Consider the following 115,343-nt stretch of genomic DNA (forward strand, 5'->3'; position numbering starts at 1 on the left):
CCGCCGACAGGGTCGGACCTCATCCTCGGGACCGGCCGAAGGCCGGTCGCGCGGCGTCGCAGATAGTGCTCTTGCAACGACCCGGGGTGGGTAGAGTGGTCACGGCGGACGGAATCTGATCGCCGACACCAACAAGGTCTGCGCCGCCGCACGAGCGCGACCTCGAGCCCGACGACCGAGACGCGTCGCCATCCCCTCGACCGGAACGCGTCAGCCGGCCTCACCGCGCCCGCGTGCTATCGCGATGGGGTGCGGCGTCCGGGCCGAGCTTCGCGGCCAGCAGATTGGCCTCGAACGGGGTCCGGCGCCACGCCGGTTTTCTTCGTCGCGGTGTAACCGTGGCCGCCGCACCGCTGAGCCTGTGGGCCCGTGCACTGCACCATCCCCGCTGCGTCGCGACACTCTTGCGCTTTCGCTCGCGGCGCGAGAGCTGCTGTGAGCAGCCGCGGTTCGGAATCGTTCGCGGACCAGGAGGACGCGCCCGCCGCGACGCGGTAGGTGGGAGCGTGCGGCCGGCGCCCGTGCACTTGGCGCGAAGCGAGTGGCGGGTTTTTGCCGCTCGCCTAGGCCCGGCGTCTCAGGTCGTTCGCGACCCGTGGCGCCGGGAGCGAGTGGGGGCGTGACTCGGGAGCACCAGTGACCGTGGGGGCCGGGCAACCGGCGGGCGTTCGGCCCGCCCTGGGCGCGGATCCAGAACGTCGCGATTCCCGCGCGCGCCGGGCGAAGCAGCGTCGCCGCACCTGCCGGGGCAGAGCATGACCCGAGCCTTCCGAGGAACCCACCCTCGCGAGCGTACGAAAAACGACGCATGCTCCTGGCGAGGGGAGAACCCCGCGGCGTGCGAGCCGAGCCAGGCCTCACGTCGAGCTGCTCCAGCGCCTCGCCTGTCCCGAGGTCCAGGTTCCCCCGGGGCACCCTCACCCCTCGCCGCTCTCTGAGGAAAGCGGCCCCATAGCCCGAAGGCGATCCGCCGCCCTCGAGCATCTGTACTCGCGGGCGGCGTCGTCCCCACGGTATCACCCATCAACGCTATGGTCCGCAGCGCCCATGATCCTGTTAAACAGACACGTCCACAACGCGCGACAGCACAACCTTCAGGACGGGAAACGCCGACCCCCGCTCCGCCCTTCAAAGCTCAGCAGAGAACACCCACTGTTGCCCGACTGAAGCCCAGCCTGCAAGCACCTCGGCCGCCCGCGTGGCCAGTCCGCTGAGCGCACCTCGACCTCGCGTTCCGAGTCGTCGTGATGGCATCCGACCGGTGCATCACTACGCGCCGCCGTTGGCACCGCAGAGGGTGCGGCCCACCCGCGAGCGCTCAACTAACCTCGCGCACCTCAAACCGTAGGAATCCTCTTCCGCCGGCGCACCGGGTCCCCCGGGTGCCCGAGGCACCTGCGGAATGCGAAGCTTTCGGTCAGAAAGTGGGCGGACACAGCGTAGCGCATGTCCCGCGCGGTGCGCTCAGCGCGCGCGGTCCGCCGGCACGGGAAGAGCGCGTGCTGCGAGCGCGAGGCCGCACTATCCATGGCCGCCGCCTACGTTTCCCGGCGCGCGGCCACATCAATAGCGGCGGAGCCGAGCGCTATGCCACCGAGGCCTGAGGGGCGCCTCGTAGTGGTCCGTGCCTCTCTCCGCGCCGCTATGGCACCCGAGAAATTCGCAGAGCGGTACAGGGTTGTGGCCAATGTGCCCCGAAATATCTATAGGCGTTGTTTGGGTCGCACCGTAAGGGCAATCACTCTGCCGCCGCCACGCGCGCGCCTCGTGACCCGGCCCGCGCCGCTGGACACCCCGTGGGGATCGTCTGGCGAGTGTCGTGAAACGACGGCGGCAGCCCCCTGGGGGGGCAATGGTGACTGCGGTTCCCGCGGCCCGCCCGAGGAGCCGGGGGACCACCGAACCGACCCTGCCGCCGAAGCGGCCCCGCTCTGAACGTATTCCTTCTACGCGCACACCCGTCTCTGGTGCGCGCACCCGCCGGGAACACGGAAGGATCGGTGCCTGTCCTTCCGGTTGCTCGGATGGGCCGCCGATTCACTACGGCGGGGCCCGCGCACGCCTTAGGACACCGCGGCACCGCGCCAACGCCGAATTGCTGTCGAGCCCGCCCGGCCTCTTCGTCGGCCCTGCGAACCGCCCCGCCCGTCGGCACCCTCGCGCCTCACGGCGCCGCGCGATTCGGTACTTGGCGGCACGTCTACGTCCACCGCCGAACCGCAGCGATAACTCGGCCCCGAGAACAGCGTCTTGGACTCTCCCACGCGTGGCGCCTAACCGCCGGCCCGGCGCGCCCCTACGTCCTGCGCCGCGCTCGCACTCAGGGGCGCAGTGCCACATCGCGAGTGTCAGACAGGCATACGTCCGGCGAACAAGCCCATTCCTCGCTGAGTTCTCGCAAGGCCCCTGTGTCCGCGCTTGCGGAGCACCGCGAGAGAAGCGGCGCGCGGACGGTCTTGGCTCGGGTCGCCGCACGATCCGCTGCAGCGCCGTGCCCGATCCTGCTGGATAGACCAAGCGCGGGTCGTGGCTACTGAGCGACAGTCTGCCTCCGGAGGGCCCGCGGAGCCTGGCCGGCGTCAGCATCCCGCAAGGCCGCCGTGCTCTCGACCAGGGCCCGAGGGTGCTCTCTCCGAGCGCTCTGCCATGCCCCTCGACGTCCGAGGACGTCCGCGGCATCGCCCAGGCCGCAGCGTCACAGCTTACGCTCGCCCGGCCGGCGCGCCCGGCCCCGCCGACCGAGACCCTATCTCCTCCTGCCTCCTGCGGTGACGTCGGCGCGGCTGGCGCAGCAGCTGCGGGACGGCGGGCACGAGTCCATCGTGTGGACCCTCACGGCCAACTCCTGCGCTTTCGGCGTCGCTATCCCCCGACCAAGGCGCCCCGAGCCGGTTCCGGCGGGCCGTTGCACCACCGAGTGGAGACGCTGAAAGCTGCGCCTGGGGCCGGGACTTGTGACAGCGAGAATCCGCACTCGAAGCGCAGCCCCCACCCTCGATCCCGCCGCCGGGCGCGGGGCGGCGTGCGGTGGGCGACGTTAGGCTCCCCCCTGTGTCGTGCCCTTTCCCGCGAGGCGCGCCACTCGTCCGAGCTGCCTTGCGTCCTTCGGCGGCCCGTCTTCCCACGCCGAAGCTGTGCGCGCAGGCGGAATAAACGTCGACGCGCGTCCGGCAGCGCGCGAAGCGCAGGTCGCACCAGAGGAAGGAGAAGTCACATGTGCGAGCGCTGGCGGCGGCCTCAGACCGTACCCTCCTGGGCGCCAGGGCCCGAGCGCCGACCCGATCCGACACCTTTGCCTTTCCTTTCCCCAATGTGGTATGCTAAAGGTTGCTCGTAATCGACAGCTGCGAACCCTGCCGAGACGCAGCGGGTGCGCAAACGTGGCAGCGGCGAAACCAGATCCTGTACTCGGCAAGTACTGGGTTCCTGCATAGCGAGCAGCGGACGTACCGCTAGTCCCAGCGCTAACACCAAGCCGGCCCCGTGTTCACCAGCCCGGCCGAATCTGCCTCCCCCTCCTGTACCGTCACCAGGCGCCCGGCCCCGCGCCCCGCCGCTGCCCGGCCCGCTCCAGCCTGCCGCTGCCCATGACGCCGCGGTGGCCCGTGGGCGCCACAGACGCCCTGCTGCCTGCTCGCCTGTGCCGACTAAGGGGCTGCCGCTCCTTCAGCCCAGATCGCGCGCGGTGCGGCGTCGCCTACTCGCGTGCGGAACCCGCGTCGACGCCGAGCCGCGACGCCTCGCCGAGCGTGTGCCGAGTTCAGACCGCGCGACGGACCCAGGTCGGGCGCGTCGCCGAGCCGTGACGGGTGTCCGGAGACGGCCGTCTCGAGTTTCACGCGGCCTGTCCCTAGGCTCCGCGCGGTCCACAACCATCAGGAGCCACTCGTAACCCCCGTCCAACGCCGCCAAGGCGACGCCGCAGCGGCAGTCGGTCAAGACGCCGTGCTACTCCCTGCACGTCGAAGTAGCACGTCCAGGCTGGCCTCTACCGCGCCCCCTCAACACCGCTCGGAGTTCCGCCTAGGCGGCCGCGGGCCCGTTCTCCAGGGAAGGAGCCCGCCGCAAACAGGCGACAGTGCCGCCTGTCAGTCACCGCGCAACGCCGAAGGCCCAGGCCGAAGGAAAGCCGCCTCCGCCAACGGCCACCCCCGCCCGCCCAGGCGCCCACGATACGGCCCAGGGCGAGCCCCCCGGTGCAGAAGGCGTCCGCGTCTTGCTGGTCGTGGCCGGAGCGAGACGCGCCAAGGCCGCGCCGGCCGAGGCGAAGCAGCCTCGGGCTACCGCGGACCGCTGCACCCGGCGGCGAGGCCGACCGCCATAGGGCCCAAGCGCGCCGTGGAGCGCGCCGGCGGTCAGCGTGGCTCCGATCCGTCGTCCCCAGCCGCCCGCGCACGCTGGGGAGAACAGGCCCCTCGCCGCCGAGCAGCGCGCCCAGTCCGAACGTAACGCCGCGGCCACAGGCCCGCACCTCCGCAGAGGCGTCGGGCGCCACCGCCGCCGAAGAGCGGGAACAGGCCGAGGCCGCCGAGGCTCCGCGCCGCACTCGCGCCGTTCTAACCGCCGAGACAGCCGAGCGGAACAAGCAGGCGAAGGCCTCGCGCGCCGCCGCGCTCGAAGCCGCCGCCGCTGCCAGCGAAGGGCACCACCCGACGCAGGCGAGGCCCGGCAAGCCGCGACCGCGGCCCGCGCCGCCGCCAACGATGCGACGGACGCGGCCGGTCGGGCCCGTGCGGCTGCGAACGACGCGTCGACGGCAGCGGTGAACGCTCGTGCCGCCGCCACTCGCTCCGCCGCGGCAGCCTCACGTTTCCCGCGCGGCGGCCGACGGAGCGTGGTCTGCCTACCAGACCACCAACGCGGCCGCTGCCACCGCCCACGCCGCCGCCGCCGAGGCCATCGACGCCGCGGCGAACGCCAAGGCCAACGCCCGCGCGGCGGAGGCCGAGGCCAAGAAGGCGCAGGCAGCGGCCATCAAGGCCCGCCAAGAGGCGACCGCAGCGAAAGCCGAGGCCGTGCAGACGGCGGAGTGGGCGGCCAAGACAGCCGGGTTCGCCTTCGCGGCCGGTCAGGCCGCCGCCGGCGCCCGCGACGCGGCCCGCGCCGTGAACGTCACCGCCAATGAGGCCATCGCGGTGGGCAGCCCGTACCGCGAGACTGAACGCCTCGGCCGCGTTCGCGGTCTTGGTGGCGCAGACCGCGAAGCCGCTGGCCGAGCAGCAGGCCGCCGCCGCGGAGGCCAAGGCGAAGGAGGCGGCGAAGGCCGCAGTCGAAGCCAAGGCGCTCGCCGACAAGGCCGCCGGTGACGCCAAGCTCGCGGCCCAAGCTGCCGCGGCTGCCGCGGGCGGACGCGGCCAAGGCAACTGGAATACGTGGCTGCGGCCCGTGCTTCGGCCGCCGAGGCGCAGAAGGCTGCGGACGCCGCCAAGCGGGCAGATGCCAAGGCGCAGGAAGTACGACGCCCAGGCCGGTGTCGACGCCATGCACGCCTCGTACGCCGCGTCCGACGCCGAGTCGCAGGCGTCCGCAGCCGACGGCGAAGGCCACCGCCGCCGAGCGCGACGCCGCCTCCGCCCGCTCCCGCGGCCTCCGCCGCCGAGCAAGAACGCCCGGCAGCGCTCGAAACACCGCCACCCAGGCGGAGAAGGACGCCACCGCGTCGGAGGGCGCGGCACCCGCGCCCACGAGAGCGCCACCGAAGCGGACAAGGCCGCCGACCGGACCGAAGCCGCCGAGCGCGAGGAGGAGCAGCGGGCCGCCCAGGCGCGCGTGGAGGCCAACGGCTCCGACGCCGGTGCCGACCTCACGGTCAACGAGGAAGAGCTGCTGCGTCGCGAGTGCGGCGAGGAGTGCGTCCAGGAATTCCGCACGGCGAAGGCTCTGACCGGTCAGGGTGTACTCGACTGGCTGGTCAAGAACGGCGGCGAAATCCTCCTGGAGGAGATCGGCTACCGAGACCTGGAGCGCTGTTTCACCCAGGGCGACATCGAGAGCTGGCCTGTGGACGCTGGCGAAGCTCGGTGCCCGTCTCGAAGGCCTTGTCCGGTGGGGAAAGGCGATCGTCCGGGTCGCCAGCGGCATCGGCGGCTTCCTGGAGAAGTCGGTCATTGCCAAGCGGACCCTGGACAAGTTCCGCAAGGATCGTCGACGACGCCAAGAAGGGCAAGGGCAACGCCTGCCCGGTCCAAGCCCAAGCTCGGCGCGGGAGCACGGGCGGCAGCGTTCGCCGCACCCGCAGGAGCCGGTAACCGCATCGGCAGCGACGGCGTACGCCACCACCGGGGGGACCACGACGGCCCAGTTGGCGTCGACGAGCCCGCAGTACCCGGGTGTCGGCACGATCGTGAACGAAGGTGGAGTGACCATCCAGATCTACTCCAACGACCACGCCCCGCCGCACGCGCATGTCAAGGGCAAGGGCGCGGAGGTCCGGATCGGCATGAAACGGCAAGCCGATCCTGGAGGACAAGCCGCCGACGAAGCTCCAGCAGGCTGTCATCGACAGCAACATCCGTACCATCAGGGAGAACATCCGAGCCGCCATGGAAAGGTTCAAGGCCAATGGCAAGTGCTGACGTGTCCCCGGAACTCCGGCCACGCCCTGCGGCAGCTTGAGGAACGGGTGGGCACGACCGTGTCCGACGTGACCGACGGACACGCGCGCTGGGAGCTGTACAGGGCCGCCCTCGCGTCCGATACGGCGCGGCCGGGCCTGCTGGCCGCGGTCACCGCAGAGGGCGGACGGCGCGCTCGGCGTCGGCCGTCGTCGGCGAAGCCCTGGAGCGAGTGCCCCGCGCCGACCGGGAGACCTGGGTCCAGGCCCTGGCCCCCTCGGTGCGCGCGTTCAGCGAACGCCGGGCACGCGAGCTGGGAATCCTCGAAGACCTCCGGGCCGGAGCGGAACCGCCGACACTCGGCGCCGAACTCGTCGACGGCTGGAGCGACTGGCTCCAGTTGCGGATCGGCGCCGAGGTCTCCGAGCCGTCAGTGCTAAGAGTGCTGGCCGAGTCGGGCCGGACGAAGCGCATTCGGCGGACCGCCACCGAGGCGCTCGCCGGCTGACGTCGAAGAAGTGAAGAAGTGAAGAGACGATGCCCTCCCCTCCCTCACGGGAGGGGAGGGCATCGTGATGTGCGGCTCCCTGGAATGTACGGGGTCGGTCGGGCTCGACCGGAGCCTCTCACCGCCGACTCCATGCACCCGGCACCTCGGGAAACAGTGGTACGGGGGTGGGTGCCGGGGGGAGAGAGGTGATTGCAGCCGTCGAAGCACGGGCCTTCGGCCACGGGGATGTGTCCGTCGACGAAGGACCGTCACGACTCGTGCACCGCCAGGTTGTGCCCACAGCGCACTTCGGGCAGGCCAGGGCCCCACCAATGTCAGGGAAGCGGCGCCGCCATTGCGCATCCGGCGCGAACACGTCCCCGGTGAGGCGGGATGTTGTTGCGGCACAGGCAGCAGCTGATGCGAAAGCACGATGGTCGTGGCGGGGGCTCCCCACAGGCTGGCGGGTGGGGCGGGCGACAGTCCGCCACCCGGCCGCCCCACCGGCACCGTTGAGGGATGAGCCGCAACGGCGAACACCGACACAGGCACTGCCTCAGGAGGTTCCGCTTGGTCACCGCCGTAACCACCGCGGCCCCCTGTGCCGGGTCAACGGGCACCGATGATCGCCAGGCAGGCGAGGGACCAGCATCACGGCCGTTCCGGCCGCCGTCACCGGCGCGGCCAGTACCGGGTGTCGGTGGACGACGTAGCCGAAGCCACCCGCCAGGAGCAGCGTCACGAGGACCAGGAAGCAGCAGCACGACCAGGATGAGGGAGGACATGTGGATCTTCCATTCGTCAGGCATATCCGGGGTCGGCATGCGGTTGATCGGATGGTGGTTCAGGCGGGGGTTAGCTCCACAACCCCGGCCAACCTGACGCGGAAAGAAGCCCCATTCAATGCTTCTGACCTGCGGAATTTGATGGCAGATCAGGCTTGAATGGGGCTTCGATCACAGGTATGGGGCGGGCCCGTGGCCCTCTCCCGCAGATGAGTTATGGGGTGGACACCCCGATTTGTTACGCGGGACTTCCCGCCAGTGGGGGCGCCAAGCTCCCCAGCGCCCGCTGAACGCTTCGGAGGACGCCTGAGGAAACCGGATACCCGCGCGGGCCCGGAGGGCCGTCACAGGCGAGCCGAGGCCTCCCGCGCCCCGGTTCTGTTCGCCAACAGGGTTATGGGGGGCAAGTCGCAAGATGTGACACCGAACCGCCCGGAACTTTCAGAGAGACCACCGAACAGCACCCCGACTCACAGACAGACCGACCGACAACCCCACGAACCTGAACCGCACACCCACACCGTCCAACGACCAGACCCGCAACCGCCCAGACCAGAAACCCGACGAACCGAACCATCCGGCAAACCGCCCAGACACAGACCGAAGAACCGAAGATCGAACGAACGAACCAAACCCAACAACCAAACCCAAACCCACATACAAGAAAGTCCGGCCAGTCACCGGCCGCGAATACCGGTTCTGACCAGGGACCGACACCGAGGGGGCGTTCTACCCGCTTCCCCCCGTGTCTCCCCCCATGGATCCCCCCTTGTCTCCCCCGATGTCTCCCCCTTGTTTCCCCCCCACGTGTACCGGGTCGTCAGCCGGCGCCGACGACCTGGAGTTCAACCGATCGCCAGGCTGGTGGAACTCGTCCGGGTGGCCGTCAGCGTCCCGGTCTGGCCCCGCGCCCTCCCACTGGATGTCCCAGGTGCTGGTGGCGTGACCGGGTAGCGGCCGCCCGGCGCCGTCGCGCTGGTGCGCATGTACGTGTGCCCGCACGTCGGGGACGGATCCTTGCCGAACCGCGGCTCGTACGGCGTCCCCGGGCCGGCGCACGGGACGGTGCTGCCGTCCCCCATCGACCACGCGATGGTGCGCACCCGGGCCGTCGCGGTGACCGTGACCGACCCTGCCGACGCCGACGCCGACGTCGGACCCGTGCGGGACGGACCCGGGTTGGACCACATCCACAACCGGCATCCCGACCAGCCCCGTGCCGTCCGGGCGCGGCACGATCCCGATGTCCGGCCCCTCCAGGAGCAGCTTCTCGACCGCTTGGTGCGCGAGGGCCTGGACGCCGCCGCCGCCACCGGCCGGTCCGGTCGCGGACCAGCGGATCCCGCCGCGGATTTCGTCACCGGCGCTGTTGGGGCAGGTCACCAGGTACAGCGATCCACCCGGATCCCCGGGCCTCCAACTGGCCGGGACGCCGGTGTCGAAGCCGGGCGGGAGTCCGCCGGCCGGGCCGGGCGTCTCCTTCCAGTAGCAGGAGTCCGCCGGGCTGAAGACGCCCATCTCGGGGGTGGAGCAGGGCACGGGTGTGCCGTCGATCGCGCAGGAGGGCTTGCCCGACCCGTCGCCGCCGGGCTTGCCCGGCCCCTGCCCAGGCTTGCCCAGTCCGGGCTTGCCCGGGTCCTGGGCTGTGATGTCGCAGTCCAACTCCCGAGGGGGACAGATGACTCCTCCGTCGTCCGCGAGAGCCGGCGCGGCGTGCGCGAGGAGCAGCCCGGCCGCCAGCGCGAGCGCGAGGCCGGTCGGGCGGGGGCGGGCCAGCACGTGCGGTCTCGCTCGATCGTGGACGTGTAGACCTGCCAAGGGCCCGTCTTGGTGCGCTGGGCGGTGGAGGTCACCACGTGGCGCCGCGGCGCCGACGGGGCCGTCACGGGCTTCCCCGAAGCCTTGTCGACCTTGTCGTAGGCGGAGGAGTCCACGCAGTCCGTGATCGACGCCCGCCAGGTGTCTCCACCCGTGTCGAGGGAGTCGACCCTCGGGGAGTGGACCGGGGCGCCCTTCATCACGGTGCCGCGTTGCTGGCACCAGTACAAGGTGGCCTTGATGTCGGTCAGCGCCTTGTCCGTCGCGTGCTTCTCCAGCTCCGGGTCCAACACCGCGTTCGCGTACGAGCGTGTCTCCGCCGCCGCCATCGCCGCGTACGCCGTCAGGACCGCCGTCTTCTCGGCCGCCTGCGGATCCACCGGCACCGCCGACGACGACGCCACCCGAAGACACCGCCGCGGCCGGCTTCCCGTCCGACGACGCCCCGCCACACCCGGCCGCCATCAGACAGAGCCCCACCCCAAGACCCGCAACCCCTAACCCCCGTACCCGCACCGCGCCTCCCACGTCCGTGATCATCACGACACGCCAGCGCCACCCACCCCCACAAACCCCCGACTTCCAGCCGCACCCCCACCACCCGACCCGTCAACCCCGAACCCTCCCCCACCCCACAACTAAGTCCGGCCAGTCACCGACCCGAAACCCAGGTCTGACCAGGGAGAACGAGCACAAGCCCAGCAGTCGTCTTCCCCCATCTATCCCCCCAACTGTCCCCCCATCTATCCCCGAACTCTCCCCCCAACTTTCCCCCCAACTGTTCCGAGCCCAGGGCCAACCGCCCCAGCACACGCCCTGAAGAACCGAACACCCCACGCCAGACCCCCCCCACACACAAGAAAGTCTGGCTAGTCACCGGCCGCGATACCCGGCCTGAACAGGGACGACGCCGAGGGAGCGCCGGACCCGACTCCCCCCATGTTCGACCCGATGTTTCGACCCCATGTCTGACCCCATGTGTACCGCCGGCGGGGGCCCGCCACCGTCCCGGAACGGGACGGCGAGACTGGACAGATGAACGAACGCCGCCAACTCGGCTCGGGCCCCCGCCCCGCCACACCCCCGGCACCACCGACCGCAGGGCCCGCCTCGCCGCCGAGCCCACCCCGACACCCCCGCCCACCGAGGCCGAGGCCGAGGCCGAGGCCGGGGCCGGGGCCGGGGCCGGGGCCGGGGCCGGGGCCGGCGAGCGCCCCGAGCAGCAGCTCGGCCGGCGCGCGCCCTCGGACCAGGCGCCACGACCGGCCGGTGAGTCACCGTTTCAGTCACCGGTGACTGAAACGGTGAGTTCAGCAACCGGTGACTGAGCCGGTGAGATCGCTCCCCAGAGCCGGTGACCAGGCCCTGTGACTGGGCATGCCAGGCTTCCCCACCACCTGTTACCCAACCAGCCCCATCGGGCGAGAGGGACCCCTGTTGTCAAGCGAGGGGCACCGTAGGGTGACGAGCATGATTCGGACTGTCGTGCTGGACATCGGCGAAACCTTGACCCGAGACGATCGCTTACTGGGCGGCCTGGGCCGACTGGCTCGGAAGCCCACGGCACACCCTGTCCGCTCTTGTCGGGGCCGTCGTCGTCGACGGCCGGGACAACCGCGGACGCTCTCCGGTTGCTCCGCCCGGGCCTTGATGTCACGGCCGAGTATGCCGCTCGGGAGGGCCGCTGGCCGCGGGGAGCAGCTCGACGAGAGCGACCTGTACGAGGATGTTCGCCCGGCACTGGCCGCGGTGCGGGCTGCCGGCGTGCGGGTCGTCGTCGCGGGCAATCAGTCGCCGAAGGCCGGCCGGCTGTTGCGGTCGCTCGATCTACCTGCGGATGTGGTCGCGGTGTCGGGCGATTGGGGTGTGTCGAAGCCGGCGGCTGCGTTCTTCGAGCGGGTGTTGGAGGTGTCTGGCGCGCCGGCGACGGAGACGCTGTATGTCGGCGACCACCCGGCCAACGACATCCATCCGGCCCGCGCCGCGGGGCTGCGCACGGCGCACCTTCGCCGCGGCCCGTGGGGGCACTGGTGGGCGGACGACTCGGAGGTACGTGCGGCCGCCGATTGGTCGATCGACTCTTTGCACGACCTCGTCGGTATCGTCAACGCGTAGCGTCAGAGGGTCACTTGCCCGGGCGGTACGGTTGTCGTATGGCCGACCACCCGGGGTATCGCATCGCGGCACGGCGCCAGTCCCGCCGCATGACGCAGCGCGATCTCGCTGCCGCCGCACACCTGTCTCTCGGCATGATCCGGCATATCGAGCAGGGCTCTCGCGCGCCGAGCCCGTCCGCGTTGGAGTCGATCGCCGCCGCCCTCGGCGTCGACCCAGCCCGCCTCTACCCAGGCTTCGCGGGCACCGCACGCCGAATGCACGCCACCCTGCCGTCGATCTCCGCCGCCATCGCGGGCTATGGCATCCGCCTCGACCCGCCGGACTCGGCACCGGGAAGAGCTGCGGCGCGAGGTCGAGGCCGCGGTGGCGCAGCGGCTGGCCGCCCAGTACGGGCTCATTGCGGGGACCGCGCCCGCCCTGCTCCGCGACACGCTCGCGCTGCTGCACTACTCGACCGGTGTGCAGCGACAGGACGCGGCCCGGCTCGTGGCGGCGGCGGCCCGCTGCGCGGACGCGGTCGCCTACAAGTACGGGGCGCATGATCTGTCGGCGCGCCTAATCGACGTCATGCGGTGGGCCGCGGTGGAGGCCGATGACGCGGCGCTCCGGGCGTGACCTGCACCCGCTCACTCAGGCCGAACGTATCCTCGGCACCACTGACGAGCGATTCTTCGCCGTAGTCACAGACCTCGTCGGCACTCCGCGCGAACTGGTGGACGAGTCGGGAGCCATCACCTGGCGCGCACGCTCCACCCTTTGGGGCTCCGTCACCTGGACACGCGACGCCGACGCCTACACCCCGCTCCGTTTCCCCGGCCAGTACTTTGACACCGAGTCAGGCCTCCATCACAACTACTTCCGCACCTACGACCCCGAAACCGCCCGCTACCTTTCCCCGGACCCGATCGGATTGGAGGGTGGCCCCAACCCGTATTGGTACGGGCCTAATCCCTGGGCATGGATCGACCCACTCGGTCTGGCGCTGTGCAGGGCCAAACCGAGAATGGAAGACGGGACATCGAGGTGGGGGTGGAAACACATCGACGAACGCCACGTCTCGGGGAGTCACTCGTCGGGGCATGGCGATCTGTTGCCTCCCACGACCACAAGAGCTCAGGTGGAGGCGGCTGCTGAGTACATTGCAGAGAAGGGAACTCGCGTCTCCGATCCCGACAACCGGATACAGACGTTGGAGAAACGTATGACCGTCAACGGAATGAGGGCGCGCTTCCGTCTGGTTGTGGACTCGGAGGACGGGAACAAAATCATCACCTTCTTCCCCGTAGGAAAGAGCTATACCCCATGATCGTAGAATTCACCGTCCGACCGAACCAAGGAGATCCGAGCGGATTCGACATGGGAGACATGCGCTGGTCAGGAGATTTGGGGGAAGCCGTCTCCACCGGAAAGAACCCCGACCAGGGAATGATGATCCACCTGTCCATCGCGCACGTCCTCGACTGCCTTCGCCCGGTACTCGAAGGTCACACGAAGAACGCTTCCTTCGTCGGAGTGGACACATCATTTCGACTTGCCTTCCACAGCGGAAAGAAGGGAATCATGATCTCCTCCCCCTCTGGACCTGTAGGGAGATTCGATCCCTCCGAGCTGGCAGGAGTCCTCCTGCTGGCTGCGGAAGATTTCTTGACCGAAAGTGTCAACACACTGCCTGCCTCCGACGCCGGGAAGCAGGATTACCTTCTCTCGTTGAGCAAGTTCCGGAAGATTGCCCTATCGCTTGTGACATGAGGGCGGCGCAGGAACGGCAGGGTGTTGCGCGCCAAAGGGGCGGTTTCGCGGGATGCGCGGCGGAAGGTGCCCTTCTACCGGCCCTCCAAGTGGATGATCCCAGGACACGCACCACCTCCGGCCCCTGCGGCGTCGTGCGCCGGCCGCCGCTTGCCGGCCAGGGGTTCCACGGCCGGGACGCGACCGGCTCTCGGTCCCACCTGGTCCACGGCTACGCTCCTTGGGTCGGGTGGGGCGCCCTTGAGCCCCCTCCGCGCTTCGGCCACGCCCTCGCCGCCCACCACTGCTCGGGGCACCGCCCGAACCGGCTCCGGCTACCTGTTCGCTCGCGTACTTCCTCGTCGGCCACATCGGCTACCGGCTCCCCGTCGGGCAGGCCCTCTCGCTCGCGGCTCTGGCCGGCCTGCTCTGCAGCGGCGTCCTGTACTTCCACCTCGGCCCCGGACACGAACTGCTGCCCTGGACCGTGGGCCTCACCGTCGCCGTCCCGGTCGTGGCCGGAATCCTGAGCCGCAGCAGGCAGCGCGCCGTGGAGGCGATGATCTCGTCCGCCGAATCCGCCGAACGGGCCGCCCGCGCCGAGGCCCGTACCTCCGTACTCATCGAGCGCGCCCGCCATCGCCCGGGACGTCCACGATGTGCTGGCGCACTCGTTGGCCGGCATCAAACATGCAGTGATGGTGGGCCCGTTCAGTTCCGAGCTCCCCGTAACGGTTACGGGGCGGTGGTGCCGACCCCGGCCTGAGGCGGGTTCGTGATGGCCGCGAAGAAGGTGCTGACCAGCTCTTCCGGCATCTGGTAGCCCTTGACCTTGCCGAAGCCGGGGCCCCGCGGGGCGAGGGGTGGCTGCATGCCCTCCGGCCACCATCCTTCGCGGACACCGCATTCGAGGGCTCTCTTGAGGGGGCCCGCATGGCCGCGCAGGTTCTTGCCGTCCAGGTCCTCGCGCAGCGTCTCGTCCGACACGAAGCCGTCCCTGACGGCGGCCTCTCGGAGTAGGCGCTGGGCTCTGTGCGGCACTGCCTGGTAGAAGCGGTGGGCTCGCTCCATCGTCCACTCGGTGTCGAGCTCGACGACAGCAGCGTGCTTCGCGAGGAGGTCGGCGCGGAACGCCTCGTTCGGCTCTTCGATGGTCACGGTGATGCGCATGGCTCAGGACTCCCGTTACAACAAACTTGGATAGACGTCTCACTGACGTGATGTCACCGTAGCGAGATCCTCGCTCCTCTGTGGCCCGCGCATGCATGGGGCTTCTCGGGCTCGTCCTGGACCAGCCGGGGGACGGGGCGATGAGCGCTCTGGCCGCGAAGTCCGCCCTCAAGGTTCTCGGTCACGGCCACAGCCGTCGCCTCCACCAGGCGGGTCCGCTCCGGATCGCTCCAGCGCGGGGCCTGCTCCACGGCGATCGGGGCGAGGAGATGCACATGTCCGGCGAGCCGGCGATGCCAGGCCGCGCACACCGTCCGTTCGGGAGTCCCATCCCGGGACGCCAGGACCTGGGAGATGGTCTCGCTGATCAGGGTCACATCGACCGGCAGGGTGGCGATGGTTGCCGTCGGCACGGGCCACGGTCACCTCGGGCACGTCCGGCCCTCGACGGGTACGGCTTCGGGGGGACACGGGCAGCACGGCAGCCTCCTCGCCAATCCGGGTGTCACCAGCGCGACCGGGCTGCCAGTGACCGGCGCCCGATCACACGGATTGACCGTACGAGCGGTCGGGGTGGAGTAGGACTGACTGCGGGTACGAGTAGAGCGCGCCACATCCAAGGGGAGCGCCATGAACAGCAAATCGCTACGCGCGGGTCTCATCAGCGGCTTCGTGCTGCGCGCCGCCCGGACGTCGATCCCGGCCACCCAGCAGGGTCTCGCCGAGCTCTTGGCGGTGGATCTGACGACCGTGCAGGGCTGGGAGTCGGGGCGCCGGCCGCTGGCGCACATGAGGGCCGGCGGCTCCTCGGCATGCGGCGTCGACTAGCCGTGCTGGGGGCCGGCCCGAGCGTCCTCGCTCTCCTGGACCCCGCGATGGACGCCGACCGCATCATCACGGCCGTCCTGGCCTCCGGCGACGATGCCGCACATCCCCTCGGCGAGTGGGTCCACAACCGCCAGACCGCCCACATGCTCGCCTGGGCGCTCACCGGCACCGCACCATCCTCCGTGGCCGACCTCCTTGCCGCGCCCCGCAGGGGCCCGGCTGCCGCCGCCCCGCTCCTCGACGTCGACGCCCGGCGCGTCTTCTTCGACCGGTTGCGGAACACCGCCGAGACCGCGTCCCGGACCGGGGCCGGCGGAATCCTGCTGCACCGTCAAGCCCTCTATCTCCCCTCCTATGACCGGTCCCCGCAGGCGATCGCATGGACGGCGCACGCCCTGCACGCCGGGCGCGGAGCGCTGGCCGGACGCGGGTGGACGCCGCGCTGGGCCGAAGCCCGCTCGACCGCTGCCGCTCTCGCCCGTCTGGGCGACCCGGTGCCTCTGTGGGACTTCATCGAGCGGGCGATGGCCGACGACGACGACGGCGAGGCCGCGAACCTGAACTACTGGGCGTACTGGCTTGGCGTCGCCCATCAGCCGCAGGCCGACGACGCGTTCATGCGCGATCGAGACCTCACCGGCCTGGATCCCGTCGCCCTCTTACGGGCCCTCGCCGACGGCATGCACTTCGCCCCCGGTTACGTCGACCTCTATACGTATTCGATGTGGTCCCTGCTGCACGCGCACCCCTGGCTGCCCGAGGCCCTCCCGTCCCTGTCCGTGTCGCTCGCCGAGCGGCTGGACAGACTCTTGGACGAGGGCGGGATCTCGCCGAGATCCAGACGTGAACTCGCCTCCATCCACTACGTTTTGCACCAGAACCGATGATCGGCAACGGAGGTCACCATGGCAGACGAGACGGCGAACGCGCAGGGCACGGCCGGATCCGTCTTCGAGATGGGTGTCTTGAAGAACGCGAAGCGCACTGGTTGGTGGTTCACCGGGAACAACAACCCGGAGTCGATCGCCGAGCACAGTTTCCGCGTCGGGATCATCGGCTCCGTTCTCGCGATGATGGAAGGCGCGGATGCCGGCAAGGTCGCACTGATGTGTCTGTTCCACGACACGCAGGAGACCCGCCTCGGCGACATCCCGCACATCGGCCGCCGCTACATCGACGCCGCCACGAACCAGACCGTGACCGCCGACCAGGTCTCCGCCGCCCACCCGTCGGTCTAGGCCGGTGTGCAACGGATCGTGGACGAGTACGAGAGCGGAAGCTCCCTCGAAGTCCTCGTTGCCCACGATGCCGACAAGCTGGAGTGCCTGGTACAGGCGGTGGAGTACCGGGCGCAGGGGTACGCCGAGGTCCAGGACTGGATCGACACCTCGCTCGCCAGCCTGAAGACTGCCTCAGCGCAGGCTCTGGCGGAGGCCGCGCTGACGATGTCGCCGCTCCAGTGGCGCCGCACCTTCCTGGAGCGCTGACCCGCGGCAGGCCGAGTGCGGCCACGAGTCCGTCAGGCTCTGCCGCCTGGAACGACTCCTCGATCGCCCACCGCGCGGTGGCCACCTTGACCAGGTCCTTCAGCCGGGTGCCGACGGGGCCGTAGCAGACGTAGTGGGCGATCTTGCCCGGGTCGCTGACGGAGCGGCGTGCGAGGACCCAGTGTCCGACGCCGTTCTCCCACACGGGCTGAATCGCTACTCGGGCCCAGTCGTAGCTCCGCTCGCCGTCGGAGCCCTGGCCTCCGGAGATGCGCTTCCAGGCATGCCGCGGCAGTGTCGCGATCGGCTCGTCCACGCGGACCTCGGCCCAGCCCGCGGTGATCACGGTGTCGTTGACCTTGGTGACGAGCACGTGCGCGATGCGGCGTTCCTCCCGCCAGGACCTGAGGTACTTGACCTGGACCTACGCCTCGTTCGCGGTCACCCAGACGAACGGGGCGCGGGCGTCGATCGCGCGCTGCAACATCCATTTGAAGTGCTCGTTCTTCGTCGCGAACGGCACCTCGTCCCCAGGGAACGCTGCCGAACCGCCGGCAGGCCTGGAACGTGCCGATCTGGCTCGAACCACGACTCGACCTGCTCAACCGTCAGCTCATCGGCACACAGATACACCAACGAACCCCACACCACATCCCTCACGCAGATGCGGCCGGATTAGGCTGACCGGATGACAGCTGATCGCACAGCAGCCAAGTACCGCCGCATCCTCGCCCTGGCCGGCGCGGCCGGGATCGCCCTTGCCGGGAGCGCCTGTTCCTCGTCCGGGAGTTCCGGCGGGGCCGCCTCAGGCGGTGAGAGGTTGTCCTACGACCGGGTCGCCTCGACGGCGAAGCAGCTGACGGGTACGTCGGCCTGCCCGTTCGGCCTCGACCCGGCGGCGGCGCTGAAGGCGGCCGGTGCCGAACGGACCGTCACCCCGGCGGCGTCCGGCGGCGACCCCGCGGTTCAGGGAACCGTCGACCCGGGCCGGCCGGCCCAGGCCTGGCCCAGCGGGCAGCCCACGCCGTCCGGGATCCCCTCCATCCCCGCCGTCCCGCCGAACGCGTCCGTCGTCTGCAACTTCACGGCTTCGGAAGCACCGGTGGAGATCGACCTCGTGGCCGTGTCCGACGGCGGGGTGGCGGTGAACCTGGCGCTGCCGATGATCGCCGCCCTCGGCAACCTCAGCACCACCGAGGTGATGGCGTTCTCCAAGGACGAGCCCGGGATCGGCCAGACCAGGGTCACCCCGGGCCGGGGCACGGCCGCCGTCGCACGGGTGGCGGTGGCGGGCAAGGGCGACTTGGCGCTCGTGGTCTCCCAGGGATCGACCGTCACCAAGGCCGACCCGGCCCTGGCCGGCGAGTCGCTCAGGAAGATCGCCGAGGCACTCGCGGTCCAGCTGCGACCGTAGGCGGCGCCGGCAGGCGACCCGCCGCGCACTGCTCGCCGCCCGACCGGAGCAAGCCGGTGCGGTACCCGGGAGGGCCGAACCGGAGGTCCCAGGGCCCGGATGCGGGCATGGAACCCGGCCATCCCCTCGAACCACGACTCGACCTGCTCAACCGTCAGCTCATCGGCACACAGATACACCAACGAGCCCCACACCACATCCCTCACGCAGATGCGGTTGCAGTATTAGTGGTGGTGAAAGGGCAGCCACCCCATCATCCGATTCTCCTCATGTTTGTCTCTCGCTCGTCACGGACGGCAGTGACGCAGTGTAAGAGCCGGCCTCAGCCCCGCCGGCCCAGAGGTACTGTCCCGTCGGCGTGACGGTCATTCCGAAATCCCAGAGTGATGGGGCTCCACGCTCGTCCCAGTGTTGTCGTCCGGCCTCGGCTTCGACCAGGAGCCGCCGGGGCCCACCTTCCCTCGCCGTGGTGGTGCCAGTGTGGTCGACGGTGGCCGACGCCCACGAGCTCACGCCGTCGTGCAGCCGCACGGTGAAGCACTGCTCGGTGTCCGTGGTGGTGATGCGAATGTCGGGGTGGGAGACGCGCAGGGCGAACAGCAGATCCGTGTCGGCGAGCGGGCGGAGATCCTGCTGCACGGGGACCTCTCGGACGAGCGCCGGGTCGTCGCCGCGGATGGCGTGATGCTCGCGGCCCTGGTCGGTTCCCCGGCTGGGCATGAACACTCCGAGGCCCTGTACCCAGCCAGTGGCGGACTTCCCGTCGTCCGCGACGGTGAGCGCGATGTGCCCGAGCCGGCCCCAGGGGACGACCAGGCGACCACCGGGTCTGGTCTGCTCGATCCACGCCCATGGAACCTCGTCCACGGCATAGGTGGCGATCACCCGGTCGAACGCGGCTCCCGTCGGCCATCCGGTGTTGCCGTCGCCGGTGTGCACGGCCACGTCGAGGCCGGAGGCATCGAGGCGTTCACGGGCGGCGGTGGTCAACGTCCCGTCGACCTCCACGGTGGTGACCAGCCCCCCGCCGGCGCGGGCGGCGAGGAGGTCGGCGTTCCAGCCCGCACCCGCGCCCACTTCCAGGACGCGGTGGCTGGGCTCCAGGATCAGGGAGTCGAGCATGTCGGCGACGACGGAGACACAGGACAGGCTTGAACTGGGCAGGCCGTCCAGGATCTGCGTGATGGCCGAGTCGTAGGGGCCGGCGTAGACGAGGTCGGCCCAGCGGTCAGGGTCAACGGCGCGGTCAACGGATACGTACGCCTCGCCGTCCCACGTCCACAACCGTTCGGGCGCGAACATGTGGCGCGGGACGGTTTCCAGGATGGCGCGGCGGACCCAGGGAGAGTCCGCCGGCCACAAGCCCTGGGTATCCATGGCTTCCGTCAGCGCGAGCCGACGGTCATCGAGGTACATGTCGTCGCGCTACTTCCTGCGAGTACCGGACGGCGGAGGAGACTTCGGGACCTCTCCGTCGCTGTTTCCCGGCGGCGGCTTGCCCGTGCTGGGGTCGGGGCTCGGCTTGTCCGCGTGGAGCTTGCCGGGCTTGCGCCGGCGGCGTCCACGGCGGGATCGGATGGGCAGTATCCCGCGAACGAGGGGCTCGAGAGCCTGGCTGTCGTGAAGGTTCGCACCCGAGATTCCGACGGACAGGGGCAGACCGGTCCGCTCCGTGATCAAGTGGATCTTCGACCCGAACTTGCCCCGGTCGACAGGATTCGGACCTGTCAGGTCCCCTTTTTCAGGGCCCTCATGTTCACCGAGTCGATCGCGCAGCGGGACCAGTCCAGCTCACCGCGGGCGCCGAGCTCATCGAGGACCAAGCGGTTGAGTTTGGCCCACACCCGGGCCTTGCTCCACTCCGAGAAACGCCGGTGGGCTGTCGCCCCGGACGGGCCGAACGAGGCCGTGGGCAGCTGCTGCCAGGTACAACCCGACGTGGCCACGAAACACGATCGCGGCGAGGACCTCCCGGTCACCGTGCCGGCGCCGCCCACCACCCTGAGGCCTCGACGGCGCCTCCGGAACCACCAGCTGGAACAGCACCCGCAACTCATCCGGAACCAGCCGCTCAACAATCCCCACCATGACCGGCAGCCTACCTGCCAACGCCAAATGAGATGACGTCTTACGGAGACCGCCGTCAGCCAATCGGCTGCCAAGTAGCGCGCGTTCGCGGCTATGCCCTCGGGGTAGGAGGACGTAGAGGGGAACTGATTGCCCGCCTTGGGCGTCCCTAGCCGTCGAGTCGAGTTACGGGGGGACCGGCGTGATCGTGACACTGGCCGAAGAGATCATGCTGCTGTCGCTGGACGATGAGGCCGGGGCGGTCCGTGAGCGGCAGGCCTGCCAGTGGGCTGTTGCGGGTGGGATCGTGCTCGAGCTGGTGCTGGCAGGCCGTCTTTCTGTGGACGGGGGTCGGATCACCGTGGTCGACACGGTTCCGACTAGGGTAGGACTGCTCGACGGCCGGCTCAGGACGATCGATACCTGGGCAGCGGGGACACGCCGGCCGCCGAAAGTGACGGCGTGGCTGACCAAGGACAACCGCAAGGCGCTGGATGCCACCGTTGCATCTCTCAGGGAGCGCGGCCTGGTCAGCCAAGAGCAGCGCAAGGTATTGGGGATCTTTACGGTGCAACGGTTCCCCGAGGTGGACGGCACGGTCGAGAGGGAGCTGCGTGCACGGCTCCAAGAAGTGGTCCTGCGGCGTGCCGAGCCCGACGACCGCTCGGCCGGCCTTATTGCACTGCTGCACGGCGCCAAGCTGCACCGCCTGGCATTCCCCGACCGGCCGGCGCGAGAGGTCGTTCCGCGAATGCGGGAGGTATCCGAGGGCCAATGGGTCGGCGAGAGCGTCCGCAAGGCGATACGGGAGATGCAGGCGGCGATGACTGCAGTTGCTCTGGTCACGATGCGGAGCTGACCATTCCGAACGAGTTGACTTAGCCACTGGATCGGCATTTCTGGCGGTCCGGGCGTCAGTCAACACGGTGCGGTAGTAGCTGGCTACTGAAGTTTTTCCTCTTGCTGGGAGTCGTCAGCCGATCTGCGGATCGTCGCGATGAGTTCGTCATCGCTCAATACAGAGGGCGGGGCCGAGGCTGAGCCGAGGAGGGCGCGCAGCGTTTCACGGAGTGACTCCGAATCATCGCTCTCGCGTTCTGGTGCCTGATCTCGCATATTCTCACTCATGAATCAACCCTATGGGGAAATGGAGGGCAGAATAGATTGGTCTCATAAGCAGTTTATGGAGATCGACGAGGGCCACTGGCACCTTTGAGGATTTCTGTCCGTCTTGATGAGAGCAGCCTGGCGATGCTGTTGCGCACCCGTGCCCAAGACTGCCGGGCTACCGGACCCTTGGCAAGGGTCCGTCTTCGGCGGACTGTCCTCGGCGGACCGTCGCCGCGCCGGGGCCCGATGTGGACCACGCACAGGAAGAGTGTCCTGACCTTGCCGGAGTATGCGGCATACATACCCGCATCCATGCAGGTCAGGACACCATCCCCCTACCAGGTTGTCAGACTTGCCCATTTATCGGCATGCCCGCGGGTCAGCCTTCGTGTCGGCGGGATCCCAACTCGCCGAGTAGTTCACGCAGGATTCGCAGCGCGCGCGAGGTGGAGCTGCGGACCGTCGAGGAGGAGCAGTCCATGATCTGCGCGACCTCTTCGATCCCCAGGTCCTCCCAGTAGCGCAGGTAGACGAGGCTGCGTTGCCGCGGGGTGAGAGTGGCCAGTGCTTCGAGCAGGACCAGCCTTTCCCCGATCCGGGCCAACTCCTCGGGGCCGGGTTCCGGTTCGGGCAACGAGTCCTGCAGCAGCTCACGGGTCCAGCGGTGCCTGCGTCGTTCGTCGATGAATAGCCGCACCATCACGGTGCGGGTGTAGGCGGACAGTGCTTCGTGGTGATCCAGCCGTTCCCAGGATCGATAGACGGCGATCAGCGTCTGCTGTACAAGATCGTCAGCCGCGAACCAGTCCCCCACCAGTACGAAGGCCTTGCGTCTGAGTGCTGGTCGAACACCCACGACGTGCCGTGCGAAGTCGTCTTCGTGCGCCTTGTCCAATCTGTTCATCCCCGTTTCAAAACTATCTGTCATGGCGAACAGCGCCCCGACCTGTCCACCACGTGTAGAAGGTTGCAACCGTTCGCGACAGATCGTGAACCTCAGCCGCGAATGGCGCCCAACGGAGTCAAACATGTCATCTGCTCTCCCGCTAGTGACCAGAAGGTAGTGGCCGGAAGACCCAACATGGCTTGCAATAAACTGACCTGATGACGCGAAGTGTCTTACGTGTGTCCGAAATGGGGGAATCAGTTTGCGGCTTCAACGAACGCAAATGAGTCGAGATATCGGCTGCGGCTCAGCCGGATCTCAGGCGGTCGGGGAGGGTGGGGAATGAGGACGCTTCAGGCGACGCCGCAGGGAGCTGCGGTGCCCGAATCCTTGCGCCGGATCGGAAGGTTAGTGTCGCCGTACGGGCTCGTGTCGAGGCTGACCTGGCTGCCCGTAACAGAAGGCGAACCTGACTTCGCGGTCTTCTCCGGATCTCTGGGCAACCCGGGAGCCGTTCTCGCAGCGCAGTCGGAGTGGACACACGACGCCTCCTCCGGCAACTTCGACGGGGCCGGAGGAGCGCTGGACCGCGAGACGGCGGCGCACCTCGCGGCAGCTGAATCCCTGGAGCGGTACTCCTCGTGTGCCTGGTCCCCGCGGGACATGATCTGGGCGACCGCCGAGGAACTCGGCGAGGACGCCATTCCGCCCTGGAAATGGCCGAACCTCGCACCGGCCGAACTGGCCGACCCGCGCTGCGGTCTGGTCCCCACCGACCCGCGCATGCCACTGCGCTGGGTTGAAGGCTGGTCCCTCGCCCGCGGCCGCAAGGTGTACGTTCCGGCCGTCCAGGTTTACCTGAAGTGCTCACCGGAGTCGGCTGCGGAGCGTTTCGTTCACCCGGTATCCACGGGCTGCGCCACCCATGCCGACCCGCTGGCCGCGATTGCCAACGGGCTGATGGAAGTCGTCGAACGGGACTCCATCGCCCTGACCTGGCTCCAGCGCCTGCGGCTTCCCCGACTGGAGTTCGCCCCCGACGACCTAGCGCCGGAACACCGGGCGTTCGTGGAACGCGCGGCCAACGAGAACATCCGTACCCTGCTCTTCGACGCCACGACGGATCTCGGCATTCCGGTTATTTACGGAGTGCAGCTGGCAGACCACGACCCCGATCTCGCCCAACTCGTCGTCGCCACATGTGACACCGACCCCGGCAAGGCCATCGCCAAACTGCACCGTGAGGCCGCCTCACTGCGCATCGCGCTCCGTTCCCACGCGAGCCGGCACACGCACCCCGACGACCCGCAGGACATCGTCAGTGTGATCGGCGGCGCACTCCTCGCCGGGAAGCCCGACCAGCGCCACCGGTTCAGGTTCCTCCTGGAAGGCGAGCGCCCCGTACGGGCCTTCGCGGACCTGCCACGCCCCGCGCCGGGAGCGCAAGAGCTCCCGTGGCTCCTGGAGCGGTTGTCCCGGGCCGGGTGCGAGGTCGTGGTCGTCGACATCACGACCGACGAGGCCCGCCAGGTGGGTGCGACCGCCGTACGGGTCATGGTGCCGCAGCTGATGCCGCTCTCCTTCGCCCACCGAGCCCGCTACCTGGCCCATCCCCGCCTCTACGAGGCCCCCCACGCCATGGGACATCCCGTGCACGACATCGACGGCATCAATCCCGACCCGCAGCCCTTCGCATGAGGTAGGTCATGAATCGTCACCTGCTCGTACTCGCCTCGGGAGCCTTCGGCAAGGACGTCGCACGACGTCTGCAATACGACCCCCGGGACCACGGACACGACATCACCCTGATGGAGATCGACGAGGGCACCCACCCGAGTCTGTGGCCCCGCGCCGACCTCATCGTGTTGACCACCTCCCATGAACGGCCCCGTATCGACGAGGCGACGGACCGTGCCGCCTTCGCCTGGGGCACTCCCTGGTTCGGGGTGCACACCACTGCCACCGAGGTGTTGTGCGGCCCCGTGGTGGTCCCCGGCCGCACGGCCTGCCACCAGTGCTACGTGCGCCGGCGCAGCCAGCACAGGCGCCCCGAGTACGGCACCGCCGACACAGGTGACCGCCACCCCACCGGCTATCCGGTCCATGCCGTCGGCATTGCCGCCGCCTTCGCCAGGCAAGCTGTCGAGGAGGCGCTGGACGCCCCCGGCGACGACGAGGCAATCGGCGGCACCGTACGCAAGTTCGACCAAATCACCGGCGCTACCAGCAAGTCGTCCGTGATCGCGGTGGACCGCTGCGAGCGGTGCCGAACCCCCGCCGCCGGCGACGAAACTGTGGCGCCGACTGGTCTCGATCACCGAAGGGCGGACAGCGTGAGCGATCAATCCATGATGACGGCCGAAACCGTAGGCTCCGCCGCGCGGTTCGACCCGCAGCTGCGCATCCCCCTCCGGCCGCGGCTGCGTCGCGGCCTGGTGGTCAGCACCGAAGCCGACCAGCTGGTGGTGACCGGACCGCCCAAGAAGCAGCTCTTCCGCGGCAGGTCCGCCACGGAGATGCTGCCCGGTCTGCTCGCCCTGCTGGACGGCCAGCGCACACACGACCGGCTCGCGGCAGAGCTCGGAATGCCCGAAGAGGTCGTGTTCAAGGCGCTCTCGCTGTTGTGGACCTGTGGCGTCGTCGAAGAAGGACCGCCACGGGCGACGGAAGGCGAAGCAGTAGCGGATGTCGACGACCGGCTCGCCGACTACCTGTCCCGGGTGGGCAGCGCCACCGAGGTGAACCCCTGTTGGGAGGAGGCCGCAGCCCGCCTGAGCGCCGCCGACATCGAAGTCTTCGGCGATCAGGCCCTCGCCGGGTACCTGCGCGACGAGCTCACCGGCTCCGTACGGGTCACCCTCGCCACCGGCGACACCCCATCCGAACAGGCGACCCTTGTGGTCTGGGCCGATGCCGGAGACGGTACGCGGGGCGCAGAACGCGGAGAAGGCCGGGACCTCCTCGCCAAGCACTGCTGGGACAAGGGCATCCCGATGCTGCGCCTGAGCGTGCGCGGTCGCCGTGCAGCCCTGGGCCCGCTGGTCGACCCCCGTACCACGCCGTGCCTGGACTGCCTGACCGCCGACGACGAGGACGAGGACGACGACCGTACAGCCACGGCCGGCGACCACGAGCTCGCCACCGCGCTGTTCGCCCGCGACGTGTTCGCCGCGATCTCCCGGACCACCCCCACACCCCTGCCGATGCGCTGGCGTGTGGTGGACCTGGAGACCCTCGGCCAGCGGGACGCCGCCTCTGCGACCCGGCCCGGCTGCCGGCGCTGTTCCGTGGCCGAGGGGACCGTCGTGGAACGTGCCGCCCCGGCCACGCGCTTCGAGGCGTCCGTGGCCATGCCGCCGAAGGAGTTCGCCGACCTCAAGGCCCACCAGATGCACTACAAGCCTTCCAACCTGGCTCTGCAGCGCGTCTCCCGGACCTGGCCGGTCGCCCCCGCCGTCGAGCTCCCACCGCCCGGCCACGACCGGCTCGACCGGTCCGCTCCGCTCCACAACGCGGAAAGTCCCGGAGCGGACACGCTGTCGCTGCTGCTCTCCGTCACGGCGGGGATCAGGGCCGACAACGCGGACAAGGTGGCCCGTTGGACGGCAAGCGGCGGCAACATCGGCTCGGTGACCGCGTACGCCGTCGTGCGGGAAACACCGGGCATCCCCCCGGGTGTCTACGGCTACGTCGCCTCCGGGCACCGCCTTGCCCGGCTGTCCTCCCGGATCGACGCCCTGCCCGGCAACCAACCGTTCAGCATCGTACTGACCGGCGACTTCCCGAAGGTCGCCCGGAAGTACTCCGCCTTCGCCCTGCGCATCGTCCTGCTCGACAGCGGCTGCGCCCAGGCCACCGCCCGGGAGGCGGCGCACACCCTGGGTATCGGCTTCGCCATGCGCCCCAGCTGGGATGACGAGGCCCTCGCCACGGCCCTTGGGACGAACCCCGACACGGAACCGGTCACGGCCGTCATCGACCTGGGAGACGACGCATGAACAGCCCGCACGACCTTGCCGCGGAGCTCCTCACCGCCTTCCGAACCCCGGCGACCGCAGGCATCGCCACCGTCCCGGCGCCCGCGCGGCCCGCGGCCCGCCCGCCCGCACCTCTCGGACCACCAGTCCGCTTCACCGCCCAACAGCGTGACAGGTTCTCCCTGCTCACCGTTCTGGAGAAGCGCCGCTCCATCCGGTTTCTTCGGACCGCAGCCCGTCGACGCCTCACTCGTCGCCGACGTAGCCGCCCGGGGCATCGAGGCGGACCGTGCGTCTTGGCCGCAGGAACAAGAGCGGATGCCGCTGCAGATCAACGTCGTTGCCTTCCGGCTCACAGGCCTAGAACCCGGCATGTACGTGCTCGAGACGGGCAGCGGTACGCAGCGGTCCTACCTCCCGGTCGCCCCGCTGCCGCCGGCTGAGGCCCTGCACGACCTGACGATCCAGCGGGAGTTCTGCGATTCCGCCGCCATCATCTCCTTCGCCGCGGACCTGGACCTGGCGAGCCGCCTCCACGGCGCCCACGGCTACCGGACACTCATGACCCGCACCGCGGCAGCCGCCTACACGATGTGGCTCGACGCCGTGGCCGTCGGACTCGTCGGCACTGTCTTCGCCGGGTTCATCCCGGCTTCCGTACGGCTGCCGCTGCGCAGCGACGGGGCCAGCCGGCACCAGCTCTTCGCCCTGGCCCTGGGCGGCGCATTGACGCCGCCCCCACTACCTCCGGGGCCGACCGGCCACCGGTGACCCGATAGACCGGCATCAAGAAAAGGAAGTGATCCGATGTCCGAAGCCAACGCGTGGGAGCTCGACCTCCACAGCGTCGACCTGGGCGACGACGCACTGTCCATCGAGCAGATCCCCGAGGGCGTGGCACTGGGGACCTTCAGCACAACATCCAGCGCGACCACGGCCAGCTGCCCGTTCAGCAGCGCCGGAAGCATCATGACCGCCAACTGCACGGGCTGAACCCGGCTCGCCTCACAGAAGGGAAACGCACCATGCCCGAACTGGAACTCTACGTTCTGGATGACATCCTCGAGGACTCCCTCGAGATGGAGACGCTGTCGGAGGGCAACGCCCTCTCGTCGGTGTCCACCGGAGGATCGGCCAGTTCCGCCTCCTGCCCGGTGACCACCGCCTCCTCCTTCACGTCCTTCTCCAGCTACACCTGACATGCCCGGAGGTGCCACCGGCTCCTCCTCTCCGCGCACGTCCTCCACAGAGCCCCGTCCGAAAGGAAAACGACCAGTGGACATCAACCAGGACACATTCGACCTGTACGCCCTGGATGGCGAGCTGTCGATCGAGGAACTGCCGCAGGGCAACGCCCTCGGCTGCTGGTTCTCCGCCGCTTCGGCGTCGACCGCGTCCTGCCCGGCGACCTCGGCCTCCAGCGTCGGCAGCTCGTCGACCTTCGGCTGACCGCCCCGCGCGCGCTCACACACTCTCGTAAGGGACATCTCCTGTGAACGAGTACAGCACCGACAAGCTCATCGACCTCTACGCGATGGACGACGAGCTCTTCGTGGAGGAGCTGCCGCAGGGCAACGCCCTCGGTTCCTTCTCCAGCGCCACCTCGGCGAGCTCCTTCTCCTGCCCCGCCAGCTCGGCCAGCAGCGCCACCACGGCCTCCTGCGTCGGCTGATTCGTTCCGTCCCCAGCGGCCCTCCAAGGCCGCAACCAGCGAAGAAGAGAAGAGGTGACACCCAATGAACAAACAGCACAGCGACCCGTACACGTTCGATCTGTACGCCCTCGACGGCGAACTGTCGGTCGAGGAGCTGCCCCAGGGCAACGCCCTGGGCTCCTTCTCCACCACGACGTCCGCCGCGTGCGCGTCGTGTCCGGTCAGCTCGGCCAGCAGCGCCACCACGGCGTCGACGTACGGGTAACCGGACCCGGCAGGCGGTGCCTCACTGGCTGACACCGATTCAGCACCTGCCCGCCGGGCACGGCCCCTCCCTTCCAGCGACGCCGTCACCGGCGCCGCTGGAAGGCGGCCTTTTCATTTCGCAGCATCCTGCAACGCAGGGCCCGGGGTCAACGGGTCGCGGCCCGCCAGCCCCGGGCGTCCGGGAGTACAGGAGAGGTAGACAGTGATCAGTTCGCCACCGAAGCTCCGAGACGAGCTGGAGGTCATCCGCGGGATGGACGACATCCCGCTGATCTTCGATCCGGTCACCGGGAATTACCACCGCATCACCCGTGCCGGCGAAGTGGTTCTCACCTATCTGGACGGCACCCGCACCCGCGACGACCTCGTCCACTTCCTTTCACGCGCCGACCAGGAGCGCGCCGGAGCGGTTTCCCAGCAGATCGACACCTTTCTCAGCGCCCTGGACCGGAGCGGGCTCCTTGAGGGCTCGGAACTGCCCGAGAAGCCGCAGGCCAGTGGACGCGTGCGTACGTCCATGCTCATGCCACGGATCATCCTGACCCGCTCACTGCCCCGGATGCTCGAACCCGTGGCCGCGGTACTGCGCAACGCACCGGCGACGCTCCTGGTGCTGATCGCGGCACTCGGCGCGCTCACGGGGTACACGCTCGGCTTCCACACCCTCTTCACGGCGATGCCGCCCCCGCAGGATCTGGCCGGCCCCGCGTTCCTGATCGCCACGGGCGTGATGCTGCTGTACGTCCTGATGCACGAGACCGCCCACGCACTGGTAGCCCAGATACTCGGCACACCGGTCCGCGGGCTGGGGGTCGCGCTGCTGTTCTGCTTCATGCCGGTCGCCTACGTGGACCGTACGGACGCCTACCGCTTCAGGGGACGCGGCGGCCGCGTCGTCCTGGCCATGGCTGGCATCCTCAGCGACGGCTGGTTCTGTGCACTGTCGGGCGCGTTCGCCCTGAACTCGGCCGGACTGCTGAGAGACACCGCCGCGCTGCTGCTGGGAATGCAGCTCCTGATGCTGGTGATCAACCTCAATCCGCTCATGCCCAGCGACGGCTACACGGCCATCGAATCGGCGACCGGTCTCACCAACGCCCGGGGGCGCGCGTTCGCACTGCTTCGGCACACCATCCGGCGCCAGGAACTCCCCTCGCACCTCGCCAACCTCAGCAAGATGGCCCGCCGCGGCCACATGGCATACGGACTCTTCTCCGTGGCCTACGTCTGCTTCCTCGCCTACGCCATGTTCCACGCCCTGCCAGTCACCGTGGACCTCGCCCTCTCGGCGGTGGGCCGATGACCTCCTTCGTCATTTCCCCCGTCGTGCTGACCCGGGTGGCGGGACTGCCCTCCGACGTCCTCGACCTGGTCGCCCCGGCCACACGCAAGCTGCTGACCGAACACGCCGCCGCCGCGGAACGCCTGAACTCCCTTGCCCCCGTTCTCACCGAGGCCCTCTTCGCGGTCGTGCCCCGCCTCGATGACGACGTACCACTACGCCGCCGGGTACTGGCCGCCAAGCGAGCGGTCAACCGCCTGGACCCGCTGCCGTGGGACGAGGACGTACGGCGACGACTGACCGAGCGCCTCCCGCCCGACGCGGCCCGCCTCCTGGACGACTGGGTGCGCCTTGTCGACGAACGGCACGCGCTGCTGGAACAGCTGACCTCCCAACTCGCCGAGGACCGGGACTACGCCGTCGCAGCCCTGCACCGCACCCTCGAAAACGGCGGGGACACCGCCGACGGCGCGGCAGCGTCCGACTTCGCCGCATCCCTGGCGGTCGCCGCGCCCGATTGGATCCGGCACCGCGACCGCAAGGCCCGGTCGGCGAAGCAACTGAAGACGCTGTACTCGTACATTGCCCGCGCCGCCGTCAAGACGAGCCCCTTCTCCGGGCTGACCACGGTCGGCGAGGCCGGGTTCCAAGGGCGGGGCCGCGTACGCAGCCGCACCTCCGCGACCATGGCCTACCTGGCGCTGCGCCGGCTCGCGCGCGACCCGTCGACGGCCGGGCTGCTCCGCTACCGCGTCGCCCCCGTGCGCCCTGGCACCGCCACCGAACCCGAGGGCCTGCTGCTCCACAGCGAGACGATCATCACCGAGGGCGTCGTGTGGCGCCACGACCGGGCCGTCGAGGCCAACTACGCCATGCCCGCGTTGGCCGGCCTTCGATCCGGTGCCACGTTCACCGAACTACTCGCCGCCGTCGGCGGTGACCCGCCCTTCGCCCGGTTCGTCCGCTTGATCGACACCGGAGTCCTACAGCCCATCCCCCCATGGGACAGGAGCGAGGCACCATTCCCCGTCCTTGCCGCGCTGCTGCAGGGCGACACGGCCGCGTCCCCGATCGGGCGCAGCGAGCTGTCGCGGGCCCACGACCTGGGTGACGGCGTGTGGCGGCACGACGCCGAGGGGCGGGTCACCGCCGCCGCAGAGCTCCGGGATCTCACTGCCGCGTGGAACGAGCACAATGACCCGGGCGAGCGGAAACCCAGCGGGCTGATCTACGAGGACCGGGAGACGGACCTGGACCTGCCCGACCCACTGACCGTCCCAGCGGTCCGGGCCGACCTCACGGCGCTGGGCGAGCGGATGCGGCCGTATCTCTTCCGCTCGCACCTCTACGACCTGCTCCTGGAGAGCTTCACCGCAGAGTTCGGCGCAGGCGGTGTCTGCCGGGACCCGCTCGGCTTCCTCATGCGCCTCACCATCGACCGGGACGCCAATCCGCCGCTCGACCGCGCGCTGTTCGCGGACATGGCCAGCCGACGAGACCCGGCGGACCGCGCCTGGCTCCCGGTCGGGCCGACCAGTGCCCCGCCGAACGCCGGAGTCTTCTTCCAGCTGGAAGCGGCAAGCCGTGCCGACATCGAGGCGGGCAGCTACCGGCTCGTCGTCAACCAGTACGGTGCCGGCACCGGGGGGCTGTTCAGCCGCTTCGGCCGACTTCTCGGAGACGGCTTCCGCGAACGCCTCGCCGCGCAAATGGAAAGCTGCTGGCCCGGCGTGACCCGCCGCGAGCTGGTGGTTTGGACCGACTGCAACACCGTGCAGTCCGAATGCGGCGGGCTACTGCCGCCGTTGGTCCTGCCAGGCGAGGTCGAGGCCGTGAACGGAATCACCCTGGACGACACCGTGCTCGTCCACGACGCCCGCACCGACACGCTGTCCCTCTTCGACCCGGACGGCCATCCTGTCGGGCTGGCCTACCTGGGGCTCATCCCTCAGCATCTGCTCCAGTCCTACGTGCGGCTGCTCGCCGTACTCGCCGATCCCTGGGTCAACGGCTCGCTTCACTCCGACTACACGATGACGAAGGCCTACGAGCTGGGGCCGCTCTGCGGCGACGGCGTGGTGGAACTCCCGCGCATGACCGACGGTCCCGCACACCGTCTCGTCACCCGGCGCGCCTCGTGGATCGTGCCGGCCGCCGAGATCCCCCGCCCGGAGGGCGGCGAGCACGACGCGACCGGCCTTGCCGTCCGGCTCGACGCCTTCCGGCGCACCCACGGCATTCCCGAGGAGGTCTTCGTGCACCAGCTCGGAGGCCCGGGCAGCGTGCCCGGCATGACGGCCGACCGGAAACCCATGTGGGTGTCCCTGGCCTCTCCGCTGTCGGTCGGGGTCCTCCACCACTGGCTGAGCCCTCAGACCAGCCACCTCCGGCTCGTGGAGGCACTTCCCGGGCGTCCCCTGCACGCCCAGCGCGATGCCCTCGGCCGGCCCAGGGTCACCGAACACGTAGCCCTGCTGGCCTGGCCCGAGGAGAACGGATGATGCCGACCGTGCACCGTACGGACCGAGCGGCTCCGGACACGGAGACTGACTGGTGGTACGTCCGCGCCTTCCCGGGGCACCCGGACGCCATAGACGAGTCCACGCGGGTGCTGATCCCCTGGCTGGCCGAGCGCGCTGCCGAAGAGGCGGCATCCGCCTGGTTCTTCACCCGCTACTGGGATATGAGTGGCCATCACCTACGGCTGCGCCTCAGGTGCTCCGCCGACGGGATCGACCGCGTCTACGGACGCACGCCCGAACTGGCCACACTGCTGCACGCGCTCGACCGGCCTGCCTCCTCGGAGCGCCTCGTGCCGGGCTCCGTGCCACTGGGATTGCCGATGGTCAAACAGGTCCGGTGCTGCCTCTACTCACCGGAACTTGCCAAATACGGCGGCGCACGCGGGGTCGCCAGGGCCGAGGAGCTCTTCACGGCTTCCTGCGCGTGGTACGTCGACCAGCGGATCGGCAGCCTCACCCCGCTCTTCGAGCGGGCCGCGCTGGCCCTCTCGTACATGAGGATGCTCATCCAGGCGGCGCTCCCCGACCTTCCGGCACAGACGGCGTTCTGGACCGCCCACCGCCGCCAGTGGGGGCGGCAACTCCGCATGGCCGCACCCGACCAGGCAGTGTTGCGTAGCCTTCTCCACCGTGCCGCGCAGGGCACTGCGGAGGCCGCGGGGCGATTGGACGTCCCTCTCCGGGAGAGCGCGGTGCGGCACACCGGAACGGTCGTGCGCGTCCTCGACGCCGCGGCGGCCGACAAGAACCCCGTACCGCGGGCGGAGTTGCTCCTCCACTACCTGCACATGGACATGAACCGGTGGGGTTTCGTTCCGGCCGAGGAGTGTCTCCTGGGCGTACTCGCGTCCGCCAACTAGAGCCGTTCCGACTGTCGTTACCTCTCACGCAACCACTTGCCACATTTGAAAGTGAATGCCATGCTGGCAAGACAGCAGTACGCACGGCAAGACCTCGGTGAAACCCGATGAGAGGCAGATGCGGCATGGCTGAACAAGGCCCGCGCCACGACGCGGCGATCCTGTTGGAGAACGTCACCAAGCGGTATCCGGGCCCCGACGGGGACATCGTCGCATTGGCCGGCATCGACCTCTCGGTCCGGCCGGGAGAGATCTTTGGCCTGCTCGGCCCGAACGGAGCCGGCAAGACCACCACCATCGAGACCCTCGTCGGCCTACGCCGCCCCACCGGGGGCACTGTCCGGGTCCTCGGATACGACCCCGTGGCGCAGCGGGACGAGATCCGCAAGTACGTCGCGATCCAGCCGCAGCACGCTGCCGTGTTTGAACAGCAGACGGTGGCGGAACTTCTTCGCGTCTGGGCCTCGCTCTATCCCGACCCCGAGAGCCCGGACACCATCATCGCCCGGATGGGCCTGTCGGCCTCGCGCGACGTCCGCGTGTCAAAGCTCTCCGGCGGACAGCGGCAGCGCCTCCTCGTCGGCACGGCGCTCATCTCCCGCCCCCGTCTGCTGGTGCTTGACGAACCGTCGACGGGCATGGACCCGAACGCGCGGCAAGAACTGTGGGACGCGGTCCGCACGCACCGCGGGGCCGGCGGAACCGTCCTGTTGTCGACGCACTCCATGGAGGAGGCCGAGGTGCTCTGCGACCGGGTCGCCGTACTGCACAAGGGCCGGGTCGCCGCCTGCGGAACCCCACAGGACCTGATCAACACCCACGCACCCGAACGCGAGGTGCACTTCACCGTCCCGGCCGGCACCGACCTCGCACGGCTGCGTGCCGCGCCCGGGGTGTCCCATGTCCACAGCCGCGACTCCGGCGGTGACTCCCAGGTCATCATGCGGACCAGCGACTCCGATGCGGCATTCGCCCTGCTGGCCGGCCCGTTGGGAGCCCGTCGCATTCAGATCAAGGAGGCCGGCCTGGAAGCGGTTTTCCGTCTCCTCACGGGTGTCTCTTTCCATGAAGCGGGCGACGGCGCGGAGCCGCCCGCCGAGCACGGTGCCGCGGAGACGAAAGGAGTGATGGCGTGATGTCGTCGTCCTCGCGTGAGCTGACCCTCATGCACGCCCGGGAGCTCGTACGCGACGCGAAGTACTTCTACTTCGCGCTGTTCTTCCCCTTCGGGATGCTGGGCATCTTCCTCGCCCTCGGCTTCACCATGCCCAAGGACTCCGGAGCCCCGGACTTCCTGCAACTGGTCTTCCCCATGGCGATCTTCCTGGCCGTGACCAGCGCAGCTCTGACGGTTACCGCCGGGCCGCTGGCCAGCCTGCGCGCCAAGGGAACGCTCCGGCTCCTCGGCACCACACCCTTGGGGCGGGCCCGTCTCGTATTCACCCACATGATCGCCAGGATTCTCATGGTCACCGTCCAGGCGGCGGTCCTGCTCCTGCTGGGGGTCGCCCTCGGCAAAGTGGAACCGAGCAGTCTCCCGGCGCTCTTCGGCATCACACTGCTCGGCCTCGCCATGTTCGGGGGCGTCGGGTACCTGATCGGTGGCCGTCTGGCCTCGCCGGACGCCGCCACTAACGTCGGTACGCTCGTACAGCTCTCGGCACTGTTCCTGAGCGGTCTGGCGTTCCCGCTGGAGCTCATGCCCGATGCCGTTCGTACCACGCTGAGCCTGCTGCCCACGTCCTTCTTCGCGGACCTCATGCTCACGCAGATGCCACAGGGCGAGCCGACCCACCCGGCGTGGTTGTCCGTCCTGGTCGTCACCGTCACCACCGCCGCGGCGGTCGTCCTCGCCGTCCGCACCTTCAAGTGGGGCCAGGGCGAGGGCGCATAGACACTGGCATGCGACGGAATCCCTCAGCGAAAGGCGTGACGATGGACAAGAACGAAGCGACGGAAGCCCTTGCATCGGCGGACGCGGTGGCGTCCCGGATGCGAGGAAGGAACCGGCGACCCGGCCCAGTGGTGTTCCTGCTCGGCCTGGCGATGATGGTGATGACAGCCGTCTACGGACTGCTGATCGAGCCATCCACGCAATACGCCGTTCCAGTCGTCCTGCTCATTCCGTTCTTCACCCTGGTGATCTACACGGCAACGCGTCCGGTACTGCCCCGGCACTACCGGACGCTGTACGCCCTCGCGACGACGTCGGGCGCGGCCGTCTACACGCTCGTCGTCACTCTCGGCACCGTGTTCTTCTCGGGTGACCCACTGTGGTGGGTGCCGGGAGCCGTCCTGTGCGGCATGCCCTTCCTCGTGATCGGCATGCTCGAACGCAAGGCGGCCCGCAACCCCGGGGCCAGGCCGTGACGCATCCTCGCAAATCCCTTGACACCTTGATCCACGCACCGGTGCGGTTCTCCATCGCAGCCGCGCTGGCCTCGGTTGACGAGGCCGATTTCAGAACGCTCCGCGACACCATCGAGATCTCGGACTCGGCCCTCTCCAAGCAGATCACGCTCTTGGAGCAGGCCGAGTACGTGAAGGTCCGCAAAGCCTTCGTCGGCAAGCGGGCCCGTACCTGGCTCTCCTTGACGGCTCAGGGGCGCCTGGCCCTGGCTCGCCATTTGGCTGCTCTCCGCGACATTGCCGCGTGGGAGCCGGAGCAGGCAGCCGAACCCGGTGCCGGCCAAGGCAGCGAGGAATGATCTAGTACCACCCCACCCACCGAAAGGAACTCAATATGAACCGCTCGATACGACGCGTCCTGCACGCTGCGGTCCTCGCCACCGCCTTAGCGGCGGCGGCTCCCCAGGCCTTCGCCGCGACCGCCGCACCGCCGCCGCCGGCCTCCTCGTCGAGCTTCGGAATGCCCCCTGCGGGCTACGTTCACGAGAAGTCCTTCCGTGGCGTAGCCGCAGCCTGCCGGGCAGCGGGGCAGGCAGGCATCGTGGACGGCAAGTGGACCGCGTACTTCTGCCACCAGGCACTCCCGTTCACGCCGTTCCAGGAGCTCTACGTCAAGAAGTAGGACAGCGCCGACTCCCGCTCACCGGCCCCCCGTGCGGGAGTCCAGTTTCAACGCGTTCCATGTGTCCCGGCCGAAACCGAGGAAACCTCCGGATCAGGGCCCTTGCCTTGAGCACGGCCCCATTTTGTCCCCGCCCGGGCGCTGCGCCTACTGCAGGCCCCTCCGCAGCCGCCTGGGCGGCGTTCGGCCAGGAAAGTGGGCGTCGGCCCCCCTGCAAGGTCGGCTCTGTTCATTGCCGAGGCTGTTGATACGGGTATCGCGGTACATAGCCCTGCACCGGGGCCCCGCCGGACGGGCCCGTGCGCTACACCGTCGACGCGCTGGGCGGCCGCCTGCTGGTCGACGTCGCCATCGACGGGACCATGGCCCTGACCGGGCCCGCCTCGCTCACCGCCCAGGGAACCGTCCGGCTCCACACCGTATGGCCGGCCCCCACCACCCCAGGCGAGTGGGGACTCCAGCGGCCCGCCTACGGAGTCCCCACTCCCTCCCTGCTCGCCCGGGCCGAGCGCGGCCTCAACCGCCTCGTCGATTCCGAGCGCGGACGTCACACGAGCGGGCAGACGGGCCTATGAAGGCGCCGGCCGTCAGGAGGCCCCGATGCTGAGCTCATTCCGCATCCTCCTCCGGACGGTGGGCCCGGTCCGCGCCCCGCCAGCCTGATGACCCAGAAGAACGCCGAAGGGGGCGGCCTCGCACAGAGGCCGCCCCCTTCGGCACGCGTCAGCGCAGGCGGCCGAGGTGGATGACGCTGATCCGGACCTGCTGGTCGCTGACCTCGTACATCACCCGGTACACCCCCACGTGGATGCGCAGCACGTCGGCGCTCCCGAAGGCGCCTTCGGGCCGGGGTTCGTCGGCGAGGTGGTCGACGGCGGTGAACACCTGCCGCACCCCGGTGGGGTCGTCCTTGGCGAACTTCTCCGCCTGTGCGAGGGCCTCGGGTTCCCAGATGACCTCGTAGCTCACGCCTCCGCGCCGAACAGCCGGCGGTACGCCTCGTCGTGCGGAATGCCGGCGTTCTCGCCGCGCTCCTGGCGCGCGCGGTAGGCGGCCAGGGCCCGCAGCTCCTGGAGCTCGAGGGCGTCGGCGGGGCTGATCAGCATTGCGATGGTGTGGCCGTGGTCGGTGATGGCCACCGGCTCCCGGGTGGCGCTGACCTCACGCGCGATGGCGCCCAAACGGGCGCGCGCTTCCACGATCGAGTAGGTGCTGCTCTCCGTCGTCATGCACACCAGCTTACGGAAGTGTGCACTTTCACGCGATCTAATCCAGGAACGTACGTACTTCGTACGGTGAATGTACGCACTTCGTACGCTCCATGGGGTAGGGTGTCGTCAGGAGGTATCCCATGTCCGAGTTGTTCGATGCGGTCGACGCGCTGGTCGCGTCCCGCTCCACGCTTCCGCCCCCGGCGGAGCGCAAGCGTCTGCGCATGGCCTGACGATTGACGAAGTGGCCACCGCGCTGAAGGTGCGCCGGGCCACGGTGTCCGGGTGGGAGGCCGGCAAGACGGAGCCGCGGCCGCCGGAGCGCGAGGCGTATGCCCGGCTGCTGGCGCAGCTCGCGGAGCTCTACCCCGCCCCGGCCGCCGTAGCGGACGCAGTCGTGGCCGTCTCTGCCGCTGCGGTGCCGGCGACGTTCACCGGCGTGCCCGACCCGGCGGAAACCCAGACTCTGTCCACAGGTCCGGCGCCCGAGGCTGTGGCCATGACTGCAACCGAGAACACCCAGACCAGTTCCGCCCCCTACTCCTGTCGCCGCCGCTTCGGAGGCCGCTCCGGGTCCGGCGCCCACCACCAGGCCGACGTCGACGTCGCGCCGCCCCGGCGCGAAGAAGGCGGCCCCGGCCGCGACTACGGCGGGCGAGATCGACCCGCGGTTCGAGAACGGTCCGCTGGCGGTCGTCGACGTCGAGGACGGCAAGGTGCTCGCGTACTGCGTCGGCGGCCTGGTCCTGGACGTGCCCGCCAAGAGCCTGCCGTCCCTGGTGGACTGGACCCTCAAGGAGGCGAAGCTCGGTCAGCCGAAGCTGTCCGGTCCGGGCAGGCCGGCCGACCCGCTGATCGTGCTCAGCGCGGACGCGTGCGAGCAGCTACGGCCTCCCGGTGGCCCTCACCGAGGAGGAGCGGATCGCCGGGCGGATCCCGGAGGGCCACAAGGTCATCAAGCAGCTGACCCGGGCCGACTGGCAGCTCACCAAGCGCGGGTTCGGACCGTGGGCGAGGATCTACCGCGCCGCCCAGGGCTCGGACCGCCAGTGCGTCCAGCTGTGCATCCCGTCGTGGAACGCGCTGGACGCCCGATTCTGGGGCGCCGCCGCCCAGCTGCCGCCGGCGGAGCTCGCCCGCGTGCTAGGCACGTATGCGGCCCGGGTGATGACGCCGCGCGGCTCCACCGCCGTCACCGGCATCGAGCTCATGACCGCCCTGCACCCGCCGACCTACGCCGTACGGGACAAGGAGACCGGCGTCCTGCGGCGGGCCGACGACAAGACCCCCGGCTCGCTCGGCAAGGACCCGGTGGACTGCGCGCGGTGCGAGGACCCGGACGGGCACCCGCTCCTGGCGAACCTGCCGCGCTTCCACGTCCGGGGACCGGCGGAGAAGCTGTTCGAGGAGGCGTACGACTGGGCACGCCCGCTCACCGACGCCGAATGCATGCGCAGCCACCTCGTGGGCCTGGACGTCAACATGGCGTTCGCCGCCGGAGCGAACGGGCTGGTCGTCGGCCTCAGCGAGCCGACGCACGTCAAGAATCCTGTGTTCGACCCGAAGCTCCCGGGAAGCTGGCTGGTCGATCTCAGTCACGTCGACCTGTCGCGGGTGAAGGTCGGCAAGGAGTGGGTAAAGCTGGACGGCGCGCTGCTGCCCTCCCCGTTCACGCCGAAGGGCGACCGGCCCGAGGGGCCGGCCTGGTACGCGACGCCGACCGTCGCGTATGCCCAGGAGCTCGGGTACGACGTGACGCCGACCGAGGCGTACGTGCGGTACGAGAACGGCCGCTACCTGGACGGCTGGTACAGCCGGCTGCGTGACGCCTACCTGGCGACGATGGCCGACCTCGGTGTCGACGCCGACCTGTCGCCCGAGGACTTCTTCGCGGCGATGGACGGCTACAAGGGACGCGACCCGCAGATGGCGATTGTCGTGGGTGCGGTCAAGGCGACCGTGAAGGGCGGGCTGGGGAAGCTGCGCGAGCGGCCCCGCGGCGAGGGCTGGACGTCCGGCGAGCGGTGGCGGGCCCTGGAGCGCCCGACGTGGCGGCCCGACATCCGCGCGGCGGTCATCTCCCGCACCCGGATCAACCTGCACCGCAAGATGGTCAAGCACGCGGCGTTCACCGGGCAGTACCCGGTCGCGATCCTCTCCGACTGCGTCGTCTCCGCCGTCGACGGCGAGGGCCCGCTGGACTTCCCGCCCTACCGCGAGGGCAAGCCGTTGCCGGGCGGCTTCAAGCTCGGGGTCAACCCGGGCCTGGTGAAGCACGAGGGCACGCAGACCGTGTTGTGGGGTGAGGGTGCCAGGGAGCAGTTTCAGGCGCCTGAGCTCAACCTGGCCCGGTACATCAAGGACGGCAACCTCACCGACAAGGACAATGGGGAGTAGGGAGCGCGATGAACAAGGAGTTCGGGGACGGCCTCAACCAGGTGGTGGCAAAGGCGTTCACCCGCCCGGTGCCGAAGTCGGCCGGCGCGCAGATGCGCTACCTGGTCAAGCAGTACAAGGGCACCAAGGCCGTCGCCCAGATGCTGCGGGTCTCCCAGCGCACCGTCGAGCGGTACGTGAAGGAGCAGATCAAGAAGCCGCGAGCGGACCTTGCCGCGCGCTTGGAGCGCGAGGTGAAGGCCCGGTGGCAGCCGCAGATCCGGGCCAAGGCGAAGGAGAAGGCGGCGACCACCGGCGGGATCGTGATCGACGTCCACGCCCGCCTCGGCTACGCGGGGGCGTCCCTGGAGTCCACGGACGAGGACCGCGAACGGCACATCACCGTCGCCCTGCCGCCCCAGTACGCGGCCCGCCTCTTCACCGCCCAGGAGCAAGGCGCCAGCGAGGACCGGCTGCGCGAGCTCACCGCCGAAGCACTCAAGGAGGTCTACTTCCAGGACAGCGGCCGCCGCGCCGGCTCCCTCCAGGAAGTCCAGATCAACGACGTGCTCGACCTGGGATTCCAGCTGTAGAGGCCGCCCGAACAACCCGCGAGCCCCGGACCGACGCTGTCCGGGGCTCGCTCGCGTATCTGCTGCTCGCTGGCTGTGTGGTCTCATCGCGGTGTCGCGCGATGCCCATCGCGTCGTGCCTGACGGGCCGCGCGCAACGTGGCGCGCTGCTCTGGCTGAACGTAGAGAAGGAACACGGCCTCCCTGATCAGGGAGGCGACGTCGGCGACCTCATCGTGGGAGAAGTTGAGTCCCTCATGCAGGCTCCAGTTGCCCAGCAGCCGGGCCTCGTCCAAGTCCCGGACCACCTCGGCGGGAACCCCCCGGTTCACGAGGTCTGCGATCTTGGCAATCAGGTTCCTCCCATTGGCGCCACGGTCCGCGCAGAGTTCTTCGACCGCGGCACGGTACATGGCGCCCGCCGCGCGCAGGGCCCCGGCCTGCTCGCATCGGGCCCCCTCGGCGAACAGGCCACGCACGCTCTCGGGCGCCTCGGGGGCCAGCTGGCCCGGTTCGCCCGCCGGATGCACGCACCGTGTGAAGCGCACCTTGCTGGCCTTGGCGTCGAGTGCTTCGCCCACCTTCTCCAGGTCCTCAGGGAGATCTGGACCGAAGTGCTGGTGCAGGACGCACGTCTTCCGACAGCGCGGGCACATCAAGACGTGCTAGGAGTTGTCTTCAAATGTCACGCCCACATCAGGAGCGAGGCGAGGGTGACGGCTGCCTGGTAGGACTCGGCGGTCTTGTCGTAGCGGGTCGCGATGCCGCGCCACTGCTTGAGGCGGTTGAAGCACCGTTCTACGACGTTGCGCCGCTTGTAGAGCTGTTTGTCGAACGTCGGCGGGCGCCCGCCCCGGCTGCCGCGCCGGAGCCGGTTGCGGACCTGGTCGGCTCGCTCGGGAATCGTGTGGCCGATGCCGCGGCGCCGCAGCCAGGTGCGGATGGCCCGGGAGCTGTAGCCCTTGTCGCCCAGCACGTGGACGGGCCGCACTCGGGGGCGGCCCGGGCCGATGCGGGGCACCCGGATCGCCTCCATCACGGTGGTGAACTGGGTGCAGTCGTTGATGTTGCCGCCCGTGACCACGGAGGCGAGCGGACGACCGTAGGCATCGCAGGCCAGGTGAATCTTGCTGGTCAGACCACCTCGGGAGCGTCCGAGGCCGGGACTGCGGAGCCCCCTTTTCGGGCCCCGGCGGCATGCTGGTGGGCTCGCACGACGGTCGAGTCGACCGACACCAGCCAGTCGATGTCGCCGGCCGCATCCGCCCGGGCCTGCGCGGCCCGGAGCATCCGCTCGAAGGTGCCGTCCAGAGCCCACCGGCGAAACCGGGTATGCAGCGTGGCCCACGGGCCATACCGCTCAGGCACATCCCGCCAGGCCGTGCCCGTCCGGAACTTCCACACGATCCCGTTCAGCACGGTCCGGTCGTCCAACCGCTTCCGCCCGAGCAAGGACTCAGGCAGCAGCGGCCGGACGAACTCCCACTCCTCATCAGACAGTTCATGGCGACGTATCACCCAACCATGATCCACCACTCAAGATCTTTTGAAGACACGACCTAGACCACGCGGAACATGTCCGGCTGTTGAAGGGGCTCTCCTGGACCGCGCAGGTCAGCTCCGCTGCTGCGCCCGAAGGAGAGCTCCACGAGCTCGGGCCAGACCTGGCGCCTGGACGCGTGCATGAAGGCAACATTGAGCTTGCAGTTGGGACACTCCCCGGCCGGCTGAGGGGTGTCCAGGGCTTCGATCGTCACTCGATTGCGTGCACTCATTGCCCAGGCATACACCGGCACGGATGCGCGAGCAGCAACTTTCGAAAGGTATGGTCCGCCCCACAGAGCAACGGCGGCCTCGACCTCGACCGGCCTCCCCACGACGTCCCCCGTCCACAGGGGCGCCGTGGCGTCCTTGGGACATGAGCGATCACGAGCAGCAGCAGCCGGCCCCGCGCCGCGGCAAGGTCCTGGAGGCCCTCGCGCGGGCGGAGCGGAAGGTCTTCACCCGGCCCGCACCGAAATCCGCCAACGCCCAGGTGAAATTCCTCCTCACGCGGATGACGGGGTCAGCCAGGAGCCTGGCGGAGCGTGTGGGCACCTCGACCCGCACGATCGAGCGCTACCGTGCCGGGCAGCTGAAGAAGCCGCAGAAGCGGCTCCAGGCCGCCCTGGTGGAAGCGACCGAATCCGAGTGGCAACCGCAGGTCAGAGCACAGGCACGCGCACAGGCGTCCACCTCCAAGGGGATGATGGTGGAGGTGACGGCCTACTTCGGATTCACCTGCACGGGCAGCTCCGACGACGGCCGTGAACGCCAGATCACCACGGACATCTCGCCCACCTACGTGAAGCAGATCCTGGAGCTCCAGGCAGCCGGTGCGACGGAGGAGGAGCTGCATCCGATCGTCGCTGAGGCCATAACGGAGTCGTATTTCACGGAATGGGGTACACGGACTGATGGCCTCCGCGCGGATTTCACGTCCGTGTCGTCAATCTCCTTCCGGTTCTGACCCGGCCGAATTCCGAACCTGCTATAAACCAGATCTTGAGCCGAAGCACGATAGTTGTCACATAGGCAGACTGGTTGTCACCGACGATGTTGTGGCCGGTTGAGCCTGAGCGCGACAGGTCGCAACTGTGGTCATCCGTGTCCGGCCTCCCCGTTCTGGTTCTCCTGGGTCGGCCTCTGTGGGCTCAGGGAAGCGTCAATGTCAGTGGGCTCTGCCAGGGTGTGCGTCGTGGATGAACTGGTGGAGCGGGTCGACGATCAAGATCGTGTGCTGGGGATGGTGGTCAGCCGCCGGCAGGCCATCCAGGAGGGTTGGCTGCACCGAGTCGCCGTGACGGTGTGTCGTGATGAGCGTGGACGGATCCTCGTCCACCGACGGTCGGAGCAGGTATCGCGCTTCCCCGGGCTCCATGAGGTCGAGGTCGGTGGCGCCGCAAATGTCGGCGAGTCCTATGGACAGGCCGCCGCGAGGGAGCTGGCCGAAGAGCTGGGTATCCGTGCGCTGCCGCGCCTGCTGTTCACGTTCATCAACCGCAGCGGCTTGAGCCCCCACTGGCTCGGCGTGCACGAAGCTGTAGTGCCGGACGCCGTGGTCCCCGATCCCGATGAGGTCGCCTGGCACGGCTGGCTGACCGAGCCGGAGCTGCGGTCGGCCCTGCAGGAGTGGCGCTTCACCCCCGACAGCCACGAAGCCTTCAGCCGGTATCTCGCGTTGCGGACCGCACGGTCCTGACCTTGACCCATCACGCTCAGGCTCAGCGTCGGTCGATCTCCTTGGCGAGGTGCTCGGCGTGGTCTTCGAGCAGTGGCTTGAGGGCGCCGTAGTAGGGATGGTGGTCCGCTTTGCGGAGCCAGTGGAAGACGTTGTGCCGTTCCCGAGTCCAGACGACGCGGAGTTGGGGGTCCTGGGCGATGTGCGGTGGGCAGGGCGCGAAATCGGGCTCGCCTTCGGTGGCCCGGGTCCAGATGTAGGCACTGACGGCCAGCCGTCGGCGGTCGCCGCTGAGGGGTTCTCGATGGTATGTGAGGTCGGGGAGTTGGGTGAGCATGTGCTGCCAGTTTTCGGGTTCCAGCGTCCAGGTGGCGAGGGCCTCGCGCCGGTGCTGGTAGTCGATGACGGGGCCTGCGAGGAGTTCGGCGGTGATGGCGTCGAGTGCTCGCTCGATCAGGACGAGACCAGGGCGGCCTACGACGGGGTCGTCGACCTTTATGCGTCGATGTTCGCCAATCGGTTGGAGACGCAGCCGTTCGCACGGAACATGATCGGCACCTTCGCCGAGCTCGTGCGTGGCACGGGGAACCTGCGGGCAGCCGACGTCGGGTGCGGACCCGGCCATTTGACCGCCATGCTGCACGACTTGGGGTTGGACGCCTTCGGGCTCGACCTCTCCCCGGCTATGGTCGCCCACGCCCGGCGGGCCCATCCGGCGCTGCGGTTCGACGAAGCACGAATGGAGGCCCTGCCGGTCGAGGACGGCGCGCTCGGCGGAGTGCTGGCCCACTATTCGATGATCCATACCCCACCTGAAGAATTGCCCGCGCTGCTCGCTGAGCAGGTGCGTGTCCTGGCACCAGGGGGCCTGCTCCTGGCGTCCTTCTTCGGAACCGAGGGGCCGGAGCCTGTCCGCTTCGACCACAAGGTGGCGCCTGCCTATAGCTGGCCGGCGGAGCAGTTTGCCGAGTTGCTGGCCGGGGCCGGACTCGCCACGGTGGCTCGGTTGCTCCACGACCCGGCGTCCGAGCGGGGCTTCCTCGACACCCACCTGCTGGCCCGCCGCCCGTAGAACGTGGCGCGTGGCCGGGGTGGCGTAGATCATCCGCGTGGATGAAGCTCGTCCAAGCGCCGCGTTCTGTGACGGTGGCCGCTGAGCACGCCAGAGCGACAGCCGTTCAGTCACGCAAACCCCGGCGGGGTGCCGCCGTAGTGGTGCGAGCAACGATCTCCCGGAAGGTAGGAATGCCCAGGTCGACAGACTTTTGCTTCCGGGAGATCTGGGCGTCGAGTTGGGCAAGTTTCTCCTCGGCGTGGGTCAGGCAGCTCTGCAGCCCCTCGATCTTGCCGAGCCACCCTTCCCTTTCGGCTTCCAAGATGCGCGTGAGGAGGTTGTCGCGGATTTCGACAAGTCGGGGACGCTCTGTCGCGTGGACGATCAGGACGGGGCACCGGACACAAGCGTGTTCGTGAGCACAGTCAGTTCCGTATGCGCGGCCGCAGTCGCCCAGGGCGAGATTGCGACGCTCAAAGTGTCCGAGAAACTCTCCCCATTCCTCAGGAGTGACGGTGCGGTCTTCATCGGCAGGTCGCAGAGCCCGGCGCCGGGCGATGAACGCTCGATGTGCCTCGATGGCATCAGTGGGGTAGATCGCGGCGTATCCCATCGTCGTTCCGATGTGGTCGTGACCAGCGATGACCTGGGCGATGTGAGGGGGCAGACCGTTGAGGATGGAGTCCGTGATGAAGATCCGGCGGAAGTCGTGGGGCTGAAAGATGAGGGGGTCACCCGCGCTGTCCGTCAGACCTGAGGCCAACAAGGTGATGTTGAGTCCCCGACGGATCGTCGCTCGTGACAGCGGACGCAAGTAGCCACCAGAGCGATCCTGAAACAGGAGAGGCATCGGCGGGTTCCAGACCCGTTCATAGTGGTCATAGCTACGAAGAACGGGGACTCTCCCGTCCGATCCTCGGACTCGAGAGACGGCCGTGCTCAACACGTCCGCCAGCTCCGGCGTGACCAAGACAAGTCGCTCTTGGTCCGTCTTCGACGGGGCGATCGGCAAGAGCGGAACGGTCTGACCGGTGGTGGGGAGCTTGTAACTGGCGATGCTGTGATGCCCCAGCTCGAGGAGTTCCTCGATACGGATGCCGGTGTGCCGCAAGATCTCGATGGCAGCCCACCCCCAGAATGCGCTGCGCTCCTCACCCGCAAATGAGCGCCGGGTGCCCTTCGCATCCCAGGCATGGATCGGACGCCCGTCAGCGCATTTACTGAAGCGCGGAACTCTGAACGTCTCACCAAGCACGCTGAATCAGGTGACACATCAACAACCGCACCGACCGGAAGCACCCACCATGACCCGTCTGCACGTCATCTCCGCCGCGACCCGCCCCACCTCCTCCGGCCGCCCCCTCGCCGCCTGGGTCACCGAGCAGGCTCGCGAGCGTGCCGGCTTCGACGTCACGTCCGTCGACCTCGCCGAGATCGCCCTGCCCTTCCTCGACGAACCCGAGTACGCCTCCACCGGCAACTACGCCCATCAGTACACCCGCGACTGGAGTGCCGTGGTCGACTCGGCCGACGCCTTCCTGTTCGTCCTGCCGATGTACAACGGCGGCTTCACCGCCTCCTTCAAGAACGCCATCGACTTCCTCTACAACGAGTGGAAGGGCAAGCCGGTCGGCATCGTCAGCTACAGCGCCGGCCCCACCGGCGGCGCCCCGGCTGCCGCGATGCTGCTCCCGGTCCTCACCCGCCTCGGCATGCTGCCCGCCGAGCACTCCGTCGCCGTCCCGGGAATCCCCAAGCTGATCGGACCCGACGGCTTCCAGGCCCCCGAGGCACTCGCGGGCGAGCTCGCCGCGGTCCTGGACGACGTGGCCGAACTGGCGGCGCAGCGCGCCGCGGAGGCCGTCACGGTGTGACCGGCGTGTCGCCGTCGGCGCAGGAGCGTGCCGGCGGCGGGTACTTGGGGTGCGGGATGACGTGCATTCCGAAGGCCGCGGCCGGCGCCCGATCGGCGCCGGCCGACCACCTGCCGGCCGACCACCTGTACGACTCCCCCGCCACTGAGCCCGTTCGTCTGCTCGGGCGTCCCATCAGCCGTACAGGTGTTCCGGCCCGTCGCGCAGGGGTCTTGGGTGGCGTTGGACAATGGACGGTGGCCCGGAATCACTTCGCACGCGCAGCAGGAGGACACGCATGGCAGAGCCCGAGCGGACCGAGCGGCGGCTACGGCCGGCGCCGCTGCTCTTCGAGCCCTCGGAGTCCGTGGCGGACCCGGAGCACTTCTTCGACCTGGAGTCGATCGAGGACCCGCGGGAGCTGCTGGCCCGTGCGATCGAACTGACACTGGCCTTCCGGGCCGCGCAGGAGCGGGCGGTGGAGTTCCAGGCCCTGGCGGCGGCCCAGCTGGCCGATCCGCGGCGGTTCGACCGGCTGTCGCCGGCGCTGATCGCGGAGCAGGCGGAGTGGACCGAGGACTACGCCCGCAAGATGATCGAGTTCGGCGAAACCCTCCAGCGCGGCACCGGAACCGACCCGGCCTGAGGGCGGTCGGGCCCGTTGCGGTCCGCCCGCCGACCCGGCGTGACGCTCCGGGTCGGCGGGCGGCGGAACAGAACTACTTCCAGCGCTGGTAGTTGCCGCCGTTGCAACCGAGGGTGTAGACGCTGCCCCCGCTGTTGCTGTCCAGGCAACGCGCGGTCGCCTTGTTCTTCAGGTACCAGCCGCTGGAGTCCTTGAGCTCGTACCAGCGCTGGTAGTTACCGCTGTTGAGAGACAGTTCGTACACAGCACCATTCCCATTGCTGTCGAGCGCCTTGCCCTGGGTGGCGTTCATCTCATTCCAGGTCACGCCGTCGTCCGTGCGGACGTCGACCCACAGGTTATTGCTCCAGCACTGCCCCGTGGAAGGAGTACTTCCGTTATGCAGGAGACACTTTCCCGTGGCCACGTTCTCCCACGTGACCTGTCCAGCTTCAGCGGCTGAAGCGGATCCAGATCCTCCGATTATCAGCGTCGACACAGCTGCTGCTGCCCCGACCACCGACGCCACTCGCTTCGCAAACACCTAAACGCCCCCGTAGTTTGTCAATCGATTTAGCCCCCGACAAGAAAGGGCCTTGTAACGCTCCGGGAATTTAACACGCACGTTCCCCGCCGGCAAGATCATTTTGGCCAGGCAAAACCCTTCACACCCCTCTTGAATCCGCCAAAGAATATGCCCGATTCGGCCACTTCAGTACATTCGTCAGCTTTGCCCTGGAATTCCTCGTAGCATCGTCCACCACGAGCCCCAAGGTCTCTTCATCTCGGGCCACTTGGCGGAGGGTGGCCACGTCCAACGGCCCCGCAAACCACCACGACGTTCAAGATCACAGGTGCTACCCTCTGGACGCTTGACGGCAATTGGTCCGGCGCGCGAGTGCACCCGCTACTGAAAGGTCTCGACGATGAGGGCGAAGTCCTATCGATATACTGCCCCCCTCCTTGTCGCCTCCCTCGCCCTGGCCGGATGCGGCGTGGACGGGAACGGCAAAAAGGACGACATTGCGGAGCCCGCCATTCCGGCAGGCGTCGTGGGAGTTCCCGGGGATCCGTCGAAGCCGATCAGCTTCGACATCGGCGGAGCCGCATTCCGTCCGGGCGGCACCCTGTCGATGCCACTGGACGCGTACGCCCCTCGCGCCGACCGGGTCCAGATGTTCCGCGCGCTCGACATCCTGGACCGGGAATGCATGAAGGAACTGGGCGTGGATTGGCCCGGCCAACCGCGTGAGCAGGGTATGGACTTTCCCATCGAGGCGGAATACGGCGTGATCGATCTCGAATGGGCCAAGCTGCACGGCTATGAGGTCCCGCCCGCCCAGGACACCATCAATCAGCCGAACACGCCGCCCCCGGCCGAGCTTTCCAATGCCGCGGTCGCCGCGTATTTCGGAAACCCCGACAAGAAAGAAGTCGGATGCGAGGGGAAGAGCCAGCAGAAGCTCTCCTCGGAAAAGTCCGAAGCGGCCTTCCAGTACGTGCAGGAGCTCCAGGGCAAGGCCCACAGCAAGGCGATCAACGACAGCCGCGTGCGTGAGGTGACTTCCCTGTGGAGCAAGTGCATGAAGGACTCGGGGTTCTCGTACCCCGACCCCATGGCCACGATCACCGACAAGGCCCTCCTTGGCAAGGGCGGCGTGCCTTCCTCCACCCAGGAGAAGACGGTGGCCACCGCGGATGCCACCTGTAAGCGCACAACTCAGTACGTCCAGGTCAGAGCGGTGGTGACGGCCGCCTACCAGAAGGTCTTCATCGAGAACAGCGCCGACAGGCTCCGCGCCGGACAGGACGAGTGGAGCCGGGCGCTCGTCAGGGCGAACGACGTCCTGCAGGGCAAGAAGTAGGCGGGAATGGACCGAGCCGGGGGGATTTCGATGGGGCCTGACGACACCACCGATGTGAATGCGGCGGATGCGACGCCATCGTCATCGGGAATCGGTCGGCGTCGCAAGGTGCTCGGATCCGTTGTGGTCGCCGCCGCCCTGTTCTCCGTAGCCGGTGTCGGTGTGAGTTCGTTCATCAAGTCCCCGGCACAAGCTGCCGCGGACAAGGCGGCGCCCCCGCCGTCGGTGCTTTCCGCCGTGCTGGAGAAGCGCGTGCTCAAAGACACGGTGACGGTGCGCGGAATGGTCACCGCGGACCAGTCCGTGCCGGTGACGGGTGCGGCAGCCGGTCCGGCCGGTGGCGGCGCAAAGCCCGTAGTCACCAAGGTGAATGTGAAGGCCGGTGAGGCCGTCGCCGCGGGCAGGGTCCTGGTGGAGACCTCCGGGCGTCCCGTGTTCGCGCTCCAGGGTGCTCTGCCGGTGTACCGGGACCTGAAGCCGGGAGCGACCGGGCAGGACGTGGCGCAGCTGCAGCAGGCCCTGGCCGCGCTGGGGCACAGGACGGGATCGGATGCCAAGGGGACCTTCGGGCCCGGGACGAAGACGGCGGTGCAGGCCTTCTACGCCGCGATCGGCTACGACGTCGTTCCCGCCGATCCCCAGGACAAGGAGCGGCTGGAGGGTGCGCAGACCGCGGTGACGCAGGCGGATCGTGCCCTGACCACGGCCAGGGAGTCCTGGGAAGCGGCGAAGAACGGGGCGGCGGCCGGGCAGACCGCTCCCACGCCGGGCCGCACGGACGGATCCGCCACCGGATCCGGTGGCGGAGCGACCCCGGGCCCGAAGGGCTCGACCGGCGGCGGCGCCGATCCCGTGAAGGAAAGCAGGCGGGCGATGGACTACGCGTGGGAGGACCTGTCGAAGGCCCGGACCAAGCTGGCCGAAGTACAGGCGGCGGCCGGGCCGATGGTGCCCGCCGGTGAGGTGGTCTTCCTCAAGGGCTTCCCGGCGCGGGTGGATGCGGTGACGGCCGTGGTGGGGGCCGCGGTGGGGGAGAAACTGCTCACCGTCTCCGCGGGCGATCTGGTGGTGCGGGGGGCGCTGGCCCAGCACGAGAAGGGCCTGGTCCGGCAGGGCCAGAAGGTGCAGATCCTGTCCGAGCTGAGCGGGGTACGGGCGACCGGGACGGTGTTCTCGGTGGCGGATGCGCCGACCGCGCCGCAAGGTCAGGGCGGCCCGCAGGACGGCGCACAGGGTGGTGCGGCGGCCGGCGGTTCCGCGCAGGGATACCAGCTGGTCGTCAAGCCCGACGGAGTGCTGGACGTCTCCTTGGCGGGTCAGGACGTACGCGTGACGGTGGAGGCGGCGGCCTCCTCGGGTCCGGTCCTCTCGGCGCCGGTCTCGGCGATTTCCGCGGGGGCCGACGGCCGCACGTCGGTGACGGTGCTGGCCGACAACGGCACGAAGCGACGGGTGGAGATCACTGCGGGCATGTCGGCCGACGGGTTCGTGGAGATCAAGGCCGCCGCGGGCGGGCAGTTGGCGGAGGGCGAGAAGGTCCTGGTCGGCGAGAACCCCGGCGCCGGAACGGGTTCGAGGCCGGGCCGGTGACCTCCATGTCCGCACGTCCCGAAACATCCGGAAGCACGGATCTCCCGGTCATCCGCCTGGAGCGGGTGGGCCTGACCTACCCCGGCCCGCCGCCGGTCGCCGCGCTCAAGGACTGCGAACTGACCCTGGCCAAGGGCGAGTACGCCACCGTGGTCGGCCCGTCCGGTTCGGGGAAGTCGACGTTCCTCAATGTGGTCGGGATGATCGACGCGCCCACCTCGGGCCGCTACCTACTCGACGGGATCGACACGGGGACGCTGCGGGACGCCGACCGCACCGCGCTGCGCGGGCAGCGCATCGGGTTCGTCTTCCAGGCGTTCCACCTGCTGCCGCACCGCTCGGCGCTGGAGAACGTGATGCTGGCGATGGTCTACAACGGCACCCCGCGCAAGGACCGCCGCGCTCGCGCCCGTGCCGCCCTGATCCGTGTGGGCCTGGGGCATCGCATCGACGCCCTGCCGACCCGGCTGTCCGGCGGCGAGAGGCAACGCGTGGCGATCGCCCGCGCGCTGGTGGCCGAGCCGTCCCTGCTGCTGTGCGACGAGCCGACGGGAAACCTGGACACCGTCACCGCAGGCTCGATCCTGGAACTCCTGGACGAGCTGCACGCGGACGGGATGACCATCCTCGTCATCACCCATGACCTTCAGGTCGCGCGGCGCGGCCGACGCACCGTGTCCATCCGCGACGGTGTGCTGAGCGAGACGGCGCGGATCGAGACATGAGACACATGAGACACATCAAGCGCATGAGGAACATGCGACTGACGCGCCCCCGCGACCCTGACATGCCCCGGTCGCGCTTCGCTGCCGCAGACCTCCTGTCCGAGTCCCTCGCCGGGGTGTTGCAGCGCCCGGCCCGCTCGGCGCTGACCGCCCTGGGCACGGTCCTCGGTGTGGGTACCTTCGTGGCCATTCTCGGGCTGACCGCCACCACGTCCTCGCAGATCGACGCCCGGTTCAACGAGCTGACCGCCACCGAGGTCAACGTCGAGGACACCGCAGGGGCGGGCGACGCCACCAAGGGCGTCGTCACTCCCAACGCCTTCCCGCCCGACGCCGACGCCCGCGTCGGCGCCCTCAACGGGGTCAGGGCCGCGGGCGTGTACTGGACCGTCTCGCTGCAGGGGGCCTCCGTCCGCTCCGCGCCCCCGGGTGTCGACGCGACGTCCCAGCAGATCCAGGTGGTGGCCGCCTCCCCCGGCGTCCTGGCCGCGGCCGGACCCCGGCTGAAGACCGGCCGCACCTTCGACCGCTTCGCCGGTGACCGCGGTGAGCAGGTGGCCGTCATCGGCTCCGGCATGGCCGCCCGGCTCGGCATCACCACCCTGGAGACCAGCCCCGCCGTCTTCATCGAAGGCCAGCCCTTCACGATCATCGGCATCATCGAGGACGTCGACCGCAAGGCCGACCTCCTGCTCTCCGTGGTCGTCCCGGCCAAGGCCGCAGAGGAGATCTGGGGAGGGCCCGGGGCCGCCAACCGCGCCAAGATGATCATTTCCACCGAGCTGGGCGCGGCCACCCAGGTCGCCGGCGAGGCCGCTCTCGCGTTGCGCCCCGACCACCCGGAGTACTTCAAGGCCATTCCGCCCCCCGACCCCAAGGCACTGCGCGGCAACGTCACCTCCGACCTCAATCAGCTGTTCCTGCTGCTGGCCACCATCTGCCTGGTCATCGGAGCGGTCGGCATCGCCAACACCACCCTGGTCGCCGTCCTGGAGCGCACCGGCGAGATCGGCCTGCGCCGCGCCCTGGGTGCGAGGGGCCGGCACATCACCGTCCAGTTCCTCGCCGAGTCCGGCGCCCTGGGCACCCTCGGCGGCCTGGTCGGAACCTCCCTGGGGACGATAACCGTGGTGGGGGTCGCCATCGCCCGCGACTGGACTCCGGTCATCCACGTGGGAACGGTCGCCGCGGCCCCGGCGATCGGCCTGGCCACCGGCCTGCTCGCCGGTCTCTACCCGGCCTGGCGCGCTGCCAGCATCCAGCCGGCCGAGGCCCTCCGCCGCTGATCCCCGGCCGGCAGACACCCTCCGGCACCAGCAGTCACCCGCACCGCCGGGCGGGGCGGTCTGGCATATGCGGGGCGCAACGTACTCGTTCCGCAGGGGCCCTGTCCCGGTTTTCGGTAACTCCGGGGGTTCGAACCGCTACGGCAGGTAGACCTTGGCATATGACGACGCTGACGACGGCCCACGGATGCACCGCCCTCTACGCGCGCGGCGAGCGCACGCGCACCGCTCCCGCCACCCACGTCACCCCGCAGGGCGCCGCCTGGCTCAGCTCCGCGGCCGCCCAGCCCCGGCGCACCCTCGCGCTGTGGGAGGCGCGGCCCGGGCTGCCCGCCACGCTGCCCTGCGGGGATCCCTTCGACGTCGTCAACGTCCCGCTCGTCCTCGGGCGCCGGATCCTGGACCTGCTCTGGGCCGAAGGCCCCGGCTCCGGTCCGGTCGCCGTGCACCGCGGCCGGATGCTGCTGTTCGCCGCTCCCGGCACCGCCGCCCTGGTGGAGGAGACCGAATCTGAGTGGAAACCGCAGGTCAGGGCCCAGGTGCGCGAAAACAGACATCCACCACCAGCGGCATGATGGTGGACGTCACGGCGTATTTCGGATTCGTCGGCAAGGGCAGCTCGGACGACGGCCGCGAGCGCTCCATCACCACGGACATCTCACCCACCTACGCCAAGCAGATCCTGGAGCTCCAGGCAGCCGGAGCGACGGACGAGGACCTGCATCCGCTCGTCGCCGAGGCCATCACCGAGTCCTATTTCACGAGATGGGGCACCCGAGCCAAGGGCCTGCGCGCGGATCTCACACACGTTGCGTCGATAGCTTTCCGGTTCTGACGCGAACGAATTCCGGAGCTGCTATAAACCGTATTGAGCCGAAGCGCGATGGTTGTCACCAAGGCACTGTGTTGTCACCGGCACCACCGGACGGGCCCCCTGCGAGATCGGGCCTTCGGCGTCGTAGTTGGCCTCGATCGAGCCTTTCGTATGGTTGGTCTGCCCTGGGGTGCAGGGTGGGCCCGCGTCGCTGTCGGTGGCTGCTGACAAGATCACCAGCATGAGTTTCGTACGCACTACTCCGCGGCGGCCTGTCGAGGTGACAGCTGTCTTCCCTGAGTTGGCGCCGCTGGCACGCCCGGCGATTCGGCTGCATCCGCGTCAGGGCTCGCCGTCGGTCAGGGACAGCTCGGTCGGCGGACCGTTGCTGTGGCCGGCAGGAGAGTCGTGGCCGCACTGTGAAGACACCCACCTGCATGTGGATACCGGATTCCGCGAGTCGCCGACCGAAGTGCGGCTCCGCCGGATCTTGTCTTCGCGGTGGAGGCCTGACGGCCCGGCTCCCACGCTCACACCTGAAGAGGAAGCGCTCAGGGAGCGCTATGCCGCGCGGCTCGCCGAACGGCTCGAAGCCGGTCCTCCCAGCCCCGCGGAGTGCCCCGTGCCGATGTTGCCCGTCGCGCAGTTGTACCTGCGCGACGTACCCCTGTTGCGGCCGCCCGGGCAAGCCGATCTGCTTCAGATCCTCTGGTGCCCGTACGAACACGACCCGTATTGCAAGCCGGCGACCGCACTGTTCTGGCGGTCCGCCGAAGAGGTCGGCGACGTCCTCGCCGCACCGCCCGAACCCTACGAGGCGGACTATCCGGGGTACGTGCCGGAGCCGTGCCTGCTGGCGCCAGAATCGATCACCGAGTACCCCAACAGCCTGGATCTGAGCCCGGAACTGCAGCAGATGCTGGAAGACCGGAACAGGTGGCAGGCAGCCGCCGCCGCCATGGACAGCTCCTACGCGGAGTATCCGAGCGACTTCTACTTCATCCACCTGGCCGACGCACCCGGCTGGAAGGTCGGCGGCTGGCCCCCGTGGGGCCGCACCGACCCGTACCCCCGGTACTGCACCGTGTGCGAGGCGCAGATGATCCCCCTCCTGACAATCGCCTCATTCGAGTCAAACGGTGACGAAAGCCTCACCTGGGTGCCAGAGGAAGACCACACCACCGCCAGCTCTCGGTACGCGCATCGGGACGTCTCGCAGCCGACCCAGGTGGAAGTGGGCAGTACCGACAACATGCAGATCTACGTCTGCCCGACCTCCCCCGAGCATCCGCACACCGACCTGATCCAATGACCTGTCACAACGCGCCGTGACATCCAACCTGCTTCGCGCGCCGCTGGTGACAAGCAGCGTGCTGACCCGGTGACAACCACGGTGCTTTGCTCGCTGGATGCCGCAGGCCAGTGGAGGCCGACGGTGACAGCTATCGTGCTTCGGCTCAATTCGGCGGGTCGTCGACAACGCTCTGGCGGCGGCCCGCTCCCTGTCCGGACCACGATTGCGAGGCCGATGATGACCGCCCTGGCCGCCCCCGCGCACCGCCGGCGCCCGCTCCCCCCGCGCGTCGCCGCGCCCCGCGAGCCGGTCGACCCGGCCCGCATCGGCCGCCGCGTCCTACGGCGGCAGGCGAGGGGCATGGACGCGGGCGTCGTCGAGGCGGCCCTCGAGGAGGCGCGGTTCGACGCGCGGCAGGCGTCTCGGTACGAGGACCTGGCCGACGACCTCCGTGGCCCGGCGGAGCTCGCAGAGTGGGAGCGCATCGCCGCGCTGCTCGCACCGCGCCGGCGGGCACTCTACGACCCGGACACCGACGACGTCGTCCAGGCCCAGCTCGCCGTCGACGCCGCGGCCGCCGTCGCCCGGGAAGCCGAGCTGCAGGAAGCCGCCCGGATCGCGGCCCGCGCCGACGATCTCCAGGCGCTGCGCGAGCTCGGCACGCTGGAACAGACCGAGCCCCGCCACGGCGACGAAGCGGTCCGCGACGAGCTCACCCGCCGCGCCGGGTCGTACGTGCAGCCCGACGTCGACGCCTGGCTCGCCCGCGCCCTCGCCGCGCACCGCGGGCACTACGCCGACCCGGCCGCCCGCGAAGCCGCAGCCGGCCTCCTGCACCCGCCGGTCCTTGCCCACGCCGCGCTGCTCGCGGCCCTCACCCAGCTCGTGGCCGGAGTCGACGTCGACCAGCTGTCCTTCGCGGCCCGGCTCGCCACCGCCGACTCCGAAGCCGCCGGCGAGCTCGCCGCGTTCCTCACCCGCGCCATCACCCCGGGGAACCGGGCATGAACCACGGCCAGGAGGTCGTCGCCGTCTGGGAGGAGCAAAGCGACATCGGCCACCACTACGAGTAACTGCGCGCCGACAGGACCGTCGACGCCTGGACCGAGCCGCCCTTCGGTGAACCGCTCTATTCCGGCCAAGGCGCCCCCGACTACAACCCGATCTGCTTTTGCCCCGGGCCATGGCCGTTCGCCTTCTGCCTCGACTGCGCCGGATGGCGACAAGTGCGGGCAGTGCGACTGCTTCCCCCCGCGCCTGCTGTGAGGTTCACGGTGAGCGACGACAACACCCTCACAACACCCTGTCGGCCAGCCTGTGAGCTGTGAGGCCCCAGCCCCACAACCTCGGCTGTCCTCTGACACGCGATTGTGACCGATTGACAAGTGATCTTGACTGGAATCCGGATACCAACCACGGAATCAGGCGGTGCCGTCTACCGTCCGCTTTATGAAGTCCCAGGTCGCCGAAACCACGGCAGCGTGCAACTGCCCCGCCAAGGTCCACATCTGCCAGGACTGCGCGGGGGAAGGCTGGGTGACGCCGCTGCCGGAGAGCGGGCGTCGGCGCGATACCACCAGTAGCTGCACATCCCGCGGCGGGCGTGGTGGCCACAGCCTGCCGCATGCAAGGACGTGCCCCGTGATGGAGAAGAACCCCAAGCTGGAGTACTACGCGCCGCAGCTCATCAGTGAGTCGGACCAGGTGACCTTCTTCAGCACCGGCGACGCATTGGCATCACCCGCTGTACGACGTCGGCTCGCTCAGATGCTCTTCGAGCCGCGTTCCTGAGTACGAGCGGGCAGCCTGCGGGGACAGCCGTTCGACCAAGTTCTCCTGTCAGTCAAGATCTTCTGTCAATCGGTCAGGATCACCTGTCAGAGGACATCAGCGTTCGTCACCCTCGATTGCACACAGGGCGCAACACTGCTGTGCAACGCACTCGCGCAACACACTGCAACAGACCTCCTGTTGCGGTCCTGACCTGGGAAGACGCCTCCGGTGCAACGCGAGCAGGCGTGTTGCACCCCCGCGTTGCACCCCGCCACCGCGCCCGGACCCGATTGCCCACACGCCGCTGCCCGTCACTCCGGCCCGACCACGGACGTTGTGCGGGGCATGGACTGGACGCAGCTGCTCAAGGACCTCGCGGACGCGGTGGAGCTACGCAATCGCAGGGTGGCGAGCCTGCGCACCGCCGGGTCCACCGTGGCCGAGCTGGCGGCGCAGGCCCTTGCAGCCGGCGCCCCGGACGCGCCCCTGCGCCGCATCCTGGCCACGATGGAACCGATGATCGAGCACGAGCGCCGACCGCAGCAGTCCACGACTACGCCCGAGCCGCCTCCGGCTCCTCCCAGGTACTCACTGACGGAAGCGTGCGCGAAGAAGATCCTTCCCTGGACAGCTCCCACGGCGCGCAAGTACATGCGAGGGCATTCGCCGAGGCGTGGCATCCCCGTGCCGGCCGGAAGCCTGGAGGGGAAGGCGACCCGCTATACCGAGGATGAGCTCACCACCTGGCTGTCGGCCTGGCAGCAGCAGGTCGACGCCGCTCCCGGTCGCGTCGGCGAAGAGCCCGGCCTGGTGTCACGCTGACGGAGAGTAGCTGTCACGCATGTCCACTCCTATGTGTCACGCTGCCCTGAATCTGTCCCTGTTTGTCCGTTTCTCGGAGTCGTAGGGCTGTCCTCTGCCATCGGATCTTGCTCGTTTGCCATCGAAGCGTGATGACTACCGGTTTCGGGACATCGAACCTTAAACGTGCAGGTCAGAAGCTTTCCCTGTCCGAAGGCCGGAGTCGCGGCGGATGGGACTGACCTGCTTGGATTCCGGCATGACGGATTGGGCGCAACTCAGCCATGCCTACGGCTCGGCGGAAGACATACCGGTGCTGCTGGATCAGATCGCTTCGGAGCCGAGCCCCGAGCGTTGGAACGATCTGTGGTCGGCGCTCTGCCATCAAGGCAGTGTCTACTCGGCCAGCTTCGCGGCCTTGCCGTGGCTGGCCGACGTAGCTGGTCGCGATGACCGGGAACAGGCGGTCAGCGCCTTGAACCTGGCGGGTGCGATCTTGGCGGGCTCTGGCCGGCCGCATGGGGCTGGCGACGTCCGCGCCAAGCACGCTGCGGAGGTCGAGACCCTGCTGGTAGTGGTGAATGAACACCTCCGGACATCGTCCGATCGGAACGAGTACGCCTATCTCCTGGAATCCATGCTGAGCTTCGAAGGCGTCGTGGGCTGGGGCGAAGACCTCGCCTGGGGCCTCGTGAACGAGGAGTACGAGGTCTCCTGTCCTGGCTGCGAAGCCAACCTGTTCATCGTCATCGGCGAGCGCGGGTTCTTCTCCACGAGCGGTGACTACGCGCTGTCGGAAGATGACGTCGAGACGACGCCCCTGCGTCCCGCCAGCCCCGCGGTCATGGACGGCATCGGCCGACGGCTCCACGACATCGCCCTCGCCGACGGGCACCAAGACGTCGCCAGCGCGATGACCTACGTCTTCGGCGATGCGACGTGTCCGGACTGCGAAACCGGCTTCTCCGTAGCGGATCAGGTCAGTGCCGATTGGTCCGCAACACACTGAGCAGGTCCAGCGAAACGCAGGCTTCTTCGTCAAACCGGGTGCTGGTGCCTCAGGTCGCTCGGTTCTGACGGGAGAGAGCTGTCGCCGGGAGCTCACCGAGTTTCCGTGCTCGGTAGGCGGCCTGTCGGCAGGCGTGCGAGCACCACCGTCGGGCCGCTGAGGCCGGCTGCATGGGGGTGCGACAGAAGCCGCATGTCGGGCCCGTGGGGACGCTGTGGCCAGCGAGGGGTTGGGCGGAGTTCTGCTGGCGCTGGAGGTAGTCCTGGTCTCGGCATCGCTGGCAGTAGTCGGCCGGGCCGCGGCGGCTCATGGGGATGCGGTGGATGATCTCGCCGCACTTCGTGCAGAGTTTCGCCGGGGAGGCGGTCGGGGCCGGTGGCTCGGGGGGCCGCTCGACTCCTTGGCGGTGCGCCATCCGGCGGCAGCGGGGGGAACACCAGGACGGCGTGCTCTTCCCCGGGGTCCTGGGCAGTTCGATCCCACAGTATCCGCAGGTCGGGGTGCCGATGGTGCGTCGCAGATGGGCGCGTTGGCGGCAGCGGGCGGAGCAGTGGCGTCGGGGGCTTCCGCCGGCGGTGCCCTTCGGCGGGAGCGGGGCGTCGCACTCGGCGCATCGGGTTGCCGGGCCTTCGAGGGCTTCGCGAAGGGCGGCGGAGTGACGGCCGGTTGCTGCGGCGAGCCGGCCCCAGCTCGGTTTCCCGCGGTGGTGGGGCGGCGGGCAGAGGTAGTCCCGCAGGTAGGCGGGCTGGAGGTGGTTGGCCTGGGTGAGGCGGACGATGAAGGTCTCGACGCCTTCGCGGTCCATCGGCCGGACTTGGCGCGGGAGGCGGGAGACGGCGGGGTCCGGCTCCATATCGGGGGTCACCGGGCGGTCCGTCGGCGGGGCTTGGGCGAGGCGGCGAGGTCGAGCGGAACGTCCTCCAGGCCGTGCTTGGTGAGTTCCTCGGTGCCGGTGAGGATCGCGTCGATGGCGGCGCCGCGGATCTGGTGGGAGAGGGAGCCGATCATGCCGCCGCAGCGTTCGTGGAGGAAGCGGTCGAGGCGGATCAGGCTGAACGGTTCGTGCTTGAGCAGGACCAGCGTGCCTTCCAGGGTCCTGACCAGGCCCTTCCACTCGGGTCCGTAGGGGAAGGGGTGGGTGCGGATGAGGGTGAAGCGGCCGGCGATCTGTTCGCCGCGGACGCCCGCCAGCAGACGCTCGACGTTGATGCCGGCGTAGACGAACGTCGCGGGGATGCGCTCGGAGAAGTACTTGAGGGTGTCGGCGACCTCGGCGCCGTTGCGGTTGGTCAGCGAGATGTTGTGGAGCTCGTCGACGAGGACCAGGCCGGTGCGGGCGTCGGTGCAGACGCCGACGACGGCCTCGATGATGTCGGTGATGTTGAACCGGGCGGTCACCGGCAGGCCCAGGAAGCGGGCGAACTCCGCCGCGATCATGCGGGGCGTCGCGGCGGGCGGGACGGTGACGTAGACGACCGGGATGCGACCCAGGTCGTCGGGATGGCGGGAGCGGTCCAGGAGTTCGGGGGCCAGGCCGAGCTGGGTGATGGCGATCGTCTTGCCGGTGCCGGCCGGCCCGGAGACGATCAGCCCGCGGCGGGCGCTGATCGCGTGCCGGTTGAGCAGGACCAGGCGCCGGCCGGTGGCGACGGTGTGCTGGACGGTGGAGGTGCGGACCACCAGCAGGCGGGTGTGGTAGTCGAGCCGGTCCTCGTCGTAGGCCGTCCGCTTCGCCGCGGGCAGGGCGGCGTACTCGGCGTGGTGGAGCGCGAGCAAGCGAAGGCACCAGGTCGAGGGCGAGTGGCTGGATGCCGGATCATCCCCCGACGACAGCGCCGGCACCTACGGCGCCCCCTACCAAAAGGCAGTCGCCGAACTCGCCCGCACGCACCGAGGCCGGCCCGCCGCCGAGATCCTGCCCCTGCTGGCCCGCGCGGACCGCCGGGCAGCTCGGCTTCTCGCCTGCGGACCTGTGGGGACAGGCGCAGGCGATCAGCGGCGGTGCGGTACGTCCTGCGCGTCACCGTCACCTGACCCCCTCCCCTCCCGGATGGCGGGGAGGGGCCTTACGGGGCTGTGTCGCCCCTGCCGGGCGGCGACGGTCAGGCTTCCGGGCGGGTCGGCCACCGGGCGGCCAGGGCCGGGGCGCTGCAGGCGCGGGCGGCGGCGCTGCAACGTCTGGAACGACAGCCGGCCGACCCCGGTGTCCCAGACGGCGAGCTCGCCGTCGAGGACCAGGCCGTCGGGGCGCTGCCCGGCGGCCGCCACCAGGTCCGACCACCGCGGTCCTGGACCAGCTCCCCTCGCCGGCCTCCTGTCGTTGACCATTCCCGCCGACCCCACCACGCCCTAGACTGCGACCGCTCCAAAACCTGGCGATCATCAGGAGGGCGCGCAAGATGAACCGAGCACTGATCAGCGCATTTGCGGCCGTGACGTTAGTTGTGTCCGGCGCAAGTGCCGCCACCGCTTCCGACGGCGCTCCGCCGCGCACCACGCACGGGCCTTGCCAGTACACGCAGACCCCGGACGAGCCGCCCGCGCGTCATGTTCCACTGCCGCCCGACCCGCGGCGCACCCCTGGCCGTGGCACGGTTGACATGGCTGTTCCGACCAGCCAGGGTCCGCTCCCGCTGCGTCTGGATCAGGCCAAGGCGCCGTGTACGGTCCAGAGCTTCCTGCACCTGGCGAGGCACGGGTTCTACGACCGAACGGTGTGCCACCGTCTGACGGCGTATCCGACGCTGAAGGTTCTGCAGTGCGGCGACCCGACCGGGACCGGTGAGGGAGGGCCCGGGTACAAGTACAAGGACGAGCTACCGGTGGATTTGCCACCCGCACCGACCGATCCGACCGGCGCGCGCCGCCTGTACGGGCGCGGCCTGCTCGCGATGGCCAACGCCGGTCCGGACACGAACGGCTCACAGTTCTTCGTCGTCTACGGCGACTCCGCACTACGCCCGAACTACACGGTGTTCGGCACGGTCGGCCCCGACGGCCTGGCAACACTCGACAAAACCGCCGCCGGAGGAATCCAGCCGACCGCGGAGGACCCGGCACCGGTCGACGGCACACCCGTGCTGCGGACCGAGCTCCTCCGCGTCCGGCCGTCCTGCCGGCATTGACTCCCAGCGGCCGCGGCCGAAGCCGCGGCCGCTACGGCGGCACCTGTCCGGGGGCCAGGGCGGGGGTGGGGGTGGAGCGGGCCGCCACCGGGGAGACCCACCCGCCTGGAGAGCTGGCATGCCGTGCGGGCGTGGCTGGGCTGGGCTGGGCTGGGCTGGGCTGGGCTGGGCTGGGCTGGCAGCAGAACCTGGCCGATCGGACGATCAGCGAACGAGGCGGCTCGCCGGCCCCAGCCTCCGCAGCCGGACTGGAAACTCGATAGCCCCACCGCCCGGTGTGCCGGCGCCCCCCACCTGGACAGTGGTCGTAGCCGGCCCGGCTCCCGCCTCGGATACCGTGTTCTCCTACGGGGCGCCATAACGGATGTGACGCCCCCCACCGGAGGTAGTCAGCGTATGAGCTCGAAGCGCAGCAAGAATCCAGCCCTGCCCGTACTTGACGACGCATTCCGACTCGCGTCGGTCAAGGATGCCGAAGAGTCCACCCGAGACTTGGTCGCGCGGCTGGCCACCACCGAGCTGCGCCGCGTTTCCCACCCGGGCCGGGTCACATGGGAGCCCACCGATCAGGCCGAGCCCGTACCGGTCCCGCCGACTGTGGTCGACGGTGACGGAGACCTGTGGCTGCGGGACCGGGGCACTGGCAACTGGACCATGCCCGAGTTCAACCCGAAGGAGTTCCCGGCCCGCTGTGGCGAGGTTCTGACATGGAACCAGCTTGCCCGCGAGTTCGGCCCGCTTACCGCACTGGCCGACGACCGCCGCATCGGCGGCGGCCGGCGCTGACCGCGCAGCCTTCCGGGATGGCCGCGCCCCTGAAGCGCCCGTTACGGGTAGCTGGGAGCTCCAGCTCGTGCTCCTCGCCGACGCGGGGGTGGTTCGCTCCTGCACGTCTCGTCTGAACGCGCAACAGGGGCGAGGTCGGCGAAGACGTAGACCTCCATGGTGACGGTGCCGCCGTCCGTCTTGGTGATGTGGCAGGTGTGCCGGTCGGCGTACTTGGTGCCGTCGTACAGCTCGTCGTGGACCTCGACCTCGCCTCCGGCGACGATGCCGCGCAGGTGGCCGATGTGGTCGAGGAACTCCGCGCGGTCGGCCCACTCGCCGTCCGTGCGCCGGCGGCAGCCGGGGGTGGTGTGGCGCTCGGCGGCCTCCTCCAGGGTGATGTCGCGGTTGAAGAGCAGGTCGTTGAGGGCGGCTTCGATTCCGGTGCGGGTCATCGTCGTGGCTCCCTCGGGGGATCGGGTGGTGGGCCGGGGCTCGGATTCGGGTTGGCGTTCGCGGTCGGGTGGGTGTTACGCGGTCGTGGCGAGGGTGGTGTCGAGCCAGTCGTAGATGCGGGCGATGGACAGCCGCATCGCACCCGGGTGGCAGTGGGCGCCGGCGCCTTCCTCCGTGGTGAACACCATGAGGGTCTTGGGGCAGGTCAGGTGGTCGTAGAGCTGCTCGGGCTGCCCCTTGAAGTACATGTCCTCCTCGGCGTCGCACACGAGGGTGGGGCACTGGATCCGTTCGGCGATGCCGCCGGTGAGGGTGTAGTCGAGGTAGGAGGCGTTGAAGGCGCGGGGGGTATCCACGCCCATCACGTACATGCCGTGGTTGATCGCCCAGCGCGCGATCGGGTCCTTGTCCATGGCCTGCTCGAAGGCGGCGTCGAGTTCCGGGGCGGAGTCGGCGCGCAGGAGACGTTCGGCCTCCTCGCGGGTGCCGGGAACGTTGCGGACGGAGGTCTGGCCGAGGTCGTAGAGGCCGTCCACGGCGATCAGCGCGGCCAGACGGTGCTCGAACGCCGCGGCCCGGGGGGCGAGGACGCCGCCCATGCTGAGACCAAGGAGCGCGATGCGGCTGTCATCGACTTCGGGGAGCGTCTCGGCGAAGTCCACGACGGGAGTGATGACGTTCTCCCAGTCCGGGCGGAAGACCATGCCCTGGTGGTGGCGGGGGCCGGGCATCCCGGGACCGTCGAAGGCCAGCACGTTGTAACCGCGCTCGACACCGGCCATCGCCCCGAAGAAGTGCAACTCCTCCGCGGTGCCGTCGAAACCGTTGTGCATGATCAGCGTCGGCCGCGGCGTGCCCGAGTCGTCGACCCGGTAGAAGTAGCCGGGCAGCGTCGTGTCCTCGTAGGGGATCTCGACCGGCTCGATGAGCGGGGTGAACAGCGCCGCCGCCGCCTTGAAGCAGGCCACCGAGCGGTCGTAGGCGCCGTCGTGACGCGGGTCGCAGGGGTGACCGTGCAGGAAGAACTCGGCCGACCGATAGTAGTTCGAGGCACGCAGGAACCCGTCCCGGGCGCTGACGCGGTGACCGGCCGCCAGCGCCTTCTCCGCCTCGCCCGACACACGGTCGGCGGTGGCCATCCACTCGACGTACCAGCTGTCGTAGTCGCCTTCGGTGATCCGCTCACCGGTGGAGACCACCTCGCCGAAGTCGGCGCCGCCGTAGGCGATGTGACTCATCGAGCGCAAAGTCTCGTACCAGAACTGGACGTTGTTCGGGAACAGCAGCTGCTTCATCGGATTCTCCCGTGGTGTGAAGCGACGATTCACGCTTCTCGGTCTTTGGCGAACACGTTCGCCCGGGCCTTCGGCGCGGCCCTCGCGGTGCGCTCTCCGGCGTGATTCGAGATTCCGACAGACCGCTGTCCACCCGCCAGGCCACACGAGGACGAAGACTGTCCACCCCTGTCCGCAGGTGTCCGCCCCACTGTGCGAGGCCGTCGGAGAGGCCGTCGGCGATCCCCCTGGGCCGATCCCGGCGCACCACACGATGCGACGTCCCCCAACGAGACGGCACGCCCGCCACCGACGACAAGCCACCGGCTGTCATCCACCGGTACGGCGCGGCAACGTTCCCGCCCACCCCCGCCAAGACCACCCACCGCCCGCCATCCAGCGTGAACCCGCTCTGCCGACACCGACTCCAACCAGCCCGGAGCGGGATCGGGCGGCCGTCGGCGGGGCGCGGGCGGTGGCGGTGGTCGCCGGCGGGGCGGCCGGATCGGTGGGTCAGTTCGGTGTGATGCCGGTGAGGACGGCGAGGACAGCGAGACGGATGCGGTTGTCCCGGCCCGTTTTCACCATCAGGCTGGCCACGTGCGTCTTCACCGTGGTGACCCCGAGATGCAGCCGGTCGGCGATCTCCTTGTTGGACAGGCCCACACCGAGTAGTCCGAGCACCTCCCGTTCGCGGGGAGTGATGGCCGGCGCCGGCATGTCCGTCGAAGTGTCCGAGGAGGAACGGGTGTGGAGGGCCTGGGCGACGAGGCGGTCGAGGACGTCCCGGCTGAAGGGCGCCTCTCCGTTGGCGGCCCGGCGTACCGCCTCCAGGAGTTCGGCCGGTGGGGTGTCCTTGACGAGGAAACCGCAGGCTCCGGCCGCGAGCACCGGGTACAGATGGTCGTCGTCGTCGAACGTGGTGAGGGCAACGACCCGGGTGGCGGGGCGTGCGGTCAGGATGCGGCGGGTGGCGGTGATGCCGTCCATGCCGGGCATTCTCAAGTCCATGAGGACGACGTCGGGAGTCAGGTGTTCCGCCAGTCGTACCGCCTCCGCGCCGTTGTCCGCCTCGCCCACGATCTCGATGTCCCGCGCCTGCTCGAAGAGCATGCGCAGTCCCATACGGACGAGCTGCTGGTCGTCGACGACGAGGATGCGGATCACAGGTGGGGCTCCATGTCGGATGCGAGGGAGGGAAGTTCGGCCGTGAGCCGCCAGCCCTGGGCGGCGGGGCCCGCATCCAGTCGGCCGCCGAGCAGGTCCACGCGTTCACGCATGCCGATCAGGCCGTGTCCGGAAGGGCCGGAGGCCGGTGGCCGGGCCCTTCCGGCGCCGTCGTCGTGGATCGTGAGGTGAACGGCGTCATCGGCCACCCGTACGGCCAGCTCGGCGTGTGCGCCGGGCCCGCCGTGCTTGGCCGCGTTGGCCAGGCCCTCCTGGGCCAAGCGCAGGACCGCGAGGCCGCGTACCGCGTCGAGCCGTGCGACGCGGGGATCCACGGAGGCGGTTACCGTCAGGCCGCTCTGGCGGCTGTGTTCCACCACCGACTCCAAAGCCGCCGGCAGGGCTCCGGGCTCGACCAAAGAGCCGGTGCCGGGACCGGTCCGGTCCGGGGCTCGCAGTACGGCGACCAGGCGCCGCAGGTCGGTCAGTGCCGCGCCGGCGCCGGCGTGCAGGTCGTCCAGGACCTCGGAGATCCGCGGGTCGGTGGGGGTGCTGGTGGCCGCGGTGACGTGCCGGGCGACACCGACGCGCAGCACCATGGAAGAGACGTGGTGGGCCACGAGGTCGTGCAACTCGCGCGCAATGGTCGTGCGCTCCGCCGCGCGGGCGGCCAGCAGTTGTTGTTCGGCACGGAGCTCCTGCTGCTGCGCGTGTCGACGGGCATGCACCGCAGCGTCGCGGGTCACGCGTACGTACGCGCCCAAGAGCAGCGGCAGACCTGCGACGATCCCCATCTTGTAGAGCACCGGCAGGAGTTCGCCGGGCAGGTCCTCGAAGCGGTTCACGGCGACGGCGAGTGCCAGTGCCGTCGCCGCGGCGGCGAGGCGGCGTCCGGACTGCTGTACCGCCAGCTCGAAGAGGGTGACGGCGGCCAGCACCTTCAACGAGGCGACGGTGCTCGCGCCCAGCGCGTGTGCGGCCACGAGCAGGACCGACTGCGCCAGGAGCGCACCGAACACCCATTTCCCCGCGGCCAGGCACAACGCGAGCCCGGCCGCGGCCAGGGCCCAGTCCCGTGTCCCGGACGGCCGCTGCAGGAGGAGTACGTAGCCGACCATGACGCCGGCAAGCACCAGGATGCGCAGACCGGCGAATCTTCCGTCGAACGCAGGCTCGATCCAAGCTCTGTTCACACTCCCACGATAGGCGGACGCCCGTGCGCCCGGGTCCTGCCGTGGGAGGAGGCCGCCTCCTCCCACCGGCCGGGATGTCCGGCCCGTGGAGGGAGTCGGGGACCCTGGTCGGGCGGCGAGAGTGAGCGACATGAATACCCATGCGCATACCTCCACGAGCTCCGACGCAGACGCGGCATCCCCGGCCAGGGGGCGGCGGTCCGTACTGGGTGGTGCGGCCGCTCTGGGGCTGGGCATCGCGGCCTTCGGAGCCACCGCCCACGCCGCCGGCTCCCCGTCGAGGTCCCGTGACAGGGCCGGTCGCTTCCAGGGGAAGTCCGTGCTCATCACGGGTGGCACGTCCGGCATAGGCAGGGCGACGGCGAAGGCGTTCGCCCTGGAGGGCGCCCGTGTCGGGTTCTGCGGCAGGCGGGCCGAGTTGGGGCGCCAGGCGGAACGCGAGATCCGGGACGCGGGCGGCGAAGCCACGTACATCGAGGCCGATATCCGTGTGGAAGACCAGGTTCGCGTCTTCGTGGACCGGGTCGCGAGCCGTTACGGCGGCATCGACGTCGCCTTCAACAACGCCGGCATCGGCGGCGGCAAACTGCCCCACGAGATGAGCGTCGAGGAGTGGGATGACGTCCAGGCCACCAACGCCCGGGGAGTGTTCCTCGCGATCAAGTACGAGATTCCGCACATGCTCAAGGCGCAGCGCGGCGTCATCGTCTGCACCTCGTCATCCGCGGCCGAACAGGCGCGGCCGAACAGCGCCGCGTACACCGCGAGCAAGCGGGCGGTGCAGGGCCTGGTGAAGTCCGCGGCCCTCGCATACGGACCCAAGGGGATCAGGGTCAACGCCCTGCTGCCCGGCACCACCGATACCCCGTTCGTCCGCCCGCCGGGCATCCCGGACGCGGATTGGGCGAAGTACAAACAGGCTTGGGGACCACTCAACGTCGACGGCTTGGAACGGATGGCCGAAGCGGAGGAGATCGCGCGGGCCGTGCTCGGGCTCGCGTCCGACGACTTCCCCTACATGACGGGGGCGTCGATCAGCGTGGACGGCGGAGGCACCGCGGGCCGGAAGATGATCCAGCCGAGCAGGACGTGAGGGCGCTCATCGGGGGCTCCCGGCAGGCGATCGGTGGCCACTCTGGAAAGGCTCAGTCACTCCCCGGGAGGTTCAGCGTGGTCACAGTCGCGAGCGTATGCGGCCGGAGTCTGACCGTACCGGCCCTTGAAGGCCCGGATGAAGTGGCTACTGTCAGCGAACTGCCAGCGGGCGGCGACCTCTGCAACGCTGGGCCGCCCGGCTCGGGCGCTCAGGGCGAACCGTGCCTGTTCGAGCCGGCGGCCGCGGATGTACCCGGCGACCGTCTCCGCCCTACCGACAATGGTCCCGCCCTTGATGCCCGAATGGTTCGCAGCGGCGGTCGCGAATGCCCGGTGCAGGGTGCGTACGGAGATGTTGAGAGCACGGGCCAGCGCCGCCGGGGAGAGGCCGGGGTCGGTCAGTCGGCGTTCGATGATGTCCTTCACCGCGCACACCAGGACGGACGCCGGCTGCGGCTCGGAGTCGTCGGGCTGCCCGGCCACCACTCCGCCGCCCCACTCGATCAGCCTGTTGCGACCGGCATTCAACCCGGCCGGAGCCAGATCGGTGAGCACCTCGTCGATCACCCGGACGTGGGCGAGGAGCCGCGTCTCCGGGGCGTCGGCCGATCCCGTGATCAGCCGATCACCCCCGAACGGACCGACCGACGACGCCGGCAGGATGAGCACGCTTGCTGCGGTGTCGCGCGCCGCCTCGTGGATGGGAGCGCCGCTGCGGTGCACGGGGAACCTCCCATCCGAGACGGTCGACTGGCCGACGTCGCGCCGATCGAACCACCGGGTGGTGCGCCGCACCACATGCACCACCACCCGGTTCTCCTCGTGAAAGGGCACACCGCGTAAGGTCCCCGGGATTGACGTGCTGAGCACATCGGCGATGACCGCGCCGAGCACCGTGACGACGCAATTGCTGATTTCACGTTCCCCGCTGCGGCCCGGAGCGAAGGAAGGATCCGGACATGCCGTTCCCGTCTCTTCCTCCCGGCCGCACCGAAAGATGACGAGTCCATCCTCCTGGGCCTTCGGGGCGGTGATGTACATGGCGAACTCCACTGCCTTGTCGAACTCGTCGGCCGCGGTCATGAATCCTTGCACTCCTCGGATCTCGTAACAGGATCTTGAACGCCGCGGCAATCCCTGCAACCGTGGAATTCTTCCTCATACGGCCTTGGCCTTCTGACGGGCTTCGGCTCGCGCTCTGCTGGCGATCAGTTCGCGGGACGGAGCCAAAGTGACGGTGTCCCGGATCGGGAGCCGAATTCCGCACGCCCTGCGGGGTCACAGACCGCGGCCGGCGTGGGGACGGCGCGTTTTGCATCGCTCTGGACCGACCCGCAGATGCGGCGTAGTAGCCGGATTTGCGGTCCTGCCGTAGGGGATCACGGACTTCCTGACCAGTGAACCTGCCCTGCTTGCCGAAGGCTTGATGCTGAAGGAGGTTGTCCCCGAGGAAATGGTCCTGAGCGCGAGTGGATGACGCCCGATCACGCGCAGCACCTCATTGACCGCAGAGGCAGACTCCATCATTCAGGGGGGTGGGTGACGGCCGAAGTTCCCGGCGGGCGCAGTCATGACGGTCACGAAGGCCTCGCCGGTCGCACTTTCCATGCATTCCCATCCTGCAAAGGGTCACAGTGCGGCCGCAATGGCAACTTCAGCATGGATTCATTGACGGAAATGGAATGATGCCCCATCTCAACACCTGCCCGGGGGCCCCTGGATGCCACGCCCCGGGCAGGTCAGGCCCGCGACGGACGAGCGGCTGCCGGACCGTAGTTGCGATCGGCCCGTTGACGCGTACTTTTCCCAACGGAGTTGGTGGACAGGGTCGTTGAGGAGTCCGGGAGGACCGGGCAGCGTCATCGTCCATTGCCGCCCCGAGTGGTCGTCCACTTCGTCCTGGCGGTGTCGTCCGGTGGTCACGAGCCAAGTCGACCGTCGGCGCGGGCCTCGGCGGCGGCCTTCAGCTCGCGCGGCCCGCGTCGAGTCCCTGCCGGATGTCGGTCGCCATGGGAACGCCGGCGTCGACCTGGGGCGCCACTCAGCCGGACGTCATCTCCCAGCTCGGCCGCCCAGCCCGCAACGTCCCGATGTGGTGGGAACGGTCGACCAGGTGCGCGATGTCCACGTAGGGGTCGGCATCGAGCAACAGAGCGTCGGCAACGGATCCGACGGTGATCGTCCCCGGTGTCGTCGCCTGCTGACCGATCTTCTCGGCCGCGTGCCGGGTGCCGGCCGCCAGGACCGCGGGCAGCGGCAGGCCTGCCTTTGCCAGCAAGTGCAGTTCTCGCATCAGGGCGACGGGTGGCGAGGGCATCAAAATGGCCACGTCGCTGCCCGCGGCGATCTTCACTCCCGCGTCGTGCATCAGAGCCAACGTGCGCATCGCGTAGTCGAAACGAATGTGGGCGTCCTGCGCGGAATGCCGGGGGAACTGATGCCCGTAGATCGGGCGGCTGGTGATCTGTGGGATGTCGTCGTGCGTGGCGAAGCCATCATCGATCAACTGCCGCAGGTAGCCGGCCTCTCCGTTGTGCGCGATCTGCTCCCAGGTGACCAGGGTGGGACAGTAATAGGTGTTCGTCTCCGCAAGCAGTGCGGCGACGTCGAGGGCCTCTGCGGTACTCCCGGGGTGCTCCGGCCGGAAGGCGTGTTCGATGCCGTCCGCGCCGGACGCCACCGCCTCCTCCAGGTCGATGCGTTCGTGGACGTGCACGAGTACCTTCTTGCCCTTCTCGTGCGCGGCCGCGACGATGCCTTTGAGGGCGTCGAGGGGCAGCTTGTCCGCGGCACCGGGCTCACCGTCGTAGATGCACTTGATGAAGTCGACCTGATCGGCCAGTTCCAGTGCTTGGCGATAGGCGACGTCGGCATTGTCGGTCTGGTAGGCGATGGGGGCACGTGCCGGATCGTCCAGGACCGGCCAACCCTTGACACCGGTGAACACCGGCCCGGCGAAGAACAACCCGGCAGCGACGTCGGTGGCCTTGTCGCGGTAGTCGCGGGCGGCGAGCTCCATCTCCAGTGGGCCACCGAGGTCGACGACGTTGGTCACCCCGGCACTCAAGAAGTCGGTGAGTAACTGGGAGACGTACTTCGCCCGCTCGTTCTCGGGCTTGAACCAGGCGTGCCCACCCAGGTGCGTATGACTCTCCCACAGGCCCGGCACCAGGTAGCCACCCCGCGCGTCGAGCACGGGAGTGCCACCGGTCGCCGGCCGCGCCGCGTCAGTCGCCAGCCGGATGGCGCTGAACCGTCCGTCGGTCACCACCACTTCGGCATCGGTGATGGGGGCGGCCTCCTGCCCGCTGATGACAGTCACGTTGCGAATGATCACGATTTTCTCCCTCTGCTCCGACGAGCCAACTGCATAGGACCCTATGCATTGGACTGTATAGGTACCTATGTAGTTGGTCAATAGGAACCTATACACTCGACGCGTGATGCACTCCAGGTTCGGTTCCGCGCCCGCCGCGTTGATCAACATCGCCTCGCGTGCGTTGTCCCGGATCAATGACCGGCGACTGCGGCCGCTGGGATTGACGTTCGCGCAGATGCCCGTGCTGGCGGCGCTGAGCAAGGCCGACGCGCTCTCGCAGAAGGAACTGGCGGGACTGGCCCGGATCGAGCAGCCGTCCATGGCCCAGCTGCTCGCCCGGATGGACCGCGACGGCCTCATCCAGCGCACGGTCGCCCAGCATGATCGACGGGTCAGCCTGCTCTCGCTGACCGAGACCGGACTGGAAAAGCTCACACAGGTGCACTCGGTGTTGTTCGAAACCAATGATCAGGCGTTGCGAGGCTTCAGCGCCGAAGAGATCGATCTCCTGGTGGACCTGCTGACAAGGCTCGTCGCCAATCTCGAGGAGAATCCGGCCTGACAGCGCGTCGGATGCCGCAGCGACTGGGATTCGTCCGTTAGTGGTGGTCGAAGTGTGCCGTGGACGATCGATGACGAGCTGTGGGCGCTGATCGAGCCGGTGTTGCCGCCGTGGCCGTGGCCCGCCTCGCGTGTGCGTCCCTGCAGCGGAATCCGCCGCCAGGCAAGGGCGTCCGCCGGCGGGTCATCGGGTGCGTGGGTTCCGGGGCCGGGGGGTGACCCAGCGGTGGCGGGACCAGGCACGACACATCAGTCAGCGGACGGTGATGGTGGTGGACACCAGGGCAAGGAAGAGCTCGACAGCCGCTCCGCGGCGAACGGCCAGGCCGTCGTTGACCATTCGGTCGTCGTGGCCGCCGTTCAGGGCGAGGCACGGATGCTTCGGCAGTGGTCCGAGGGTCGGCTTCAGGGCCGTGAAGCGGTCGAGGGTGGCGGGCAGCAGGGTGTGGTCGCGGGTGTTGGCCGGTGCGGGCTCGACGATCAGCGCCATGCCCGGTCCGTCGGTCAACTGTGTGTGCTGCAAGTCGAGTTCGATCCGATTGACCGGGTTCTGTCGGAGCAGTCGCCGCCGGAGGGCACCTTGATGACACAGCCGCCGACGCTCAGGCGGTCGAGTGCGAGACCGATCGTGCGGGCGTAGGCGGGAAGCGTGAGCAGTCGCAGGTCTTCCATCACGCCGGCGGCGATCGGCTCGTCGTGGGGCCGGCGCAAGATGGTGGCCGAGCAGTGCGCGTCCGCGGCCCGTTCGCATCCGCAGCCGAAGACCAAGGCCTGCACCAGACAGTCGAAGTCGACGGCGTCGCTGATCCGTGGGTTGTGGCAGCGCAGCGGATGCCGGCCCTCGCGCACGGACAGCAGCGCGAGAAATGGGTCGCGGATCGGGTCGAGAATGCATGATGGGACGGCAGGCACGGATCTCCCAGTGAGCATGAAGCGCAGAGAACTCCATGATCGGGCGAGGCGTGCCTGCCGTGCTGCCACCACCTACCGGCGGACGGCCCAACGGGACTTCAGCCCATTCACGACCCGGTGTCGTTGCGTCGCGCCGTCAAGCGACGCGCGTACTACAGGATCTCAACCTTCCAGATGTGCAGCGGCCTGTTCGGATACGTGACGTCGTACCACCGGTTCACCCTCACCGTGGCACCGTTGTAGTCGTACATGTTGATGTCGTTATTGCCGGTGAAGACCCTATCGACCCATCCATCGACCTTGTAGACGCCGGCGTTGGCAAAGCAGTTCACGTCGCCGAAGCGACTACCGTGCGACCAGATCTTCAGATAGTCATTACCGCTCTGGCAGTCGACGTTGCCGGCGAAGGCAACACCGGACGGCCCGATCAGGGTGAACACGCCTGCTGTGGCCAGTGCCGAGGTCAGAAGGCGAACCACCTTCATCTTGCCGGAAACCATCACTTCTCCTGTTCGACTCGGCGCCCCGTGCAGCATCATGGCAACGCACGGCGCGGTGTTGCGGTTCTGGTGTGGCACCGCGGCGGTTCGAGCACTGCGGCTTCAGGGCCACCGGGCGCTCGCCGAAGGGGCGTTCCACACTCTCCCGTCGGTCTGCCGCGCGTCGCGCGGCTGCTCGGGCGCCACTCCAATGGTCGGCTCCGACCAGGCTAGAAGGACCATTGCCGCCTACGCTTGAACACCGGCGTCACCTCGGTCGAACACCAGCGTCAAGAGGGTGCGCGAGGACCCGGCCGAGGTCTGTCCATTGAACGGCCCGGGTCTGTAAAGCAGGGTGAAGCCTGCTCGGGCACGATTCCTGGCACGCTCGCGGACGCGGGCGTGGACGGTCGAAGTACGCGTCAGCCGACCCGAAGACCGACCGCCAGCGTCAGTTCGAGGACCCGCTGTGGCGATGCGAGATCCGGAAAAAGCTCCCGCAGTTGCGACATCCGGTACCGGACCGTCTGGGGATGGACGAACAACGCCGCCGCCGCCTCGTCCCGCCTGCCCTGGTGCAGCAGCCACGCCCGCAACGTCTCCTCCAGCCGCCGTGCCGTCGCGACCGGCAAGGTCCGCAACGGTGCGAGGGCTCGGGCACGCAGGTCTGCGAACGCGTCCGCGTCGGCGCTCAGCACCAATTCGGGCAGGTGGTCCTCGGTGTCGCGAATATCGGAGGAGAGGGAGCGCGCGCGTGCGGCTCGTGCGTACGAGGCGGACGCACGAGTCCATGGCCGGGCCGGGCCGACCACGGCGGTGCGGTCGGTCAGCTGCCGCAAGAGATGTGTTCGGTCGGCATCGGGGACGAGCAGTACACCGGTGGCGTCCGGCAGATCGTCGAGGACGAGGGTGCTGGGGTCGAGCGCGCGGTAGGCGGGCCGTGCCTGGGCGGCGGGCAGCAGGACCGCGGTCAGCGAAACCGGGGGCTGCCACCCGGCCCGTTGGACGGAGGCCAGCAGCGCGTCCGGGCTCGCGCCGGCGAGGAGGTCTCGGGCCAGGTGTTCCAGGTGGCGCTCGTGGGCCCTGCCCCGGGCGGCCAGTTCGTCGGCGTGGCCGGCGGCGCTCGCGGCAGAGAGCTCGTCGATGTAGGCGAAAGTCAGCTCGGCGAACTTGGCGACCTCGGCGGCGGGCAGACCTGCCGGTACGGCACCCGCCGCCAGGCAGCGCCAGGCCACGCGGGCACCGACGCGGTAGGCGCTGAGCAGGGCGTCCATCGAACGGCCGTCGCGCACCTCGCCGCGGCCCAGCTCGTACGCCGCGTCACCGGCGTCGCCGCCCGTGGCGTTCCCGCTCGCGAGGTCCAGGTAGTGCCCCAGGGCGGTACGGACGGATCGGCGGATGGTGGCGCCCATGCGGCCCGAAAGGGCGTTGGCGTAGGGAGGGACCTCGTCGATGATCGCCTGGACGACTTCGTCGGCGGTGGTCTTCAGCGCGGCCCGAAGTACGGTGACCGTCGTCTCATTCAGGGCCAGTTCGCCGGCCCTCCGGATTGCATGGCTCACGATTTTGTTCCCTGCGAACAATTCAGCGGATCAGATTTACATCCTGCGGTCAGGACTTTACGCCTTGAGGCGCAGCAAGCTGGAGTCATGACGAGTGCAGCCCTCCGCAGCAGGGCATGGAAACTGCTGGAGATGGTCACGACGCCGCTGCTGCCGTCGGACTACCTCGACCTGGTCAGCCCGCTGCGTGCGGGCGCTGACCTGCGTGGGCGCATCGAGGCCGTGCACCCCGAGACGGGTGACGCCGCGACCATCGTGATCAGGCCGGGACGGGGCTGGCGCGGCCACACGGCCGGTCAGTACGTACGGATCGGGGTCGCCGTCGACGGGGTGCGCCTGTGGCGTGCCTACTCCCTCACCTCGCCGACAAACCGCCGGGACGGCCGCGTCACGATCACCGTGAAGGCGATCCCGGACGGCAAGGTCAGCAACCACCTGGTCCGCAGCGCGAAACCGGGCACGTTGATCCAGCTCGACCAGCCGACCGGTGACTTCGTGCTGCCGCAGGCCAAGCCCGCCAAGGTGCTCTACCTGACGGCCGGCAGCGGCATCACGCCGGTGATGGGCATGCTGCGCGACACCGACTTCGACGACGTCGTCATGGTCCACAGCGCGCCACAGCCGCAGGACGTGATCTTCCGCAACGATCTGCACGACCTGGTCGCGGACAAGAAGCTGCGTCTCATCGAGGTGCACACCGACACGGACGGCATGCTCGACATCGCCCGTCTCGACGAACTCGTGCCCGACTGGGCCGAGCGCGAGACCTGGGCCTGCGGGCCCACGGGCCTGCTCGACGCCGCCGAAGAGCTCTGGAGCGCGCACGGCGTCCCGGAGCGCCTGCACACCGAACGCTTCCGCCCCGGCATCGTCGTCGCCGGCGACGGCGGCGCGGTCACGTTCAGCGCCACCGGCAGGACCGTCGACGCGGACGGCGCCACGCCGTTGCTGGACGTCGGCGAGGAGGCCGGCGTGCTCATGCCCTCCGGGTGCCGCATGGGCATCTGTTTCGGCTGCGTGACGCCGCTCAAGGCGGGCGCCGTCCGCGACCTGCGCACCGGCGAGATCACCGAGGCCGAGCCGGGCGTCCTCATCCAGACCTGCGTGTCCGCCGCGGCGGGCCCCTGCGACATCGAACGGTAGGACCACCTTGACCGCCATCGACCCCACCGCCCACCTGACCGCGGAGCAGATCGAGGAGCTCGGCCGCGAGCTGGACGCGATCCGCGACGAGGTGATCGCCGGCCGTGGCGAGGAAGACGCCGCCTACATCCGTAGGGTCATCTCGGCGCAGCGCAAGCTCGAGCTGGTCAGCAGGGGTGTGCTGCTGTTCTCGTTCTTCCCGCCCGCGTGGCTGATCGGCACCGCCGGGCTGTCCGTGGCGAAGATCATGGACAACATGGAGATCGGCCACAACGTCCTGCACGGCCAGTGGGACTGGATGCGAGACCCGAAGATCCACTCCACCACCTGGGAGTGGGATCACGTCTCGCCGTCCGAGCAGTGGAAGCACTCGCACAACGAGCTGCACCACACGTACACCAACGTGATCGGCAAGGACAACGACCTCGGCTACGGCATCATGCGCGTCGACGAGGACCAGAAGTGGCACCCGTTCCACCTCGGCCAGCCGCTGTGGAACTTCATCAACGCCTGCTTCTTCGAGTACGGCATCGCAGCGTACGACCTGGAGCTCGCCAAGAACCTGCACAAGCGCCGCCGCAAGAACCCGGAGTTCCGCGCGCGGGCCAAGGCCGTGGGCCGCAAGATCCGCAAGCAGGTGCTCAAGGACTACGTGATCCACCCGCTGTTGTCGGGCCCGTCGTTCCTCACCACGCTCGCCGCCACGTTCACCGCGAACCTGGTCCGCAACATCTGGTCCCACTCGGTGATCATGTGCGGGCACTTCCCCGAGGGCGTACAGGTCTTCGAGCGCCGGTCGATCAAGGACGAGACCCGCGGCCAGTGGTACCTGCGCCAGATGATGGGCTCGGCGAACATCAGCGGCAGCAAGGCCATGCACTTCATGACCGGCAACCTGTCGCACCAGATCGAGCACCACCTGTTCCCGGACCTGCCGAGCAACCGGTACGCCGAGGTCGCGGTGAAGGTGCGCGCGCTGTTCGAGAAGTACGAGCTGGAGTACGTCACGGGGCCGCTGCCCAAGCAGGTGTTCTCCGCGTGGCACAAGGTCTTTCGGCTCTCGCTGCCGAACAAGAAGCCCAAGGTCAAGACGCCGGACCGCGAGCAGGACCTCGTCTCGGCTTGATTCCCGGCGTTGGTTGAGACCTCTCGGCCGTACCGGCGCCACCGCCGGTACGGCCGGCCGCCGTGGGACAGGTCCGCGCCTGCCCGCCGGTGCCTGCCCTTCGGCGCGGTTCCTCGCCGCCGGGAACCTCCCGGCCTTCCTGGCGCCACTGCCCTCGCGGACGTCATGGGTCGGAGAACCCGACACTCGGCGAGTCCGCCGCAGAGCGCACCCCGAGGAGCGGTGGAATGCCGGCTGCCGGGAGCCGCACCCGGGTCGGTCGGGTTCGGCGGCCGATGCGGTCGCCGTTCATCGACGCGACGGGGCGGTGTCGCGAGGCGATGTCGTGGGCGGGCTCAGGAGGTGGTTTCACGGGGTGGGTACGTCGGGAGGTCGATCGCGTCTGCGGGGGGCGTGAACCACTTCGACGCCAGGCCACCGAGGCGGGCGGCGGCCGGGCTGCCGACGACCCTCAGGGCGGTGTTCATCGTGGCGAGCCCGGCGCGGCTGCGCGGGTTGAGGATGCGCGGTGCGCCGGGCGGCAGCTTCTGCGCCTGGTCGACGTAGGGGCGCATGAGCGTCTCGTACCGGGCGAACGCCGTGCGGTGCGGATGAGCGGCGAGCTCGCCGGCGAGGATGTACGCGCCGGTGAGCGCGAGGCTCGTGCTCATTCCACTGAGCGGTGACGAGCAGTGGGCCGCGTCGCCGATCAGGGCCACCCGCCCCTTGGACCAGGAGGGCATGCGGGCCTGGCCGACGGCGTCGAAGTAGAGCGGGGCGTCGTCCAGGGCGGCGAGCACGCGGGGCGCCTCCCAGCCGACGTCGGCGAAGGTGCGGCGCAGGATCGTGACGAGGGCCCGGTGGTCCAGCGCGTCGAGGCCCCGGACGTCGGACAGGAAGGCGAGTGTGGCCCGGATGGTGCCGAGGTTGTCCGGGCGCAGGGTGACGCTGCGACCGCGGCCGGCGCTGTGCCAGCGCCACAGGTCGGTGTCGGCGCCGGTGCGGGGAACGGTCAGATAGGCGATGTAGAAGTCGAGTTCGCGCACGGCGTCGATCTCGGGGAAGACCAGGGATCGGGTGCGGGAACGCAGTCCCTCGGCGAGGACGACCAGGTCGAACGTGCGGGTCGGACCGTGGTCGAAGGTGACCGTGACCCCGTCCTCGGTGTCGTCGAGGGCGATGATCCGATCGCCGAAGAGGTACTCGGTGTCCTCTCGGGTGCGGTCGATGATGATGCGGGACAGTTGGCCCCGCAGGATCTCCAGCTCGGCGGTGGCCCCGTCGGAGTCGGACGTGCCGGCCGCGAAGCGGGCGAGAGGGGTGCCGGTGGCGTCGACGAACTCGGTGCCCGTCTCACCGGTCGAGGCGGCGCGGATCGCGTCCTCGATGCCCATGCGGCGGGCGACCTCGCGGCCCGCGCCGCGGACGTCGATGTTCTGACCGTCCTCGCGAAGCTCGTCGAAGCGTTCAATGATGGTGGTCTGCCGGCCCTGGGCGTTGAGCCAGTAGGCCAGGGCGGGGCCGGCGATGCCGGCTCCTGAGATCAGGACGGTGGGTGTGCGCACGGGGTCCCTTCGGCGAAGCAAACGGATCGGTCGTGTTGCCGGTCCATCCAACTACCGGAGCGGCAACGTGCGAAAGGAAATGCCGGTGCTCATGTGACCATGGCCCGGAAGCGGGTGGCCGGCGGCGCGATCGTGCGATCGGCGGATGAGTCCTGCGCTGGTTCTGATCGACCTGATGCCCCGTATCGTCGCCCTACCACTGGCCCCGTACTCCGGTGCGGAGGTGGAGGATCGTTGTCGCCGGCCGGCAGAGGCGTTCCGGGAGCGGGGACTTCCCGTGGTGGTGGTGGCGGTGGTGGTGGCGGAGCGGCCGAACGTCCGCCGTCCGGCACGGCGGCTACCTGTAACCGGGGGGCGCGGGCGGATGGTCACCCGCTCCAGGCACGCCGCACCGTGTCGTCCTCGACCTCGAGGTTCAGCCGTCCGGCGCGGTATTCCATGGTCAGGATCGCGCCCGGGGGCACCGTACGCACGGTCGACCAGCCGCGCCGTAGTGCCTGGCGTTCGGCCTCGTCGGTACCGAGACCCACGTAGCGCTTCGGGTTGTCGTCGGGTGCGGGATCGGGTGCGGGAGGGGAAGTGGATGCGGTCATGGGCCTCTCATGCCCCACCTACATGCTGCGGATGCCCGTGGCGCCGGTGCGCGCGGGTGATCATGTCCACGGAATCTCGGGAATCCCGCTCGTCCTCGCTTTCCCCCCCCACCTGCGCCCCGAGTCCGGCGGCTACTCCAGCAGCCGGCGAACGATCAGCTCCATCACCTCGGCGCGGCTGCGCCTCCCGTTGTCGGCGGCGTTGAAGTGGTTGCCGATGCGTACCGAGACGGCGAGCAGGCAGCGGATCTCGACCTCGTCCTCGTCGGGGCAGAAGGAGGAGAACAGCGAACGCAGGTAGTCCATGCGGCGGTTGTCTACGCGGCGCAGGCGCTCGGCGACGGCCGCGTCGCGGCGGGCCCAGTCGCGGATCGCGATGTCGGCGGTGGTGCCCCGCACCGGGCCGTCGGTGCTCTCGGCGACAATGTCGAACAGCCGCTTCAGCCTGACCCTGGCCGCTCCCCCGCCGCTCTCCACCTGCTCGATGACACCCTCGGCGACCTCGTACTCCCAGGTGTCGAGCATCTCGGTGAGCAGCGCGTCCCGGTTGCGGAAATAGCCGTAGAAGCCGCCCTTGCTGACGCCGAGTGCTTGGGCCAGGGCCTCGATCCGCACGGCTTCGGGACCGCCGGCGACGAGTGCCCGCAGGCCTTCCTCGATCCACTTTCCGCGGGGTGTGCGGGTCGCGCCCATCCGGTGTGCCTGCTTCCTGTGTGTCTCCTCACCTCCCGCCGAGTATACGGGGGCGTACAGATCTGCCTACACTCGATATATACGCCACCGTATAGACAGGGGTTCGACCATGCGACTTCCCCGAACCGACCACACCGAGCGCCCCTGGCGGATCCACGAGATCGCCGACGACTTCACGGTCGAGGACGTGTGGGCGCTGCCCACCCCCGGCGGACCGGACGACCTCGTCTGGTTGGTGCGCCAGTTCGCCGAGAGCATGAAGAGCGGGGTGAAGGGGAACGGTTTCGCCTCCCGTGCCCTCTTCGCCGTCCGCAGGAAGCTCGGCGCGCTGTTCGGCTGGGACGAGCCGGATTCCGACACCGCCGGCCGGCGGACCGGACTGGTCGACCGGTTGCCGGCGGACCTCCGCGACGGGCCCCGGGGTCCCGACCTCGGCACGTCCCCGTTCACCTCGCTCTACCAGCGCGAGGACGAATGGGCCGCCGAGATGGCCAACAAGACCGTGCGGGCCGTGATGCACATCGGCTGGGTACCGGACGGGGCCGGCGGCTACCGCGGCCAGATGGCCGTCCTCGTGAAGCCGAACGGACTGCTCGGCTCCCTGTACATGGCCGCCATCAAGCCGTTCCGGTACCTCGGGGTGTACCCGGCGCTGATCCGCTCGATCGGCCGCGAGTGGGAGACGAACGCCGCCGCGCGAGGAAGCGCGAGTCGAGACACGAACGGCGAGTGATCCACTGTCCTGTTGGTCCGTCAACAACTCCTGCCTGCACGCCTGCTGGGCCGTGTCGATCCGGAGACCTCGCCGACGGCCATCTCTCTTCCGCCAAGCCGCAGACGCCGGGGCCGCACTCACCCGATCACCCGCGCTCCGGCACCGGCAGATGTGCCCGCCTCCGAATGAGTGAGCCGATCCACAAGCGGAGACTCCCGTAGGCCGTGGCGCCCGGGGTCTCCGCTGTTCGGTTCAGCCGGCCGGCGCGACCTCTTGGCTCTCGACGTGTCCGTTCGGCACGGCGCGCATCTTCGGCCCCGGGCGTCAACACATCAGCTCCCCCGCCGCGGCCCTCGCCGTTACGCGCCAGGCGCGGGAACCGCGTGACGCCTCACTGTATGAGCTCGATGTGAGGATGGTTCGCGGCTACCGGGCAGGTGTGAAGTTGGAGGTCATAGCCACGAGCGACTTCGAGCCCGGTGAAGTTCCCGGGAGGGGTGCCGGGGAGCTGTTGCGGAGGATCCGCCTGCTCCTCCTCGGGGATCCAGCTCTCGCCGTCGGCGGCCCACTCGGTGGTGGCGATGGTAAGCAGCGGCTTCGCCTCGGCGCCACACACGGAGCATGCCCGCGGCACGGGATCGGTGAGGCCCCAGCGGGTCCAGCCACCGACCTTCCAACCGGGGGCCAGGGACAGCACGTCCGTGTAGAACTCCTCCGGGGCGACCTCGTAGGAGTTGTCCACCGCCGCCCCGGCCGACTGCCACCTGCTCCAGTCCTCCAGTTGCTGTTGGATCTCCTCAGTCAGCTCCATGTGGTTCGGGTATTCGGTGACCTGCTCCGGCGTGAGCAGACACGGCTCCGGAACGTAGGAGGCGAATTGGACGGCAGGCGGCTCGGGAGGTGCCTCGAGCACGTCCGCCACGGTCGCTTCCGTACGCCAGAACAGTGCGGTCCTGGGGTGTGCCGGGTGGTCGAAGGGACACCAGAGAACTTGGAGCAGATCAGCCTCGGACTGCCCGGGCGGGCACAGCAACGGGACGTCACGCACGTACAACTGGGCGACGGGCAGCATGGCGATCGGCCCCTCGGGCCACGGGCGGCCCGCGTTGATTCGCTCCTCGATCGCCAGTTCGTCAGGCGTGTACCGGGTCACCGGGGGATCACCGCCCGGTCGGTTCGCCACCGCTGCCCGGATGCGCCGCCGCTCCCTCACGTCCTGCGGGGAGAGGATTTCGTTTCCGCCCCACTTGTGCGGCCCCTCGCAGTGGGGCCACGGTTCGTCGGCGGGCCACAGGAGCGGCCCGCCGACGGAGCTGTCGTGCGGTGTGGGCGATCCGGGGCGGGGGTGCAGGCGGGTAGCCGTGCGTTCAAGCGGGGCCAGCTGGGGGAAGAGCTCCGCGACTTCAAGAGGTCGCGATGGTGTGGTTCGACTCATGCCGGCCCCTAGGGTGCTCATGGGTTGTGATCAGTTTCCGAGGTTGAGAGTCCCGGTGTCCTTCAAGGTGTTGGGGACGTAGACGTTGGGGAACAGCAGCTCCGTTGTCCCGTTCGCCCGTTCGATGTTAGCGGTCATGGTCACGCCCACCGGGATGGTGCTCGTGGCGTCCCGGAAGACGGGGGTCACCTGGTAGAGGATCGCATCGTTGGCGCCGAAGGAGGCCTTCTTCACTTCCTCCTGAGCCTGGTACTCGAAACTCCTCATACTGGGCGTTCCGGTGTTCATTCCCACCTGCCAGCAGGGAACGAGATTGTTCTGGCCTCCATCCCTGACCTTCCCCGGGCCGCCGAGGATGTTCGCGATCAGGTGACACCGGGCCAGATCGGTTCCGGCGGAGTAGTCATCGCGGAACTTCTTGGCGTCCTGCCAGCCGGTGGGGTCACCCCCGGCGTGCTTGCCCTCGGCGATGTTCTTACCCAGGCAGGCTGTCGCCTTGGTCGGGCGGGTGCCTGCCGCTCCCATCGGGGTGATCATCTTGTTGACGTGGGCGACGGGTTCGGTGGTGTTCTTGTACCAGCCGTCACCCTTGGGAAGGGCCCCGGCCGGCAGATTCGCCAGACATGCGGCCTGGGGAGCCCCGGCCGGCGTCGTGAATTCGACCTTGAACTGGTCGGCGTCGATGACCCGCTGGCTCTGGAATCCCTCGGCGAGCTTCCCGTCGGCGAACTGCTTCTCGTTCGCCGGGACATGAGCGCGCACGCAGGGCGCCGCAGGATCCAGATCCAGGCTGTTGCCGAGGACGTAGGTGTCCCAGCCGCCGCTGCTGGCGTTGGGGATCACCTCCACGCACCGGGCCCCGTCGATTCCTCCTTCTTTGACTTCCGCGAAGGGGAATTCGGCGCACGTGTCGGTGTCGACGAGGTCGGTGTTCGCATCGAAGGGCACCGTTCCCGCACTCCCGCAGGTGCGGCCCGAGCGGTCGGCCGTACCGCTCTTCTGCCGGGTCAGCGGCTTGGTTTTCCCCCAACCGTCGTTGAGGTGCTGTTGGGCCCACTGGTAGGCGGCGATCGCGCCACCGGGGTCCGAGCCCTGTGCGTTCATCTGGACGAACGCCATGACCGAGGGGACGACGCAGCCCGGCGACGGGGTGCCCGCGGGATCCGCGACGGCATCGTCGCAGCGGATCTTTCGCGGGTTGGTCCACGAGGCGTTCGGGTCAGTGATCGTGGCACCCGGCATGGTCACGTACATCTGGTATGAGGTGTCGAACTCGGAGACGGCTCCCGCCGCGGGGGTCGAGGAGTACGAGACGGTGCCGGTGAGGGACTGTCCCACGGTCAGGTTGCCGCCGAACCAGGGCGCGGCCTTCGTCGCCTTGCAACCGGTTCCGCAGGCGGCGCGGAACTTGGCGGTGAGCGCGGTGACATCGCCTTGCGCAGAGGTCATCTTCGTGGTGACCTGCTCACTCCACGTCGTGCCACTGGCAGGAAGCGATGCACTCGTGGAGACCTCCAGGGTGCCTCGCCCGATCTCCGCGCCGTTGCCGTCACGCAGGGTGTAGAGGACGTTCAGCCCGGAAACGCAGTAACTGAAGCGCTCATAGGAGTAGTTGCCGAGGCCACTGACGGCGCAGCCGGCGCCGGCAAGCGACTGTGCGGCGGCGCGCGGCTGTGCGGCGGCGGGCCGGGGCGAGGGGACGATGGTCAGGCAGGCCTCGACAGCGCCCTTCCTGCGTTCCTTCGAGTCCGCCTCCGTGGCCTCGCAGTGTTCCCCGGATGTTCTCGGCGCGACGCCGGCTGTCGCGGCAGAAGCTGTTGCGGTGGACCGATCCGTGCTCTGCGGTTGCGCGGCCTTGTCCGTGGCCGGCTGTGCCGTGGCCATACCCGTGGTGGTGAGTCCCAGTGTCACGGCCATCAGTACCGAGAGTACGGTCGATCGGGCCCGTATTCGCACGCTTCCTCTGGGACGTGTGCTGTGCATGCTTGTCAGATCTCTCTTTCGTCTTGGTAGATGGGTATCGGGGCACTACGACTGACGCGCCCGAGGTAGGCACCCTCGGAACGTGCGGCGAGGGCGCCTACGGGCTGCTCACGTGGCCGGCCGAGTCCTGGCCGGGGTGCTCACCCCTACCGCCACGTGGGCCGGCTGCGTGATCAGTTGAACTGAATCGTTCCTGCTGTCCAGGGCAGAGGTACCCCGGGTTGGTCTCCGACCGGTCGTGCGGAGCCCATCCCGGTTGCGGTGGTCGGCGAGGCCGATGGTGATCGACTGTCAGGTGAACACCTTGACGATGTCGGACGCGACGTCTTCAGCGACCTTGACCACCTTCTTGACGACCGGCTTGGCCACGGTGGAGGCAACACGTCCGCCGCCGCGGGTAACGAGCCCCAGTGCCGTACGGCCGGCCGAGGAGACGAACTCACCGCTGGTGAATCCGTACTCGATGCCCGTGGCCAGCACGCTGACTCCAGCGGCTACGACAGAGATGCCGAGGCAGACCGCGGCGATACTGCCCAGAACGGGCGCCGCCGGGAAGAACACGCAGGAGACGGCGAAACCCGCTGCCAGGAGACCCGCTGCCATGCTCACCTTGTCGGCGGTGTCAGCCCACCACTTGGCGTCGTTCCACCATTCGTCCTTGCCTGCTTCGCTTCCCTTGGGGTTGACCGTGTCGTTCGTCGTCGTATCGGAGGGATTGCGGTTGGCGTCTCGGTCCTTCTGTGCCTGCTCGGCGGCAACGCGCGCGGCTTCCCTCACTTCTGCCGTCCGCTTGTCCGCTGCGATCTGGCGGGCGTCGGCGGCGGCCGTGGCGGCGGTCTTGGCGTCCCGCCCGGCGTCGAGCTCTGCCTGGTGGGCATTGGCGGCGGAGGCCTGGGCACTGTAGGAAGAGGCCAGTGCGCTGCGGGCCGCGTCGACGGCGCGGTTGGCGGAGTGGTTCGCCGCGCGGGAGGCACTCTGTGCGGTGGCGGCGGCGTCCTTGGCCTTGTTCGCCGAAGTCTGGGCGTCGGCGGCGGATTTGTCCGCGGCGTCCGCGTGTTGGCGGGCCTGGGCTGCGAAGCCGTCGGCCAGTTTCGCCGAGGCTACCGCTGCATCGGCCCATTCCTGGGCCTTGACCCCGGCATCCCGGGCTATCGCAGCCACCTGGGAGGCGAGTGCCGCGTCTCGCTGTGCCTCCTGGGCGATCTTGGCTGCTGCGGCGATGGCAGCCTGCATGGCGGCGGCGTGGCTGAGGGAGTCGTAGTCGAGCTGGGTGGCCCGGTGCTGGACGGATTCCACGAAGCGCCGGCGCATCCAGGCGGGACCCTCCATGGCGACTTCGGCGTAGGCCTTGGTGTACGCGTCGGCGGTGGCTATGACCTTTATGGTGGCGACGGCGTCGTCCTCTTCGACGGCCTTGGGGAGGTCCTCGTCGAAGAACTTCTGGAGCGCTGCCGGTGTATTGGTGTTCAGTGCGTCGTTGGCAGCCTTGGTGACAGCCTTGCCGGGCTTCTCGTGCAGGATCTTCAGGATGTTGACCCTGTTGTCCTCGGCACGTGCCTTGATGACACCGCCGGTGTTGAAGTCCCCTTCCGCGGGAACTCCACCTGCGAGGGCCTGGACCGCCGCCTTCGCAACGGCCGGCTCGGAGACCTGGGCAATGAAGAGAATGGTCTCGCGATCATCCTGGGACGCGGCGAGCTGCCGATCGAGGTCGATCCAGGAAAACACGTCGTAGTCGGATCCGGCGAGTGCGAAGCGCGCGGCCTGGCGGGTCCAGGTGCCATGAGCGTCGAGCAGTGCGGTGGCTGCCTGGCGACCCAGGGTGGCGGCGACGGTGAGGTCGTCGTTGCCGAGGGCCTGCTCGGCTCTGGCGATGAGGTCCTTGGTGGCCTGGGTGGTCTGCTGTGCCTGGGTGCGCTTGTTCAGGGTGGCCGCGCGTTCGCTCTTGTCCAGCAGGGCGAGTTGGGCGGCTTCCTTCATGCCTTGCAGCCTGTCGGCCGCCAGCCGGGCCGCCTCGGCGGCGCGGGCGTTCTTCTCGACGTTCAGCGCGTCCGCGATGGCCTGCGTCGCGACGTTGGCCGCCTTGACCGCCTCGTCGGCGTATGCAGTGGACTTGTTGGCGAAGTCGATTGCTTGGCCTGCGTACTTGACGGCTTCTTCGGCGGCATCGGCGGCCTTTTCGGCGTGTGCGGCGGCTGATCGGGCCGCGCTGTTCGCGTTGCGTGCGGCCTTGGCTGCGGTCGAGGCCAGTGCCTGGGCCGTGGAGGCGGCGTTGGTCGCCTGGTTGGCGGCGGTGGAGGCGATCGCGGCCTGGCGCTTGGCCTCGGCGGCCTCACCCTGGGCGACGCCGGAGGCCTCGGCCGCCTGGGCGGAGGCCTTGGCCGCGGCCGCGGCGTCGCGGGCGGCGTCCGCGGCCGCCAGACCGGCGCCGGCCGACTGCTCCGAGGCGACGGCTGCGTCATCGGCCGCCTTGGCTGCGGAGTACGCCTTCGCGGCGGCGTCGCGGGCGGCGACGGCGGCGTTCTTGGCCTCGTTGGTCTTCGACGCGTCCTTCGATGCGGCGATCGCGGCGTGGTAGGCGCGCGTGGCCGCCGATCCTGCCGCGGCCGCCGCCTGGGATGCGGCCGTGGCCGCCCAGGACGCCCGCTGCGATGCCTGGACCGCTGCCGACGAGGCGCGGATGGCCGTGCGCGCGGCGGCCGCGGCGCCGCTGGCGGCGGTGGCGGCCTGGCGGGCAGCCTCGGCGGACCTGCGAACGTCGTCCCTCGCCTTCTCGGCTTCGGCCGCAGCAGTCTCGGCCGACTCTTTGGCCTTGCTCGCGGCTGTCGTCGCACGCGCCGAGGCCTCGACCGCAAGGTCGGTCTGCTCCCGTGCACGCGCGCTCTCACGCTCGACGATGGCGACCAACTGCCCGATCGTTGCGGCTTCCTGGTCGCGGGCCCGCGCGATGTGCTGGCCGGTGTCGAGATACCACTGCACCTCGTCCGCGGTGCCGCTCAAGGCTCGGTTCGCGTACTTCTTGAGTTCCGGTCCGGCCGTGGCGAGGCTGCGGAGGATCTCCACCCGCATGTCCTCCAGCCGGGCGTTGTACTGGGAGGTGAGCAAGAACTGCTCCAGTGCCTGGTCCGTACCGGCACTCAGCGCGGCGTTGCCGTCCCGCTTGATGCTCTTTGCTCCGTTGGCCATGACCGTGAGAGTCGAAACCCGCATGTCCTCGGTTACCGAGGTGCGGAACCCGTCTGTGACAAATGCGGATATCGCCCCGTCACCACCGTTGAGGGCCGCGGTGACGTCCCTGCGGACACTCTTGCCTCCGTAGCCGAGATAGGTGAAGGCGGCTACACGGTTGTCGACCCGCGTCGCCCTCGGCAGCTGCTCGGAAAGGAAGGTCGTGATGTCCTGGTCGGTGCCGCTGAGTGCGTAGGTGGCTGCCTCCTTTACCGAACGACCGCCCAGAATCCATGCCTTGACGACCTTGGCCCGGTCCGTGTCCGGAAGCGACAGCGCGTCTCCGGCCGCAGCGGCCGTAGTGGCCGCGCCGGTGCTGGTGGCCGCCCGTACGGGTGTGGTGAACAACCAAGGAGTGGAGACGGCAGCCGCGCTCGCCGCGACGGCGGTGGCGAACCGGCGTCGACTCCAAAAAGTCTCCTGCACGTAAGTACCCCTCTGTTGATTCCTCGAGGCCGAGGCCAGTTACGCCCGGGATAAATCCGCGATCACCGGGACGGCAGTCACCTGACCTTAAGCAGCAACAGGCTCTCAACACACCCGGCGGGAACATGACTGACACTGCGGAAAAAAGATGGCTGAATCTCGCCCTCAGGTTTTCGCAAAACTGCCACAACCATCCTGCGGAGTGGCGCAAGTCACTTTGTGGCCGGCTATTATGCGTCTTTTCATCCTCTTTATTCCCTTGGCTGGATGGCGTATGGCTTGGTTTCATTCAGGAGATCGTCAGCCACCTCGAAGCTCCGTCGTAACATCAATTTGACTGCGTTGTTCAGTCATGCTTCAGGGGCGCCCAAGAAGCGCGCACGCACCCACCTGAGGTCTGATGATTTTCCGGCCGCGAATCCTGTGGGCGCATTCGTGGATCACCTGCACTTGAAACTGAGGATGAACATGAAGGCACGTAGCACAATCCTGCGGATCGTCGGCGCGGGTGCGGTTGCAGCCGCTTTGACCTGGTCCGCAGTCGCAGGTGGCGTGATCGGCGAAGCCGGCACGGAGGGCATCCAGACGAAGTCGATCGCCGACGAGGGCCCGGGGTATGCCGTCGAGGACTTCGCGTACCCGAACGCCGACAAAATCCTCGCAGAGCAGAAGATCAAGCTCAAGAGCGGAAATGGTCATATCCTCCTCGCCGAGTGCACGGGTGCACCCGAACTGATGGAGGTCTTCTCCCACGTGAATGAGAAGGTCTGCTTCCGGGTCACCGGAGACAAGGGCTACTTGAGCCTTGAGATCCCGGCAGTCTTCGGAGTAAAGGGGAATGACTACGCCGCCCGGGTCGACATGTCCGCAGGCGCCGAGGAAAAGACGTTCAACGTCGACAAGAACGCGTGGACGGCCGTCGGTGAGACCGCAGACGATCAGGGCCGCGATTTCATGCTTCTCGAAATCAGGACCTCCAAGTAGTCGCCCCTGGATCCACGATTTCGTGCCGAGAAGGCCCGGACGCCACCACCGAGCATATCGGCCCCTTTTCTGTCCTGAAAGAAGAAAATGACTGAAACGCGTCTCCGCCCTGCGCGGGCGACCGGTCTGCTGTTCACCGCCACCGCCACCGCCGTCGCGGCGGGCCTCGTATCGGCCGGGCCGGCTCAAGCCGTCGTCGGTCCCGAGGCACCGGCCGGCCAGTACGCCTTCACCGCAAAGCTGGTCGTCGGGGACGAGGCGAACAGCCGTGGCTGCACCGCCACTCTCGTCGACGCCAACTGGCTTCTGACGGCAGCCAGTTGCCTCTCGACCACGCCGGGTACGACGATTCCGGCCGGCAAGCCGGCGCTGAAGACCACGGCGACCCTCAGCGACGGCAAGACCGTAGAGGTCGTCGAGGTCGCTCCGCGCGCAGACCGCGACGTCGTCCTCGTCCGCCTGGCCACCCCGGCCACTCCCCTCACCGGCGTCAAGCTCGCGAACGCCGCACCTGCGGCCGGTGCCGAGCTGACGGCGGTCGGATTCGGGCGCACCAAGACCGAGTGGGTGCCCGACAAGCTCCACACCGGTGCGTTCAGCGTGAACGCCGCGGATGCCACGAGCCTCACCATCACCGGCAAAGGCACCGACTCCCTCTGCAAGGGCGACACCGGCGGGCCTCTCCTGAACGCGGCCGGTGAACTGGTCGGCGTCAACAGTCGTTCCTGGCAAGGTGGTTGCCATGGCGCCGCCCCAGCAGAAACCCGTACCGGCGCCATCTCCTCACGCACCGACAACCTCGGCGACTGGATCCAGGAGGTCCGGGCCACGACGCCCGGTTGGAAGACGGAGGCCCTCGTGCAGGCGGGCTCTGGCCTCTACCAGGGCATCCGCCTGGTCGACGGAACCTGGACCGGCTTCACCGACGTCCAGTCCAAGGCCGGGACCGTACCCGGCGGCGTGCGTACGGCCGCCGTGGCCGGAATGGGCAGCGACACCCACGTGGTGGCGCTCGGTGGCGACGGGCGCCTGCGGCACACCATCCGCAAGTCGGACGGCAGCTGGCGCGCCTTCGGTGATCTCAGCGCCGAAGCCGGGGCCCTGAGCAACATCACCCAGGTTTCCACGGTGTCCATCGGCAACGACCTCCACGTTGTGGTGGTGGCGGGCGGCAAGGTGTTCCACACCCAGCGCACCGCCGCCGGCAACTGGTCCGGTTTCGGTGACGTCGCCGCCGCCGCCGGCCCGATCGGCACCGTCACTTCCGTCGCCACGGCGAGCGCTGCGGGAGAGCTCCATGTCGGCGCAGTGACCGGCGGCAAGGTCTTCCACACCATCCGGCGGACCACCGGCCACTGGGCCGTGTGGGGCGACGTGTCCCGGGCCGCCGGTGCGACCGGTCCCGTCACCTCCGTTGCCATGGCCGGCGCGGGCAGCGACACCCACATCGTCGTCGCCACGGACAACGGCACCCGCCAGTACCACGCCATGCGCTACGGCAGCGGCATCTGGGCGCCCTTCGGCGACCTGAAGGACTACCTCGGCACCGTGACGGCCAAGTCCGTCGGCGCGGGCACCGTTGACGGGGAGCTCCAGGTAGCGGTGACCACCAGCGACAACCGGATCCTGCATTCGATCCGTCACACCGACCGCACCTGGGTCGGGGCCACCCCGGTCACCGCTCAAGACATCACCACAACCCTGGGTGCCATCTCTCTTGCCGGCACCCTCTGATATCCGAACTTTGGCTCTCTGCGGCATGACGCCGCAGAGGCCGGCTTGTGGGTGCGAAGTGCATCCTGAAGGAAGGTCCCATGTCTGCACACCGTTCGCGTTCGGCGCGAATGACAGGTCTCCTGGTTTCGGCGACCGCTGTTTCGGCGGGCTTGATCCTGCCCGCTCCCGCCATGGCGGTGACCGGTCCGGAAGCCGCCGCGGGTCAATCCGCGTCGGTGGTGAAGCTGACGGTCGGGGACGAGGCCAACTCGCGCGGCTGCACTGCGGCCCTCGTCGACGAATCGTGGATCGCGACCGCCGGGAGCTGCTTCGCGACCACGCCAGGTCAGCAAGTACCGGCCGGGAAGCCGGCTCTGAAGAGCACGGTGACCCTCACGGGCGGGAAGGTCGTCGAGGTCGTGGACCTGGTGCCCCGCACCGATCGCGACCTGGTTCTCGCCCGTCTCGCGGAGCCGGTCAAGGGTGTCACGAGCGTCAAGCGCGCTGCCGTTGCTCCTGCCCCCGGTAGCGTACTCACCGCAGTCGGGTTCGGGCGCACGAAGACCGAGTGGGTTCCGAACAAGCCTCACACCGGCTCGTTCACGGTCGACTCCGCGGCGGCCACCTCACTGACCATCACGGGCAAGGGCACCGACGCCATGTGCAAGGGCGACACCGGCGGCCCTCTCCTGAACGCGGCCGGTGAGCTGGTGGGTGTCAACAGCCGATCCTGGCAAGGAGGATGCCTGGGCATCGCCGCCACCGAAACCCGCACCGGCGCCCTCTCCTCACGCACCGACAACCTCGGCGACTGGATCCAGGAGACCATCCTGCGGTCCATCGCCCAGCGTGACCTCAATGGTGACGGCCGGGCCGATGCGGTGATGGTCTACCACCACGCCGACACCTCCATCAGCTTCTACAGCTCCCTCACGACCACCACCGGTGCGTTCGAGGACTTCACAGAGGGCTACAAGGTCCCGGTCAAGAGCTGGGACCGGGCATCCATGAAACTCATCTCCGGCGACTTCAACGGCGACCGCCGCACGGACATGGGCATGATGTACCGCTTCGCAGACGGCTCCATCAAGATGTACACCGGCCTCGCCGACCCGGCAGGCCACATCCAACCCTTCACCAGCAGCTACACCGTGCCCGCAAGCGCAGGCTGGGACTGGAACGCAATACAACTCCAGTCGGGTGACCTCAACGGTGACGGCCGGGCCGACGCGGTGATGGTCTACCACCACGCCGACACCTCCATCAGCTTCTACAGCTCCCTCACGACCACCACCGGTGCCTTCGAAGACTTCACAGAGGGCTACAAGGTCCCGGTCAAGAGCTGGGACCGGGCATCCATGAAACTCATCTCCGGCGACTTCAACGGCGACCGCCGCACGGACATGGGCATGATGTACCGCTTCGCAGACGGCTCCATCAAGATGTACACCGGCCTCGCCGACCCGGCAGGCCACATCCAACCCTTCACCAGCAGCTACACCGTGCCCGCAAGCGCAGGCTGGGACTGGAACGCAATACAACTCCAGTCGGGTGACCTCAACGGTGACGGCCGGGCCGACGCGGTGATGGTCTACCACCACGCCGACACCTCCATCAGCTTCTACAGCTCCCTCACGACCACCACCGGTGCCTTCGAAGACTTCACAGAGGGCTACAAGGTCCCGGTCAAGAGCTGGGACCGGGCATCCATGAAACTCATCTCCGGCGACTTCAACGGCGACCGCCGCACGGACATGGGCATGATGTACCGCTTCGCAGACGGCTCCATCAAGATGTACACCGGCCTCGCCGACCCGGCAGGCCACATCCAACCCTTCACCAGCAGCTACACCGTGCCCGCAAGCGCAGGCTGGGACTGGAACGCAATACAACTCCCGTAAGGCGAAGTCTGCTCACAGGCGCCTGCCTGTTGCGCGGACGGCAGTGGTGACCTTTCCGGGGCCGGCGTGCTTCGGTGAAGCGCGAAGCGCTTGGCGCTTGGCGCTTGGCGCTTGGCGCTTGGCGCTTGGCGCTTGGTCACCTCACGATCTGAATGTCCGCTGCCACGTCACCGCATCCGACCGGATGCCCTGACCAGGCGGGTACGGCGGGAGGCCGGTGTTCTTTCCCCCTCGAGGGGGAAAGAACACCGGCCTCCCGCGTCATGGGCTCAGGATGACCGGCCCGGTCTCGGCGACGGTGACGGCGAAGTCGCCTCATGTCTCGCAGGCGGTTCAAGCGTGGCGCAGGTGCGGGGCGCGTGCTCGCGCAGCCCCGAACACCCACGAGGTACGCAGCCCATGGTCCGAGTCAGCATCGGCGGCGGGGCGCCGACCGAGGGAGAGGGCGGCCAGGGCGCGGCCGGAGGCGTGTGATCGACGTCAGCTACACGGGCGCCTTGCTCAGCCCCGCACTGCACAGGTGACCAGCCAAGGCCATCACATCCGCAGCTCCCCCGCGCCGTTTCGCCCGCATCGGCCGTTATGGGCGTCCGAGGAGTTGGCTGCCGGCCGTGTTGTCGGTGCGGGCGGTGAAGTAGTCGGTGAAGGCCTGGACGAACTCGTCTTCGGTGATGCGGCCGTCACCATCGTGGTCGAGCTGGCGGAAGCCGTGGTTGAGTTCGGCCGGGTGGACCCGGGAGCCACCGAAGATCGTGCGGTACTCATCGGCGCACAGGTGGCCGCTGTCGTCGGTGTCCGCAGCGTGGAAGATCGCCCGCACCGCGACGTGCAGACCCTGTTCGAGATAGGCCGGCCCGGCGTCGATCCCGGTGAGCATGGCGGTGACGAATTCCTCGCAGGTCACCTGGCCGTCGCCGTCGGCATCCATACCGGTTCGCAGGTGCTGCCACCAGGTCTCGAAGGCGGCGTAGACGCGGGCTTCGTACTCAGGGGCGAGTTCGAGCGGCCAGCACACGTTGTGAGCCATGGCCTGCAGATCGGCCGAGCTGATGCGGCCGTCGCCGGTCTGGTCCAGGACCTGGCTGAAGAAGGTCCGCAGACGCGCCGGGCGGGCATCGGTCCCCTTGCGGCGACGTGGTGCGGGAAGCCGGACGGGGCTTGCCTGCGACGAGGAAGGTTGGCCGGTGGGAGGCTGTGGAGTCGAGTGGATGCCGGCCAGTGGGGTGCGGTAGCGGCGGTGCTCGGGCAGCGCGTTCATCAGCACGCGCATGCCGCGGTGCAGGACGAAGGACAGCAGGGCCGCGCGTCGGGTGCGGGGCAGGCTGAAGCGCTCGCGGAAGGCTTGCGGCAGGTCGGCGATGGTCAGCGCACACATCACGTGTGCGGCCACCGTGCGCACGGGGGGCCAGGCCGGCCTCAGGAGGCCGAGGCGGCGGGGTGCGGGTGCTTCACGGAGCATGTCGAAGAGCAGGTAGCGCACGGGTTCGCTGTACTCGAGGCGCTCGCGGATCGTGCGGTCCATGTACGCGGGCACGTCTGCGGCCGTGTCCGGGAAGAGGTCGTCGGACAGGCCGAACTCGCTGCACACCGCACGGAATTCTCCGTACATCTGATCCGATTCGGTCGGCGTCAGTGGGCGTCCGGAGAGTTCCCGCATCGCCACCATGCACTCGTACAAGGTGACCAGCACCCACACCCGCACCGCCGGGTCCAACGCTGTGAACGGCCTGCCCTGCTCGTCGGTCCCTGACAGACGGCGATGTGTGCGCTCCAGACGGGCGACCTCACGGCGCAGCCCTTCGCGGTCGGAGAAGAACAGCCGCTTGCCGCTGTCCATCGTGTGCTCGATACGCCGCCACGGATGCGCGCGGTAGGTGGAGAAGTTGGCCATGCCTGCGGCAACCGCCGGATCCGCGGTCTGCAGAACCAGAAGCCTCCACGCCACCAACGCAATCCGCCACTCCCCCAGCGTGCGGCGCAGCAAGGAATCAGGACCAGGAAGATCAGCGGTAGCCAAAGGGACGTCTCCTCAAGTACGTGCACAGGTTTGATGAGCGGGGGACGACGGAAGGGCGATCATCCGGCTATCCGCCCAACCCAACGGCCCTACCAAGATCAGGGAGCGGCCAGGTTGCCGAATTCACCCATCCGGGACCCGCCTCAGGCCCGCGATCACGAGGGACGATTCGTGGTGGGGGCCCGCGATGTGCGCGCGGGTCAGGTCGGGGACCTCCGCGTAGGCGTCGAGCTTGCGGGCGGCTGCGGGGGCCGCAGTGGCAGTGGCAGTGACGTGAGGCCGCCGGGGCCTGCGCCCGGCTACGGCATGGTTGGTGGAGCTTGCAGGGCGTTGGAGCACGCGGTTTCGGTCTGAGGGCGGGGACGAGACGACCGACGGTGATCTCCTGGCGGTCCTTCAGGGAGTTTCCCGGCTCGCGGCGTCTGCGGTGACCACCGGTGGCGGCCTCTATGGCTGGAGCTTCTGACCACTCACCTTCGAAGGCGGCTCGCGTCTGAGGCCACTGCACATCAAGAGCTCGGTCCATTGGCGTCGAAGTACGGCGTGGAGTACCACGACCGGTCTGCTGCGTCGATGATGTCGGCCCCATCGGATGGGAGACCGCGGAGATCCTGGCTCGGCACCGCGACAAGCAGTTCTGGACCGTCTCAGGCGTCTCGGGCACAAGGATTCGCGGACATTGCCGGTGCTGGGCGATGCTCCGCTCGGCGCTGCCGGGCTCGTACAGCTTCTCCTCGAACTGCCGCTTTGGTCCGGCCGATCATCCGCTCCGCCATTGGGATTGATTGCCGCTGGCATATTCGACCAATGGCCGGTCCCGACTCTGAGAATCCCTACTGTGGCGTGCACGACGCAGGCTTGGCTCAGGTGCCCGTCCTGCTCTCCATGTACCGATCACGAAAGGAGTGAGCGTGAACGCTCGCTTCGGCATGAAGCGGAAAGTCGTGCTTGGGGTAACGGCGCTGATCGCAATCGCTGCCGGGGGTGTCCCGGCTTCCGCCCTGACCGGTGCAGGTCAGGGAAGCTCGCACCACTGGGGCGTCATCACCCGCAACACAATCGGCTCTCCCGTCGCTGCTCTAAGGGACGGCCCGTACGGTTCGTTCGGTGTGACGGGGACCGCCGCGAGGCCGCCCTACGGACGAGGCAGCCTCGGAATCGAGGTTGCGGACCGCTCCACTTCCCTCACTCCGCCCAGTGAGAAGGTCAGTTTCGGCAACGAGGTCGACTTCAACGGGAAGCCGGTTCTTGGCGCCCAGGGTCTGAACCAGGTCGGTTTCCACGTTTTCCAGACCGGCGAGAACGTCTCCTACGGCGGCCCGACGAACATGCCGAACGTCACGTTCGAGATCAATCCGAACCTCACCGCGGCGCCTGCCACCACCTACTCGTCGTTGGTGTGGCTGCCGCCGGCCTCCCCGGTGACGAACCGCTGGAGTGGCTACCTGGACGCCACCACGACCGGTACGTGGTTCCTCACGGGCAACGCGGGCACCGTGACCGGCTGCAGCCTGGCGACCCCGTGCACCTTCCCGCAGGTGAAGAGCGCGCTCAACGACGGCGGCACGCAGCCGACCATCTACACGGCTGCGGTCGGCAAGGGCCGCGACAACATGTGGATCGGTGCTGTCGACGGCCTGCGGATCAACGGGACCATCCACGACTTCGAGGCTGACGGAGTCAAGACGCGCCGCGCCCTCTGAGCCCGGATCGTCGGGTGTTGTCGTCCGCAGCCGTGAGGCTGCAGACCACGCCACAGGCAGGCGTGGCGTCGAAGATCACGGGTTGCCCGATCACGACCTGCCGACTCTCGCCTGCTCCCCCGGCGTGGACCATGGCGCCACCAAGCCGGTGGTCCCGCCGCCGGAGTGAACGTACCCCCCTTGCCGTGCGTCCGGCACGCGTGGTCACAAGGAGCCCCGGACCGCCTTGGTCCGGGGCTCACGAGTTGTTCGGGGTGCGGCCTGCTACAGGTCGAACTCCAGGTCCAGCACGTCGTTGATCTGTACTTCCTCCAGGGAGCCGGCGCGGCGACCACTGTCCTGGAAGTAGACCTCCTTGAGGGCCTCGGCGGTGAGTTCGCGCAGCCGGCCTTCGTCGGCTCCTTGTCGCTGGGCGTCGAAGAGCCGGGCGGCGTGCTGCGGTGGCAGGGCGACGGTGAGGTGCCGGATGCGTGCCTCGTCCGTCGTGTTGCTCGGCGCCCCGGCGTAGCCGAGGCGGGCGTGGACGTCGACGACGATGCCACCGGTGGTCGCCGCCTTCTCGCGGGCCCTGGCCCGGATCTGTGGCTGCCAGCGCTTCTTCACCTCACGCTCCAGGCGGGTGGCGAGGTCGGCGCGCGGCTTCTTGGCCTGGCCCGCCACGTACCGCTCCACCTGCCGCTGGGAGATCCCGAGCAGTTCGGCGGCCGCCCTCGTCCCCTTGAGCTGCTTGACCAGGTACCGCATCTGCGGGCCCGCCCCCTTGGGTGCCGGGCGGGTGAACGCCTTCTGCACCGCCTTGTCCAGGCCGTCCCCGAACTCCTTGGCCATCGCCTGCTCTCTCCCCTACTCGCCGTTGTCGACGTCGGTGACGGTGCCGTCCTTGATGTACCGGGCAAGGTTGAGCTCCGGGGCGTCGAACCGCTCGCGGACCTCTTCGCCCCACAGGACGCTCTGGGTGGCCTCGTGCTTGACCAGGCCCGGGTTGACCCCGAGCTTGAACCCGCCCGGGAGCGGCTTGCCCTCCCGGTAGGGCAGGAAGTCGAGCGGCGAGGGGCCCCGGGACGCGTAGACGACGCAGTCGGACAGGATCGCGACCGGGTACTGCCCGGTGAACGCCGCATGCTTGATGATCTTGCGGTGAAGGTTGATCCGGGTGCGGGAGATGACGGCCGCGCGGATGTCGGGCCGCCACGTCGGCCGGGACAGCGCGCGCCACGGCTCGCCGGACCGCCAGCCCTCGCCGCGGGGCCGCTCGCGCAGCTTGCCCAGGCCGCCCTTGACGGTGGCCTTGATGGCCGAGGCGACGATCGTCATCTCCGGGTCGCGGCCCTTGTAGCCGTCCATCGCCGCGAGGAAGTCCTCCGGGGCGAGGTCGGCGGCGACGCCGAGGTCGGCCATGGTTGCGAGGTAGGCGTCGCGGAGCCGGTTGTACCAGCCGTCGAGGTAGCGGGCGTTCTCGCGCCGCACCCACGCCTCGGTCGGCCGGACCTCGTAGCCGAGCTCCACCGCGTACGCCACAGTCGGCGTCGCGTACCAGGCCGGGCCGGCGGGGCGCTCGCCCTTGGGCGTGAACGGGGAGGGCAGCAGCGAGCCGTCCAGCTGCACCCACTCCTTGCCGACCTTCACCTTCGACAGGTCGACGTGCGAGAGGTCCACCAGCCAGCTGCCGGGCAGCTTCGGGTCGAAGACCGGGTTCGTGACGTGCCTCGGCGCACCCACACCGACGAGGAGCCCGTTGGCGCCCGCCGCGAAGGCCATGTTGACGTCGAGGCCGACCAGGTACCGCAGGGTGCACTCGGCATCGGTCATCGTCCGCGCCCAGTCGTACGCCTCCTCGAACAGCTTCTCCTCCGGGCCGCGGACGTGGAAGCGCGGCACGTCCTTGAGCAGCGGGTGTCCGTCGGGGGCCTCGCACGGTGCCGGGTCGACCGGGTCCTTGCCCAGGGAGCCGGGGTTGTGCTCGGAGTGCCGCTTGCCGTCGGCGTCCGGCTCGGAGGCGCGGGTCGCCGGGTGCAGCGCGGTCATCAGCTCCAGGCCGGTCACGGCGGTCGATCCTCGCGGCGTCATGACCCGGGACGCGTACACGCCCATGAGTCGGGCGAGTTGGGCCGGCGGAAGCTCCCCGGCCGCGCCCCAGTGCCGGGAGTCCAGTGCGTTCCACGACGGGATGCACAGCTGGACGCAGGCTCGCTCCGACCCGGTGGCGGGGCGGTAGATCCGTGCCCACGGCCCGAACCCGCGCTTCGTCAGCTGCCAGTCGGCGCGGGTCAGCTGCTTGATGACCTTGTGTCGCTCCGGGATGCGTCCGGCGATCCGCTCTTCCTCCGTGAGCGCGACCGGGAGGCCGTAGCGCTCCAGCGCGGCCGGGGTGAGGACGATCAGCGGGTCGGCGTCCTTGCCCGGCCCGGAGAGCTTCGGTGCCCCGAGCCTCGCCTCCTTGAGCGTCCAGTCGACCAGGGACGGCAGGGACTTGGCGGGCACGTCCAGGACCAGACCGCCCGTGCAGTACGCCAGCGCCTTTCCGTGCTCGATGTCCACGACCGCCAGCGGGCCGTTCTCGTACCGGGGGTCGGTGCCGCCCGCCGGGATACCGGCCGGGGCCGCCCTCGTCGCACCCGGACGGCGCGACGTCGCCGACGTCCTGGTGGTGCTCGCCATGCCGATCGCGGCGTCCGGAGCGGCGGCGACGGGAACCGGGGCGGAAGTCTGGGCGTTCTCGGGTGCGGTCATGGCCGCCGCCTCGGGGGCCGGGCCCGGGGACGGAGTCCCGGCTTCCTGCGGGGCGGGCGCGCCGGTGAACGGGGCGGGCACCGGGGCGGCCGGCTCCTCAGGGGCGGGGTAGAGCTCCGCGAGTTGCCGCAGCAGCCGGGCGTACGCGTCCCGCTCAGGCGGGCGGGGCTCGGTCTTGCCGGACTCCCAGCCGGACACCGTGGCTCGGCGCACCTTCAGCGCGGTGGCGACCTCGTCGATCGTCAGGCCGTGCGCGGCACGCAGCCGCTTGCGCTCCACCGGCGGCGGGAGTGTGGCGCGGGACGCGACCAGTGCGTCGACCGCGTCGAACAACTCGGACATGAACACCTCCTAATGCCTTGACTCTACCCTGCAGAGCGAATGAAGGCCGTACGTTGGGCGTACGAAGGGCGTACATGTCTGTCCTCGATCGTCGCGTCACGTCGCGCCCCACACCCGGGATCCTCAGTGCTCGGCGATCCATTGGGCGAGGGAGATCAGGGTGGCTTCGACGCTGTTCGCCATGTAGTCGCGGAGTGTGTCGAGGTCGCCGCGGGTGGTGCCCAGCACGGGGTCGAGGCGGAGGAGTTGCCAGGACTGCTCGACGACGGTTCCGCGCCCCCGGGGGTGGAAGGTCCAGCTCCACCGCACGATGCCGTCCTCGGCGCCGCCGACCACGAAGGCGAAGGCGCTGCCAGGGTTCGCTCGTACGACCTGGGAGCGGGTGGTCCACTGCCTGCCGTCCTTCCGATTACGGCCGCTGAACCAGGCTCCGACCCGAGGGCCGGCGCCTTGGTCGAACCTGACGTCGCTCGCGTTGGGGCTCCAGCGGCCGATCGCGGGCACGTCACTGACCAGGTCATAGACCCGGGCGGGTGCGGCATCGACCCATGCGCGTCTGGTGAAGGCGAAGGCCGATGCGTCCAGAACCTCGAAGAGGTCGTGTTCGCTGGTGGTGGCGCTCAAGGCGTCCTCCTGGGTGCGTGCACTGGGTGCGTATGACGTGGGTGCCGGTCGGCGACACCCACGTCATCACCGGTCGTGCCGAGGAGCCAGACCCACCGGTGCCTATCCACAGCTGGGGCAGGCTGCGCGTTTCGAGTCGGCCCATACTCGGATCCATGACCGGAAAATCGCAGCTCGGGGACTTCCTGCAAGCGCGGCGCTCCCAACTGCGCCCCGAGGATGTCGGGGTGCCCACCTATGGGGAGCGTCGACGTGTACCGGGGCTTCGGCGCGAGGAGTTGGCCCTGTTGGCGGGGGTGAGCGCCTCGTACTACACCCGCCTGGAGCAGGGGCAGTCGCTGAGCGCTTCGCCTGAGGTGTTGGACGCGATTGCCGGGGCTCTGCGGCTGGACGACTCCGAGCGGCGGTACCTGCACGACCTGGTCCGGGCGGACAGGCATCGCACGCAGGGCCGGCGGCCTGCTCCGGAGCGTGTGACGGAGGCGACGAGCCAGTTGCTGGACGTGCTGGCGGACGTTCCCGCGATCGTGCTCGGCCTGCGCAGTGATGTGCTGGCGTGGAATCGTCTGGGGCACGCGCTGTTCGCCGGGCACCTGGACCGTGGGGCCCCGGACCTGGCCGGGCAGCGCCCCAACATGGCCAGATTGGTATTCCTCGACTGTCACACCCGCGACCTGTACGCGGACTGGCCGAGCAAGGCCAGGGCGGTGGTGGGGAACCTGCGCGTGGTGGTGGCCCAGCACCCGCAGGACACCGCATTGCACGCGCTGCTGGGTGAACTGAGCGCCAGGAGTGCGGAGTTCTCCTCGATGTGGGCCGACCATCGGGTGAAGGAGTGCAGCGTCGCGAGCTACGAGATGCGGCACCCGCTGATCGGCCCGCTGACCGTCGTTCAGCAAACCATGAGCCACGGGCCGGGCCCCCACACGGTGGTTGCCACCACGGAGGCGGGTTCGCCGTCGCGGGCCGCACTGTCCCTGCTCGCCCAGACCATCACCCAGGACACCGCCGTGGCCGGCCCGGCGCGGAGGGGGCGCCGGGCCGGTACTGCCTGACCTCCCACCGGATCACCGGGCCCGTCACTCGACCTGTCACTCGGCCCATCACTCGGCCCGTCACTGCCCCGGGAGCAGTCCCGGGGCCGCATGCCCCGAGCCGCCCCGTCCGTCCATCCGTGGGTACCGGCCCGGCGAGGAGATGCACCGGCGGCCCGTTCCCGGCGACCGCGTCCTTGTCGTCGGGCCGCCCCGTCATGCCACCGCGCGCACTCGAAGCCCGAGTACCCGAAGTCCAACGACTCCGATTCCAAGTACCCCAAGTCCAAGTACCCCAAGCCCGGCGCACTCGCACCCCCGGCTGCTCCCGGCCCTCCCACCGAACGGAGAAACATCATGTCGGACACCCACGAGATCACCCTCGGAGATGTCACCATCACCCGGATCGAGGAGACACACGGGCCGATCATGCCCACGGATCAGTTCTTCCCGGACCTGCCCGAGCAGGCATGGAAGGACCAGCGTGCCATGCTCGTGCCCGACCACCTGGGCGCCGACGACACCATGGTCCATGCGGCGATCCAGACATGGCTGCTGCGCAGCGAGGGCAGGACCATCCTGGTCGACACCGGCGTCGGCAACGACAAGAGCCGCCCGGCAGCCGCCGCGTGGGACCACCTGCGGCTGGACTACCTCGGAAACCTCGCACGCGCCGGTGTGCGGCCCGAGGACGTCGACCTGGTGATCAACACCCACCTGCACGTCGACCACGTCGGCTGGAACACCCACCTGGTCGACGGCGAGTGGGTACCCACGTTCCCCAACGCCACGTACCTGATGCCCAAGGCCGACTTCGAGTTCTGGAACCCGGCGAACAACCCGGACATCACCGGTGGGGTCAACGAGAACGTCTTCGAGGACAGCGTCGCTCCCGTGCACGCCGCGGGCCAGGTGCGGTTGTGGGAGGAGGGCCACACCATCGACGGCAACCTGCGGCTGGAAGCGGCCCCCGGCCACACGCCCGGATCCAGCGTCGTCACCCTGACCTCCGGCAGCGACCGGGCCTTGTTCGCAGGCGACCTGATGCACACCCCCCTGCAGATCACGCACCCCGACCACAACAGCTGCTTCTGCCAGGACCCCGCCCAGTCCCGCAGCACCCGCCGCAGGCTCCTCGGCTGGGCGGCTGACACGGGCGCCCTCGTCCTACCCGCCCACTTCAGCGGCCACAGCGCCCTGGAGGTCGAGCACCAGGGCAGCGGATTCGCGATCAAGAAGTGGGCGCCGATCACCCGGTACTGACCACGATCCAGCCCGCCGCCGCTCCGGCCACTCCGGAGCGGCGGCGCCACCCACATCAACGGCCGGCAGCCGGAGTTCGGCAACCGGCAACCGGCAAACAGGAGATCAACGATGGCATCCGCCGACCCCACCACCGTCACCACCACCTCGGGCGCTGTCCGCGGGCGCCGCCAGGGACCCGGGACCGTCTTCCTCAATGTGCCCTACGCCGCACCGCCCGTCGGCCGCGGACGGTTCGCCGCGCCGACCCCACACCCACGGTGGACAGGGGTCCGTGACACCACGCGGCCGGGACCGACCGCGCCCCAACCTGCCCGGGACTCCTTCGGCGCTCTCGACATGTCGCCCTACTTCGGTCCGGGTTGGCAGCGGGGTGACGACTACCTCACCGTCAACATCTGGGCACCTCAGCCGGTTGGGACGCCCCGGCCGGTGATGGTGTTCGTGCACGGCGGAGGGTTCGTCTCGGGCTCCCACCGTGCGCCCCTGTACGACGGCACGGCCTTCGCCCGCGACGGCGTCGTACTGATCACCGTGAACTACCGCCTGGGCATCCCCGGCTTCCTGCACCTGCCCGACGCCCCGGACAACCGCGGCATGCTCGACGTCCAGGCCGCCCTGCACTGGATCCGTGAGAACGCCGCCGGCTTCGGCGGCGACCCCGGGAACGTCACGCTCTTCGGCCAGTCCGCCGGAGCCGTCATCGTCGGCGGCGTCCTCGCCGACCCTGCCTCGACAGGCCTGTTCCGACGGGCGATCATCCAGAGCGGCAGCGGCACCGGCGCGTTCACCCCCGACCAGGCCCGCATCGTCACCGCGGCGGTCGGACGCGGGCTGGACCTCGAACCCACGGCCAGGGCCCTGGCCGGCATACCCGACGAGCACCTCGTCGCCGTCACGTCCGGTCTGGCCGGCTTGGACCTGCGCACCTCCACCCACCACGATCCGCTCGGCGGGATCACCTCCTTCAGCCTGGTCAGCGAGCACCAACCAGCCACCGCGGTCGCCGCCGGCCAGGGAGGCGAGATCGACCTCCTGATCGGCACCAATCGCGACGAGGGCGCCCTCTACCTGGCCCCGGTGGGACTTCTCGCGAGCGCCACCGATGCCGATGTCCGGGACACCGCGGCAAAGTTCCACCGGGACCCCGACGAAGCCGTCCGCGCCTACCGGACACAGCACCCCACCGCTTCGGCCGCCGACCTGCGCACCGCCATCCTCGGCGACGGGCTGTTCACGGACGGCACCCGGCAGATGGCCGCCGCACACGCGAGGGCCGCGACCGGACGGACGTACGTCTACGAATTCGCCTGGCGCTCCGACGCGATCGACGGGCAATTGGGCGCCTGCCATGTCATGGAGCTGCCGTTCGTCTTCGACTGCCTGTCCCTGCCGTCGCTGCGCGGCCGGCGAGGGCTCCTCGGCAACGCCGAACCGCCCGCCCCACTCGCCGCTCGTATGCACCATTCGTGGATACGGTTCGCCGAGACCGGCGACCCCGGCTGGCCCGTCCACCAACCGACCGGGCTCCACATCCAGCATTTCGACGCCGCCTGACCGCCAACGGCGGACCAACGGCGGACCAACGGCGCCACGCCGGCGGCCGAGGGGCGGTGCGCGCGATGACACCCGGGAGCCTCACGCACTGCGGCTCACACCCGAGGGACCCTCCCCGCGCGTGGCGGCGAGCAGGCGTGGGGGTCGGGGCTCCGAACTCGGGCACGGGGATCGTCTCCAGGCCCGCGCCGGAGGTGAACGACCCACAGGGGCACCGGAAGTTGCAGGCGGGCGCCCTACGGATGAAGACCTGTGAGGAACGGGCGGACAGCCTCGCTCGCGAGGACTCGTCGCGCGATAGTCGGAACATGACTCTGCCGAAGACAGTCAAGTCGTGGAACGACGTCAGAGCAGGCCGCCGTTCCTTCCTCACCGCCATGGGCGCCGTCGGCGCCACCGTCGCCACCGGCGTTCCCGCATACGCCTCGGACCACGCCCGGGACGTCCGCGACGCCGACGGCCACGTGGACGTCCAGCTGGTGAACATCACCGACCTGCACGGGTACCTGGCGGGGGCGCCGGGCGGCGACGCCACCATCCATGGCAACGGCGGCCAGACCTACACGGTCGGTGGCGTCGCCTACATGGCCGCCCACCTGAAGCGGATCAGGGACGGGAAGGCGAACTCGCTCTTCTTCAGTCCCGGTGACAACTTCTCCGGGTGGGAGTTCGACGCGGCCGTCTTCTCGGACGAGCCCACGATCGAGGCCTTCAACCTCATGAAGCTCGATTTCTCCACCGCCGGCAATCACGAGTTCGACAAGTCACCGGCCATGATCACGCGGCACATGGAGGAGGGCGTCCCCTTCCCGCTGGTGGGTCGGGACACGTCGTTCATCGACTCCACCGGCCGACGGTTCCGCGGCGCGGACTTCCCCTTCTTCTCCGGCAACGTGCAGTGGCGGGAGGACGGGGCCGACGTGCTCCCCGCGTACAACATCAGGTACGTCGACGGTCCCAGGGGGGAGAGGATCCCGGTCGGCTTCATCCACCTGACAGCCATCGGCACGGAGTCCTCCAGCACGGCCTACCTGCCCGCCGTGCAGACACGCGACGAGATCCAGACCGTCAACCGGCTGGCCGCTCTCCTCAAGAAGCGCGGTGTCAACGCCATCGTGCTCAGCATGCACGACGGCGCGGTCGCGGGCGGCGACTTCAACGACGGACACGACCCCTCGGGCCCGGCCTACGAGCTGGCCCTCCGCGCCTCGCCCGACATCGACGTCATCGTCACCGGCCATTGGCACACCCGCTTCAACATGATGCTGCCCGACCCGAACGGCGTGCCCCGGCCGTTCGTGGAGGCCGGCTGCCACGGCCAGCTCATCAACGAGATCAACCTGAGGCTCGATCCACGCACCGGCAAGGTGGTCCGAGAGCTGACCGTGTCCACCAACCACCCCAACACCCGGACCGGCATCGCCCCGGACCGCGAGATGCAGCAGGTCGTCTCGTACTGGAACGGACAGGCGACCACCCGGGCCAACTCGACGATCGGCCGGCAGCGCGGCTCATTCCTGCGGGCACGGAACGCCGCGGGGGAGAGCACCATGGGCGATCTGGTCGCCGACTGGGCGCTGTGGGCCGGCAGCCGGCCCACGGACAAGAACTTCAACGGCAACCATTACCCGAACGTCCCGGCACAACTGGCGCTGGTGGCACTCGCTCCCCGGGTCGGGCAGACGGTGATCGCCGGGGACCTGGTCCATGACCCGGCCACGAACGGGGCGATCCCGTTCGTCCGCGCCTGGCGCGGCGTGGGCTACGGCGACCCGATCGTCACCGTCTGGGTCACCGGCCAACAGATCCACGACGCCTTGGAGCAGCAGTGGACGACGAAGGAGGACGGGACAATGCAGTACGCGCCGTTCGCCGTGTCGAAGAACGTGCGCTACAGCTTCGACTCCGCCGCCGGCGTGGGCCACCGCGTCGACCCCGGTGACATCCACATCGATGGCAGGCGCCTTGAACTCAAGACGCGCTATCGGCTGGCCGCCCTGGCCTACACCCTCGTCGGAGCGGACGGATACCCGGCGCTGACGGACTTCGAAGAGCCGTTCACCCACCAACGCGACTTCGAGAGCTTCGTGGCGTTCGTGAGGCAGGCGGGCACCCTCACTCCCGCGCCGACCAACCGTGTCTCCGTGTTGTCGTCCGGCGCGCTGCGCTCAGAACTCGGAAAGACCGTGGACCCGGTGACACCACTGTTCGCCGACGGCACACCGATGTCCCGGCCCCAGGCGGCGATCGTGACCGCGGCCAGGTCGGACGACATCCCGTACCCGCCCTGCTGACGGGCGGCACGGACACCCACGCACGAGACGACGACTCGACGACTCACCCGCCGGATGACGGCACCGCCCCACCCCACACCCACCACCCACCCACCCACCCACCACCGGACCATGCCCGACGGGCAAAGCCGCCCGGGCGACTGTCAACCGAAGGTCAGACCTCCACAGCCCGGTCGAGCCAGCCGCGCATGACGGCCTGGGCACCCGCCTGAAACCGGGTGCCCGCATCGAGGTCGTCGAGCATGCCGCTGATGCGGCGGCGCGCGGTGTGCACGTGAACGCCCAATCGGCGGGCAATGGCTTCGTCCTTCAGGCCCGAGGCGAGCAGACTCAGCAGTTCCCGCTGGGGCGTGGTCAGATGGCTGTCGGGGTTGCCGACCGGTGTGGCACTGTCCCACAGGGTTTCGAAGAGCGGCAGGACGGCTCTGCGCAGCATGGCTCCGCCCGGTACGAGTGCCGGTTCCGCGCCGCCGCCGGCAACGGACGGCGGCAGCAGGCAACTGTGGCGGTCGACGACGATCAGCCTCGTGGGAAGGCGGACGCCCACCCTGGCCTGAAGGCCGCGTTCGGTCAGTGCGCCCAGGGTCTGTGGCCGGCCCGGATGCTTCATCCACTCGCGGTCCACGATGGTCCGTACGATCACACCCCGGTCGAGCAGGTCCCCGATGGCGGGCCCGAGCGCCTCACCGTCCGGCGCCGGATCGGGTAACCCTCCGGTGCCCGGGGGTCTGTCGAGGATCAGTACCTCGCGCTGGGCGGCGGCGAGCATGTGCCGCACGCGCGTCGTGATGTCCTCGGCGCCCGACAGGGTTTCAGGCCCGCCCGAGCGCCCCGCCCCGAGGGCGGCGTGTGGCCGCTCGGCCAGTCCGTCGGCGTAGGTGCACAGGCGCTCCAGTTCCGCGGACTCCTGGCGAAGCAGTGCCTGGCGGCGTCGGACCAGCAGCCGAAGGGTGGTGGCCGGTGAGGGGGTCGGTGAGGTGTCCGGCTCCGGGGATTCTCCCGGCAGCGGCGTGGTGACGCCCCGGCCGGCCGGTCGGGCCGGCGTGCTGTCAGGTCCCGGCTTGCCGACGCCGGTCAGGGCGTCGAGATGAACGGCATCGCCGGCACCGGCCACGAGGAGCGCCTTGTGGGCGTCCTCCTCGGGCCGTCCGAGGCCCGGGTTGTACGGGTCGGTATCGATCATGTCGGGGATTCTGGCGTCTTCACAGAGTGCCCACAAGTGTGCGTGGCCACTTCTGAGGGGCGTCGGAGGCTGTGCAAAGCCTGTGGAGCGGGCTTGCATGACCGTGACGTAACGCATCGACCCAAGCACCCACCGTTGAGGAGACGTCTTGCGCAAGCCCGGCACACGTTCATCGGCACCGGCCGCAGTCGCGAACAGAGGATGGCGCGTATCGCTTCGTTCCGGCACCGGAATCGCGGCTCTGCTGGCCGCCGCGTTGACACTGACGGTGTCACCCGCGCAGGCCACCGACCCCACTGACGGGGGGTCAGGCGCGCTCTCGGGACGGGACACCGCCACCCCCGTCCTGGTCGAGGGCATACGTGAACCCGTGGACGCCAAGGCGGCTCCCGCCGACGCGGCGCGTCAGCACCTCGCCTCGAAGAAGAGCCGCTACAAGATCCCGCAGGCGGTCAGTGACCTGGCTCCCGTCTCGACGGTGAACAGCGGCGTCGACGAGACGGTCCGCCTGCAGCAGAAGCACCACGGTGTGCAGGTCCTCGGCGGCCAGTACGTGGTGCGGATGCAGAAGCAGGACGGCAAGCGAGTGGTCACCGGCACGTCCGGGCACTACTTCACCGGCCTCACCGCCGGCGTCACCCCGCAGGTCGGCCAGGAGCTCGCGGTCCAACGGGCGGTGGCCGCCACCATCCACCAGTTGGGCGGAGCCACGCTCGGCAAGAGCCGGGCTCCGCAGGCCGGCGGCCCCGGCGCCGCCCAGGCTCCGCTGACGGGTGAGGCCAAGGGGCTCGTCATCCTCCCCAAGGGAGACGGTGTCCTCGCCTACCGCGTCACCGTGCGGGGCAGCGCGCCCGGTACCGGGGAGCCGGTGGTGCGCGAGGTGTACGTCGATGCCACGTCGGGTTATCCGGCACTTCAGTACAGCGCCCTGAAGACGATGACGGCGCCGGACGCGGTGAGTGCCAAGGACACGAAGGAGGCCCCGGCCGCGGACGGCCCGACGGGTGACGCGTCCGGACTGTTCCCCGAGGTGGGATCGGGTACCCGGCTGAACGGCGGCAAGGCCCCGCTGTCCATCGCCTACGACCAGACCGCCGGATCCTTCGTGATGGCCGATGCCGTCCGTATGCGGGGCACGTCCAAGAACCTGCTGGCGACCTGGGACGCCCGCGGCCGGTCGGTCTCGGAAGCCTCCGGCAAGTGGCCCGGCAACCTCAAGATGTTCTCCTCGCCCACCGCCGAGTTCAACGCCGCGGCGACCGACTCCGGCGCCGTCGACGCCCACTGGAACGCCGGACAGGTCTACGACTACTACAAGAACGCCCACGGGCGCGACGGCCTCGACGGCAGCGGCATGACCGTCAACTCGCTGGTCGGTGTGACGTACTACGGCATGCCGTACGTCAACGCCTTCTGGGACGGCACCAAGATGGTGTACGGGAACGGCGACAAGGAGTACAAGCCGCTCTCCGCCGACACCGACGTGGTGGGCCACGAGATGACCCACGGCGTCGTCGAGCACACGGCGAACCTCGTCTACGCCGGTCAGTCCGGTGCCCTGAACGAGGCCCTCGCGGACTACTTCGGCAACGCGATCGACGTCACCGCCAACGGGGTCCCGATGACCGACCCCACCGCGGGCCTGATCGGGGAGAACCTGTGCCGCACGAAGTCGGCCGCCGACTGCGCGCTGCGTGACCTCAACGACGGCGCCACCACGTCGAAGAGCTTCCTGGGTGTTTCCTTCGCCACCGACAACGGGGGCGTGCACCTGAATTCGACGATCTTCTCCGGCGCGCTGTGGGACATGCGCGAGGACCTCGGCGGCACCCTCGCCGACAAGATCGTCTACAAGGCCCTCACCGAGTACATGACTCCGGTCGACGGATTCACCGAGGCCCGCAACGCGGTACTCGCCGCGGCGAAGTCGATGGGCGTCACCGCCGGCCAACAGAACACGGTCAAGCGCGCCTTCAACGCCCACGGCATCGTTCCCGGCTGGGAGCAGGCCCTGGGCGTGGACAGTGACTCCCTGTTCGGCAAGCTCAACACCACCGACAGCGGTGTGGGCGCCGGCGGCGGGTGGTGGACTGTGTCGAAGTCCAACGACGACGGCTCCGAGCCCTACTCCGTCTACGCCGGCCGGATGGACGGCAAGGGCGCGGCGAAGGTGATCAGCCCCAACGACGGGCGCTTCCACACGGCGCCCGCGACCGACGGCAAGACGGCCGTCTGGACGGCCTACGGCACCACTTCCGTCGACATCCTCTCCCGTCCGATCGCGGGCGGCCCGGTCAAGAAGCTCTACAGCTCGACCACGGGCGTCTCGGGCCTGCGCATCGACAAGGGCGTGGTCGTCTTCGAGGAGTACGACATCTTCGGCGGCCGGCACGTCGGCTACCAGCGTCCCGCCGACAAGGCGCCCGTCTTCGTGGACGGCCAGGACTGGGACATCATCACCGCCCTGCCGTCCGTCAAGGGTGACAAGCTCGCCTACGCCAAGCTCTACCCGCAGGACGGTACCTACCGCCTCGGTGTGGAGATCCTGGACCTGGCCTCGGGCAAGGTCACGCAGGCCGAGCAGCTCGACGAGGCCGTGAGCCTGGGCCAGACGGGGGTCAACGGGAACAACGTGTTCTGGCTGAGTGACACCAACGAGGGTGACGACGGGCAGATGACGATCCTGCGCTCGGCGCTGGACGGCACCGGGACCGTCATGGTCAGCAGCGAGCACAAGCCCGGCGCGCTGATCGCCTCCGACCTCACCGTCTCCGAGGAGGCGCTGACGGTCGTCGCCCAGACGCCCGACACGCAGTACCGCAACGAGTCGCTGCCCAAGCTGTGGCAGTTGTCGACCGACGGGTCCCGCCAGGACCGGGTCTCGTGCAACCGCGGTGAGCAGAGCTACCCGGCGGCGGGCACCGGCCGCCAGGTCGCCTGGATCGACGCGACCACCGGTTCCACGGACCTCGTCGTCCGCGACCGGCCGGCCGGTCGCTGCTGACCCAGCCGCACTCCAAGGGGGCCGGGGGCTCATGGCACACGCCATGAGCCCCCGGCCTCCTCGCTGCTGAGACGGGGCCGGACGCCGTGCGCACGGTAGTGCTGCAAGCCCTGTCCGAAGCGGCCCCCCTCTCGGGACTGCGCACCCTGAGACGCGAGGGACTCGTCGGGCGGCCACGGCGTGTGGGCGGTTGGCGGCGGTTCCGCTCACCAGCCGGTGATGGCGCGGGTGGTGAGGCCGAGCCCGACGAGGAGAACGAGGGCTGAGGTGGCGGCGGGTCCGATGCGCCCGAGCGTCTGCAGGCGTGCGGAGGCCCGCTCGGCCGTGCGGGCGGTGATGCGGTCGCGCAGCCGCATGAGAAGGAGGCCGGCGAGGGTGAGGGTGGTGGCCATGCCGAGGCCGTATCCAATGACGAGGAGGACGCCGAAGGCGGTCCGGCCGAGGGCGACGGCGCCGAGGAGGACGACCAGTGCCGAGGGGCTGGGGACGAGACCGCCGGCGATGCCGACGCCGATCAGCGACCAGCGTTTCCGGCGTGCCGGCGCGGGGGTGTGGTGGTGATCGGCTTCATGGGTGTGATGGTGATCGGCTTCACCGTGGTGATGATGATCGTGCGGGAGCGCGGTGGCGGTCTTCGTCAGGACGACGGTGGTGCCGTCGGCCGCCGCGCGCTCCGGCGCTCGCCGTGAAGACGGCAGGCCGGTCGACGGTTCGTGGCTGTGCCCGTGACTCCCGCCGTGCCCGTGGTCGTCGTGGTGATGCCCGTGCCCGTGGTCGTCGTCGTGGTGATGCCCGTGGCTGTGACCGTGACCATGCCCGTGACCGTGGCCGTGCCGGAGGGGACGGCCGCGAAGGGCGGAGTACAGGAGTTGGACGCCGATGGCGGTGACCAGGAGTCCGCTCGCCAGGCCGAGCCAACTGAGGACGGATTCCCCGGCGAGGTGGGTGGCCAGTGGGAGAGCCAGGCCGAGGACGAGTACCCCTGCGGTGTGGGTGAGGGTGACGGTGGCGCCGACGGTGACGGCGTCGCGCGGTGTGCCGCGACGTCCCGCCAGGTAGGCGGCCATGATCGTCTTTCCGTGGCCGGGCATCGCCGCATGGGAGGCACCGAGGACGACGGCGAGGAGCAGGGCGAGGAGGCCGACGGGGACGGTCAGTTCGCGGCTGCCGACGAGGGCGTCGAAGAGGGCGGAGACCTTGTTCAGCGCGGCGGTGACCGGGCCGGCGCCGGGCAGGTCGGGCGGCACGATCCGGGCTCCGATTCCCTGCCCGGGAGCCGTTCGCAGTTCCGCGGTGCGTTGGTCGACCGGGTCGGCGAGGGGGTCCTGCGGGTATTGGCGCAGCTGGTTGGTGGTCGAGGTCGCCGGGACGGTGGAGCTGGTGAGAGTGAGGCCGTCGCCGCGGGCGGTGATCTCGTGCCAGCCGATGCGCCGAGTGTCGTAGTGCGTGACGACGTGGACGTCGGATGGCGAGGTGAGGTGTGCGTCTGCGGTGAGGCGGCAGGTGAGGCGACTGGTCTTGAGCCCGGCCTCGCCGGTGTGGAAGGTCAGCTTGCCGGCGCCCCGGTTCCACTGGAGGCTCAGGTGGCCCGCATCGGCGGCCAGTTGCCCGGCGAGCGTGGTGCACGCCTGGTCCGCGTACACGACCTGTTCGTCGGCGCTGAGGGCGCCGTTGCGGTCCTGGTCGATGAGCGGGCGCTCTTGTGCTGCGGCGATCTCGGCGCGGTCGACCACGATCTCGGCCTCCACCGTTCGGGGGCGCAGGGTCAGGCTGGTGGCGTAGTTGACGGTGAAGTTGCCCAGGGGATGCGCGGCCGCGGGCGGAGCTGCGGCGAGGAGGGCGAGTGGGCTGAGCAGGGCGGCTGCGAGGGGGACGCCGGTCAGGCGCCGGCGGGTGCTGGGATTCATGGGGTGTCGTCGATTCGCCGGAGTGCTTCGCGCGCCGCGGGGGCGTGCAGCGGGTGGAAGGAGGGATCGAGGTCCAGTGCCTGCTGAAGGTCGCGCCGGGCGGCCGTGGTGTCGCCGAGCGCCTGGTGAATGGCGCCGCGGTGGTAGAGGAAGAGCGCGCTTCGCATACCCGGTGCGAGGGCTTCGTCGGCCTGGTCGAGGGCCTCTTCGTCGCGTCCGGCTCGGTGGAGGGCCCAGGCGTAGGCGTCGTGGACGGCGATGAACGGCCGCTCGCGTACGGCTGCTTCGGCCATGGTCACCGCCTGGCGGGGGTCGCCGTGGTCCGCCTCGAAGGAGATCGCGTCGACGTCGGCGGGGGTACCGGTGGCCCGGCGGAGCGTTTCCTGGGCGCGCAGAACCGCGTACTGGACCTCGGCCCTGTCCTGACGGCCGAGGGATTGTTGAAGTTCACCGAGGCCCAGGAGGTACTGCGGGAGCGGGGCCGTCGCGATGGCCGCGGTGTAGTCGGCGACCGCCTGCTCTCGATCGTCCGTGGCCAGGCGTGCCCTGGCCCTGGCCTCCAGCAGGCCCGCGTCGCCCGGCGCGATGACCAGCCCCGTCTGCGCTTGGCGCAGAGCGGTCGCCGGATCGCCGCTGTCCAGAGCGAGGGAGGCCAGGTGGGTACGGGCGAAGGCGCGCTCACCCGGGGTTCCTGCCGCGCGCAGCGCGCGTTCCATGAGCGCCTTGGCCTGGACGGTGTCCCCACGGAGCTCGAAGGTGTAGGAGGCGCGGGCCAGGGCGGAACTGTCCGGGCGCAGGTCGGCCATCTTCTGGACCGCTTCCTCCGCTTCCTCGTACTGGCCGAGCTGGGTGAGTGCGTCGGCGAGGACCCCGTGGGAGGCCGGGGTGGCGGGACTGGTCGCGACCGCCTTGCGGGCCCAGGTGAGGGCGTCCCGGAACTGATGGCGGGCCGCGGCGAGGGCACCCATGCCGATCTCGGCGTGCAGGTTCTCCGCCGGCTGGAGTGCGAGCGAGCGGCGCAGGGCCTTCTCCGCCTGCGCGTAGGTGGCCTGGTCCGCCGTGGTGCGGGCCTGCTGGACCAGGGCCATGCCGAGGTCCGCCCAGCTGACCGGATCTTTCGGCAGGCGCTTCACCCGCTCACGCAACGCCTCGATGCCGCGCGCCGGACCCGCGGACGGCGACGCGGATGAGGCGGCGTCCGGCGTGCCGGAGCCGGATGGGGAGAGGCCGACGGCGCCGACGGTGAACATGACCACTCCCAAGGCGATGGTGATCGCGGTGGTCCGCAGGTGTCTGCGGCGCCGGATCGAGGGGGCGGGTTCGTCTTCGGGCCGGTGCACGGGATCCTCCCCGGGGGAATTCGGTGAACGGGGGGTTCCGGGCGGGGAACCGGAGGGCTGTGCCCGGTCCCCGCCCGGAGCCGGTGGGTCAGTTGGTCTTGCGGCTGCGGCGAAGGCGGAAGCCGCCCGTTGCGAGGAGCAGCGCGCCGAGGCCTCCGAGGGCCGCGGCGTTCTTGGTACCGGACCGCTCGGGTGCGTTCGGGCCGCTGTTCACGGACTTGGTGTGCGGGAGCGCCAGGTACGGGAACGAGGTGCCGAACGGGACCTCGTTCGCGTTGACCTTGTCGCCGTCGGCGAGGGCCGGGACCAGCTGCCCGGTCTGGGCCGCGCCCTCGACGGCCTGGAGGGAGATGTCGATGACGTCGTCGGTCAGGCGGCGGCCGTTGGGGAAGCCCGCCAGGTCACCGGCGAGGACGCCGTACCGGTTCGGGTTGGTGGTGGGCCGCACGCCCATGTTCAGGCGCAGCTCCTCGGCGGGGACGATCTGCTTCAGCCGTGCGTCCTTGTTCAGGCGGTGTGCGTTGAGGTCGGCTTGAATCGGGCCGCAGGCCTTGCAGATGCCGGTCAGGTAGATCTCGAACAGGTCCCGCCGAGGGGTTGCCGGGGCGGGGATGTTGTAGACCTGCTGGATCAGCTTGGGAAGGATCGGGTCGAGAACCTTGTCGACGACGGGCTGGACGGTGCGGTCCTGGTCCGGGTTGAGGGTGTTGAAGGCGTCCTTGTACTTCAGCGGTACGACGACCTCGTTCACGAGGGGGTTGCCCAGGCGGGAGACCTGCTTCCACTTGTCGCCGTGCTTGTCGCGGGAGTCGGAGACCTGGACGCCCTGGCGGTCGGTCGTGGACCAGACGCCGATGACCGGGTTGCGGCCGGGGTTGCCCTTCAGCGCGAGCTGCGTCTTGGGGATCTGCAGGGCGACGGAGTTGACGTTGTAGCCGGCGAGGGTGTCCTGGCCGCGCTCGGACAGGTTGCCGCCGTAGAGGAGGTCGAAGACGCGCAGGTCGGCGAAGAACGGGTCCTCGGCCTGGCCGGCGAAGGTCTTGCCGCCGCCGGGGATGTTGCGGATGGCCTGGTTGCGCAGGGAGGCGTAGTTCGGCATGGAGGCCGGGCCGACGCGGGAGGGTGCCGCGGGCACGTTGGAGAGCAGCACCTTGCTCTCGTTCCCGTGCGAGATGACGAGGTCGTAGGCCTGGCGGAAGTTGAGGTCCGGGTCGTTCAGCGAGGTGACCGGGCCGGTGTTGTAGAGGAACTGGTTGGCGTCATCGCGGTAGCTGCTGTGGAAGCGCCAGGTGTAGGTGATGTCGGAGACGCCGTCACCCGTGTTGTCGATCTTGATGTTGTAGCGGAGGTCATCGCCGAACGCGTAGAAGTTCGGGCCGCCGTTGGGCTCCTCGAACGGGATCCAGTTCGCGAGGAACGTGACCGAGTCGGGGCGGTCCAGGCTGGTGTACGCGTACACGTCGGTGTTGTCCGCACGCGGGTCGCCGGCGATGAGCGGGGCCTCGCGGTGGCTGGAGGCGGCGCTGACCCCCGGGGCGAGGGTGAGGGCGGTGAGGCCGGTGGCGAGGGCGCCGGCGCCCAGGACGAGGAGGGACTGGTCGAGCACACGCCGCGAACGGGGCCGTGCGGAGGTGGACTTCAAGGCTGTTCCTCTCGACTGCGAAGCCCGGGCCCACCGAGCACACCGGTGTACGGCAGGCCATGGGGCATTCAGGTGGGTGGCATTCAGGTGGGTGACCACTCGGTCGGACGCGTGTGGGGCCTCAGCAGCGGCAGAACCCGCCGACCCTGCGGAACACCTTTCGCATTCAGACCGCGCAGACGGAAGGAAAGCACGTACTGCCCGTGGCGCGTGACCGTATTTCCGGGCATCCGCGGACGCCTCGCACCGCTATTGACACAAAGGGCCTGGCCACAGCCGTCCGGCGAGAAAATGAGAGCCGAATTAATTGTTGCAACACGCGGTCCGACACTAGGCCGATCAGGGGGCGATCTGCTATTGCAACCAATGCGCAATAAGCGAGAGAACCGTACGGGGAATACGATCCGAGCAGGTCAAGCCCCTACGTGAGCGGAACTACCTCACCGTTTCGAAACCTTCGACCGGCGAACACGGCCGCCATTCAGCGCGGAGCCAGATACGGCCCTTCGCGCCGGAGCTAAGGAAATCCGGATACTCGCAGACCTGGAGAAACGTTTCCCCGTAAGGGCGAACAAATTCCCCACAACACCCCTTTGCGAATTCACCATGCAGGCGCATTACATTTCCCGCCCTATCGGTCCGAGTTCTTTTCTCGCGCCCCCTGGTATCGCGGCCCCAGGCCGGGCCCGCGCCCCCTCTTCGTCGAGGTGCATGAGGGCGGCTTGGCCCCCACCGGCCTGTTCCCTCGAAAGGGTGACGCCGTCCCCACATCCGGCCGAACGCCCCACCCGTGCGCCACGTAGCCCTGACGCGTTGTTGGACGAGCGGGGCGTCTGCTCCCGCGCCGGCGCACGCCCCGGCATCGCCCCCACTGCCGCGGCGGGCCTCCGAGGCGTCGGGAGGAGCCGTAAGGATGGTTGCCGCGTGTCATGGATCCGGTGAGGTGCGTGGGCGGGGGATGTTCTCCCGGACGCTCATGCCCGATGAGCCGGATACACGGGGAGATGTGCCGGGATGGATGCCAGCGACGAGAGCAGCCGGCCGGATGGTGCGCCTGAGCGGCCGCATGCCTCCGTGAGGCGCGGGAAGCCCCGGCGCACACCGGTCGCCGAACGGGTGCGGGACGCGGTCGCCCGGGCGCGGGCGTCGGGTCCGCCGCCGGGTCCGGCGCGCCCCGGGTTCTGGCGCAGTC

The 115,343-nt window shown here is 69.2% G+C and carries 94 protein-coding genes and 11 pseudogenes (1 of these 105 running past the window's edge); 66 read left to right on the forward strand and 39 right to left on the reverse strand.

The window, feature by feature from the left end:
* Window positions 1-4,772 precede the first annotated feature (4,772 nt).
* Both ACQEVM_RS33365 and ACQEVM_RS33370 read left to right on the forward strand, forming a co-directional pair.
* Entirely contained in the window at window positions 4,773-5,306 is a 534-nt protein-coding gene (locus ACQEVM_RS33365; protein WP_433085554.1) for a hypothetical protein, read from the forward strand.
* A gap of 1,480 nt (window positions 5,307-6,786) precedes the next feature.
* Window positions 6,787-7,062: a hypothetical protein gene (locus tag ACQEVM_RS33370; protein WP_433085556.1), complete on the forward strand. Its 276-nt coding sequence runs from the start codon at window positions 6,787-6,789 to the stop codon at window positions 7,060-7,062.
* Window positions 7,063-8,558: 1,496 nt separating this feature from the next.
* Here ACQEVM_RS33370 and ACQEVM_RS33375 read toward each other — a convergent pair.
* A complete protein-coding gene (locus ACQEVM_RS33375; protein ID WP_433085558.1) occupies window positions 8,559-9,608 on the reverse strand; it encodes a hypothetical protein in 1,050 nt (349 codons plus the stop codon).
* A gap of 162 nt (window positions 9,609-9,770) precedes the next feature.
* Between ACQEVM_RS33375 and ACQEVM_RS33380 the strand changes: the two genes are divergently transcribed.
* The 7 genes and pseudogenes from ACQEVM_RS33380 to ACQEVM_RS33410 all read left to right on the forward strand — a co-directional run.
* Window positions 9,771-10,148, forward strand: a complete 378-nt coding sequence (locus tag ACQEVM_RS33380) for a hypothetical protein (protein WP_433085560.1) — start codon at window positions 9,771-9,773, stop codon at window positions 10,146-10,148.
* A 969-nt stretch (window positions 10,149-11,117) separates the two neighbouring features.
* Window positions 11,118-11,762, forward strand: a pseudogene (locus ACQEVM_RS33385) (HAD family hydrolase).
* 89 nt (window positions 11,763-11,851) lie between these two features.
* Window positions 11,852-11,926: pseudogene (locus ACQEVM_RS33390) on the forward strand (hypothetical protein); the annotation flags it as partial.
* Between the two features lie 136 nt (window positions 11,927-12,062).
* On the forward strand, window positions 12,063-12,380 hold the full coding sequence (locus tag ACQEVM_RS33395) for a hypothetical protein (protein ID WP_433086990.1): 318 nt from the start codon (window positions 12,063-12,065) through the stop codon (window positions 12,378-12,380).
* Window position 12,381: 1 nt separating this feature from the next.
* Window positions 12,382-13,071 (forward strand): annotated as a pseudogene (locus ACQEVM_RS33400) (RHS repeat-associated core domain-containing protein); the annotation flags it as partial.
* On the forward strand, window positions 13,068-13,514 hold the full coding sequence (locus tag ACQEVM_RS33405; protein ID WP_433085562.1) for a hypothetical protein: 447 nt from the start codon (window positions 13,068-13,070) through the stop codon (window positions 13,512-13,514). The pseudogene ACQEVM_RS33400 and the gene ACQEVM_RS33405, both read left to right, overlap by 4 nt.
* Window positions 13,515-13,607: 93 nt before the next feature.
* Window positions 13,608-14,179 (forward strand): annotated as a pseudogene (locus ACQEVM_RS33410) (histidine kinase dimerization/phosphoacceptor domain-containing protein); the annotation flags it as partial.
* Between the two features lie 49 nt (window positions 14,180-14,228).
* Here ACQEVM_RS33410 and ACQEVM_RS33415 read toward each other — a convergent pair.
* Together ACQEVM_RS33415 and ACQEVM_RS33420 are read right to left on the reverse strand one after the other, a co-directional pair.
* Window positions 14,229-14,663, reverse strand: coding sequence for a hypothetical protein (locus ACQEVM_RS33415; RefSeq protein WP_433085564.1), 435 nt, complete (start codon window positions 14,661-14,663; stop codon window positions 14,229-14,231).
* Window positions 14,664-14,716: 53 nt separating this feature from the next.
* On the reverse strand, window positions 14,717-15,076 hold the full coding sequence (locus ACQEVM_RS33420) for a hypothetical protein (RefSeq protein ID WP_433085566.1): 360 nt from the start codon (window positions 15,074-15,076) through the stop codon (window positions 14,717-14,719).
* Between the two features lie 217 nt (window positions 15,077-15,293).
* Between ACQEVM_RS33420 and ACQEVM_RS33425 the strand changes: the two genes are divergently transcribed.
* The 3 genes and pseudogenes from ACQEVM_RS33425 to ACQEVM_RS33435 all read left to right on the forward strand — a co-directional run bounded on the left by ACQEVM_RS33425 (window position 15,294) and on the right by ACQEVM_RS33435 (window position 16,978).
* On the forward strand, window positions 15,294-15,491 hold the full coding sequence (locus ACQEVM_RS33425; protein ID WP_433085568.1) for a hypothetical protein: 198 nt from the start codon (window positions 15,294-15,296) through the stop codon (window positions 15,489-15,491).
* Window positions 15,476-16,378 (forward strand): XRE family transcriptional regulator, encoded by a 903-nt coding sequence (locus ACQEVM_RS33430; protein WP_433085570.1) that lies wholly within the window; start codon window positions 15,476-15,478, stop codon window positions 16,376-16,378. Before ACQEVM_RS33425 ends, ACQEVM_RS33430 begins: the two co-directional genes overlap by 16 nt.
* Window positions 16,379-16,396: 18 nt before the next feature.
* Window positions 16,397-16,978, forward strand: a pseudogene (locus ACQEVM_RS33435) (HD domain-containing protein).
* Between the two features lie 37 nt (window positions 16,979-17,015).
* On the opposite strand, the pseudogene ACQEVM_RS33440 reads toward ACQEVM_RS33435, so the two are convergent.
* Window positions 17,016-17,522, reverse strand: a pseudogene (locus ACQEVM_RS33440) (IS701 family transposase); the annotation flags it as partial.
* Between the two features lie 144 nt (window positions 17,523-17,666).
* Here ACQEVM_RS33440 and ACQEVM_RS33445 point away from each other — a divergent pair.
* Window positions 17,667-18,392 (forward strand): hypothetical protein, encoded by a 726-nt coding sequence (locus ACQEVM_RS33445; RefSeq protein ID WP_433085572.1) that lies wholly within the window; start codon window positions 17,667-17,669, stop codon window positions 18,390-18,392.
* Between the two features lie 267 nt (window positions 18,393-18,659).
* Here the strand turns inward: ACQEVM_RS33445 and ACQEVM_RS33450 are convergent, their stop codons facing one another.
* Window positions 18,660-19,808 (reverse strand): methyltransferase domain-containing protein, encoded by a 1,149-nt coding sequence (locus ACQEVM_RS33450; protein WP_433085574.1) that lies wholly within the window; start codon window positions 19,806-19,808, stop codon window positions 18,660-18,662.
* Between the two features lie 105 nt (window positions 19,809-19,913).
* Window positions 19,914-20,480 (reverse strand): annotated as a pseudogene (locus ACQEVM_RS33455) (IS5 family transposase); the annotation flags it as partial.
* Between the two features lie 181 nt (window positions 20,481-20,661).
* Between ACQEVM_RS33455 and ACQEVM_RS33460 the strand changes: the two are divergent.
* Window positions 20,662-21,318 carry a GOLPH3/VPS74 family protein gene (locus ACQEVM_RS33460; RefSeq protein WP_433085576.1) on the forward strand — a complete coding sequence of 219 codons (657 nt, stop codon included), beginning with the start codon at window positions 20,662-20,664 and terminating at the stop codon, window positions 21,316-21,318.
* A 630-nt stretch (window positions 21,319-21,948) separates the two neighbouring features.
* Here ACQEVM_RS33460 and ACQEVM_RS33465 read toward each other — a convergent pair.
* Window positions 21,949-22,473 carry a SigE family RNA polymerase sigma factor gene (locus ACQEVM_RS33465; protein ID WP_433085578.1) on the reverse strand — a complete coding sequence of 175 codons (525 nt, stop codon included), beginning with the start codon at window positions 22,471-22,473 and terminating at the stop codon, window positions 21,949-21,951.
* A gap of 411 nt (window positions 22,474-22,884) precedes the next feature.
* Here ACQEVM_RS33465 and ACQEVM_RS33470 point away from each other — a divergent pair, with 411 nt between their 5' ends.
* From ACQEVM_RS33470 to ACQEVM_RS33550, 17 genes are all read left to right on the forward strand, one after another.
* On the forward strand, window positions 22,885-24,153 hold the full coding sequence (locus tag ACQEVM_RS33470; RefSeq protein WP_433085580.1) for a YcaO-like family protein: 1,269 nt from the start codon (window positions 22,885-22,887) through the stop codon (window positions 24,151-24,153).
* A gap of 8 nt (window positions 24,154-24,161) precedes the next feature.
* Window positions 24,162-26,453: a TOMM precursor leader peptide-binding protein gene (locus ACQEVM_RS33475; protein WP_433085582.1), complete on the forward strand. Its 2,292-nt coding sequence runs from the start codon at window positions 24,162-24,164 to the stop codon at window positions 26,451-26,453.
* Between the two features lie 297 nt (window positions 26,454-26,750).
* Window positions 26,751-27,203, forward strand: a complete 453-nt coding sequence (locus ACQEVM_RS33480) for a hypothetical protein (protein WP_433085584.1) — start codon at window positions 26,751-26,753, stop codon at window positions 27,201-27,203.
* 36 nt (window positions 27,204-27,239) lie between these two features.
* The gene (locus tag ACQEVM_RS33485; RefSeq protein WP_433085586.1) at window positions 27,240-27,425 is read left to right on the forward strand and encodes a thiocillin family RiPP; all 186 of its coding nucleotides are present in this window, start codon (window positions 27,240-27,242) and stop codon (window positions 27,423-27,425) included.
* Window positions 27,426-27,457: 32 nt separating this feature from the next.
* Window positions 27,458-27,631 (forward strand): thiocillin family RiPP, encoded by a 174-nt coding sequence (locus ACQEVM_RS33490; RefSeq protein WP_433085588.1) that lies wholly within the window; start codon window positions 27,458-27,460, stop codon window positions 27,629-27,631.
* A gap of 76 nt (window positions 27,632-27,707) precedes the next feature.
* On the forward strand, window positions 27,708-27,881 hold the full coding sequence (locus ACQEVM_RS33495; protein ID WP_433085590.1) for a thiocillin family RiPP: 174 nt from the start codon (window positions 27,708-27,710) through the stop codon (window positions 27,879-27,881).
* A gap of 43 nt (window positions 27,882-27,924) precedes the next feature.
* Complete coding sequence (locus tag ACQEVM_RS33500; RefSeq protein ID WP_433085592.1) at window positions 27,925-28,104, forward strand: thiocillin family RiPP; 180 nt, start codon at window positions 27,925-27,927, stop codon at window positions 28,102-28,104.
* A 64-nt stretch (window positions 28,105-28,168) separates the two neighbouring features.
* On the forward strand, window positions 28,169-28,351 hold the full coding sequence (locus tag ACQEVM_RS33505; RefSeq protein ID WP_433085594.1) for a thiocillin family RiPP: 183 nt from the start codon (window positions 28,169-28,171) through the stop codon (window positions 28,349-28,351).
* Window positions 28,352-28,555: 204 nt separating this feature from the next.
* A complete protein-coding gene (locus ACQEVM_RS33510; RefSeq protein WP_433085596.1) occupies window positions 28,556-29,656 on the forward strand; it encodes a hypothetical protein in 1,101 nt (366 codons plus the stop codon).
* Window positions 29,653-32,136: a hypothetical protein gene (locus tag ACQEVM_RS33515; RefSeq protein WP_433085598.1), complete on the forward strand. Its 2,484-nt coding sequence runs from the start codon at window positions 29,653-29,655 to the stop codon at window positions 32,134-32,136. The genes ACQEVM_RS33510 and ACQEVM_RS33515 overlap by 4 nt, the downstream gene beginning before the upstream one ends.
* Window positions 32,133-33,017 carry a lantibiotic dehydratase C-terminal domain-containing protein gene (locus tag ACQEVM_RS33520; protein WP_433085600.1) on the forward strand — a complete coding sequence of 295 codons (885 nt, stop codon included), beginning with the start codon at window positions 32,133-32,135 and terminating at the stop codon, window positions 33,015-33,017. The genes ACQEVM_RS33515 and ACQEVM_RS33520 overlap by 4 nt, the downstream gene beginning before the upstream one ends.
* Window positions 33,018-33,142: 125 nt before the next feature.
* Window positions 33,143-34,153, forward strand: coding sequence for an ABC transporter ATP-binding protein (locus ACQEVM_RS33525; RefSeq protein ID WP_433085602.1), 1,011 nt, complete (start codon window positions 33,143-33,145; stop codon window positions 34,151-34,153).
* A complete protein-coding gene (locus ACQEVM_RS33530; RefSeq protein ID WP_433085604.1) occupies window positions 34,153-34,911 on the forward strand; it encodes an ABC transporter permease in 759 nt (252 codons plus the stop codon). Before ACQEVM_RS33525 ends, ACQEVM_RS33530 begins: the two co-directional genes overlap by 1 nt.
* A gap of 41 nt (window positions 34,912-34,952) precedes the next feature.
* Window positions 34,953-35,387, forward strand: coding sequence for a hypothetical protein (locus ACQEVM_RS33535; RefSeq protein WP_433085606.1), 435 nt, complete (start codon window positions 34,953-34,955; stop codon window positions 35,385-35,387).
* 26 nt (window positions 35,388-35,413) lie between these two features.
* Window positions 35,414-35,725 (forward strand): winged helix-turn-helix domain-containing protein, encoded by a 312-nt coding sequence (locus ACQEVM_RS33540; RefSeq protein ID WP_433085610.1) that lies wholly within the window; start codon window positions 35,414-35,416, stop codon window positions 35,723-35,725.
* Window positions 35,726-35,760: 35 nt separating this feature from the next.
* Window positions 35,761-36,048, forward strand: coding sequence for a hypothetical protein (locus tag ACQEVM_RS33545; RefSeq protein ID WP_433085612.1), 288 nt, complete (start codon window positions 35,761-35,763; stop codon window positions 36,046-36,048).
* A 299-nt stretch (window positions 36,049-36,347) separates the two neighbouring features.
* The gene (locus tag ACQEVM_RS33550) at window positions 36,348-36,623 is read left to right on the forward strand and encodes a hypothetical protein (RefSeq protein ID WP_433085614.1); all 276 of its coding nucleotides are present in this window, start codon (window positions 36,348-36,350) and stop codon (window positions 36,621-36,623) included.
* A 148-nt stretch (window positions 36,624-36,771) separates the two neighbouring features.
* Here ACQEVM_RS33550 and ACQEVM_RS33555 read toward each other — a convergent pair whose 3' ends face one another.
* The gene (locus ACQEVM_RS33555; RefSeq protein WP_433085616.1) at window positions 36,772-37,017 is read right to left on the reverse strand and encodes a type II toxin-antitoxin system RelE family toxin; all 246 of its coding nucleotides are present in this window, start codon (window positions 37,015-37,017) and stop codon (window positions 36,772-36,774) included.
* Window positions 37,014-37,277 (reverse strand): type II toxin-antitoxin system prevent-host-death family antitoxin, encoded by a 264-nt coding sequence (locus ACQEVM_RS33560; protein WP_433085618.1) that lies wholly within the window; start codon window positions 37,275-37,277, stop codon window positions 37,014-37,016. The genes ACQEVM_RS33555 and ACQEVM_RS33560 overlap by 4 nt, the downstream gene beginning before the upstream one ends.
* A gap of 122 nt (window positions 37,278-37,399) precedes the next feature.
* Here ACQEVM_RS33560 and tap (ACQEVM_RS33565) point away from each other — a divergent pair.
* Together tap (ACQEVM_RS33565) and tpg (ACQEVM_RS33570) are read left to right on the forward strand one after the other, a co-directional pair.
* Window positions 37,400-39,656 (forward strand): annotated as a pseudogene (tap, locus tag ACQEVM_RS33565) (telomere-associated protein Tap).
* A gap of 8 nt (window positions 39,657-39,664) precedes the next feature.
* On the forward strand, window positions 39,665-40,228 hold the full coding sequence (gene tpg / locus ACQEVM_RS33570; RefSeq protein WP_433085620.1) for a telomere-protecting terminal protein Tpg: 564 nt from the start codon (window positions 39,665-39,667) through the stop codon (window positions 40,226-40,228).
* A gap of 83 nt (window positions 40,229-40,311) precedes the next feature.
* Here the strand turns inward: tpg (ACQEVM_RS33570) and ACQEVM_RS33575 are convergent, their stop codons facing one another.
* On the reverse strand, window positions 40,312-40,788 hold the full coding sequence (locus ACQEVM_RS33575) for a DUF4145 domain-containing protein (protein ID WP_433085622.1): 477 nt from the start codon (window positions 40,786-40,788) through the stop codon (window positions 40,312-40,314).
* Between the two features lie 104 nt (window positions 40,789-40,892).
* Window positions 40,893-41,722 (reverse strand): annotated as a pseudogene (locus ACQEVM_RS33580) (IS5 family transposase).
* A 403-nt stretch (window positions 41,723-42,125) separates the two neighbouring features.
* Between ACQEVM_RS33580 and tpg (ACQEVM_RS33585) the strand changes: the two are divergent.
* On the forward strand, window positions 42,126-42,716 hold the full coding sequence (gene tpg / locus ACQEVM_RS33585; RefSeq protein WP_433085624.1) for a telomere-protecting terminal protein Tpg: 591 nt from the start codon (window positions 42,126-42,128) through the stop codon (window positions 42,714-42,716).
* A 198-nt stretch (window positions 42,717-42,914) separates the two neighbouring features.
* Window positions 42,915-43,448 carry an NUDIX hydrolase gene (locus tag ACQEVM_RS33590; protein WP_433085626.1) on the forward strand — a complete coding sequence of 178 codons (534 nt, stop codon included), beginning with the start codon at window positions 42,915-42,917 and terminating at the stop codon, window positions 43,446-43,448.
* A gap of 22 nt (window positions 43,449-43,470) precedes the next feature.
* On the opposite strand, the gene ACQEVM_RS33595 is transcribed toward ACQEVM_RS33590, so the two are convergent.
* Window positions 43,471-43,764: a hypothetical protein gene (locus tag ACQEVM_RS33595; protein WP_433085628.1), complete on the reverse strand. Its 294-nt coding sequence runs from the start codon at window positions 43,762-43,764 to the stop codon at window positions 43,471-43,473.
* On the opposite strand from ACQEVM_RS33595, the gene ACQEVM_RS33600 reads away from it, so the two are divergent.
* Window positions 43,753-44,499, forward strand: a complete 747-nt coding sequence (locus tag ACQEVM_RS33600; protein ID WP_433085630.1) for a class I SAM-dependent methyltransferase — start codon at window positions 43,753-43,755, stop codon at window positions 44,497-44,499. The two genes, ACQEVM_RS33595 and ACQEVM_RS33600, sit on opposite strands and share 12 nt — an antisense overlap.
* A 106-nt stretch (window positions 44,500-44,605) precedes the next feature.
* On the opposite strand, the gene ACQEVM_RS33605 is transcribed toward ACQEVM_RS33600, so the two are convergent.
* The gene (locus ACQEVM_RS33605; RefSeq protein WP_433085632.1) at window positions 44,606-45,736 is read right to left on the reverse strand and encodes a tyrosine-type recombinase/integrase; all 1,131 of its coding nucleotides are present in this window, start codon (window positions 45,734-45,736) and stop codon (window positions 44,606-44,608) included.
* Between the two features lie 49 nt (window positions 45,737-45,785).
* On the opposite strand from ACQEVM_RS33605, the gene ACQEVM_RS33610 reads away from it, so the two are divergent.
* Window positions 45,786-46,355 carry an NADPH-dependent FMN reductase gene (locus ACQEVM_RS33610; protein ID WP_433085634.1) on the forward strand — a complete coding sequence of 190 codons (570 nt, stop codon included), beginning with the start codon at window positions 45,786-45,788 and terminating at the stop codon, window positions 46,353-46,355.
* 277 nt (window positions 46,356-46,632) lie between these two features.
* Window positions 46,633-46,980 (forward strand): hypothetical protein, encoded by a 348-nt coding sequence (locus tag ACQEVM_RS33615; RefSeq protein WP_433085636.1) that lies wholly within the window; start codon window positions 46,633-46,635, stop codon window positions 46,978-46,980.
* A gap of 73 nt (window positions 46,981-47,053) precedes the next feature.
* Here ACQEVM_RS33615 and ACQEVM_RS33620 read toward each other — a convergent pair whose 3' ends face one another.
* Window positions 47,054-47,287, reverse strand: coding sequence for an RICIN domain-containing protein (locus ACQEVM_RS33620; RefSeq protein WP_433085638.1), 234 nt, complete (start codon window positions 47,285-47,287; stop codon window positions 47,054-47,056).
* Between the two features lie 667 nt (window positions 47,288-47,954).
* Between ACQEVM_RS33620 and ACQEVM_RS33625 the strand changes: the two genes are divergently transcribed.
* From ACQEVM_RS33625 to ACQEVM_RS33675, 11 genes and pseudogenes are all read left to right on the forward strand, one after another.
* Window positions 47,955-48,824, forward strand: a complete 870-nt coding sequence (locus tag ACQEVM_RS33625; protein WP_433085640.1) for a hypothetical protein — start codon at window positions 47,955-47,957, stop codon at window positions 48,822-48,824.
* A gap of 108 nt (window positions 48,825-48,932) precedes the next feature.
* On the forward strand, window positions 48,933-50,414 hold the full coding sequence (locus ACQEVM_RS33630; RefSeq protein ID WP_433085642.1) for a peptidoglycan-binding protein: 1,482 nt from the start codon (window positions 48,933-48,935) through the stop codon (window positions 50,412-50,414).
* A 5-nt stretch (window positions 50,415-50,419) separates the two neighbouring features.
* The gene (locus ACQEVM_RS33635) at window positions 50,420-51,139 is read left to right on the forward strand and encodes an ABC transporter ATP-binding protein (RefSeq protein WP_433085644.1); all 720 of its coding nucleotides are present in this window, start codon (window positions 50,420-50,422) and stop codon (window positions 51,137-51,139) included.
* Window positions 51,140-51,162: 23 nt separating this feature from the next.
* Window positions 51,163-52,425, forward strand: a complete 1,263-nt coding sequence (locus ACQEVM_RS33640) for an ABC transporter permease (RefSeq protein WP_433086928.1) — start codon at window positions 51,163-51,165, stop codon at window positions 52,423-52,425.
* Between the two features lie 161 nt (window positions 52,426-52,586).
* Window positions 52,587-52,913 (forward strand): annotated as a pseudogene (locus ACQEVM_RS33645) (bifunctional DNA primase/polymerase); the annotation flags it as partial.
* A gap of 83 nt (window positions 52,914-52,996) precedes the next feature.
* Complete coding sequence (locus ACQEVM_RS33650; protein WP_433085646.1) at window positions 52,997-53,260, forward strand: hypothetical protein; 264 nt, start codon at window positions 52,997-52,999, stop codon at window positions 53,258-53,260.
* 220 nt (window positions 53,261-53,480) lie between these two features.
* Window positions 53,481-54,551, forward strand: coding sequence for a hypothetical protein (locus ACQEVM_RS33655; protein WP_433085648.1), 1,071 nt, complete (start codon window positions 53,481-53,483; stop codon window positions 54,549-54,551).
* A gap of 216 nt (window positions 54,552-54,767) precedes the next feature.
* Complete coding sequence (locus ACQEVM_RS33660) at window positions 54,768-55,541, forward strand: hypothetical protein (protein WP_433085650.1); 774 nt, start codon at window positions 54,768-54,770, stop codon at window positions 55,539-55,541.
* Between the two features lie 636 nt (window positions 55,542-56,177).
* Window positions 56,178-56,324 (forward strand): hypothetical protein, encoded by a 147-nt coding sequence (locus ACQEVM_RS33665; protein WP_433085652.1) that lies wholly within the window; start codon window positions 56,178-56,180, stop codon window positions 56,322-56,324.
* 327 nt (window positions 56,325-56,651) lie between these two features.
* Window positions 56,652-57,128, forward strand: coding sequence for a hypothetical protein (locus ACQEVM_RS33670; RefSeq protein ID WP_433085654.1), 477 nt, complete (start codon window positions 56,652-56,654; stop codon window positions 57,126-57,128).
* Window positions 57,129-57,339: 211 nt separating this feature from the next.
* On the forward strand, window positions 57,340-58,116 hold the full coding sequence (locus tag ACQEVM_RS33675; protein ID WP_433085656.1) for a hypothetical protein: 777 nt from the start codon (window positions 57,340-57,342) through the stop codon (window positions 58,114-58,116).
* Between the two features lie 861 nt (window positions 58,117-58,977).
* Here ACQEVM_RS33675 and ACQEVM_RS33680 read toward each other — a convergent pair.
* Together ACQEVM_RS33680 and ACQEVM_RS33685 are read right to left on the reverse strand one after the other, a co-directional pair.
* Window positions 58,978-59,892, reverse strand: coding sequence for an AAA family ATPase (locus tag ACQEVM_RS33680; protein ID WP_433085658.1), 915 nt, complete (start codon window positions 59,890-59,892; stop codon window positions 58,978-58,980).
* 216 nt (window positions 59,893-60,108) lie between these two features.
* On the reverse strand, window positions 60,109-60,384 hold the full coding sequence (locus tag ACQEVM_RS33685) for a hypothetical protein (RefSeq protein WP_433085660.1): 276 nt from the start codon (window positions 60,382-60,384) through the stop codon (window positions 60,109-60,111).
* A gap of 131 nt (window positions 60,385-60,515) precedes the next feature.
* Here ACQEVM_RS33685 and ACQEVM_RS33690 point away from each other — a divergent pair, with 131 nt between their 5' ends.
* Window positions 60,516-61,241 carry a peptidylprolyl isomerase gene (locus tag ACQEVM_RS33690; protein WP_433085662.1) on the forward strand — a complete coding sequence of 242 codons (726 nt, stop codon included), beginning with the start codon at window positions 60,516-60,518 and terminating at the stop codon, window positions 61,239-61,241.
* Between the two features lie 396 nt (window positions 61,242-61,637).
* Window positions 61,638-62,027: a hypothetical protein gene (locus ACQEVM_RS33695; protein WP_433085664.1), complete on the forward strand. Its 390-nt coding sequence runs from the start codon at window positions 61,638-61,640 to the stop codon at window positions 62,025-62,027.
* A 41-nt stretch (window positions 62,028-62,068) separates the two neighbouring features.
* Here the strand turns inward: ACQEVM_RS33695 and ACQEVM_RS33700 are convergent, their stop codons facing one another.
* The 4 genes from ACQEVM_RS33700 to ACQEVM_RS33715 all read right to left on the reverse strand — a co-directional run bounded on the left by ACQEVM_RS33700 (window position 62,069) and on the right by ACQEVM_RS33715 (window position 66,096).
* The gene (locus ACQEVM_RS33700) at window positions 62,069-62,461 is read right to left on the reverse strand and encodes a nuclear transport factor 2 family protein (RefSeq protein WP_433085666.1); all 393 of its coding nucleotides are present in this window, start codon (window positions 62,459-62,461) and stop codon (window positions 62,069-62,071) included.
* 75 nt (window positions 62,462-62,536) lie between these two features.
* The gene (locus ACQEVM_RS33705) at window positions 62,537-63,757 is read right to left on the reverse strand and encodes an alpha/beta hydrolase family protein (RefSeq protein ID WP_433085668.1); all 1,221 of its coding nucleotides are present in this window, start codon (window positions 63,755-63,757) and stop codon (window positions 62,537-62,539) included.
* A gap of 492 nt (window positions 63,758-64,249) precedes the next feature.
* Window positions 64,250-64,903 (reverse strand): response regulator transcription factor, encoded by a 654-nt coding sequence (locus tag ACQEVM_RS33710; RefSeq protein WP_433085670.1) that lies wholly within the window; start codon window positions 64,901-64,903, stop codon window positions 64,250-64,252.
* Window positions 64,900-66,096, reverse strand: coding sequence for a sensor histidine kinase (locus ACQEVM_RS33715; RefSeq protein WP_433085672.1), 1,197 nt, complete (start codon window positions 66,094-66,096; stop codon window positions 64,900-64,902). The genes ACQEVM_RS33710 and ACQEVM_RS33715 overlap by 4 nt, the downstream gene beginning before the upstream one ends.
* 130 nt (window positions 66,097-66,226) lie before the next feature.
* Between ACQEVM_RS33715 and ACQEVM_RS33720 the strand changes: the two genes are divergently transcribed.
* Complete coding sequence (locus tag ACQEVM_RS33720; RefSeq protein ID WP_433085674.1) at window positions 66,227-67,189, forward strand: SDR family NAD(P)-dependent oxidoreductase; 963 nt, start codon at window positions 66,227-66,229, stop codon at window positions 67,187-67,189.
* Between the two features lie 56 nt (window positions 67,190-67,245).
* On the opposite strand, the gene ACQEVM_RS33725 is transcribed toward ACQEVM_RS33720, so the two are convergent.
* Both ACQEVM_RS33725 and ACQEVM_RS33730 read right to left on the reverse strand, forming a co-directional pair.
* Window positions 67,246-68,274, reverse strand: coding sequence for a helix-turn-helix domain-containing protein (locus ACQEVM_RS33725; protein WP_433085676.1), 1,029 nt, complete (start codon window positions 68,272-68,274; stop codon window positions 67,246-67,248).
* A 958-nt stretch (window positions 68,275-69,232) separates the two neighbouring features.
* Window positions 69,233-70,528 carry an amidohydrolase family protein gene (locus tag ACQEVM_RS33730; RefSeq protein WP_433085678.1) on the reverse strand — a complete coding sequence of 432 codons (1,296 nt, stop codon included), beginning with the start codon at window positions 70,526-70,528 and terminating at the stop codon, window positions 69,233-69,235.
* A 106-nt stretch (window positions 70,529-70,634) separates the two neighbouring features.
* Here ACQEVM_RS33730 and ACQEVM_RS33735 point away from each other — a divergent pair, with 106 nt between their 5' ends.
* Window positions 70,635-71,072, forward strand: coding sequence for a MarR family winged helix-turn-helix transcriptional regulator (locus ACQEVM_RS33735; RefSeq protein WP_433086930.1), 438 nt, complete (start codon window positions 70,635-70,637; stop codon window positions 71,070-71,072).
* A 183-nt stretch (window positions 71,073-71,255) separates the two neighbouring features.
* Here ACQEVM_RS33735 and ACQEVM_RS33740 read toward each other — a convergent pair.
* From ACQEVM_RS33740 to ACQEVM_RS33750, 3 genes and pseudogenes are all read right to left on the reverse strand, one after another.
* Window positions 71,256-71,983, reverse strand: a pseudogene (locus ACQEVM_RS33740) (IS5/IS1182 family transposase).
* 152 nt (window positions 71,984-72,135) lie between these two features.
* A complete protein-coding gene (locus ACQEVM_RS33745; RefSeq protein WP_433085680.1) occupies window positions 72,136-72,483 on the reverse strand; it encodes a beta/gamma crystallin domain-containing protein in 348 nt (115 codons plus the stop codon).
* A 401-nt stretch (window positions 72,484-72,884) separates the two neighbouring features.
* Complete coding sequence (locus ACQEVM_RS33750; protein WP_433085682.1) at window positions 72,885-74,024, reverse strand: helix-turn-helix domain-containing protein; 1,140 nt, start codon at window positions 74,022-74,024, stop codon at window positions 72,885-72,887.
* Window positions 74,025-74,111: 87 nt separating this feature from the next.
* Between ACQEVM_RS33750 and ACQEVM_RS33755 the strand changes: the two genes are divergently transcribed.
* Both ACQEVM_RS33755 and ACQEVM_RS33760 read left to right on the forward strand, forming a co-directional pair.
* Window positions 74,112-75,167 carry a ferredoxin reductase gene (locus tag ACQEVM_RS33755; RefSeq protein WP_433085684.1) on the forward strand — a complete coding sequence of 352 codons (1,056 nt, stop codon included), beginning with the start codon at window positions 74,112-74,114 and terminating at the stop codon, window positions 75,165-75,167.
* A gap of 7 nt (window positions 75,168-75,174) precedes the next feature.
* Complete coding sequence (locus ACQEVM_RS33760; RefSeq protein ID WP_433085686.1) at window positions 75,175-76,293, forward strand: fatty acid desaturase family protein; 1,119 nt, start codon at window positions 75,175-75,177, stop codon at window positions 76,291-76,293.
* Between the two features lie 335 nt (window positions 76,294-76,628).
* On the opposite strand, the gene ACQEVM_RS33765 is transcribed toward ACQEVM_RS33760, so the two are convergent.
* The 3 genes from ACQEVM_RS33765 to ACQEVM_RS33775 form a co-directional block, all read right to left on the reverse strand.
* Entirely contained in the window at window positions 76,629-77,837 is a 1,209-nt protein-coding gene (locus ACQEVM_RS33765; protein WP_433085688.1) for an FAD-dependent monooxygenase, read from the reverse strand.
* Between the two features lie 368 nt (window positions 77,838-78,205).
* On the reverse strand, window positions 78,206-78,430 hold the full coding sequence (locus ACQEVM_RS33770) for an I78 family peptidase inhibitor (protein ID WP_433085689.1): 225 nt from the start codon (window positions 78,428-78,430) through the stop codon (window positions 78,206-78,208).
* A 132-nt stretch (window positions 78,431-78,562) separates the two neighbouring features.
* Entirely contained in the window at window positions 78,563-79,123 is a 561-nt protein-coding gene (locus ACQEVM_RS33775; RefSeq protein WP_433085691.1) for a TetR/AcrR family transcriptional regulator, read from the reverse strand.
* Window positions 79,124-79,232: 109 nt separating this feature from the next.
* On the opposite strand from ACQEVM_RS33775, the gene ACQEVM_RS33780 reads away from it, so the two are divergent.
* Complete coding sequence (locus ACQEVM_RS33780; protein ID WP_433085694.1) at window positions 79,233-79,856, forward strand: DUF2867 domain-containing protein; 624 nt, start codon at window positions 79,233-79,235, stop codon at window positions 79,854-79,856.
* A 373-nt stretch (window positions 79,857-80,229) separates the two neighbouring features.
* On the opposite strand, the gene ACQEVM_RS33785 is transcribed toward ACQEVM_RS33780, so the two are convergent.
* From ACQEVM_RS33785 to ACQEVM_RS33795, 3 genes are all read right to left on the reverse strand, one after another.
* Complete coding sequence (locus ACQEVM_RS33785) at window positions 80,230-81,273, reverse strand: hypothetical protein (RefSeq protein ID WP_433085696.1); 1,044 nt, start codon at window positions 81,271-81,273, stop codon at window positions 80,230-80,232.
* A gap of 30 nt (window positions 81,274-81,303) precedes the next feature.
* Window positions 81,304-83,256, reverse strand: coding sequence for a DNA/RNA non-specific endonuclease (locus tag ACQEVM_RS33790; protein ID WP_433085698.1), 1,953 nt, complete (start codon window positions 83,254-83,256; stop codon window positions 81,304-81,306).
* A 291-nt stretch (window positions 83,257-83,547) separates the two neighbouring features.
* Window positions 83,548-86,910: an ALF repeat-containing protein gene (locus tag ACQEVM_RS33795; protein WP_433085700.1), complete on the reverse strand. Its 3,363-nt coding sequence runs from the start codon at window positions 86,908-86,910 to the stop codon at window positions 83,548-83,550.
* A 468-nt stretch (window positions 86,911-87,378) separates the two neighbouring features.
* Here ACQEVM_RS33795 and ACQEVM_RS33800 point away from each other — a divergent pair, with 468 nt between their 5' ends.
* The 3 genes from ACQEVM_RS33800 (at window position 87,379) to ACQEVM_RS33810 (ending at window position 91,511) form a co-directional block, all read left to right on the forward strand.
* Window positions 87,379-87,894, forward strand: a complete 516-nt coding sequence (locus ACQEVM_RS33800) for a hypothetical protein (RefSeq protein WP_433085702.1) — start codon at window positions 87,379-87,381, stop codon at window positions 87,892-87,894.
* A gap of 87 nt (window positions 87,895-87,981) precedes the next feature.
* The gene (locus tag ACQEVM_RS33805) at window positions 87,982-89,628 is read left to right on the forward strand and encodes a trypsin-like serine protease (RefSeq protein ID WP_433085704.1); all 1,647 of its coding nucleotides are present in this window, start codon (window positions 87,982-87,984) and stop codon (window positions 89,626-89,628) included.
* Between the two features lie 173 nt (window positions 89,629-89,801).
* Entirely contained in the window at window positions 89,802-91,511 is a 1,710-nt protein-coding gene (locus ACQEVM_RS33810; RefSeq protein WP_433085706.1) for a trypsin-like serine protease, read from the forward strand.
* A gap of 580 nt (window positions 91,512-92,091) precedes the next feature.
* On the opposite strand, the gene ACQEVM_RS33815 is transcribed toward ACQEVM_RS33810, so the two are convergent.
* Window positions 92,092-93,528: an oxygenase MpaB family protein gene (locus ACQEVM_RS33815; RefSeq protein ID WP_433085708.1), complete on the reverse strand. Its 1,437-nt coding sequence runs from the start codon at window positions 93,526-93,528 to the stop codon at window positions 92,092-92,094.
* Between the two features lie 911 nt (window positions 93,529-94,439).
* Here ACQEVM_RS33815 and ACQEVM_RS33820 point away from each other — a divergent pair.
* Complete coding sequence (locus ACQEVM_RS33820) at window positions 94,440-95,231, forward strand: hypothetical protein (RefSeq protein WP_433085710.1); 792 nt, start codon at window positions 94,440-94,442, stop codon at window positions 95,229-95,231.
* Window positions 95,232-95,495: 264 nt separating this feature from the next.
* Here ACQEVM_RS33820 and tpg (ACQEVM_RS33825) read toward each other — a convergent pair whose 3' ends face one another.
* The 3 genes from tpg (ACQEVM_RS33825) to ACQEVM_RS33835 all read right to left on the reverse strand — a co-directional run bounded on the left by tpg (ACQEVM_RS33825) (window position 95,496) and on the right by ACQEVM_RS33835 (window position 98,927).
* Entirely contained in the window at window positions 95,496-96,059 is a 564-nt protein-coding gene (gene tpg, locus ACQEVM_RS33825) for a telomere-protecting terminal protein Tpg (RefSeq protein WP_433085712.1), read from the reverse strand.
* A gap of 15 nt (window positions 96,060-96,074) precedes the next feature.
* Window positions 96,075-98,303, reverse strand: a complete 2,229-nt coding sequence (tap, locus tag ACQEVM_RS33830) for a telomere-associated protein Tap (RefSeq protein ID WP_433085714.1) — start codon at window positions 98,301-98,303, stop codon at window positions 96,075-96,077.
* 123 nt (window positions 98,304-98,426) lie between these two features.
* Window positions 98,427-98,927 (reverse strand): SRPBCC family protein, encoded by a 501-nt coding sequence (locus ACQEVM_RS33835; RefSeq protein WP_433085716.1) that lies wholly within the window; start codon window positions 98,925-98,927, stop codon window positions 98,427-98,429.
* A 155-nt stretch (window positions 98,928-99,082) separates the two neighbouring features.
* Between ACQEVM_RS33835 and ACQEVM_RS33840 the strand changes: the two genes are divergently transcribed.
* The 4 genes from ACQEVM_RS33840 (at window position 99,083) to ACQEVM_RS33855 (ending at window position 105,075) form a co-directional block, all read left to right on the forward strand.
* Window positions 99,083-99,982: a helix-turn-helix domain-containing protein gene (locus ACQEVM_RS33840; RefSeq protein ID WP_433085718.1), complete on the forward strand. Its 900-nt coding sequence runs from the start codon at window positions 99,083-99,085 to the stop codon at window positions 99,980-99,982.
* Window positions 99,983-100,318: 336 nt separating this feature from the next.
* Complete coding sequence (locus ACQEVM_RS33845) at window positions 100,319-101,224, forward strand: MBL fold metallo-hydrolase (protein ID WP_433085720.1); 906 nt, start codon at window positions 100,319-100,321, stop codon at window positions 101,222-101,224.
* A gap of 111 nt (window positions 101,225-101,335) precedes the next feature.
* Window positions 101,336-102,781, forward strand: coding sequence for a carboxylesterase/lipase family protein (locus ACQEVM_RS33850; RefSeq protein WP_433085722.1), 1,446 nt, complete (start codon window positions 101,336-101,338; stop codon window positions 102,779-102,781).
* A 308-nt stretch (window positions 102,782-103,089) separates the two neighbouring features.
* On the forward strand, window positions 103,090-105,075 hold the full coding sequence (locus tag ACQEVM_RS33855) for a bifunctional metallophosphatase/5'-nucleotidase (protein WP_433085724.1): 1,986 nt from the start codon (window positions 103,090-103,092) through the stop codon (window positions 105,073-105,075).
* A gap of 154 nt (window positions 105,076-105,229) precedes the next feature.
* Here ACQEVM_RS33855 and ACQEVM_RS33860 read toward each other — a convergent pair whose 3' ends face one another.
* A complete protein-coding gene (locus tag ACQEVM_RS33860) occupies window positions 105,230-106,258 on the reverse strand; it encodes a helix-turn-helix domain-containing protein (RefSeq protein WP_433085726.1) in 1,029 nt (342 codons plus the stop codon).
* A gap of 268 nt (window positions 106,259-106,526) precedes the next feature.
* Between ACQEVM_RS33860 and ACQEVM_RS33865 the strand changes: the two genes are divergently transcribed.
* Window positions 106,527-109,262, forward strand: a complete 2,736-nt coding sequence (locus ACQEVM_RS33865; protein ID WP_433085728.1) for a M4 family metallopeptidase — start codon at window positions 106,527-106,529, stop codon at window positions 109,260-109,262.
* 206 nt (window positions 109,263-109,468) lie between these two features.
* Here the strand turns inward: ACQEVM_RS33865 and ACQEVM_RS33870 are convergent, their stop codons facing one another.
* The 3 genes from ACQEVM_RS33870 to ACQEVM_RS33880 form a co-directional block, all read right to left on the reverse strand.
* Window positions 109,469-111,169 (reverse strand): urease accessory protein UreH domain-containing protein, encoded by a 1,701-nt coding sequence (locus tag ACQEVM_RS33870; RefSeq protein ID WP_433085730.1) that lies wholly within the window; start codon window positions 111,167-111,169, stop codon window positions 109,469-109,471.
* Window positions 111,166-112,509: a tetratricopeptide repeat protein gene (locus ACQEVM_RS33875; RefSeq protein ID WP_433085732.1), complete on the reverse strand. Its 1,344-nt coding sequence runs from the start codon at window positions 112,507-112,509 to the stop codon at window positions 111,166-111,168. The genes ACQEVM_RS33870 and ACQEVM_RS33875 overlap by 4 nt, the downstream gene beginning before the upstream one ends.
* A gap of 88 nt (window positions 112,510-112,597) precedes the next feature.
* Window positions 112,598-114,151 carry a DUF4331 domain-containing protein gene (locus ACQEVM_RS33880; RefSeq protein WP_433085734.1) on the reverse strand — a complete coding sequence of 518 codons (1,554 nt, stop codon included), beginning with the start codon at window positions 114,149-114,151 and terminating at the stop codon, window positions 112,598-112,600.
* Window positions 114,152-115,165: 1,014 nt separating this feature from the next.
* Here ACQEVM_RS33880 and ACQEVM_RS33885 point away from each other — a divergent pair.
* On the forward strand, window positions 115,166-115,343 hold the 5' end (the start) of the coding sequence (locus ACQEVM_RS33885; protein ID WP_433085735.1) for a molybdopterin-dependent oxidoreductase. It continues 1,214 nt past the right edge of the window; the window shows 178 of its 1,392 coding nt (coding positions 1-178); its start codon is at window positions 115,166-115,168; its stop codon lies off the right edge, out of view.

Origin of the sequence: Streptomyces sp. CA-243310, assembly GCF_050936775.1 — a bacterium.
Taxonomy (GTDB): Bacteria; Actinomycetota; Actinomycetes; order Streptomycetales; family Streptomycetaceae; genus Streptomyces.

Coding starts and splice junctions, on each gene's coding strand:
- ACQEVM_RS33395 (WP_433086990.1), top strand. CDS start 12,063: ATGGCATCCGCCTCGACCCGCCGGACTCGGCACCGGGAAGAGCTGCGG.
- ACQEVM_RS33405 (WP_433085562.1), top strand. CDS start 13,068: ATGATCGTAGAATTCACCGTCCGACCGAACCAAGGAGATCCGAGCGGA.
- ACQEVM_RS33415 (WP_433085564.1), bottom strand. CDS start 14,663: ATGCGCATCACCGTGACCATCGAAGAGCCGAACGAGGCGTTCCGCGCC.
- ACQEVM_RS33425 (WP_433085568.1), top strand. CDS start 15,294: ATGAACAGCAAATCGCTACGCGCGGGTCTCATCAGCGGCTTCGTGCTG.
- ACQEVM_RS33430 (WP_433085570.1), top strand. CDS start 15,476: ATGCGGCGTCGACTAGCCGTGCTGGGGGCCGGCCCGAGCGTCCTCGCT.
- ACQEVM_RS33445 (WP_433085572.1), top strand. CDS start 17,667: ATGACAGCTGATCGCACAGCAGCCAAGTACCGCCGCATCCTCGCCCTG.
- ACQEVM_RS33450 (WP_433085574.1), bottom strand. CDS start 19,808: ATGTACCTCGATGACCGTCGGCTCGCGCTGACGGAAGCCATGGATACC.
- ACQEVM_RS33465 (WP_433085578.1), bottom strand. CDS start 22,473: ATGAACAGATTGGACAAGGCGCACGAAGACGACTTCGCACGGCACGTC.
- ACQEVM_RS33475 (WP_433085582.1), top strand. CDS start 24,162: ATGAATCGTCACCTGCTCGTACTCGCCTCGGGAGCCTTCGGCAAGGAC.
- ACQEVM_RS33480 (WP_433085584.1), top strand. CDS start 26,751: ATGCCGCTGCAGATCAACGTCGTTGCCTTCCGGCTCACAGGCCTAGAA.
- ACQEVM_RS33485 (WP_433085586.1), top strand. CDS start 27,240: ATGTCCGAAGCCAACGCGTGGGAGCTCGACCTCCACAGCGTCGACCTG.
- ACQEVM_RS33490 (WP_433085588.1), top strand. CDS start 27,458: ATGCCCGAACTGGAACTCTACGTTCTGGATGACATCCTCGAGGACTCC.
- ACQEVM_RS33505 (WP_433085594.1), top strand. CDS start 28,169: ATGAACAAACAGCACAGCGACCCGTACACGTTCGATCTGTACGCCCTC.
- ACQEVM_RS33515 (WP_433085598.1), top strand. CDS start 29,653: ATGACCTCCTTCGTCATTTCCCCCGTCGTGCTGACCCGGGTGGCGGGA.
- ACQEVM_RS33520 (WP_433085600.1), top strand. CDS start 32,133: ATGATGCCGACCGTGCACCGTACGGACCGAGCGGCTCCGGACACGGAG.
- ACQEVM_RS33525 (WP_433085602.1), top strand. CDS start 33,143: ATGGCTGAACAAGGCCCGCGCCACGACGCGGCGATCCTGTTGGAGAAC.
- ACQEVM_RS33530 (WP_433085604.1), top strand. CDS start 34,153: ATGTCGTCGTCCTCGCGTGAGCTGACCCTCATGCACGCCCGGGAGCTC.
- ACQEVM_RS33535 (WP_433085606.1), top strand. CDS start 34,953: ATGGACAAGAACGAAGCGACGGAAGCCCTTGCATCGGCGGACGCGGTG.
- ACQEVM_RS33545 (WP_433085612.1), top strand. CDS start 35,761: ATGAACCGCTCGATACGACGCGTCCTGCACGCTGCGGTCCTCGCCACC.
- ACQEVM_RS33560 (WP_433085618.1), bottom strand. CDS start 37,277: ATGACGACGGAGAGCAGCACCTACTCGATCGTGGAAGCGCGCGCCCGT.
- tpg (WP_433085620.1), top strand. CDS start 39,665: ATGAACAAGGAGTTCGGGGACGGCCTCAACCAGGTGGTGGCAAAGGCG.
- tpg (WP_433085624.1), top strand. CDS start 42,126: ATGAGCGATCACGAGCAGCAGCAGCCGGCCCCGCGCCGCGGCAAGGTC.
- ACQEVM_RS33590 (WP_433085626.1), top strand. CDS start 42,915: ATGTCAGTGGGCTCTGCCAGGGTGTGCGTCGTGGATGAACTGGTGGAG.
- ACQEVM_RS33595 (WP_433085628.1), bottom strand. CDS start 43,764: ATGCTCACCCAACTCCCCGACCTCACATACCATCGAGAACCCCTCAGC.
- ACQEVM_RS33610 (WP_433085634.1), top strand. CDS start 45,786: ATGACCCGTCTGCACGTCATCTCCGCCGCGACCCGCCCCACCTCCTCC.
- ACQEVM_RS33615 (WP_433085636.1), top strand. CDS start 46,633: ATGGCAGAGCCCGAGCGGACCGAGCGGCGGCTACGGCCGGCGCCGCTG.
- ACQEVM_RS33635 (WP_433085644.1), top strand. CDS start 50,420: ATGTCCGCACGTCCCGAAACATCCGGAAGCACGGATCTCCCGGTCATC.
- ACQEVM_RS33640 (WP_433086928.1), top strand. CDS start 51,163: ATGAGGAACATGCGACTGACGCGCCCCCGCGACCCTGACATGCCCCGG.
- ACQEVM_RS33650 (WP_433085646.1), top strand. CDS start 52,997: ATGATGGTGGACGTCACGGCGTATTTCGGATTCGTCGGCAAGGGCAGC.
- ACQEVM_RS33655 (WP_433085648.1), top strand. CDS start 53,481: ATGAGTTTCGTACGCACTACTCCGCGGCGGCCTGTCGAGGTGACAGCT.
- ACQEVM_RS33660 (WP_433085650.1), top strand. CDS start 54,768: ATGATGACCGCCCTGGCCGCCCCCGCGCACCGCCGGCGCCCGCTCCCC.
- ACQEVM_RS33665 (WP_433085652.1), top strand. CDS start 56,178: ATGGAGAAGAACCCCAAGCTGGAGTACTACGCGCCGCAGCTCATCAGT.
- ACQEVM_RS33670 (WP_433085654.1), top strand. CDS start 56,652: ATGGACTGGACGCAGCTGCTCAAGGACCTCGCGGACGCGGTGGAGCTA.
- ACQEVM_RS33675 (WP_433085656.1), top strand. CDS start 57,340: ATGGGACTGACCTGCTTGGATTCCGGCATGACGGATTGGGCGCAACTC.
- ACQEVM_RS33690 (WP_433085662.1), top strand. CDS start 60,516: ATGAACCGAGCACTGATCAGCGCATTTGCGGCCGTGACGTTAGTTGTG.
- ACQEVM_RS33695 (WP_433085664.1), top strand. CDS start 61,638: ATGAGCTCGAAGCGCAGCAAGAATCCAGCCCTGCCCGTACTTGACGAC.
- ACQEVM_RS33700 (WP_433085666.1), bottom strand. CDS start 62,461: ATGACCCGCACCGGAATCGAAGCCGCCCTCAACGACCTGCTCTTCAAC.
- ACQEVM_RS33705 (WP_433085668.1), bottom strand. CDS start 63,757: ATGAAGCAGCTGCTGTTCCCGAACAACGTCCAGTTCTGGTACGAGACT.
- ACQEVM_RS33720 (WP_433085674.1), top strand. CDS start 66,227: ATGAATACCCATGCGCATACCTCCACGAGCTCCGACGCAGACGCGGCA.
- ACQEVM_RS33725 (WP_433085676.1), bottom strand. CDS start 68,274: ATGACCGCGGCCGACGAGTTCGACAAGGCAGTGGAGTTCGCCATGTAC.
- ACQEVM_RS33735 (WP_433086930.1), top strand. CDS start 70,635: ATGCACTCCAGGTTCGGTTCCGCGCCCGCCGCGTTGATCAACATCGCC.
- ACQEVM_RS33745 (WP_433085680.1), bottom strand. CDS start 72,483: ATGGTTTCCGGCAAGATGAAGGTGGTTCGCCTTCTGACCTCGGCACTG.
- ACQEVM_RS33755 (WP_433085684.1), top strand. CDS start 74,112: ATGACGAGTGCAGCCCTCCGCAGCAGGGCATGGAAACTGCTGGAGATG.
- ACQEVM_RS33770 (WP_433085689.1), bottom strand. CDS start 78,430: ATGACCGCATCCACTTCCCCTCCCGCACCCGATCCCGCACCCGACGAC.
- ACQEVM_RS33775 (WP_433085691.1), bottom strand. CDS start 79,123: ATGGGCGCGACCCGCACACCCCGCGGAAAGTGGATCGAGGAAGGCCTG.
- ACQEVM_RS33780 (WP_433085694.1), top strand. CDS start 79,233: ATGCGACTTCCCCGAACCGACCACACCGAGCGCCCCTGGCGGATCCAC.
- ACQEVM_RS33785 (WP_433085696.1), bottom strand. CDS start 81,273: ATGAGTCGAACCACACCATCGCGACCTCTTGAAGTCGCGGAGCTCTTC.
- ACQEVM_RS33790 (WP_433085698.1), bottom strand. CDS start 83,256: ATGCACAGCACACGTCCCAGAGGAAGCGTGCGAATACGGGCCCGATCG.
- ACQEVM_RS33800 (WP_433085702.1), top strand. CDS start 87,379: ATGAAGGCACGTAGCACAATCCTGCGGATCGTCGGCGCGGGTGCGGTT.
- ACQEVM_RS33805 (WP_433085704.1), top strand. CDS start 87,982: ATGACTGAAACGCGTCTCCGCCCTGCGCGGGCGACCGGTCTGCTGTTC.
- ACQEVM_RS33810 (WP_433085706.1), top strand. CDS start 89,802: ATGGCGGTGACCGGTCCGGAAGCCGCCGCGGGTCAATCCGCGTCGGTG.
- tpg (WP_433085712.1), bottom strand. CDS start 96,059: ATGGCCAAGGAGTTCGGGGACGGCCTGGACAAGGCGGTGCAGAAGGCG.
- tap (WP_433085714.1), bottom strand. CDS start 98,303: ATGTCCGAGTTGTTCGACGCGGTCGACGCACTGGTCGCGTCCCGCGCC.
- ACQEVM_RS33840 (WP_433085718.1), top strand. CDS start 99,083: ATGACCGGAAAATCGCAGCTCGGGGACTTCCTGCAAGCGCGGCGCTCC.
- ACQEVM_RS33845 (WP_433085720.1), top strand. CDS start 100,319: ATGTCGGACACCCACGAGATCACCCTCGGAGATGTCACCATCACCCGG.
- ACQEVM_RS33850 (WP_433085722.1), top strand. CDS start 101,336: ATGGCATCCGCCGACCCCACCACCGTCACCACCACCTCGGGCGCTGTC.
- ACQEVM_RS33855 (WP_433085724.1), top strand. CDS start 103,090: ATGACTCTGCCGAAGACAGTCAAGTCGTGGAACGACGTCAGAGCAGGC.
- ACQEVM_RS33860 (WP_433085726.1), bottom strand. CDS start 106,258: ATGATCGATACCGACCCGTACAACCCGGGCCTCGGACGGCCCGAGGAG.
- ACQEVM_RS33870 (WP_433085730.1), bottom strand. CDS start 111,169: ATGAATCCCAGCACCCGCCGGCGCCTGACCGGCGTCCCCCTCGCAGCC.